We start from the raw sequence: 115,343 nt of genomic DNA on the forward strand, positions 1-115,343 counted from the left end.
TCGGAGTGCTCGGGACGTTGAAAGCAGGCGGGGCCTATGTGCCGCTCGATCCGAACTATCCAGCCGAACGCCTGCGGTACATGATCGAGGACGCCGCGCCAACAGTGATATTGACGCAGGCAGAGCTGCGATCGCGCTTGCCTGTGACATCGGCCGAAGTGATTGCGATGAACGCTCACTGCGATCGGATCGAACAGCAAAGTCAGGGCAATCTGTCGCCCGCCGACCTACAGCTGACGGCCGAGTGCCCTGTGTATGTCATCTACACCTCGGGATCGACAGGCAAGCCCAAGGGCACGGCGATGGCGCATCGCTCGATGGTCAACCTGATTGAATGGCATCGGCTGAGTTTTCCTGAAGGCGAAGGCGCGCGGGTATTGCAGTTCGCGGCGCTGAGCTTCGATGTGGCATTCCAGGACACGTTCTCGACCTTGTGCACCGGGGGCATGCTCGTGCTGCTGGATGAATGGGTTCGTAGAGATGCCAGCGCGCTCTGGGATTTTTTGGGCGAGCAGCATATCGAAAGACTCTTCGTACCGCCGCTGATGTTGCAAAGCCTGGCCGAGCACGGCACCGAATCGAACCGACAGCTGCGACTGCGTGATGTCATAACTGCGGGAGAGCAGCTGCGCATCAGTCCGGAAATCTCGCGGATGTTCGAGCGGCTGCCTGAGTGCCGTCTGCACAACCACTACGGCCCGACAGAAACGCACGTGGTGACTGCACTTACGCTTCCGCAATCTTCTGCAGAATGGCCCACGTTGCCGCCCATAGGCCGGCCGATCGCGAATACACGCATCTACATTCTGGATTCGCGCCGGCAGCCAACGCCAATAGGCGTGACTGGTGAGATCTATATCGGTGGCGCGGGTGTCGCCACCGGGTATCTGAATCGTCCCGAGCTGGTGGCCGAACGATTCGTCGAAGATCCATTCAGCGATGCGCCTCAGGCACGCATGTATAAAACGGGAGACCTCGGTCGCTGGCGCCTGGATGGCACCATCGACTATCTCGGGCGCAACGACGATCAGGTGAAGATCCGCGGTTATCGAATCGAGCTCGGCGAAATCGAGGCTCGGCTCGCGCTTCATGAACGAGTGCGGGAAGCCGCAGTCATTGCCCGCGAAGACGATCCGGGCGAGAAGCGTCTGGTTGCATATATCACTTGTGCCGGCACGGTTCGCCCGAGCCCCGATGAGCTGCGTGCTCATCTGAAAGCGACGTTGCCTGAGCACATGATGCCGGCGGCGTTCGTGATACTGGACAACTTGCCGCTGACGCCTAGCGGCAAGTTGCATCGTCGAGGGCTGCCCACGCCCGACGTGGACGATCAAGTGACTCGTACCTATGAGCCTCCTCAGGGAGAGGTGGAGGAGGCCGTGGCGCAGATATGGCGCGAGCTGCTGCGTCTGGAGCGCATCGGACGGCAGGAAAACTTCTTCGACCTTGGCGGTCACTCGTTACTCGCCACACGCGTCGTGGCGCACATCAACCATGCACTCGATATCGGTCTGTCGGTACGCGTCTTGTTCGAGCGACCTACCATCGAGGCGCTGGCCAATTTCATCTTGCAGGAAATCGCTGCGGAAGTATCCATGGAGGCACTATGACCAAACAACAGGGGGACCGTCAGTCGCACGAGGGGTTGCGAAGCCTGAGTCTCGCGCAGCTCAAGGAGCTGCGTTCGCGCTCTTCGGCGCGAGCGAAGCCCGCGCGTATTCCTCCGCTGGTGGCGCAGCAGCGAGGCAGCACGGTGCCGCCGTCCTATGCGCAGGAGCGCTTGTGGTTTCTCGACCAGGTCGGTCTGGTCAAGGCGGCTTACAACATGCCGATGGCACTGGAACTGCAGGGGCAGCTCGATCTTCCGGCGCTCGAGCGCAGTGTCGCGGAGTTGATTCGCCGGCATGAGTCGCTGCGTACGAGTTTCCGAACGGTCCACGGCAGCCCGGTCGCCGTGATTGCCCCGCCGGAATCGTTTGCTCTGACAGTGATCGACCTGTCGGCAATGCAAGCAGAGCCGAGAGAGAGTCGTGCGCGGCAACTGATCGAGGCGGAGGCGCAGTTTGTATTCGATCTGACCGTCGGCCCATTGCTTCGTGTCTCGTTGATGAAGCTGACCGAGCTACGGCACGTGCTGCTGCTGACTGTGCATCACGTCATTTCGGATGGCTGGTCGCTTGGCATTCTGAATCGGGAGCTCAGCGAGCTCTATGCCGCTTTCTCTAACAAACAACCGTCTCCTCTGCCAGAGCTGCCCGTGCAGTACGCAGACTACGCGATCTGGCAGCGGCAATGGTTGCAGGGTGAGGTCTTGCAGGAACATTTGCAGTACTGGCGAGAACAGCTGCGCGGCGCGCCGCCGCACCTGCAGCTGCCGACCGACCGGCCGAGACCGGCCATCGAAAGCTTCCGGGGCGCGGTACTGAACTTTTCGGTGGACACTGGAACGCACAGCGCGTTGAAAGAGCTCGCTCGAGGCGAGGATGCCACGCTGTTCATGGTGTGTCTCGCGGCGTATCAGATCTTATTGTCCCGCTGGAGCGGCCAGAAGGACGTGGTCGTGGGTTCGCCGGTCGCCGGCCGCACCCAGGCGCAGACGGAAGATTTAATCGGCTTGTTCGTCAACCTGCTGGCATTGCGCACCGAGCTGTCCGGTAACCCGACCTTCCGCGAGCTGCTGGGTCGAGTGCGCGAAGCGACGCTCGGTGCCTATGCGCATCAGGAGCTGCCGTTCGAAAAGCTGGTGGAGGAGTTGCGTCCCGAGCGCAACCTGGCGCAACAGTCCATCATTCAGGTGATGTTGGCGCTGAATAACTTTCCGAAGGAAGCATTGAATCTGTCCGGTCTGAAGTGGACGCGGACCGCCGCGCAATGGACCACGACTCACTTCGAGCTGACGCTATTCTTATCCGAATCCGCGGACGGGCTTGCTGGCACCTTCGAGTATGCGACCGATCTGTTCGATGCCGGAACGATCGAGCGCATGGCGCTGCATTTTCGCACCTTGCTCGGGGCCATCGTGGCGAATCCAGACTGTCGGATCGGGCAACTGGAATTGCTGGGGCAGGCCGAACGCCGTCAGGTGCTGGAGCGGTTCAACGACACGTTGCAGCCATTCCCCCGAGGTCGCCTGTTGCATCAGCTGGTCGAGGCTCAGGCCGAGCGAGCGCCCGAGGCGCTTGCGATCGTGTGTGGGGAGGAGCAGCTGACGTACTCGCAACTGCATCAGCGTGCCAATCAGCTCGCGCGCCTGCTTGCACCCTGCGTAAAGCCGGACGACCGAGTTGGCTTGTATGTGGAACGCGGCGCCGAGATGATCATCGGCATGCTCGGAATATTGAAGGCGGGTGCGGCGTATGTCCCGCTCGATCCGAGCTATCCTGCGGCGCGCCTCGCCTACTTAGTTCGAGACAGTGAGCCTGTCGTGCTGCTCACCCAATCGCGCTTACAGAAGACTTTGCCTGAGAGCACCGCGCGGGTGGTGTTGCTCGATGCGATGGACGGGCCGATTCAATCGGCCTCCGATACGAATGTCGATCCCGCAAGTCCGCAGCTTCGCGAGCATCATCTTGCTTACGTTGTGTACACCTCCGGCTCCACCGGTGCCCCGAAGGGTGTCATGGTCGAGCACCGGAACGTCGTGAATCTGGTGCATTGGCACTGCCAGGTGTTCGAGCTTCGCGCCGGAGAGCGAAGCTCCTGTGTGGCCACGGTGGGATTCGATGCGGCGGTCTGGGAGATCTGGTCGCCGCTGAGCGTGGGCGCGACGCTCGTGATAGCGCCGCCCGAAGTGAGCCGGGCGCCTGAAACATTGTTACCGTGGTGGGAGGCACAACGCCTGGATGTGAGTTTCCTGCCGACTCCGATGGCGGAGTTCGTGCTTAGCCGGAACAGTGCGAACCCGCGGTTGCGGACCTTGCTGGTGGGGGGCGACCGGCTGCGCCATCGACCGGCGTCGGCGACGTTCGCTCTGGTGAATAATTATGGGCCGACTGAATCGACGGTCGTGGCGACATCGGGCCGCATTCGCGACGACGACGCCGTGCTACACATCGGTCGGCCGATCGCCAACACGCAGATCTACATCCTCGATGAGTATCTGCAGCCAGTGCCGATCGGCGTCAGCGGCGAGATTTATATCGGCGGTGCAGGCGTGGCACGTGGCTACCTGAATCGACCCGAGCTGACCCACCGGCAATTCATCGACAATCCCTTCGGCGCAACCGGCACGAGCCGCTTGTATCGAAGTGGCGACCTGGCGCGCTGGCTGCCGGACGGGTCGATCGAGTTCCAAGGTCGCAACGATCGTCAGGTAAAAGTGCGCGGCTTTCGAATCGAGCTCGCGGAGATCGAAGCACAGCTGCTCGAGCACGCTCAGGTCGACCACGCCGTCGTGCTTGCGCGCGAGGATGCGCCGGGAGAGAAGCGCCTCGTGGCCTACATCGTGGGCAACCGCAAGGTTGAAGCCTTGCAATCTTCGGATGAGGCCGACACTACGCCTCGAACGGCGGCGGTCGGTGAGATCGTCGGCGAATGGCAGACTATTTACGAAGAGACCTACGGCACTCAGCTACAAACGGCGCCAAGCTTTGTCGGCTGGAACAGCAGTTACACGGATTTGCCGATTCCCGAAGCGCAGATGCAGGAATGGCTCGACTGCACCGTCGAGAGAATTCGGGCCTTGAAACCGCGGCGGCTGCTGGAGATCGGCTGTGGCGTTGGGCTGCTGGTACAGCAGTTGGCGCCACAGTGCGAGGAGTACATCGGTGCCGACTTCTCGGCTGCGGCGATCGATCGCCTGCAACAGTGGGTCAGCAGTCGCAGCGACTTGCGACACGTTCAGCTGCGCTGTCGTGCGGCGAGTGAGTTGCGCGATTTTCCGTCCGGGCATTTCGATACCGTCGTGTTGAATTCCGTGGTCCAGTACTTCCCCGACATGGAATATCTGGTCAGTGTCCTTCAAGACGCCGTTCGGTTGCTGGCACCGGGAGGCCGGATCTTTGTGGGCGATGTGCGCGATCTGGGTTTGCTTGAAATGTTTCATAGTGCCGTGCAACTGAGCAAGGCCGCCGCGACGATCAGTGCCGGGCAGCTCAAGCGGCGCATTCCCAGGGCGATCGCGCAGGACAAGGAGCTGGTGATCGATGCGCAGTTCTTCCGCGCGCTGCCAGGCCGCTTGCCTGGGATCGCCGGCGCCGAAGTGCAGCTGAAGCGAGGTCGGGCGCTCAATGAGCTGACGCGCTATCGCTACGATGCGATCTTGCGCAAGGGTGAAGAGGCCGATTCCGTCGCGCTCGTGGAGACGCAGCCGTGGCAAGCAGGGCCGGATTTTCTAACCAGCTTCATGGATGGACTGGTCGATCGACACTGGCCGGCGGTGCGTCTCACGTCAGTTCCCAATGCTCGCTTGTCGCGGGACGCAGCGGTGCAAACGCTGCTTGCAACTGGCGAAGATCGGCTCGAGGCAAGCACCTTGCGGCGGCAACTCAACGATACCGAGCCGCACGGGGTCGATCCGGAGCTCTTCTGGAGTTGGGGCGAAACTTACGGGTATGACGTGACAGTCAGTCCGGCCGCGCAAGGCTGCTTTGACGTGCAGTTCGTCGATCGCGGTCGAGTCGAGAGTTCGCGACCGCCGGCAGCGTTGCGTCTGGACTCCGCCACCAATTGGAACGCCTACAGCAACGATCCATTGGCAAGCGGCTTCAGACAACAGCTCATTCCAAAGTTGCGCGAGCATCTGCATGGCCGGCTGCCGGAGCACATGATCCCGACGGCCTGGATGGTGCTGAAACAATTGCCGCTGACCCCCAATGGCAAGGTAGATCACGACGCCTTGCCCAATCCTCAGGGACGGCCGGAAGAGGTGGGCGAATACATCGCGCCTGCAACGCAGGTGGAACGGATCCTCTGCGGTATCTGGGAGCAATTGTTACAGGTCGATCAGGTTGGCGTTCAGGACAATTTCTTCGAGCTCGGCGGCCATTCGCTGCACGGAATGAAATTGATTGCCAAGGTCTCCGAGCAACTGGACGTGCGCCTGTCCGCCATCGCCTTGTTCCAATATCCAACGGTGCGCCTGATGGCCGAAACCATCGAGTCGCACCGAGCGGCAGGCGGGCAGGCCGATCTGGAGTTCGAGGACGGCGTCATTCCCTGCGAGCCTGTCGACATGGAGAGTTAAGTGAAAGCGGCAACCCGACGATCGATTCCGGCCGAGGTCAGCGAAGTGCTGGGCATGGCTCATGGCAAGGGAGTGAGGCTCTGGTCCGACAGTGGCCAGCTGCGTTACCGAGCTCCCAAGGGAGCGCTGAGCCGCGACGACATCATCAAACTCAGCGTGCATAGCAGGGACATCGTCAATCTGCTGGAGGAAAGTGCTGGCGGTGCCGACGTCCTGGAACTGCTTTTGCAGTCCCGGCCCGATGGGGAACGCGCGCCGGTGACCTTGTCGCAACTTGCGCACTGGCGGTTTCATCAGCTTGGCGAGCATCCCTCGATTCGGCAGATCGCCTCCGCGACCCGTCTGCGTGGGTCTCTGTCGCTTGAAGCAATGCAAACGAGCGTGGCCGAGACGATCCGGCGGCACGACGCCCTGCGCACCCGTGTGATGGTCTCGGATGGTGCTCCCGTCCAGGTGATCGAGCGCAACGGCAACTACGATTTGTGCGTGGAAAATATCAGCGGGGTACCGGAGGAATTGCGCGCCAGCGAGATCGGACGGCACATCGAGGAGCTCATTCTCGAGCCGGTGGATGTCGCGAGCGATCCGTTGTTCGGCATCCGCCTGCTTCGTTTGAGCGACGATGAGCACGTGCTGATCACGGTCATGGCGCACATCATCTCGGACGCGTCTTCCGGCGCGATTTTTCTGCGGGATCTATTGATGGGCTACAGACAAGCGGCGAGCGCGCAGTCGTTGCGTTTACCGGTTATAGGAACGCAGTTTTCGCAGTACGCTGCGTGGCAGGCGAAGGCTTATCCATCCTGGCTCGACAAGCAGGGCGCTCAGTGGATTCAGCATGTCAGCAGTGCGATACCGACGCAGTTTCCCGATGACGCGCCGGTTGTGGCGGAAGGCAGGGCCGGCTGGGGGACGGTACCGCTGCGGATCGATGCCGAGCTGAAGCGTGAGCTGCGGGAGTGGTGTCGGCTGCGACGGACCACCGTGCCGATGGCCGTTTTTACGGCTTACGCGATCGTGGTGATGCGATGGTGCAATACCTCGGATTACGTCTTTCCCTATCAATCGGATGGCCGCGTCCGCCCAGAGATCGAGAACACTATTGGCTTGTTCGCGGCGGTCTTGTATCTGCGGATCACCTTGCGGCCCAGCGATCGCCTCATCGAAGTGCTCTCGCAGGTGACGCAGGAGTATTGCCGGGCCTATGAACATTCCGACTTCTCCTACGCGCTGGCGAATCAGGAACCACGACCGAGGTTCACGCTCAACGCAGCCTTCAACTGGGTCCCCGCCAGCGACGCTGGCGACTCGGCGGCGCGTACAGTTCATTCAGGTATCGTGGATTCACCGGTGCCGTTCGTGCATCCCATGTCCAGGAACCGTCATCCCCGGCTCAAAAATCTGCCGGGCAAGCACGATCCGGCCGTGCTGCTGCAGGATTGCGAGGATCGAATCGTCGGCGACATCTATTTTCCATTGAGCCGATTCTCGCTCGATACCATGCGCAGCTTCGGCAGCGACTTCTTAGGGACTCTGCGGGAACTGATCAGCCACCCGGAGGCTCGTGCGAGCGGAATGTCACGGTCGTGAGAGACTTCACCAAGGACTCCATCACGCGGCATCTTCTGGTGACGGCGGCGCCCGTGGCGATCAGCATGCTGGCGCAGATCCTGAATCAGCTCGTCGATTTGTACTTTGTCACCAAGCTAGGCGCTGAGGCTACCGCCGGTGTGAGCGCGGCGGGGAATGTGGTATTCGCTATCGCCGCGCTGACGCAGGTGCTGGCCGCCGGCACGGTGGCTCTCGTGTCGCTAGCTGTCGGTCGACAGGATCGCACCGACGCCAATCAGATTTTCAATCAATCGTTCATGCTGGCCATTGTCTGGAGCGCGATTGCGATCGCGGTTCTATATGCGGTCATGGGCCCATATCTCGGCTCGTTGTCCGCGGACGCCGCAACGTACCAGGCGGGCGTGACTTTCACGAGTTGGGTGCTCCCAGGGTTGGTGCTCTTGATGCCCATGACAGTGCTCAGCTCAGCGCTGCGCGGTACGGGTATCGTGCAGCCAGCCACATTGGTTTACGTGTTGACCGTGGTGGTCAACGCGATACTGGCGCCAGTGCTCATTGCCGGCTGGGGAACAGGGATTGCCTTGGGAGTGCAGGGGGCCGGATTGGCCACGACACTCGCGAGCATCGTCGGCATCGTCGTTCTGATGCTCTGGTTTCCTCGTCTGCAACCGCTGCTGGCGCTCACCCCGAGCTTGATGCGCCCTCGATTCGCGCAATGGCGCCGTCTTCTGGCGATTGGGCTTCCCGCCGGCGGCGAAATGGTACTGATGTTTGTATTCGTGGCAATCATCTACTTCGTGATTCGCGATTTCGGTCCGCAGGCGCAGGCCGGCTTCGGCATCGGCTGGCGAATCATGCATACCATTCTGCTGCCAGGCATCTCGATCGCCTTTGCCGTCGGGCCGATTGCCGGGCAGAACTTCGGCGCCGGCAACAGCGATCGGGTCCGCGAAACATTTCGTAGAGCGAGCGTGCTCGGTACGACGGTGATGATCGTTACGGCCGCGCTCGTGCACGGCTATCCGGATGCGATGCTGCGATTGTTCGCGTCGGATCCGCAGGCAACCGAAGTCGCTGTCGCCTTCCTTCGGTCTATGTCCTGGATGTTCGTGGCCCAGGGACTGGTTTACATCTGCTCCATGATGTTTCAAGGTCTCGGCAATACCAGGCCGTCGCTGCTCAGCTCAGGCATCCGTCTGCTCACATTCGCCGTCCCCGCGATCTGGCTATCTTTCGATCCGCACTTCTATCTCGAACAGGTCTGGTATCTATGCGTCGCCTCGGTCGTGCTGCAAGCCGCGGTCAGTCTGTGGCTGCTCGATAGGCAGCTGAAGCTTCGATTGGTCGTCGCGCCCGAGCCGCTGGCCGCGAGAAACTGCTGATTCAGACCGCGGGCAACTCGACCCGCACCGTCCACCCACCGCTCTCGTTTTGTTTGCTCTCAATTCGCCCCGACATCTCACCCACCAGCCGTTCGAGCGCATCGCTCAGGAATGAAGCAGGGCGAGGCTGAAGGCGATTGTCGATGATCTCCAATTGCACGCGGCCGTCACTGGTCCGTCCGCCGATGCGGATCTCGCCGCCGCCTGAAAGGGCGTCGATGCTGTCGGTCAGCAGGGCGAGGGCGATCAGGCGCAGCCGTGCGACCGTGGTCGTGGTCTTGAGATCGTCGTGGAAGTCCTGGCGGATGCGGACGTTGTTACGGGCCGCGTCGTTGGCGAGGAAGCGTGCGAGTTCGATCAGCAGCTCCCGGCAGGAGACGAGCGCAGGCGCTTGGGGTTCGGGGGCGATGCTGTCCAGAACGCGTTCGAGCCCGCGCTCATGATTGGCGATCGCTTGTTGAACGAAAGTGGTCAGCTGTTCGAGGGGAACATTGAGCGGCTTGCCGCTCAGCGAGGTGCGCGCCGCCCGGGTCAGGGCGTCGACGCCGCCGAACATGCCTTGCAAGCCGTTGCGAAGGTCGTGCGCATAAGCACGACGACAGCGACGGTTGAGGTACGCACGCAGCGCGTCCTCCAGCAAAGAAAGATCGTTCACTGTGTAAGTTCTGTGCCGACAGTAGAAAGGGCGTTAGCTCAGGTGCCGGACTTTACGACGGTTTCGGCGCTCAGTCGCTGCGCTTTTTCCAGAATCCCTTCCAGAATGGGCAGCCCGATGGGCTTTCTGAAGTGCAGGTCGAAGCCGGCGTCCGTGGCGCGCTGGCGATCCTCGCTCTGACCCCAGCCGCTGACCGCCACCAGGAATAGTTGTGCCCCCCACGGTTCGCCGCGGATCCGCCGTGCGACTTCGTAGCCGTCGAGGAGGGGCATGCCGATATCGAGTAGCGCTACGTCCGGACGCCAGGCGGTCACGGCTTGGAGTGTTTCCTGACCGTCGGAGGCTTTGCGCACTTCGTGGCCGCAGACTTCGAGCAGCAGCGCGAGACTTTCCAGCGCATCCGCGTTGTCGTCCGCGACCAGAACGCGCAGTGCCTGGGTTTGAGCCTGAGCAGCCCCGCCATCATCGATGACGGCAACGGGGGCGAGGGTCGCAGACAACGGCAGACGGACCGTGAACTCGCTGCCGCGATTGGGACCGGGGCTCGTGGCGTTGACCGTGCCTCCGTGCAGCTCGACGAGCTGGCGAACGAGCGCAAGGCCGATACCCAAACCGCTGGGCAAGTGACCCTCGTCCTCGTGCACGCGAGAAAACAAATTGAACAATTTCGGCAACGCCTCGGAGGTGAGGCCGATGCCTGAGTCCTTCACCGCGAACACCGCATGCTCGTCATCGACACTGGCTCGAAGCAGGATGGTGCCGCTCGCCTGCATATATTTGGCGGCGTTGTTGAGCAGGTTGCTCAGGATCTGGACCAGACGGGTCGGGTCGCCCTCGACGGTCGCGGTGTCGGCCAGGCATTCGATCTGCAGCTCATGATGATGGGCCGAGATGATGGGCTGCGCCGCTTCGACCGAGCGATCGAGGATGGTGCGTAAGGAGAGCAGCTCCTTGTTGAGTTTGATGGTGCCGCGAGAGATACGCGAGACATCCAACAGATCGTCGACCAGCCGGCTCAAATGGGTCGTTTGCCGATCGATCACTTCGCGCGCCCAGCGCAATTGTGAATGTTCCAACGGCATCAGCGACATCACGTCGACCGCGGCCCGGATCGGGGCGAGGGGATTTCTCAGCTCGTGCGCCAGGATGGCGATGAACTCGTCCTTGTGACGGTCGGCATCGCGCAGGGCGGCGTTGGCTTGTTCCAAGTTCTGATTGGCGCGCTCCAGTTCCCGGGCCTTCTCCGCTTGCAGCGTCGCGTTGGCCTCGGCGAGGCTGAGGTTCAGCCGCTGCAGCTCCCGGCGCTGCATGTACAGCTCGACCAGCACCGAGACCTTACTGCGCAGGATCTCGGGCACGATCGGGATCGACACATAGTCCACCGCGCCGAGCCGATAGCCTTTCAGGGCATCGAACTCGGAGTCGTGAACGCCGGTCACGAAGATGATGGGAATGCTTTCGAAGCGCGGATGATCGTGGATCATGGCCGCGGTCTCGAAGCCGTCCATGCCCGGCATGCTCACGTCCAGCAGGATGACGGCGAAGTCGTCCTCGAGCAGCCGGTGCAGGGCCTCCTCGCCGGAACGGGCGCTGACCAGGTTCTGCCCCAGGTCGGCCAGGACCGACTCGTACGAGAGCAACCGGCTCGGCTGGTCATCGACCAGCAGGATGTTGACTCGCTCGTTGAAGGGCGGGGCGTTCACGGTGCTCAGGGGACTACCGGTTAGGGCTGCAACCACATTCTTACCAGAGACAGCAACTGCGCTGTATCGACGGGTTTCGCAACATAGTCAGATGCACCCGCTTCCAGGCATTTTTCCCGGTCGCCCTTCATGGCCTTGGCGGTCAGGGCAATGATGGGCAGCAGCCGGAATTTGGTGTTTTCGCGGATCCGTCGCATGGTCTCATAGCCGTCCATCTCGGGCATCATGACATCCATCAGGACCAGCGACAGGTCGTCGGTGGATTCCACCAGTTTGATCGCGTCCATGCCATTGCTGGCGTTGATGACCTGCATGCCGCGGCGTTCCAGCACGCTATTCAACGCAAAGATGTTACGGACGTCATCGTCCACCACCAGCACCTTGCGCCCGTGCAGCGGCTCATCGCCCTCGTGCAGGGCTTCGATCATTTTTTGCTTGGCCGGCGGCAGGTTGGTGACCACGCGATGCAGGAACAGGGCGGTCTCATCGAGCAATCGTTCCGGCGAGCGCACGCCCTTCAACACGATGCTCTTGGCCTTGGAGCGCAGCTCCTGCTCCTCGGCCTGCGACAGGTCGCGGCCGGTGAACACGACGATCGGGGTTTCCCGCAATTTCGCGTCGGTTTGGATCTCGGCCAGCAGCTCGAAGCCTGAAACATCGGGCAGACGCAGGTCGAGCACCACACAATCGAACTGCTTGGTGCGCATGGCTTGCAGCGCCTGCTCGCCGCTGCCGACCGCCGTGATAGTCACATCGTCGAAGCCGATCAGCTCGGCGATACTGAGCTGTTCGGCCGGATCGTCTTCCACCACCAGCAGCTCACGAACGTTCGCGGCCGCGAAGTTACGAATGCGAGTGAGCGCCGCCGCGAGCTCATCCGTGGTCGCGGGCTTGTTCATGAACGCATAGGCGCCGCGCTCCAGGCTGTACTGGCGCTCTTCCTCGACGGTGAGGATCTGTACCGGGATGTGGCGGGTGCTCGGGCTTTGTTTCAACTGATTGAGCACCGTCCAGCCGAGCATGTCGGGCAGGAACACATCGAGCGAGATCGCGGTCGGATGATACTTGCGCGCCATCGCGAGGCCGTCGGCACCGGTCTTGGCGACGATGACCTTGAAGCCATTGTCGCGTGCCAGGCTCAGCAGCACTTTTCCATAGTGCGGATCGTCCTCGATGATGAGCAGCACGCGATCGTTCGGCTGCAGATCGTTGCGATCGTCGACCAGTTCCTCGGCACGCAGCGGCAAGGGCAACGGCTGGAACGGGGTGTTTTGCGCCGGGCTGCTGCCGGGTTGCGCCTTCGCCTGACGATAGGCGGAGCCCACGAACGTCAGCGGCAGATACAACGTGAAGGTACTGCCCTGGCCCGGGGCGCTGACCAGACGCAACTCACCACCCAGGAGGTGGGCAAGCTCGCGGCTGATCGCAAGACCCAGACCCGTGCCGCCGTACTTGCGTGAGGTACCGGCGTCGGCCTGTTGGAAGGCTTCGAAAATGATTCTTTGTTTCTCGGGCGCGATACCGATGCCGGTATCGGTGACCGAGAACGCAACGACGGTCTGCACCTGGTTGAGCACGGGATGATCGGAGCTCCAGCCCGATTGCGCCGTTCGCACCCGCAAGGTCACGCTGCCTTGAGCGGTGAACTTGAAGGCGTTCGACAGCAGGTTCTTCAACACCTGCAACAGACGTTTCGGATCGGTGGAGATCTGCCGACCCAGCGCCGGATCGAAATCCGCCGTGAATTGCAGGGCACGAGCTTCGGCTTCGTGACGGAAGTTGCGCTCGACGGTCTCGCGCAGATGCGAGAACAACAGGTCCTCGGAGTCCACCGTCACCGTGCCGGACTCGATCTTCGACAAGTCCAGGATGTCGCTGATCAGGTTCAACAGGTCGGTGCCGGCGCCGTGAATGGTCTTCGCGAACTCGATCTGACGCGGCGATAAGTTCTGATCCGCGTTCTCGGCCAGCTGCTGACCCAGGATCAGAATACTGTTGAGCGGCGTGCGCAGCTCGTGCGACATGTTCGCAAGGAACTCGGACTTGTAACGCGAGGTGAGCGCAAGCTCGGTCGCCTTTTCCTCGAGCGCGCGTCGGGCCAGCTCGATTTCCTCGTTCTTGCGTTCCACCTCGGCGTTCTGCTCGGCGAGCAGCTGCGCCTTGTTGGCAAGTTCCTCGTTGGTCTGTTGCAGCTCCTTCTGTTGAGTCTGCAATTCGCCCGCGAGTTCCTGCGACTGTTTTAGCAGGCCCTCGGTACGCATGGTCGCTTCGATGGTATTGAGCACGACGCCGACGGAGCCCGCGAGCTGTTCGAGGAACGCGAGCTGGGAGGCGGTGTACTCATGCAACGAGGCGAGCTCGATCACGGCCTTCGCCTGGCCTTCGTACAGAATCGGCAGGGCGATGACGTTGCGGGCACGCGCGGTGAGCAGGCCGCTACGCACATGGATGGAATCGATCGGGACATTCTCGAGCAGGATGCGCCGGCCGTCGGCGGCGCACTGGCCGACCAGACCTTCGCGCAAAGCGTACTGACGTCGGTCGCCGCGATTCGCATCGGCGTAGGTTGCGAACTCCTTCAAGACCTTCTGATCGTTGTCGAGCTCGGCGATATACAAAATCGCCTGTTGCGCGCCGACCAGCGGCGCGAGTTCCGCGAGCAGAATTTCGCCCATGGTGACGAGGTCGCGTTGACCTTGCATCATGCGGCTGAACTTCGCGAGGTTGGTCTTCAGCCAGTCCTGCTCGGTGTTGCGCTCGGTGGTCTCGCGCAAGTTGCCGATCATGGCGTTGATGTTGTCCTTGAGCTCGGACACCTCGCCACGCGCGTCGACCTGAATGGAGCGGGTGAGGTCGCCCTTGGTCACGGCGGTCGCGACTTCGGCGATAGCGCGCACCTGGGTGGTGAGATTCGCGGCGAGCAGGTTCACGTTCGCCGTGAGGTCTCGCCAGGTACCGGCGGCGCCCGGCACGTTCGCCTGACCGCCGAGTCGGCCTTCGACGCCCACTTCGCGGGCCACGCTCGTCACCTGGTCGGCGAAGGTCGCAAGCGTGGTCGTCATGCTGTTGATGGTTTCGGCGAGCGCCGCGACTTCGCCCTTGGATTCCACGGTGAGACGCTGACGCAGATCGCCGTTCGCCACGGCCGTCACCACCTTCACGATACCGCGCACCTGGTTCGTGAGGTTGTTCGCCATGGTGTTGACGTTATCGGTGAGGTCTTTCCAGGTACCGGCCACCCCGGGCACGCCGGCCTGACCGCCGAGCTTACCTTCGGTACCCACTTCACGCGCCACACGCGTCACTTCGGCGGAGAAGGAGTTGAGCTGGTCGACCATCGTGTTGATGGTTTCCTTCAGCTGCAGGATTTCGCCTTTCACGTCGACGGTGATCTTGCGGGACAAGTCACCTCGCGCCACGGCCGTGGTCACTTCGGCGATGTTACGAACCTGACCCGTCAAGTTCGAGGCCATGGAGTTCACGTTGTCCGTGAGATCTTTCCACGTACCTGCGACGCCCGGCACGATGGCCTGGCCGCCGAGTTTACCTTCCGTACCCACTTCACGCGCCACGCGCGTCACTTCAGCGGCGAAGCCGTTCAACTGGTCCACCATCGTGTTGATGGTTTCTTTCAGCTGCAGAATTTCGCCACGCACGTCCACCGTGATCTTGCGCGACAAGTCGCCGCGCGCGATGGCGGTGGCCACCTCGGCGATGTTACGCACCTGGCCGGTCAAGTTGGACGCCATCGAGTTCACGTTGTCGGTGAGGTCCTTCCACACGCCCGACACGTCTTTCACTTCGGCCTGACCGCCGAGCTTGCCTTCGGTACCGACTTCGCGCGCCACGCGCGTCACTTCGGCGGCGAAGCCGTTCAACTGGTCCACCATCGTGTTGATGGTTTCTTTCAGCTGCAAGATTTCGCCTTTCACGTCGGCCGTGATCTTGCGCGACAAGTCGCCGTTCGCGATGGCGGTGGCCACTTCGGCGATATTACGCACCTGACCGGTCAAGTTACCGGCCATGGAGTTCACGTTATCGGTGAGGTCCTTCCACACCCCCGAGATGCCTTTCACCTCGGCCTGACCGCCGAGCTTACCTTCGGTGCCCACCTCGCGGGCCACGCGCGTCACTTCGGCGGAGAAGCCGTTCAGCTGGTCGACCATCGTGTTGATGGTTTCTTTCAGCTGCAGGATTTCGCCTTTCACGTCCACGGTGATCTTGCGGGACAAGTCGCCTCGCGCCACCGCGGTCGTCACTTCGGCGATGTTTCTCACCTGGCCGGTGAGATTTTCGGCCATGGAGTTCACCGAGTCGGTGAGATCCTTCCAGGTGCCACCGGCGCCGGTCACGTTCGCTTGACCGCCAAGCTTTCCTTCTGAGCCCACCTCACGCGCCACGCGCGTCACTTCGGAGGCGAAGGAGCGCAGCTGGTCCACCATCGTGTTGATGGTTTCTTTCAGCTGCAGAATTTCACCGCGCACGTCCACCGTGATCTTGCGGGACAAGTCGCCGCTCGCGATGGCGGTGGCCACGTCGGCAATGTTTCGGACCTGGCCGGTGAGGTTCGAGGCCATCGCGTTCACGTTGTCGGTGAGGTCTTTCCACACACCCGACACGTCTTTCACTTCGGCCTGACCGCCGAGCTTGCCTTCGGTACCGACTTCGCGCGCCACGCGCGTCACTTCGGCCGCAAAACCGTTCAGCTGGTCGACCATCGTGTTGATGGTTTCCTTCAGCTGCAGGATTTCGCCTTTCACGTCCACCGTGATCTTGCGAGACAAGTCGCCTCGCGCCACGGCGGTGGTCACCTCGGCGATGTTACGCACCTGACCGGTGAGGTTGGTGGCCATGGCGTTGACCGAGTCGGTCAAGTCTTTCCACGTGCCTGCGACACCTGGTACGAGCGCCTGGCCGCCGAGCTTGCCTTCGGAACCCACCTCTCGAGCCACGCGCGTCACTTCGGAGGCGAAGGAGCGCAACTGATCCACCATCGTGTTGATGGCTTCCTTCAGCTGCAAGATTTCGCCACGCACGTCCACCGTGATCTTGCGTGACAAGTCGCCGTTCGCGACGGCGATGGTCACTTCGGAAATGTTTCGGACCTGACCGGTCAAGTTACCGGCCATGGAGTTCACGTTATCGGTGAGATCCTTCCACACGCCTGAGATGCCGGGCACGATGGCCTGACCGCCGAGCTTGCCTTCGGTACCCACCTCGCGCGCCACGCGCGTCACTTCGGCGGCGAAGCCGTTCAACTGGTCCACCATCGTGTTGATGGTTTCTTTGAGCTCCAGAATTTCGCCTTTCACGTCGACGGTGATCTTGCGGGACAAGTCACCGCGCGCCACGGCCGTGGTCACCTCGGCGATGTTACGAACCTGACCCGTCAGGTTCTTCGCCATGGCGTTGACCGAGTCGGTCAAGTCTTTCCAGGTACCCGCAACGCCCGGCACGATGGCCTGACCGCCCAGCTCACCTTCGGAGCCCACCTCTCGAGCCACGCGCGTCACTTCGGAGGCGAAGGAGCGCAGCTGATCCACCATCGTATTGATGGCTTCCTTCAGCTGCAGAATTTCACCGCGCACGTCCACCGTGATCTTGCGCGACAAGTCGCCGTTGGCCACGGCGATGGTCACTTCGGAAATGTTTCGGACCTGGCCCGTCAAGTTGGAGGCCATCGAGTTCACCGAGTCGGTGAGGTCCTTCCAGGTACCCGCGACGCCCGGCACGGTCGCTTGACCGCCGAGCTTGCCTTCGGTACCCACTTCGCGCGCCACGCGGGTCACTTCGGCCGCGAAGCCGTTCAACTGGTCCACCATCGTATTGATGGTTTCTTTCAGCTGCAGAATTTCGCCTTTCACGTCCACCGTGATCTTGCGAGACAAGTCGCCTCGTGCCACGGCGGTGGTCACCTCGGCGATATTACGAACCTGGCCGGTCAAGTTCGCGGCCATGGAGTTCACCGAGTCGGTGAGATCTTTCCAGGTGCCTGCGACACCGGGCACCACGGCCTGACCGCCGAGCTTGCCTTCGGAGCCCACCTCACGCGCCACGCGTGTCACTTCGGAGGCGAAGGAACGCAGCTGATCCACCATCGTGTTGATGGCTTCCTTCAGCTGTTGAATTTCGCCGCGGACGTTGGCGGTGATCTTGCGGGACAAGTCGCCGCTCGCGATGGCGGTCGCCACCTCGGCGATGTTTCGCACCTGACCGGTGAGATTGCCGGCCATGGAGTTCACATTCTCGGTGAGGTCTTTCCAGGTACCGGCGGCGCCCGGCACCACGGCCTGGCCACCGAGCTTGCCTTCGGTGCCGACCTCGCGGGCCACGCGCGTCACCTCGGACGTGAACAAGCCCATCTGCTCGATCATCGTGTTAACAATAGTGGCCGAGCGTAGGAATTCACCTTTCAACGGCCGGCCATCCGTTTCCAGACGCACGGTCTGCGACAGGTCGCCCTTGGCGACCGCGGTGATGGTGCGTGTCACTTCGGTCGTCGGCCAGAGCAGGTCGTCGATCAGCGTGTTGATCGAGCCTTCCATGTCGCCCCAGGCGCCGGAGCGGCGATCGATGCCCACGCGATGCCGCGTCTTGCCTTCCTTACCGACCAGCTGCCCGGCGCGGGACATTTCTTCGGAGAGCCGCTGGTTCGAGGCGATGATGTCGTTCAGCGTCTCGGCGATCTTGCCTTCGATGCCTTCGTGGTCGCCGGCGATGCGCACCGAGAAGTTGCCGTCCCGAACCGCCTGCAAGGTGAGCAGCAGGTTCTTCAGATCGAACGGCACGGGCGCTTTGGGGCGGCTGATCTTGCCGAGCTTGGCAGCGCTCTTCGCAGCAGGTATTTTTTTCACGGGCGCGGCTTTGGCGATCCGACGACGAACTCTCGCGGGGGTTTGCATTAAAGCTCCGAGTTACTGGCGGGCCTGATCGTCAGGCGAGGGATCGCGAACCTTGCGCACGCTGCCCAAGTATCTGTTGTTGTTGCTACAGGGGTGGGACGGAAGCTATCCATTCGATACAGCACGTGCAACCCTTACACGTCGAATACTCCTACGCCTGAAAGAAAGTTCCTGACAGCCGGAACTTTCTTGCGTAGTAAGTCGTTTGACTCGGTTCAGCGGGACGCAATTATAACGAGCTAGAGCAGCAAAGGTCGAACGGACGGGAGATGACGGCGGGAGCAATTGATCCAGCAGTCGAGAGATTTCTTCTCGACAGCATCGACACGGTGCCTCACCTGGAGGCTCTGCTGTTGCTCTTCCAGTCGCCGTCCATCGCCTGGACCGTCGTCGATCTCGCCGCTCGCATCTATGTCCCCGAGAAACAGGCCAACGGCATTCTCGAAGACCTCACGCGCCGCTCGCTGATCGTGCGCAACGATCAGAGCCCGCCGCAGTACCAATACGTCGAACGCTCGCCGGAGCAGAGCGCGCTGCTCGAGAATGTGGCCCGGAGCTATCGGACGCAGCTGGTGCAACTGACCAGATTCATTCACTCCAATGCCTCGGGCTCGGTGCGCGACTTCGCGCGGGCGTTCCGGCTCAAGGACAAGGACTAGCGACATGCTGCCAAAGCTCGTGTACCTGCTGGGAGCCATCGTGACCGCGATGTGCGCAATGTTGTTGTTGAGGGGTTTCGCGCGCTCGCGCAGCCGGCTGCTGTTGTGGAGCGGTCTGTGTTTCGCGGGGCTCACCCTGTCGAATGTATTGTTGTTCGTGGACCTGGTGCTGCTGCCGTCCGATCACAGTCTATATATGTGGCGGTTGAGCACGGCCGCCGGCGCGATGCTGCTGCTGGTGTACGGACTGGTCTTCGAGAGCGAGTGACCCATGGTCGAGGGCTTTTTACTGGGTGTGATCGTCACGGCGTCGCTGACCGCCGCCGGCTTCTTCTGGCGCTTCTACCGCCAGACGAGCGACAAGTTGTTCCTCGCGTTCGCGGCGGCCTTCGCCATCGAAGGCATCAACCGCACGGCGTTCCTGCTGGTCGACAAGCCGAGCGAGGGCAGCCCCATCATCTATATGGTGCGCCTCGTTGCGTTCCTGCTGATCCTTGGCGCCATCGTGGCGAAGAACCGGGACAGCTCGCCGAAGTAAGCCAGACTCATTCGGCGGAACCGGGCGCCGGGGCGAGGACGTTTGTCTCGCATGACCTGGAGCCGAAGGCAGATCGTTGCCGCGGGCGTGATTGGCGCGCTGCTCGCCATTGCAGTCACCATCATTGCGCTGAACTTCATGCAGCCCGAGCGCCGTATCGAGCGGCAGGTCGAGCATCGCTACACCACCGACGATCCGCGGTTCCGGCATGAGCTGAGCACGCTGCTCGGGCCGCCCATTCTCGAGGGCAATCGGGTCGCGAACTTCGAGAACGGCGATCAAATATTCCCGGCGATGCTCGAAGCCATTCGCGGCGCGCGTCATAGCATCAACTTTGAGACCTACATCTATTGGTCGGGCGATATCGGCCGAGAGTTCGCCGATGCGTTGATCGAGCGGGCCCACGCCAAGGTGCCGGTCCATGTGCTGGTCGATTGGGTGGGCAGCCAGAAGATGGATGAAGTGCTGGTCCACGAGATGGCGGATGCGGGCATTCGTATCGAGCGCTATCACCCGCTGCAGTGGTATCACCTGGTCCGCATGAACAATCGCACCCACCGCAAGCTCCTGGTGGTGGATGGCAAGATCGGCTTCACCGGTGGGGTGGGGATCGCGGATCAATGGTCGGGCAATGCCCAGGACGAGGAGCATTGGCGGGATTCGCACTATCGCATCGAGGGCCCGGCGGTCGCACAGATGCAGGCCGCGTTCATGGACAACTGGATCAAGGCGACCGGTGGCGTTTTACGCGGCGAGGATTACTTTCCACCGCTCGAACCTCTCGGCGATGCGGCCGGGCAGGTGTTCACGAGCTCGCCGACCGGCGGTGCCGATAGCATGCTGCTCATGTACCTGCTCGCGTTCTCATCGGCCGTGAAGACCATCGATATCTCGGCCTCGTACTTCGTGCCGGACGAATTGACGTTGCGGGTGTTGATCGATGCGCTCAAGCGAGGCGTGCGCGTGCGGGTCATCGTGCCGGGCGAGGACATCGATACCGAGATCGTGCGCAAGGCATCGCGTGCCTCCTGGGGCGAGTTGCTGGCGGCCGGCGCGCAGATCCATGAGTACCAGCCGACGATGTTTCATTGTAAGACGGTCATCGTCGACGGGCTGCTGGTCTCGGTCGGCTCGACCAACATCGATACCCGCTCGTTCCGTCTCAATGACGAAGCCAACTTGAACGTCTACGACGCCGCCTTTGCGCGAGCGCTGACCAGAGTCTTCGAGCAGGATTTGAAACACACGCGGCAGATCACCCTGCAAGCCTGGCTGCATCGGCCGTTCACCGAGAAGATCATGGAGAACGCCGCGGCGGCACTATCGTCGCAGCTGTAGCCTCATCACTAACTTAGGTTAATGCTTGCGACGATTTCCCTTGCGTGAGTGCGCGCGTTGTCGCTCGCCGAGTTCCTTACGACGGGTCGCGCCCACCTCGCGCACATCGGTATCGGACTTGCCTTCGTCCAGTTCCTTGCGGGCCTGTTGTGCGAGCTCGCGATAGCCCTTGCTGATGCGCGCCAGATCCTCTTCTTCGAGCTCCTCCAGATCCAGCAAGGCGAGGTGCGCGCCGTCGATGGAGCGGATCAACTCGTCGAGCTTGACCTGGATGGCCTCCGAATCGCGGTTCTGCGTGTTCTGAATCAGGAACACCATCAGAAAGGTGATGATGGTGGTGCCGGTGTTGATGACCAGCTGCCAGGTGTCGCTGAAGCCGAAGACGGGGCCGCTCACGGCCCAGATCACGATGATGGCGAGGGCCGCGCAGAAGGTCGCAGGATGGCCGGCGGCGCGGGCAGTCGATTTGGCGAAGCGGGTAAACCAGGTGCGTTTGCGATCGGTACTTCCAGCCATGCTCAGCTCCAAAACTATTTTTTCAGCGCATCGAGGCGGTCGCGAATCAGCTGACCGATCTCGGCGACGGTATTCGGCTTCATCACAACGTCTCGCACGCCAATTTGCTCCGCGCGTCGGGCGTCCTCGGCGCGCACGTAGCCGGAAGTAATGATGATGGGCAGACCGGGCCGGAGTTGCAGCAGCGCTTCGGCCAGGTCCATGCCGCTCATGCCGGGCATGCCCAGATCGGTCAGGACCAGGTCGAAGCTGTCGGGATTGGCACGCACGGCATCGATCGCATCGGTGGGGCGGGTCATGCCCGTCACGTTGTAGCCCATGCGTTCCATCATGCGCGTGACCAGATGCACCAGCTGCTCTTCGTCATCGACATAGAGCACATGCTCGCCCTTGCCGGTGGGCGCCGTGGTGGCGGAGGACGTCTTCGCGGCGTCCTCCGCCTCGCGCGCGGCCGCGGGAAAATACAGATCGAACACCGTGCCGGTGCCGGGCTGGCTGTGAACCAGAATGGCGCCGTGATGGCCTCGCACGATGCCGTGCACGACCGAGAGGCCGAGCCCCGTGCCTTCGCCGTGTCCTTTGGTGGTGAAGAACGGTTCGAATACTCGCTCGATCAGTTCCGGAGGGATGCCCGTGCCCGTATCTGCCACCGAAATGCGCAGATAGCGGCCGGGATGCAGGTCGGGAGAGGGACTGTCGCGCAAGGAGTCGATGTGATCCTCCGTCAATCGAATGGTGAGTGTGCCGCCATGGCTCAGCATGGCGTCGCAGGCGTTCTTGCCCAGATTCATCAACACTTGATGGACCTGCGTGGCATCGGCCATCACCGGCGGCGGGTGCGTGTCGGCTTCCAGGCGAATGTCGATCATTCGCGGAACGGTCGCGCGTAACAGGCGTAGCGCTTCTTCGACCACCGGGCGCAGATCGATCAGATGTTGAATGTTTTGTTCCGGGCGACTGAACGCCAGGATCCGTCGCACCAGATCCTTCGCGCGGCCCGTGGCACGTTTGATTTCATACAACGAGGTCGTGGCCGGATGATCCGGCGCGAGATCTTCGATGGCGAGTTGCGCATTGCCGGAGATCGCGGTCAGCACATTGTTGAAGTCGTGCGCGATGCCGCCCGCGAGCGTGCCCAACGCTTCCATCTTCTGCGACTGACGCAACTGACCTTCCAGTGCCGCGCGCTCCTCGTTGGCCCGCTTGCGGTCGGTGATGTCGTGAATCGCGACGTTCACGCCGATGATGTTGCCGACCTCATCGCGCAAGGCATGATGATTGCCGACCCAATAGCGGGGCGCTTCAGTCGAGGGCACGACGCTGTTGTATTCGACATTCACGATCGGCTTGCCCGTGGCCAGCACCTGTTGGCAGATCGGCACGAGCACGCCCGCAAGTTCCGGCGTCGCCTCGTCGATCGTGAGGCCGATCAAGGCGTCCCGCGCGTGTCCGCTCATTTCCATCATCTGCTTGTTGATGCGTACGTAGCGCAGCTGTCGATCGATCACGCACAGCCCGACCTGCGCGTTGGCATAGATCGATTCGATCTCGATCAGCTGTCGACGCGCGGTTTCCTCGCTCTGTCTCAAGGCGCGCTCTCGCTCCTCGACAGTTTCGAGCATCGCGTTGAAGTCGCGCGCCAGTTGGCCGACTTCATCGGAGCTGTCGCTTGCGACGCGGCGTCGATAGTCCCGCAAGCGAGTCACGTCACGCGCCGTCGCGGCCAGCGCCTGCACCGGCTCGGAAATGGCACGACGCAGGGTGATGGACAACATCATCGCGAGCGCAAACAACGACAAGGCTACGGCACCCAGCAACGGCGCATATTCCCAGACGCGATCGGCGAAGGGCGTCAACGCCGTGGCAATCCACAGGTCGGCATCGAGCGGGCCGCGGGAATCGATGTGATATTGGGTAAGGATCCGTCCCGTCCCGATCAGCCGTTGTTGGATCTTCGCGTCCGAGAGATCCACTCGCTGTGTGCTCGGACGGTGATATTCGGCGAAGACGGTGCCGTCCTCCAGAACGATCGCCAGTGCCTCGATGTTTGGATCGCGCCCGAGTGCGCTCAAGTATTCGTTCGCGGTTCGTGCATCCTGAAACTCGACCGCCGCGGTCACGATGGCCGCGATGCTCTGCGCCTGGGCATGCGCATCTTCGACCGCTCGCGGGCGATACGTGCTGAAGTCATAAATCGCCGCGGCAGCCACCGCCAGCAGCAACGCGACGACCGCCGCCAAGCCCACCAGCAACAGCAGCCGGCGCTGCAGTGGCAGGTGACTGAAGGCGGGGAGTTTCATCGCGGCTCCTCGACACCCGGCGGCGGATTGCGATGAACCCTGCGAGCCGCGACCAGCATCTGTGAGCTGGCGGTCAAGCCGGCACGGTGCATCGGCTCCAGGCTTGCCTCGAAGCGAATGCGCTCCTGACCGCCGTCGACCTCTCTGACGAAACTCAGCATGGCGCCACGATCCAGCGCGACGAGATGTTCGGTGATCGTGAGTACCGGATGCTGGCCGAGCAGTTGCAGCCACTGAGTCGTTCGTTCGCTCTCCGGCTGGGTGGCGGGCGAGGTGGCAATGAAGGCGACGTGGCAACCCTCGGCGTCCCGGGCATCGGCGACCCGGCGGACGCTCAGCGGGCGTTGCTGGCTTTGTTGCCCGGCCATCGTCTCATCGAGCACCGTGCCGAACGGATCCGCGCCCACCACGCAGATCACGATGGGTGCGGTCGGGGTGGGAAAGGCGCTCGAGGGCCACTCGACATAGCGAGTGAACAACAGGATATAGCCGGCCTTGATGCTGTACTCGGGCTCGGCAAGCGCGGGCACCGCGAGCAGCGCGGCGAATAGAAACATTGGCGACCACAGCCACCGCATCGCTACCTGCGCCAGGTCAAGGCGAGATACACGCTGCGCTCGATGTAAGGATCGATGGGAAAGGACGCGGTCCGAAACTCCGCGTGCCGGTCATCCCACAGATTCTGACCCACGAGTGCCAGCTCCAGCCCTCCGGCCAATGCCTTGGCCACGCGCACCTCCGCACTCACGTAGCTGCTCACGTTCAACGCCGGCAACTCGTCGACATAGCGCAGGCCGACGCCGATCTGCCAGTCCTTGCCCAGATCCAGATAGGAACGCAGCGACGCCTGTAGTTGTGCCGACGATCCTGTGATGTTTTTGGCCAGCAGCACCTCGGAGGGCACCACCTTCAGATCCAGATACGACAGCTCGCCCAACAGGCGCCAGCGCGGCTTCGCCTGCCACACGCCGCTCAACTCAGCGCCATTCGCATGTCCGGCGCCGTTATTGACCGGCAGCAATGCCAGACTCCAGAACTCGGGCGCGAGCGTCACGGTGTCGAGCGGCTGCGGGACATACAGGATCAGGTTGTCGTAATCGTTATAAAACACCGAGGCACTGAGCATCGCGCCATTGCGCCACCGGCCGCGCCAGCCCAGCTGATATGCAATCAACTCCTCCGACCTGAGATCTCGATTGCCCAGGATCGGTGCAATGACCGCCGGCGAGCCTGGCCCGAATGTTCCAGGCGGCGAGACTTGATTGACGTAGTACCGGGACTCGTCAGCAAACGTCGGTGTGCGCACCGCGCGGCCCACCGCGGCCCACAGCAGTTGCGAGTCCGTGAGACTCCAGCCAAGGCGCACGTCGGGTTGCCATTCCGTGCCGGTGAACGGGTTGTCCTCCACGCGCACGCCGAGCGTCAACCCGACTTGTTTTGTGAGTTGAACTTCGTCCTGCAGATACACCGACGCCTGATGCAGCGTCCGATCGGGCGGCGTGAAGGTCAGTTGGAAGGTGGACGTGGTGTCGTGCTGGATATAACGATAGAGCGCGCCCGCCGAAATAGAGTGAATGCGGGCCAGCTGCCTGCTGTAACGAACGCCGATATCGACCGTGTCGCTTCGCTCGTCGGTGGGTTGCAGGCGACGTTCGAGTCGTTCGTACCACGCGCCGAATGCCAGCTCCGAGCCTTCGGCCAGATGTCGCACCCAGCTCGCCTGCACGAAGCCGCCGCGATTGAAGCCTTGCGGCGGCAATGTTTGATAGGGCGGCGTGGGCGAGGGCACGAAGCCGGGCTCGTCGAAATCGCCCGACTGCGCTTCGGCTTTCACAAAGACTCGATTGTCCTTGTCATCGCGGTCGTACCGGAAGCCGATGCGCGCCATGTCCCATGCATCGCCGGTGGGGCTGCCATCGCCCAACTCGGTGTCATCATGCTGGCTGTAATCGAGGTACGCGCGATACCAGGCGTTCTCGCCCGCCGTGCCACCATATCTGAAGCTGCCGAACACCTTCTCTTCTGTGCCGGTGCCCACCAGTAGCGCCGTGCCCTGCGTTTCACGTGCGGAGCGCGACAGAATGTTGACGACGCCGTTCATCGCATTGGCGCCCCACACGGAGCCGGCCGGTCCGTTAATGACTTCGATGCGAGCCAGATCCTGATCGAGCCACGCATGCTGTTCCCAATACACCCCCGACCACAGCGGCGTGTACACCGACCGGCCATCGACCAGCACCAGCAACTTGTCCACCGTGATCGTGTTGAAGCCGCGAGCCGAGATGGACCAGCGGGGCGCATTGAACTGTGACACCTGAACGCCCGGCGCATAGCGCAAGGCGTCCGGAATATTCCTGATTCCGATGTAGTTCAATTCCTCGGCGGTCAACACGGTTGCAGCGGCGGGCGAGGTGAATTGGGGTCGCGCCGTGCCCGTTACCGAAGTGACGGTAAGACTTGCAAGTTGCTCGAAGGTCGGATCGCGAATGATGACGTTGTCCGCAAGCGCGCTGCCGGCTGCCGCCATCGAATGGATCGCGATCGCGACACGTATCGTTGTCGTTCGAGCGTTCACGCGCCGGCCCGTAGTCAATCGGATTCTGCCGCTGAGCTGACGGGGGACCGTACGCCAGCCCTTCCTCCCACGGAATTAGGGACTAACCGGAGTCGATGATTCTGCCAACGGCCGCGAGTGCTATAGCAACGCGCAGGCGGTCTGCTAGTGTTGTCACATGAAATCCAGAGCCCCTCAAGTCTGTGTCCTCGGCAGTGCCGAGCCCGGCTCGCCGGCCTATGAGCTGGCGGGTGCGGCGGGTGAGTTTTTGGCCCGCCGCGGTGTTACCGTCGTCAGCGGTTGCGGCAGCCCGGCGACTCGACACGCCGCTGAACGGGCACTCGCCGCCGGCGGTCTCGTGGTGAGCATCGTGCCCTCGAACGATATCGGCCTGCATGACTGGCCTTGCACCGTACTCATTCCGAGCGGTATGGGCGATGCTCGCAATCTGATGATGGCGCTCGCCGGTGATGCATGTATCGTGATCGGCGGGCGCGCCGGAACGATCTCCGAAGTGTGTCTCGCCTGGTTACATCATCGACCGCTGCTGCCGCTCACGGGCTGCGGCGGCTGGTCGGATCAGCTCGAGCGCAATCCCCCGGATGAGCGGCAGAACTCGAAGATCGTTTCGTGGGGCTCGATTGCGGAGCTGGAACGCGCGCTCGCCGGGCTCGGTTTGGTTCAAGCGCACGGATGATTGCCGCGAATTTCTGCGACGTGCGCGCAGGCAAACCCTGATCGAGGCGCCGACGACTTCAGAAGTGAACCGCGCGGCCGATAGCCCACCGAGTGTTTCTGTCTCGGTACCGGTTCCATGAATCTCAGTGTCAAAGCCCGCCTCATCGCCACCACCGGCGCCCTGGTCGTCGTGCTGGTCGCCATCTCGCTCATGAGCCTGATGGCGTTGAGCAAGATCAACTACAACGTCAACTACATGTTCGAGCGGCGCACGCAGCCGGTGGCCTGGATCGGCGAGATCCACACGCTTCAGCTGCATATCGTGCAGGTGCTGGATCTGGCGTTGGCGCAGCGTACGCCAGCATCGTTGGCCGCGGCTGATCGGCAGATCGATCAGGATATGAATCAGATCGAACGGCGTATCAAGGATCGCGAAGCACTGATCACGACCGAGGGCGCTCGCAAGCTCCACAATGAAACATTGAGCCTACGCGCGCCCGTGCTCACGGCCATCGAAGCCATCCGAGCCGCGGCGCATGCCGGCGATATGGATCGGGCCAACAAGCTTCGCATCGAGCAATTGGAGCCCGCGTTCGCGGCGTTCAGCGAGAACATCGAAAGCTCCATCAAATTTCAGTTCGATAACGCCGCGAAGATGCGCGACGAATCGCAGGCCATGTATGAGAGCAATCGCATTCTCGTGCTCAGCCTCGCGAGCATCGGCATTCTCGCGGCGATCGTGCTCTCGACGCTGTTGGTGCGATCAATCATGCGATCGTTGACCGAAGCGGTGAAGGTGTCGCGCAAGATCGCCGGTGGCGAGCTGGGCGGTGAGGTGCATATCGAGCGTCGGGACGAACTCGGCGTGCTGCTCGAATCGCTCAAGTCGATGGATGGCAAGCTCGGTGAGATCGTCCATGGCGTGCGCAATGCCGCCAACACTGTCGGCGATGCCGCGGATCAGCTGACCCAAGGTAACGACGATTTGTCTCAGCGCACGCAGGAGCAGGCCGCTGCCCTGGAGGAAACGGCATCGAGCATGGAGCAGATGACCGCGACCGTGCGACGTAACGCCGACAGCGCCCGTCAGGCCAATTCGTTGGCCGTGAGTGCGCGTAATCAGGCGGAGTCCGGCGGCTCGGTGGTCACTCGCGCAGTGTCCGCAATGGCCGAGATCAACGAGTCCAGTCGTCGCATCGCCGACATCATCGGCGTCATCGACGAGATCGCGTTCCAGACCAATCTGCTTGCGTTGAACGCCGCCGTCGAAGCAGCACGCGCGGGCGAGCAGGGCCGCGGCTTCGCGGTCGTCGCCTCCGAAGTTCGCTCACTCGCGCAACGAAGCGCGACCGCGGCGAAGGAAATCAAAGATCTCATCAACGACTCGGTGGGCAAGGTCAAGGCCGGCTCGGAGCTGGTCGAGGCCTCCGGCCAGACCCTGAATCAAATCACCACCGCCATCAAACGCGTCAGCGACATCGTCGCGGAAATTTCCGCCGCGAGCGAAGAGCAGTCCTCCGGCATTCAGCAGGTCAATCACGCCGTCACGCAGATGGACACGACCACTCAGCAAAATGCCGCACTGGTGGAGGAGGCCGCCGCAGCCAGCAAGGCGATGCAGATGCAGGCCCGCGAGCTGATCGAGTCGATCGCGTTCTTCCGAATCGCCGGCGCCTCCGTGGCGTCCGTTGGCCACAGCGCGCCGGCGCACGTCATCTCCATGCCATCGCACCCTGTCGCGACAGCTCGGGCCGCATAACAGGAGCGGCAACGTTTAATACGCGCACCCGCGTCGTCGGGAGGCTACACTCCGTTGGTGTGACTGATTCCAACAACGGAGCGAGGCATGGTGGCAAGAGCGTGGCGCGTCGGTGTGGCGTCGTTGGTTTGTGTGTTTGGGACGGCGTTGGCGCAGGGGGCGGATCAGGCTGACCTGACCTCCATCAATCGGATCGTCGATGAGGGCTTCAATCGTAGCGAATTGCCGCTGACGGCGGCCTATCTCACCGATCGCATCGGCGGTCGGCTCACCAACTCCCCGCAGATGCGCGAGGCCGAGCGCTGGACTCAGCAACAGTATCGCGACTGGGGCTTGAAGAACGTGCGCACCGAAGGCTTCGAATTCGGCCGCGGCTGGTCCATCGAGAAATCCAGCGTGCGTCTGTTGAAGCCGCGCGTCGCCACCTACAGCGCGATTCCCGTCGCATGGACGGCGCCTAGCAACGGCGCAATTACTGCGACCATCGTCGTCGCGCCCATGACCAAGGTCGCGGACTTCGAAAAATGGCGGGGCAAGCTGAAAGGGCAGATCGTGCTCGTGACGCAGCCGGACACGGGCGGCGAACCGCTCGTGGCGCCGTTCGTGCGGTTGAGTCGGGAAGACATCACCAAGTACGACACGTACAAGCAGCCCGTCGTTTCCATGGAAGAGGAGTTGGAGAAACGCCTGGAGCGCGGTCGCTTCGAGGCCAAGCGCGATGAATTCCTGGCCGGCGAAGGCGCGCTTGCTTGGGTTCGCAAGTCCTATCGCGAAGGCGGGCTGCTGCACGGTGAGGGCTATCAGCATCGTCGCGGTCAGTCGCCAAAGCTGCCGGGCTTCGAGCTCGCCGCCGAGCACTATCGTCAGCTCGCGCGTCTGGCCAAGACTGGCACCGCGCCGACGCTCGAGTTGATCAGCGACGTGCGCTATCACGATGAAGACTCGAATGCATATAACGTGTTCGCCGATCTGCCGGGCCGCGATGCCAAGGCGGGTTACGTGATGGCAGGTGCGCATCTAGACAGCTGGGTTGCCTCGGACGGTGCACAGGACAACGCCGCCGGTAGCGCGGTCGTGATGGAAGCCGCGCGCATTCTGACCAAGCTCGGGCTCAAGCCGAAGCGGACCATTCGGTTCGCGTTGTGGAATGGCGAAGAGCAGGGCCTGTATGGCTCGTTCAATTACACCGAGCGTCACCTGGTATCGCGTCCGCCGCTACAAGATCCGGCACGCGCCGCGCTGCCTGCGTATGCGACGTGGAATCTGCGCTGGCCCGTGACGCCCGGCCCGGACTACAACGCGCTCGCCGCTTATTTCAATCTCGACAACGGCTCGGGAAAGATTCGTGGCATCTATGCGGAAGGCAATATCGCAGCGACGCCCATTCTGAAGACCTGGCTCGCGCCGTTCGCGAGCATGGGCGCTGACTCGGTAGTTGCGACCACGACGTATGGCACCGATCACGTGCCCATGTCGGCCGTCGGCATCCCGGGCTTCCAATTCGTGCAAGACCCGCTCGATTACGGCAGCCGCATCCATCACACCAGCATCGACAGCTACGATCACTTGCGTATGGAAGATCTGAAGCAGGCAGCGGTGATCATGGCGTCCATGCTGTGGATGTCGGCGGAGCGCGATCAGCCATTGCCGAAGCGCCCGCTGCCGAGCAAGCCGCTGCAGACCGATCCCTTCGAGTACGAGGTCGAAACGCCGTCGCCCTGAGCGTTGGCGGCTACCGAAGAAAAAGCGGCCCCATAAAGTCGAAGCCCCGCAAAAGGCGGGGCTTCGTGCCGTCATCTCTATCGAACTTGGAGGATGACCCCACATTCTTGGGATGACCCTCGAGAGATTGCACGGCGATGGAAGAGAATCGGATTTCGGTTCCTGATGTTAGAGCACCGTTGCTCAAGTTCATTCCACCGATAACTTATCTGCTTCCGATGCGAGTGACGCGCGGCGGCGCGTGAAGGTTCCGGGAAAGATTTGTTTCCAGCGCCGACGGGGTCGTGGCTTATCCCGTCGGCCAGGAACCTACGTCGCATGTGTGCCGTTGTAGGTGCGTGATGTAACTCGGCTTTCCGCCGCACGTGAATATATTGCGCACACATTCCACGGACGAGTTCGTCAATTGGTCGGGCAGTGTGCGCTTCACGCCTCGCTCGCAAGTCTGGCCGGCAACTGCCGACGCAGTGTGCGTCTATGTTCGAGACGCCGCGGCACGCTCCCGAAAAATCAGAGTGGCAGGCTCTGGCCATTCCTCCTCACCATTGGTCGAAACGCCTGACATATTGATGTCGACGCGCGATCACCGTGGGCTAATCGACTACGACCTGACCACGAGTCGCGCGACCGTGGGGGCCGGGACAGTGTTGCAAGACCTCGGTCAGATTCTGCACGGCGTCGGCTTGGGCATGCAGAATCTCGGCGATGTCGATACACAAACCATTGCGGGCGTAATCAGCACCGGCACGCATGGCTCCGGTCGCAAACTCCAGAATATTTCCGCGACGCTGATCGGTGTGCGCATGGTCACGGGCACCGGCGAGATTGTCGACTGGTCGACCGAGAATGAACCCGATCTCATCAATGCCGCGCGTGTGTCGATGGGACTGCTGGGCATCTTTACTGCGGTGACCTTGCAACTGCAGCCCGCCTATCGATTGCGCCGGCGCGAATATTCCGTGCGTACCGATGACTGCCTGGCCCACCTTGACGAACTCGCGGATGCTCATCGTAACTTCGACTTCTACTGGTATCCCCGTCGCGATGAGGTGAAGTTGCGGACGCTGCATCCACCCGAGGACCCGGTGCCAGACTTGCCCTATGCACGCTGCCTGCCGGAACAGGAAGGCTACGGCCACGAGATCATCGCCCGCGAGCGCCAGCTGAAATTCGACGAGCTGGAGTATTTTGTACCGGCCGAAGCGGGGCCGGCCTGTTTTCGCGAGGTGAGACGCCGCATCCTCGAGCACCATCGCAAGCAGGTAGCCTGGCGCGTGTTGTATCGGCTGATCGCAAAGGACGAGGGCTTCTTGAGCCCGGTGCACGGGCGCGACTCGGTCGCGATCTCGCTGCATCAGAATGCAACGTTGCCCTATCAGGAATATTTCGACGACCTCGAGCCCATCCTGCGCGCCCACGATGGCCGGCCGCACTGGGGCAAGAAACATTCGTTGCACGGCACGGCACTTGCGGCCCTGTACCCGCGTTGGAATGACTTCATGACGCTGCGACGACGGCTCGATCCGCAAGGCGTGTTCTTGACCGCGCCCATGGCTCGACTGTTGGGCGAGGAGTGAGGGTGCTGAAGACCATCGGTTCCAAAGTGTGGGCGATTCCGGGCGGGCACATGCCGCTGCTGAGCTCCGGCGCGGAACCTCGCGACACGAGTCGAGACGAATTGTGCGTGCTCAACGCGGGGCACTTCGACGCGCACTTGCAACTGACGATCTATTTCGAGGATCGTGAGCCCGTTGGCCCCTATTCGTTGCAGGTGACCGCACAGCGCGTCCGACACATCCGCTTCAACGATCTCATCGATCCCCAGGCGGTGCCGCTCGACACGCCGTATGCCGCGCTGATCGTCGCCGATCATCCCGTGGTCGTGCAGTTCACCCGACGCGATACCAGCCAGAGCGCCAATGCCATCGCGACCACGCTGGCGTTTCCGGGGTGAGCCGATGATCGAGGATCTCTGGTACAAAAATTCGGTCATCTACAGCCTCGACCTCGACACCTTCATGGACGCGAACGGCGACGGGATTGGCGATCTGCCCGGCTTGATCAACCGGCTGGACTATCTCAACTCGCTCGGCATCGATGTGATCTGGCTGGCGCCGTTTCAGCCCTCGCCGAATCGGGACAACGGCTATGACATTTCCGACTACTACGGCGTCGATCATCGCTACGGATCGAGCGGCGACTTCGTCGAGTTCATGAATCATGCGCGCAAGCGAGGCATGCGGGTGATTCTGGATCTGGTGGTCAATCACACCTCGAACGAACATCCATGGTTCAAGGATGCGCGGCGCAATCCGGATTCGCAGTACCGCGACTGGTATATCTGGTCGAAGACCCGACCCGCCGGTTGGAATAAAGGGATGGTGTTTCCGGGCGTGCAAAAAGCGGTGTGGACGCGCGACCCGGTGGCGAAGATGTATTACTACCATCGCTTTTACGACTTTCAGCCCGATCTCAACATCGACAATCCGCACGTGCGCGCTGAGATTCGGCGGATCATGGGTTACTGGCTGCAGCTGGGTGTCGATGGCTTTCGCATCGATGCCGTGCCTTTCATTCTCGAGTCGCAGAAGAAGGGCGAGAAGTTGCGCTTCGACTATCTCGCCGACATGCGTCAGTTCGTGCAGTGGCGCGCCGGAGATGCGGCGTTGCTGGGCGAGGCCAACGTCACGCCTGAAGAAACGCAGCACTATTTCGGCGACGGTCGCGACGGTTTGAACATGATGTTCAACTTCTGGGTGAACCAGCATTTCTTCTATGCGCTCGCGACCGGCGACACTGCGCCGCTCGAAACGGCGCTGAAAGAGACGAGCAAGATTCCCGAAGCCACGCAGTGGGCGGTGTTCCTGCGCAATCATGACGAGCTGGATATCGAGCGGTTGCCCAAAGCCAAGCGAGACAAAGTATTCGCGCGCTTCGGCCCTGAACGAAACATGCAGCTCTATCATCGCGGCATCCGCCGACGGCTCGCCTCGATGCTGGGCGATCGTCGTCACATCGAACTGGCGAACAGCCTGATGTTCTCGCTGCCGGGCTCGCCGGTCTTGCGCTATGGCGATGAGATTGGCATGGGTGAAGACCTGGCCCTAAAAGAGCGAGCGGCAGTCCGCACGCCGATGCAGTGGTCGAGCGAGCGCAACGGCGGTTTCTCCACCGCGCCCAAGCTGGTCAATCCCGTCATTTCCAAGGGTCCCTACGGCTATCGCAGTGTGAACGTCGATGCGCAACGTCGCGATCCGGGCTCGTTGCTGAACTGGATGATCAAGATGATCCGCGTTCGCAAGGAGTGTCCGGAGATTGGTTGGGGCGAATGGACCTTGCTTCGCACCGGCGCGCACGGCGTGCTGGGACTGTGCTACGCCTGGCGAGGCAATCGCATCGTCGTGCTCCATAACTTCAATCGACAGCCGCAACAGGTGAAGCTGGTGCTGGAGGGCGAGGGCAGCGATCTGCTCGTGAATCTGCTCGAGCTGGATGACAGCCGGGCCGACGAGCATGGCCGCCATGACATTGCACTGGTGGCGTTTGGTTATAAATGGTACCGCGTGGGTGGCTTGAACTACGCGTTACGTCGTCGGCCGCCCGGACCACCGTCGCAGCACTGAGAGAGACCAGGATGCGCATTGGGTTTCACGCGTCACATGAGCAGTTCGCGCCATCGCAGTTGCTCGAATACACGATCGCCGCCGAGCAGGCCGGGTTTGCGTGTGCGATGTCGTCGGATCATTTCAAGCCCTGGAGTCGCTCGCAGGGACACTCCGGATATTCCTGGTCGTGGCTCGGCGCGGCCATGGCACGCACTCGGTTTCCAGTGGGTTTGATTTGCGCGGCCGGCTATCGATATCACCCGGCCGTCGTTGCGCAAGGGGCGGCGACGCTCGCCGAAATGTTTCCTGATCGGTTCTGGCTCGCGTTGGGCAGCGGCGAGCGTGTGAACGAGGACATCACGGGCTTGCCCTGGCCGTCAAAGCACGAGCGCAATGCCACGATGAAAGAATGTGCCGGAATCGTTCGTTCGCTGCTGAAGGGCGAGCGGGTGACGCATCGAGGATCGGTCACGGTCGTCGACGCCGAACTCTATTCGCGGCCCAAGACCGCGCCGCCGCTGCTCGGCGCGGCGGTGAGTGAATCGACAGCTGAGTTTGTGGGCGGCTGGAGCGATGGCTTGCTCACAGTGGCTTCCAAACCGGACAAGCTCAAGAAAGTCATCGAAGCGTTTCGCCGAGGCGGCGGTGAAGGCAAACCCATTCACCTGCAAGTGGCACTGAACTGGGCGGCCACCGAGTCGCAGGCGCTCAAAGGCGCGTTCGACCATTGGCGCTTCGTGACACTCGGCGGCGATGTCGGCTGGGAGTTACGGTCGCCAGAGGACTATGAAACCGCGACTCGCTTCGTCCGGCCGGAGGATATGCATGAGAGCGTGCTGATCTCATCCGATTTATCACAGCACGCAGCCTGGCTGCAGGGGTTCGCGGCGTTGGGGGTCGACCAGGTGTACTTGCATCAGGTCGATTTGAATCAAGATGGATTCATCGAGGCGTTCGCGGCGAAAGTGCTCCCGCAGTTCAAGAAGAGTTAACTACCGAGCTTGGGCCCCATGACACGCTTCACCTCATCGGGCACGGCGTAGTCTTTCGCAATGGTGTCAGAATCGAGCAGACCGAATTGCTCCCGTTGCACCACATAGCCCCAATAGGCCTCGGCGGCGTCCATCACCAGATTGTTTCTAACCACGGGATCCGCTGATCGGGCGCGGGCAGCGACGTCTGCCTCAAATTGGCGTAAGGCGTCCAGGGTCTGTTTGAGCTTACGCCCGGACATGCCCAGCGATGCGGCCGCTTCGCCCGCGAGTAGCTGGTCGATGGGATTATCGAACTTCACGGGGACCGATTATACGAGCGGCGCCTGGCAGCGGCGCATTACCGGCTGTCGGAAGATGTGCTCACCAGCCGTCGGTATTGTCCCAGGTGACGAATGGCGTGTTGTTCCTTGCCTTGCGCTTCATACAAGCGCGCCAGGTTGAAATGCCCATCCGCCATGGTCGGGTCTTCGCTGATCGCGGACTGATACGCCTCGATGGCGTCATCGATTTTGCCCAGGTCTTCGAGCACGACACCGAGATTAAACATCAGCACCGGATTCGCCCCACATTCCTGCACGCCGCGGCGATAAACGATCTCCGCCTTCTTCTCGTCGTGACGCGTATGGAGGAGGCGACCTAAATTGATCCACGCGCCCACGTAATCCGGCTCGAGCTCCACAGCGCGCTCATAGGCAGCCTGCGCGGCCCGGGCATCGGTCTCTTCGAGATGCAGGCCTTTATCGAACCAATCGTCCGCCGTTTCAGCGGGCGGCACTTCCGGCTCTTTGTGCTCGACGACGCGAATGACGCCGTTCTCGACGCTCACGTCGAGCCCCAGCACGTACTGACCGTCATCGACCTGGAAATGATTCTTGCCGTCGCGAACCACGACCCGGTCGCCGACCGCACTGATGCTCAGGCCCGACAGCGGCATTTGTTCCGGCAAGTGACGACGCAGGTCTTCGAGCGAGCGATTGATGCGACGACGGGAGATCTTCGCCTCGAGCAAGGAGCGGGCTGCGCGAAGCACGATGAGGTCTTGAAAGGAAAACTGCAGCTGGCGTTTCGGGCCGCGCGCGGGCTGCACGAAGCCGGTTTTGATCAGGCCACGAATGGTGCTGGGTGACAGGCGCAGCACCCGCTCTACATCTTGGATACTAAACGTCTGCACGGGATCGCAGGCCCAAGGCGATGATACGACGGAGGTCGTCTTCACGGACGACCGGCCGTTCGTGTCATCTGAGCCCTAGCGCTTGCTGGCCTTACGCGCAGGCTTCTCCGCCTGTTCGACTCTCTTCGGGGCCTTCCGTGGGCCGAGCTTGGCGACGTTCGCCTTGGCGGTTTCGGTCTTGGTGAGACTGGCGCGCAGGGCCTCCATGAGATCGATGACCTTGCCGCCGGTCTCGACCGGGCCTTCGGCAATGGAAATTTCCTGGCCTTCGACCTTCTTCTGAATGGCCGCCTCGACGCGGGCGCGCACGTCATCGACGTACGCAGTGGGATCGAACTTCTCGGTGGTCTGCTGCTCGATCAATTGTTTGGCGAGCTTCAGCTCCTGAGCCTTTACGTCGGGTTTGGTCACGTCGACTTCGGTGGCGGCGCGCACTTCGGTCGCGAAGTGCAACTGTTGCATCGTGAGCACATCGCCGACAGGGCGGAGCGCCACGAGATACGACTTGCCGCGGGCAGCCCAACGCGCAACGGCACAACGTTTAGTGTCCTTCAATGCTTCGTTCAACAAGCCGTAGGGTTTCGCCCCGCCTTTGTCGGGCGCGAGATAGTAGGTCTTGTCGAAATACACCGGATCGATGGACTCGATGGGCACGAACTCGGCGATGTCCACGGAGTGGGTGCCGATTTCTTCCATCGCTTTGATTTCTTCGTTGGAGAACTGGACGTACTGGTCCTTGGCGAACTCGTAGCCCTTGACCATGTCGTCGCGCTCGACCGTGGTGCCGTCCTTCAGGCACACATACTGTTGTTTCAGCCGTGAGCCACAACCTTTGTGTAACAGGTTGAAGGAAATGGAATTCGCCGTCTGAGTCGCGGTGTACAGCTTGACCGGAATCGCGACCAGACCGAACGAAATCGTCAATGAACCGATGGAGCGCATGGCCATGAGGGGTACCTTTTCGACCGGCTTTGGCTTCGGTCGATTCTCACTTTCGGGCTTTACTTCTGAAGGCTTTCGCAAGGCTCTGTTTCGCCGAGAGAACATCATGCCACCGGTCCCCGGTTTTTTCCAAGCGCGAGAGCACATTTCGCAAAGTGAAGTGGCCCGGCTCGGCCGCTTCCAGTTCATCCCAGGTGAGCGGCATCGAGACCGGCGCCCCCGGTACCCCCCGGGGCGAATACGCCACGTTGAGTGTCTTACCACGCACGTTCATGTTGTAGTCGATGAAAATTTTGCCGGTGCGCTTTTGCGTGGCCCATTCCATCGTCACATCGCGCGGATGTTCTTTCAGAATGTGACGTCCGACCATCTCACAAATCTCGCGGGCACCGTCGAAGGTCACGGTGCGCTCGATGGGCACGAACACGTGCAGGCCGGTCTTGCCGGAGGTCTTCACAATCGCACGTAACGACATCTCCTTGAGCAGGTCATTGATCCAGAACGCGACCCGCTTGCCCATCGCAAAACCTTTCTTGTTGTATTCGGGCTCCTCGCCCTTGGCTTCCAGCCCCGAATAGATATACGGGTCGATGTCGAACACCAGATAGTCGGGATAGTTGAGCACCGAGGCTTCCATGGATTCGAGGGAGCTCGAGTAGTCATCGCTCTGGCTCAAGCAATCTTTCGCGACTTTGGCGCGCGAGTGCCAGACATGGAATTCCAACGTCCCCAGCTGCCCGAGCCACAGCAGCGTCGCGAGATTGTGCCCGAGGATATAGTCGTGCGCGCCGCCGACATGCTCGGAGAAGGTGGTGACGACTTCGACGAATTCGGGGCGCTCCTGATCCCAATGTTTCTGGAAAAATCGCTCGCCGCCGATGCCTTCGGGCATTCGGATCAACGTGAGCGGGCGATCGCGCAAATGCGGCAACATATAGGGCGAGATGCCGGCGAGATAACGCAGGTACTCACGCTTTGTGACCGCGGGGGATTTGGTCTCCGGGTGCGCGGGCCAGTATTCGCGATCGAGATTCGTGAGACGAATCTTGGTCGTGCCGTTGCCGTGAGCGACAGTGAGATCGAGCCGGTTCGAGGTGCCGTCCAACTGTTCGAGCACCGACTGGATGTCATTCTTCGGCGTCGCCTTGGGTTTCGCCTTTTTCTTCTTCGGCGGACCGTTCGTAATGCTGTCGACCGCGACATCCTCACGCAGGCGATGAAACACCGGCGCGCGTAAGTAACCTTCTTCGGTCCAGGTCTCGAAACTCACTTCGGCCACGAGTTTCGGCTCGATCCAGGTCGCCGGTCCATTCAACGGCGGCTGGGTCGAGAACGGATTGGTCTTGGTGGCCAGCGCCGTGACTTGCTTGTAGACGCTGGCGAGCGACGCATCGTCGAAGCCCGAGCCCACGTGGCCCACGTACTGCAGCTGATCCTTGTTCCAGAAGCCCAGCACCAGAGCGCCGAGCGAGCGGCGCTGACCCTTGCCGGCGGTAAAGCCGCCGATGACGAATTCGTGCGTCGTAAACGACTTGAACTTCAACCAGTGCGGCGAGCGACGACCGGCTTGATAGACGCTGTCCTTGCGCTTGGCGACCGTGCCTTCGAAGCCCGCGGCGAGCGAAGCTTCGTGCAATTCCTCGCCGTTGTCGGAGGCGTGAATGAGTTGCAGATGCGCCCCGGTTAACAAACATTGCGACAGATACCGTCGCCGCTGCTCGTAAGTGGAGCCGCGCAGATTCATGCCCGCGAAATGCAGCAGATCAAAACAAATGAAGATCACTGGGCTCTGGCGCTGCGCCTCGGCGAGCTCCTTCGGGCCTTTGACCTGCGCGCGGTTCTGCATGGCGTTGAAGGAGGGGCGGCCGTCGGCATCGAGCGCAACGATCTCGCCATCCAGAATCATCGACCCGACGTGCTGAGCTTTCAGCTCCGCGACCACCTCAGGAAATAACGCGGTGTAGTCCTGGCCCCGGCGCGACTGCAGGTACACCGACTCGCCATCGATGAACGCGATGATGCGATAGCCATCGAGCTTGGGCTCGAAGCTCCAGCGATCGTCAGAGACCAGGTTGTCGCCGGGCTCCGCGAGCATGGGCTCGATCTCATTCGGCATTTTCTCGACCGGCCCCGAGGGCGCGAGCTCCATGGCGGACAAGCGCTCGCGATTCGTGCTCTGCGCCACCTCATCCAGCGTATCGCCGGTGAGCACGGAGGTGTTGTGGGCGAGCAGGTCGTCGCCGCCGATGAAACGATCCTTGTGCTTGATCAACAGCCATTGCTGGTCGGTGCTGGTGCGGACCAGCGCGAAGGAGCCTTTGAGCTTCATGCCGCGGAGGAAGAAGCTCAGCTTGCCTTGTTTGTATTCACGACGCAGGCGCTCTTCGGCCTTGGCGCGATCGTCGAAGGAATACTCGCTGCCCTCATCGGGGGAGTACACACCGCAGTCCCACACGATCACATTACCGGCGCCGTAATTTTTTTCGGGGATCACACCTTCGAACGAAGCGTAGTCGAACGGGTGATCCTCGACCTCGACCGCGAGGCGGCGCTCGCCGGGCTGCAACGACGGGCCCTTGGGCACCGCCCAGGACTTGAGCACGCCGTCCAGCTCCAGCCGGAAATCGTAGTGCAAGCGACGGGCCGCGTGCTTCTGCACGATGAACAGCAGCGGGCCCTGCCGATGGGTCGGCACGGCGGGGGCGGGCTCGGGCGTCTTGGTAAAAGCGCGCTTCTGCCCGTACTTTTCGAGCGGTTTGTCCGCGGAGCGTTTCATGCTGCACTGATTTTGTACTGTTCGATGAAGACGCGGAAGCGTGCCCGGGGCCGACATCCCGGCGCGTACAAAGTGCAATTCTTTGAACTTCAGGCACGGATCGCGCATTGAACCCGGCGATCAACCGCAACAGGTGCACCCCCGCCCATGGCCGCCGCTCCCAGTCTTGCCCCAGACGCGCCGCTCCACATCGTCAGCAATGCAGGCTCGGGCTCGAAGGATGCGCACGAGGCCCGGGAGCGGATCGAGGCGGTTCTTTCGGCCGCGCATCGGCCTCATGAGTTCATACTGATCGAGAATCCGGGGGAGCTCACGAAGGTTGCCAAGAAGGCGGCGGACGCGGCCGTTCGCAGCGATGGGGCGGTCGTGGTGGCCGGGGGCGATGGCACCATCAATGCCGTCGTGCAGGCGGTGCTGCCCTCGCGGCGGCCGTTGGGCATCATTCCCCAAGGCACGTTCAATTATTCGAGCCGAGCGCACGATATTCCCCTCGATGCCACCGAGGCGACCAGTGCGCTGCTCACCGCAAGACTCAAGCCCGTGCAGGTCGGCCTGGTCAACGATCGGGTCTTTCTCGTGAACGCAAGCCTCGGCTTGTACCCGGAGCTGCTGCAGGATCGAGAAGCATACAAACGTCAGTACGGCCGGTATCGCTCGGTGGCGATGTGGGCCGGCATGAAGACTTTGTTACGCGAGCATCGGCAGCTGCTGGTCGAAGTCGAACATGAGCAGGGCAGCGAGCATCTGCTCACGCCGAGCATTTTCGTCGGCAACAACGCGTTGCAGTTGGAGCAGGTGGGGCTCGATGAAGCGAAGGACATTCAACGTCATCGTCTCGCGGCGGTGATCGTCGAGCCGGTGGGCACGGCGGAGCTGCTGTGGTTGGGCGTGCGAGGCATGTTGGGCCAGCTCGGCGACGATGAGCGCATCCGCAACTTTCCATTTCGTAGCATGACCGTGCGGTTGTTGAATGGCGGGCGGCGGGACATCAAGGTGGCCGTGGATGGCGAGATCTTCCAGTGCAAGCCGCCGTTGACGTTTCGGGTCGCGGATCATCCCTTGATGCTGCTGGCACCCTCGGCTGACGAATGACCCTGCTGCAGATCTCCGATCCGCACTTCGGCACGGAGCAGCCGGCGGTGGTCGAAGCGCTGCTGCGACTTGCCGATGAGATCCGGCCCGCCGTGCTCGTCGTCTCCGGCGACATCACTCAGCGAGCGAGGCGAGCGCAATTCGAGGCGGCGCGCGTGTTTGTGTCTCGTCTTGCACCGCCCGCCGTCGTCGCCATTCCAGGCAATCACGATATTCCGTTGTTCAACGTCATTGCGCGAATGTTTCATCCGTACGCGGGCTTCGAGCGGGCGTTCGGCACGCATCTCGAGCCAGAGTGGCAGAGCGAGGATTTCATGGTGATCGCCGTGAATACGACGCGGCCCTCACGGCACAAGGATGGCGAAGTGTCGTCCGAGCAGATCCTGCGAGTTTCAAAACGGCTCGCGACCGCGACTCCGCGGCAGATTCGAATCGTGGTCACGCATCAACCGGTGCACGTGCTCCGCGGCAGCGAAATTCACAACCGTTTGCATGGGCATGCCGAAGCCATTCCAGCCTGGTCGAACGCCGGTGCGGATGTGATCATGGGCGGGCACATTCATCTGCCTTACATTGCGCCCCTTCATGAGCACTACACCGAGCTGCATCGTCGATGCTGGGTGGTGCAAGCAGGCACGGCGGTGTCGACGCGAGTGCGGGCTCGACATCCCAATTCAGTGAATCTGATCAAGCGCGACGATGCGCACAGCTGTCTCGCGGAACGCTGGGATTACAGCGCCGAGCGCAATAAGTTCCATTGTGTAAAAGTGGAGCGATTAAATTTGGACCGCGGCGCGCACTGAGCGGAACTTCCGCGAATCTGTGGGTCATCGAAGACAGCGCGAGTGGTTATGTCGCCCACAATTCAGCCACTATTCAGCATAAAAACGCCCGCGAACGTCAGCCTCGAGTCAGCTTCCCGCGTTGTACTAGTAGTCAGGTCACCCGTGAGGGTCGCATGATGAAAGTAAGAACGTTGAATATTGTGGGTAGTGTTTTTATCGCCGCCGCGCTGAGCGGTTGCGTGAGTTACGGCAATACCCATGCGTTGATCACACCGGTGGGTGCCGTGGGTTATCACAAGTTCAAGCCCGAGAACACGGCGCCGCAACTCCCGCCCAGTCCTGATCGCGTGGCTGCAATTCAAGAGCAGAACGATCAGCAGCAGCACCGCGAGGGAGAGACTTAGCTGTCCGCAGACAGCTCGATGCGCTCGGCCTGTAATAGCCGAATCATCGAGGCGGTCACTCGCGATTTCAGATCCGCTTCTTGATCGTCCGCCGTGCGGCCCGCCGCCGGCGGACTTTCTTTGGCCAGCGTTTTGGTCGCCGAGAGGACGGTGTGGGCGGTGGCCAGCACCTCGCACACTTCCTCATCGAAAGCATTGAGCGCCACGGCACTCTTGTTGGCGCGTGAGTCTGTCCGAATGTAAGCGGCGTCTGGTCGAAGTTGGGTCATGGCAGCATCCCTCCGCGGCATGCGGTCAGGACGCGACGCCCGCCGCGAGAGTTCCGTCGAACTCAATATCCCCGCGAGCGATCGACGATGCCCGTGATCGGTTGATCGGCCGCATACCGTCGCAGCTTTTCCGCGATTTGCTTCGCGGCGGGCACCATGGGGGTCACGGCGGCGGTGTGCGGCGTCATGTGGACTTTCGGATGGGTCCAGTAGCGGTGCTGCGCCGGTAACGGTTCCTGACGGAACACATCCAGCGCGGCGCCATTGAGATGCCCGTTGTCGAGTAACTCGAGCAGCCCCTCATCCACGATCAATCCGCCGCGCGCCACGTTGATCACATAGGCCCCGCGCGGTAGCAACCGCAGCGTCTTGCGATCGAACTTGTCTTGTGTAGCAGGAGTCAGCGGCGCAAGGATCATCAGCACGCGTGTGGCCTGCATGAACGCCTCGAACTGATCCGCGCCGTTCGCTTCTGAAAACAAGCGCACCTTTGGTTCGCTGGCCGTGTTCGACCGGGAGAACGCGTTCACCGGAAAGCCATCCGCCGCAAAGGCGTTCGCCACCTGCCGCCCGAGAACCCCCAGGCCGAAAATGCCGACCGGCCAGTCCTCGCGATACGACTCATCCAACTGCTTCCAGACGCCAGCGGCCCGTTGAGCGGCGTACTCATCTCGGCGCTGCATCCATCGCAACACCTCGAACCGGCAGTAGTCGACCATCTGCTCGCCCATGCCGGCATCTTCGATGCGAACGATCGGTAGGTCGGCGGGCAGGTTGGGATTGTTCAGCACATGCTCGACACCGGCGCCGGTCGAGAAGAACGCGCGCAGCTTCGGCTGATCGATGAAGAAGCGCGGCGGCGGGGTCCAGCCGACGGCAAAGTCCGCGGGCTCCGTGAACCCGGGCTGCCAGACATCGATCTCAACCTCGCGCAGCTGAGCGGCGAGGGCGTCGCGCCAGGCCTGCGCTTTATGATTGCCGTAAACGACGACGATTCGCATGAGCACCACACTTTCTGCAACACATGGTCCGTAGGATCGCTTGTACTGCAGCGTCGCAGGGATTATTGTCCGATCCGGCGCGAGGGATGCGCGCATTGCTTCCAATTTTAACTAAGTCAGCGAGTTACGGACACTTTAGCCCCGATTCATGACCGCATCCGACGTCGCCGTATTGCCCATCTCCACCGGGTTCGGTCTCGCGACCGAGCCGTTCGTCGATACCACGGACGAAACCTTCTTCTTCCCGAGCGACCAGCACCTGCGAGCGCTGGAGTTCATGGGTCATTCGCTGTGGACCAAATCGCGTCTGGGCGTGGTCACGGCCGATAATGGCTGCGGCAAAAGCCTGCTGATCAAACGCTTGCTGAAGGATCTGGACGAGCGCGTAAACGTCGCCACCGTCCAGCGCGAGCACATCGGCCCGCGCGAATTCCTGCTGGAGATCCTGCGGCAGTTCGGTTTCTCGCTGGGCGATGACGACAAGACCGATCGTCGCCGCCTGCTCGAGCGCTTTCTCGGCCACCAGGCCGGCACCGGCCGTTTGTGCCTGCTGATCGTCGAGAACGCGCAAAGCATGCATCCCTCCGTGCTGGAAGAGCTGCGCTGTCTCGCGGCCATCGAGCATGACGGCGTGCGGGTGCTGAAGATCCTGTTGTTGGGACAACCCGCGCTCAATCTGGTGCTGGAGTCGCCGCGCATGGTGGAGCTGATGACGGGCAACGTCTCCCGGTTTTCGCTCGCCGCGTTCACCGAGGACCAGACGGCGGCCTACGTCGCGCATCGACTGCGCGCGGCCGGTGCGCCGAATCCTGACGGGATCATGCCGTACACGCTGCTGCCCCAGATTCATGCGTGCAGCCTCGGCATTCCCGCCAATATTAATAAGCTGTGTCAGCGGGCCTTCGTGCATGCGCGCGAGGAAGGGGCCGGACTGGTCACGAGTTCCGCGCTGGACAAGGCGATCGAGGACCTGGGGTGGGTCCGTCGCCGGTTGCGCGCGGAGAACGCGGTGCTCGAACAGGTCGCGGCGCTCGATTCGACGCCCAGCACCGGCAAGCTCGTCATCACCATGCAGGGTGAACCCGACCGCGAAGTGCTGCTCAAGTCCGACCGCGTGCTGGTGGGCCGGGGCGAGGAAGCCGACTGTCGCATCGACTCGGTGTTCATCAGCCGCTATCACGCGCTCATCGTGCGCGATGGCAACCGGGACCTGCTGCTCGATCTGGGCAGCACCAACGGCCTGGTGGTGAACTCACGGCGGATCCTGCGCCGAGCGCTGCGGCACCGCGACCTCATTCAGGTCGGCCCGGCGCGCGTCATGTACGTCAATGAACAAGCCAATAATGCGCAGCCCGACCCAGGCGAGACGCTGTGCTTCGCGCGGCCGGGCTTCCCGGCGGCGGCGGGCGAGGACGATGCCAGCACCTTGCTGGCTTTCGGCCGCGCCGACCCGTCTGGCTGATTTAATGGTCGAAAGCGGCCGAGGCCCTTTCGACACGTCCGGCAAAAGGCGCGACTTTTGCCGGACTACGGCGTCACCCGCGTCATGGCATCAGCACTCAGCTGAGCTAAAAAATGCCGGCCAGACGCCAGCTTGCGCCATTCTTCTGCTGTCAGTAGAGTGTCGCCCTCCCAAACGCCATCCCCTTCGAGTCCACTGATCCTGTGCCGGTCAGGCCGACGGGAGGGTGTGCGTGCGTGGGATTGGCATCCTCAAGCTAGAAGAGATCAGACAAGTGGAGCGCTGGCGCGTACATAAATTCGGCGGCTCGAGCGTCGCCGATGCGGTTTGCATGGAGCGCGTGGCTCGGATCCTGGAACAGGATCCGCATCCGCGACTGGGCGTGGTTCTTTCGGCGTGCCGCGGCGTGACAGACGCGCTGCTGAACCTGGTCATTGCCGCCGAGAAACAAGAAACAACACTGGCCGAGCGCATCGAGCAGTTGCGCCATCGGCATCAAGTCATTGCCGACACGTTGCTGCCCGACGGCGCACGCGTCGAATACATGGCCAAGCTCGAGCAGGAGTGCCGCGACATCGCCGGCATTCTGCAAACCGTGCAGCTGATTCGCTCGGCGTCGCAAACCGTTCGCGACCTGATCGCCGGTTACGGCGAGATCTGGTCGACGCGTTTGTTCAGCGCCTACCTGCGCCATCGCGGCCGTCGTCCCGGCTCGGTGCAGTGGGTCGATGCGCGCGATGTTGTCTCGGTCGAGTGGGGCCCGCTGGGTCCCGCGGTGCGCTGGGATGTCTCGCAGGCGAACATGGACCGCATCACGCCGGCCGATCCGGCGACATTGATCATCACCGGCTTCGTGGCCCGCGACCCGAACGGTCTGCAGACCACCCTCGGTCGCAACGGCAGCGACTTCTCAGGCTCGATCTTCGGCGCGCTGTTGAACGCGGAAGAGATTCACATCTGGACTGACGTCGACGGCGTGCTGAGCGCCGATCCGCGCCTGGTGCCCGATGCGAAGGTGATCGACTCGCTCTCTTATAACGAGGCGATGGAGCTGGCGTACTTCGGCGCCAAAGTGATCCACCCGCAGACCATGGCGCCGGCGGTCAGCAAGAACATTCCGATCTGGATTCGTAACACCTTCGCGCCCGAGAAGGCCGGCTCGCTGATTTGCGAGAAGCCGAACTCGCAGATCGCGGTGAAGGGCATCACCTGCATCGACAAGATCGCGCTGATCAACCTGGAAGGCGCCGGCATGATCGGCGTGCCGGGCACCGCGCATCGCCTGTTCGGCGCGCTGCGTGACCATGGCATCTCCGTGATCCTGATCTCCCAGGGCAGCTCGGAACATTCCATCTGCTTCGCGATCCCCGAAGCCGAGGCCGCGCGTGCCGAATCGGTCGTGCGTCAGGCGTTCGATCGGGAATTGCGCGAAGGTCAGATTCAGAGCGTCGAAGTCGACACGGGCTGCAGCATCCTCGCGGTCGTCGGCGATGGCATGGCCGGCTCGCACGGCGTCGCCGCCAAAGTGTTCGGCGCGCTGGGCTCGGCGGGCGTGAGCGTCCGCGCGATCGCGCAGGGCGCCTCCGAAAGAAATATCTCCGCCGTCATCGACGGCAAGCATTCATCGCGCGCGTTGCGCTCGGTGCATTCGAGCTTCTATCTCTCGCCACACACGGTCTCGATCGGCTTGATCGGTCCGGGCACCGTGGGCGGCGTGCTGCTCGATCAGATGGCCTCGCAGGTCGAGCGGTTGTCGCGCGATCTGAAGCTGGATCTGCGCGTGCGCGGCATCATGAGCTCCAAGCAGATGCATCTGTCGGATGCGGAAGTGCCGCTCAATGGCTGGCGCGATGCGTTCAAAGCCAAGAGCGAAGAGGCGGATCTCACGCGCTTCGCCGAGCACGTGCGCGCCCATCACTTGCCGCACGCCATCATCATCGATTGCTCCTCCAGCTCCGAAGTCGCGGCTCGCTATCCGGCGTGGCTTGCGAGCGGCATTCATGTCGTGACGCCAAACAAGAAGGCGAACAGCTCGGAGCTCGAGTTGTACGCGCGGCTGCACGAGGCGCGTCGTCAGGGCAATGCTCACTACTTGTATGAAGCGACCGTCGGCGCCGGCCTGCCGGTGATTCAGACGCTGCGGGATCTGCGCGACACCGGCGATCAGATCTGGCGCATCGAAGGTATTCTCTCCGGCACGCTCGCGTATCTGTTCAACGTGTGGGACGGTTCCGAGCCGTTCTCCTCGGTCGTACGCCAGGCCAAGGCCAAGGGTTACACCGAGCCGGATCCGCGCGACGATCTGTCCGGTCTCGACTTCGCGCGCAAGCTCATCATTCTCGGTCGCGAGATGGGATTGCGTCTGGAGCTGGGCGATGTGCAGCTCGAAGGGCTCGTGCCGCCCGCGCTCACCCAGTGTTCCTCGCAGGAGTTCCTGGATCGTCTGCCGGAGTTCGATGCGCCGATGGCCGAGCGCCTGAAGGCCGCGCGCAGCCGCGACCGCGTGCTGCGTTACGTGGGTTCGTTGGATGCAGCCACCGGCAAGGCGTCGGTGGGCCTGGTCGAGCTGGAACGCTCACACACCTTCGCGAACATCAACCTGACCGACAACGTGGTGCGCTTCCTGACCTCGCGCTACAACCAGAATCCTCTGGTGGTGCAGGGGCCGGGCGCCGGTCCTGAAGTGACCGCGGGCGGTGTGTTCGGCGATCTGTTGCGCGTGTGCGCGTATTTGGGAGCACGGCTTTGAGCAGCCACTTGAGAATGGCGGCAACGGCGTTCGCGCCCGCGAGCATCGGCAATGTCGCGGTCGGCTTCGATGTGCTCGGCCACAGCTTCCAGTCGATCGGCGATAAGGTCACCGCGCGTCGCGTCGCAACGCCCGGCGTGAAGATCACCGCGATCACCGGCACGACGGTGGATTTGCCGCTCGATGCCGAGAAGAACACCGCCGGCATGGCGGTGTTGAGCATGGTGCGCGACCTGCAGCTCGACTTCGGCTTCGAGATCTCGATCGAGAAGGGCATTCCGCTCGGCTCGGGCCTGGGGGGCTCGGCCGCCTCGGCAGTCGCGGGCGTGGTCGCCGCGAATGCCTTGCTGCCGAAATCCCTCACACTGCTCGAACAGCTCAAGTTCGCGCTGAAGGGCGAGCAGGTGGCGAGCGGCTCACGTCACGTCGATAACATCGCGCCGTCGTTGTTTGGCGGACTGGTGCTGACGGTGGGTATCGACAATCCGAACGTCAAACAGATTCCCGTGCCGCCGACGGTGCGCTGCGTACTGGTACATCCGCACATGGTTTTGAATACGCGCGAGGCGCGCTCGATTCTGAGCAAGACCGTGTCGCTGTCGGATGTGATCTGGCAGACCGCCAATATCTCCGGCTTCATCACCGGCTGCTTCACCGGCGATCTGCAATTGATTCGCGAGTCGCTCGAGGACGTGATCATCGAACCGCAGCGACAAGTGTTGATTCCCGGCTTCCAGGCGGTGAAGCAGGGTGCCATGAGCAACGGCGCGCTGGGCTGCTCCATCTCCGGGGCCGGTCCTACGATCTTCGCGTGGTGCGAGCATGAACATGCCGAACGCGTCCGTGACGCGATGGTGGCGGGCTTCCGCAGCGTGCAGATGGAGAGCGATGCGTGGATTTCCACGCTCGACGCCGTGGGTGCGAGAGTAGTGGACTAACGGAACAGAAACAGCGGGCCTCAACGAGTTCTTTTCCGTTCCATGCAGTACATAAGCACCAGAGATTCCTCACTCACCGCTTCGCTGAGCGAAGCGATTGCCCGTGGCATCGCGCCTGACGGCGGCTTGTATGTTCCGGGCGATTTTCCTCACTTCAACACACGCCAGTTCGATGGCGTGACCGGGCTGCCGGACATTGCCGAGCGCTTGCTCGCACCGTTCTTCGAAGGCGATCCCCTCGCCGGCGAGCTCGGCGCGATCTGCCGCGAAGCATTCAACTTCCCGGCGCCGCTGGTGACCCTCGAGCAAGCGCCGCAGCCGGCCTCCGTGCTCGAGCTGTTTCACGGCCCGACCTGCGCGTTCAAGGATTTCGGTGCGCGCTTCCTCGCCGCGACCATGGAGCGCATTCGTCGCAACGAGCCGAAGAAGCTGACCATTCTGGTCGCAACCTCGGGCGACACGGGCGGTGCGGTCGCCGCGGCGTTCCACAACAAGCCGTGGGTCGATGTCGTCGTGCTGTATCCGAAGGGGCTGGTCTCCGAGCGCCAGGCGCAGCAGCTGTCCTGCTGGGGCGGCAACGTGCGCACCTTCGCGGTGAACGGCACGTTCGATGAATGCCAGCGCATGGTGAAGGAGGCGTTCCTCGATCCTTCCCTCAAGGAATCGCATCAGCTGTCTTCGGCGAACAGCATCAACATCGGCCGCCTGCTGCCGCAGATGGTGTACTACGCCGCCTCGAGCCTCGAGCTGTGGCGTCAGCTCGGCCGGCGTCCGAACTACATCATTCCGACCGGCAACCTCGGCAATGCCATGGCTTGCGTCTGGGCGCGCCATGTCGGGATGCCGATCGGAGAGATCGTGCTCGCGACCAACGCCAATCAGACGGTCACGGACTTCCTGCGCTCGGGCGAATGGCAGCCCCGCGCGAGTGTCGCGACCCTCGCCTCGGCGATGGACGTGGGCAATCCGAGCAATATGGAGCGGCTGCGCTCGCTGCATCCGGAGTTCGAGGAGCTGCAAGGCCAGATTGGCGCCTCCAGCGTCGATGACATCGAGATCCGTGGCACCCTCCGGCGCGACGCGCACGAGTTGAGCCGCGTGTGGTGCCCGCATACCGCCACGGCCGCCAAGGTCTATCGGCGCATGCTGTCGCGAGGCGCGAGGGGCCACTGGGTGATCGTGTCGACCGCGCACCCGGCCAAGTTCAATGACATCGTCGAGCCCCAGACCGGGCAAGAAGTGCCTGTGCCGCCGGCACTGGCGAAGCTGCTGTCGTTGCCGCGACAGGAACAGGAACTTCAGCCCACGCTGCAAGCTTTACGGACGCAATTGCAACAACACTAAAGACCGCATGCAGCAGCTTCCCGAACAGATTCCGTTCTGGGCGATTCCCGCGGCTATTGCCGCGGCGGTGGTCGCGCTCATCGTCTGGATTTACGTGCTGATCCGCGCCTATCGGTATCGCAAGGCCCTGGACGCGGCCATCGCCAACGTCGCCTACGAGATGCTGAAGAACGTGCTGATCCCAAACGGCAACGGCGGGCAGATCCACGTCCACTACCTGCTGCTGACCCAGCGCGGCCTGCTCGTGGCGGACCTGCTGGACCGTCCCGGCGCGATCTTCGGCGGCGATCAGATGCTGGAGTGGACGGCGATCGGCAAGAAACAGCGCTACACCTTCGCCAATCCCCAGCACGCGCTGTATGACCGGATGGCGGCGGTTCGGTTGCTGACCGGTGAAGTACCGGTGGAAGGGCGCCTGCTGTTCACGCTGAAGAGCGAGTTCCCCAAGGGCAAGCCGCGCAATGTGTTACGGATCGATGACCTGACGGATGATTTTCCGCCGGTCGATAAGGCGCGAGGGAATATTACGGCGGCGTTCGGTGACGTTTGGGCGAATGTGAAACGTCACGCTGAAGCGAACCCCATTTCTTAAGAGCCCTCACCCCAACCCCTCTCCCCTTGGGAGAGGGGCTTAAGGATTTTTCTTTGTGGCGCGCTTCGCGCGCCACGGCTCCCAAAGATGCAGGCACTCACAGCTTGGATTTTTCCGGGCCGGCGCAGCGCGCCCGGAAAAAAAACGGTGGCTGCGTTATGAGCGGCGGTAATGTTCCGCCACGACCTGCGCCACGCAGGCCGTCACTTTCTTACCGGTCTCGATATCCAAAAACTCATTCGGGCCGTGAGCGTTCGACTGCGGGCCGAGGACGCCGGTGACCAGGAACTGGGTCTTCGGGAACTTCACGTTCAGCATCCCCATGAATGGGATCGTGCCGCCGACGCCCATGTACATTGCGTCCTTACCGAAGAAAGTTTTCGATGCCGATGACATCGCGGCGGCAAGCCATGGGGCGGTGGAGGGCGCATTCCAACCATCGGCGCCCGGATCGGCGTCGTAGCGAACCTTCGCGCCGTAGGGCGGATCTTTCTCCAATGTTTCTTTGATCGCGGCACCCGCGCGCTCCGGATCCACGCCTGGCGGAATACGGAACGACAGCTTGAACGCCGTATAGGGCCGCAACACATTGCCAGCATTCGGCAGGCTCGGAATGCCATCGACACCGGTGGTGGACAGCGTCGGTCGCCAGGTGCTGTTCAACAGCAGTTCGGCCGGATCTTTGTCCATGGGCTGCATGCCTTCGACCATCGGCAACTTGCGATACACCTCGGCGCCGAGCGCTTTCGCGGCGGCCTGGGCCTGTTGCACGCGGTCTTCGGGAATCTTTGCGAACAGCGCATCGAGCTTGATGCGACCTGTCACTGAATCCTCGACGCGCTCGAGCACTTGCCGCGCGATGCGCATGCTGGAGGCGGCGATGCCGCTCGCCATGCCCGAGTGCACGCCTTCACGAAGCACATCGACACGCAAGGTGCCAGTGAGATTGCCGCGCAGGGAGGTCGTACACCAGAACTGATCGTAGTTGCCGCACTCGGCATCCAAACAAACGACGAGCGACGGCTCACCGATCCGATCCGCCAGTGCATCGATGTACGCCGGCAAGTCCGGGCTGCCGCTTTCTTCGCTGCCCTCGATGATGATCACGCAGCGTGCGTGTGGAATCTTCTGTTCGGCGAGCGCCTTCAACGCGAGCAACGAACCGAACACCGCGTACCCATCGTCAGCACCGCCACGACCATACAAACGGCCGTTACGAATTACCGGCGTCCAGGGCGACAGGCCTTCGGCCCAGCCGGTGAACTCCGGCTGCTTGTCCATGTGACCGTACATGAGCACGCAGTCCGTGCTGTTCTTATCGCCGGTGGCCGGCACGTCGATGAACAGCAGCGGCGTGCGACCGGGCAGACGCACGATCTCGGTTTTCATGCCGGGCAGGGCATTGGCCTCGCACCACTGGCGCATCAGCTCCGCCGCCGCGTCCATGTGACCGTGTTTTTCCCAGTTCTTGTCGAAATGCGCCGACTTGTTGGGAATGCGGATGTACTCGCACAGCGCCGGCACGATGGATTTGTCCCAGACCTCGCCGACGAAGCGCATCAATTGCTCGGTATTCATTCCAACTTCTCCAATCCAGTTCAGGCCGCAGGCCAATGGAACAAGCGTAACGCATTGGCGGTCGTGATCTCCGCCAGCGCCTCGACCGCTTCGCCGCGTGCCGCCGCGATCGCCGCCAACACGTGCGGAAGATACATGGGCTCGTTGCGACGGCTTTGCGGTTTGGGCTGCAAATCGCGCGGTAACAGATACGGGGCGTCGGTTTCGATGAGCAGGCGATCGGCGGGAATGTGACGGACCACCTCACGCAGATGATGACCGCGTCGCTCGTCGCAGATCCAGCCGGTGATGCCGATGTACAGGTCGAGATCGAGATAGGCGCGAGCCTCTTCGAGACCCGCCGTAAAACAATGCGCGACGCCGCCCGTCAGTTGCGCGCGATGCTTGCCCATGACCCTCATGAAATCGGCGTGCGCATCGCGTTGATGCAGAAAGACCGGCTTGCGAACCTGCCCGGCGAGTTCCAGCTGCGCTTCGAATGCTTGAATCTGCGCCTCGTGGGGCGAGAAGTTGCGGAAGTAGTCGAGGCCGCATTCCCCAACCGCGACGACTTCGTCGCGACGGGCGAGCTCACCGAAGGCCTGCAATTGAGCGGCATCGAGCTCAACGGCGTGATGGGGATGAACGCCGGCGGTACAGCGCATCTGTTTCGGATGCTTTTGTACCAGGGCGATCGCAGTCTGGGTGCTCGCAAGCGAGCTGCCCGTGATCAGCATGCGAGTCACGCCCACATCCGCCGCACGCTGAATGACCGCGTCGCGATCCTGATCGAAGCTGTCGTGAGCCAGATTGATGCCGATGTCCAGTAGGGCTGGCAGCGGCCGTGACGTGGTCGAAAGTCGAGCCGGATCAACCGTCATTTTCAATGTCTTGTGCTATCTTTCAGAGTCATGAATTGTAGTGCATGGGCACGTCGACTGGGCCGGTTACTGCTGCCGTTGTTGCTGGCGGTCTCGGCGTCGGCGAGTGCCGGCTCGACCGCCGAGTTCGACGATCTGGTGGCTCGGCTGCAATTCGCGTTCTTCACCGGCGACAGTCGCGCCCTGGAAGAAACGCTCACCGAGCTCGGCAACTTCGATGTCGAGCCGAGCCTCGCGGCGATCAAGTCATATCAGCTCGCCTATGGCGACTGGAAGCTCGCGCAACTGCTGGGCGAGCGCGCCCAAGCCAAATCGAGCGCGAGCAAAGCCGCCAAGCTGTGCGTTCAGCATGCGCGCGATGCCATCACGAAGGATCCGCGCATGGCCGAGATCTATGCCATCGAAGCCGCGTGTGACACCTACCAGCCCGGCTCGCCGAAGCAGGGCTCGACGGCATGTACGCGTAGCAAATCCATGCGCACTGCATTGACACTGGGCGCGGAGAATCCCCGCGTGCTGTTCATCAATGCGTTGTGCTCCCCGGACGCTGAAGGCGATCCGGCCGCGATCGAGCGCTGGCGCGCGGTGGTCGCCAAGTTCGAAGCGGCGCCGCCCTCGCAGCCTGGCAAGCCCGATTGGGGCCATGCCGAGGCGCTGACGTTGCTGGGCGAAAGTTACCTGAAGCGCGGCGAGATGGTCGCGGCGCGCGATGTGCTGGAAAGAGCGCTGGTGCTTGCGCCAGACTACCGGCAGGCGCAAAAGCTGTTGCAGACTGCGGCCAATCGCCCTCGCTGAGCTGGTTACTGTCGTCCCCCGATTCATGTCCGCTCAATTGCAGCTGTTCGAGGCACGGGACTCTACTTCCGAGCGTTGGACCGTGCGCGTCAGTCGGCGTGCGCGCCGCATGTCGGTGCGTGTGTATCCGGGCGGTCGTGTCGAAGTCGTGGTCCCGCCCGGCGTGCCACCCATTACGGTGCAGCGATTCGTCGGCACCCACAGCCAATGGATCTCTCGCCGCGTCGAGGATCTGAGCGCCGTCGGTTCGCCCATCGCCGCGGGTCCGCCGACCGACATTCATGTGCCGGCCATCGGGCGCAGTTACAAAGTCGAATACGAGCACACGCGCTCGACCTCGATCCGGCCGCAACTGTTCGACGACGGCGTGCTCCGGATTTTCGGCCCGGTCCACGACGAAGCGGCGGTTGCCTCGGCCTTGCGACAGTGGCTGTCCGATCTGGCCTACGACGAGTTCGGCGGGCAGTTGAAGCTGGTCGCTCGCGAGCTGGGGCTGAGTTTCAGCCGTATACAAATCCGCCGGCAGCGCACGCGCTGGGGCAGTTGTTCAGCAACCGGCACCATCAGCCTCAACGTCTGTCTGATGTTCCTGGAGCCGGCGGTGGTGCGTTACCTGTTCGTGCACGAGCTCTGTCACACGCGCCACATGAATCATTCGTCCCGCTTCTGGGCCCTGGTGGAGCACCACGAGCCGGACTACCGCAGGCTCGATCGCGAGCTGCTGAAGGGCTGGCAATCGGTGCCGGGCTGGATGTTCGAGTAGCCGGCGAAAGCTTTGTAGGTATACCGAGACTGTCCGGGGTTGACAGCGCCGCGCCCCGCGCGGACCCTGCCGTTCATCTACCACGTTTCCTCCGCATCATGTCCAGTTCCGACACTCCTACGCGCCGTCCGGTCGATTTGTCCGATGAGCAGGTTCACTGGGACCTCGGCGAATCCCAGAGCTATGGCGAATACCTGGGCCTGAATCAGATCCTGAGCGCCCAGCGCCCGGTCTCGTTCGAGCACGACGAGATGCTGTTCATCATCATCCACCAGGCCTCCGAGCTGTGGATGAAACTCTGCCTGCACGAGCTCACCGCGGCTCGCGAGCACATTCGTCGCGACGATCTCGGCCCGTCGTTCAAGATGCTGGCGCGCGTGTCGCGAATTCAGCAGCAGCTGGTGCAGTCGTGGGATGTGCTTGCGACCATGACGCCGGCGGAATACTCGCTGTTTCGCAATCAGCTCGGTCGGGCGTCGGGATTCCAGTCGGTGCAGTACCGGATGCTGGAGTTCATCATCGGCAACAAGAACGCCGATACCATCGAGGTGCATCGTCGCGATCCGAAGGCTTACGAAGATCTGCAGCGGGCATTGCAGAGCCCGAGCATTTACGATGAAACGTTGCGCTTGCTGAGCCGGCGCGGCTTCGAGATTCCAGAGGAGTATCTGGATCGCGACTGGTCGCAGCCGTATCAGCCGAGCAAACAAGTCGCCGCGGCGTGGCTCGCCGTTTATCACAGCGTCGAGGACAACTGGGATCTCTATGACCTCGCCGAGAAGCTGGTCGACCTGGATCACAAATTCCAGCTGTGGCGGTTTAGTCACATGAAGACGGTCGAGCGGATCATCGGCTACAAGCGCGGCACCGGCGGCACGGGCGGCGTGTCGTATTTGAACAAGGCGCTCGAGCTGCGGTTCTTCCCGGAGTTGTGGACGATTCGGACGTCGATGTAAGGGCCGGGCGTCGCTGCCCTTAATGATTTCCTTAATAACCCGGCGCTCGGGCTCCGATACCATCGGACTTTCGCCCGAGTGACCCATGGGATTGCCGAGCATTCTCCTCGTTGAAGACGATCGCATGCTGTGCGACGCCATTGCGGCCGCCCTTCAACAGGATGCGTGGCATGTCGATGTCGCTCACGATGGGCGAGCCGCGCAGACGGCGCTGATCGATCATGGGTACGCGGCGGTGCTGCTCGACCTGGGGCTTCCTGGCAATTCCGGGCTGGACGTATTGAGTGGCATGCGTGCGCGGTACGACGCGACGCCCGCATTGATCATCACCGCACGCGACCAACTCGGTGACCGCATTCGTGGTCTGGACGCGGGTGCCGATGACTATCTCGTCAAACCCTTTCAAGTTGAAGAGTTACTGGCGCGGCTGCGAGCCGTGCTGCGTCGGGCGAACGGGCAGGTCGCGCCAGTGCTTCATTATCAGAACATTTCGGTGGATCCGGTACGGCGCATCGTCATGCGCGGCGATCAGCATGTTCGCTTGAGCATGCATGAGTTCCGTACGCTATTGGCATTGATGGAGCGGCAGGGGCGCGTCGTGCCGCGCAGTCATTTGGAAGATCTGATCTACGGCGGCTCGACCACCATCGAGAGCAATACAATCGCGGTCTATATCCACCAGCTGCGCCGCAAGCTCGGCGACAGCCTCATCGAGACGGTGCATGGCTACGGCTATCGGCTCGGTTCGGAACGTTGATATGCATTCTCTGCGCGGCCGTCTGTTCAGTGCGTTACTCGGCATCTTCATCGGTGCATGGGTGGCAGCAGGCGTCTATCTGTATCTCGAGTTCGCACAGGCCAGCAGCGGCTCGATGGATCGCCGTCTGGAGGAGCTGGCCAATACCGCGCTCCTGTCGATGCCGAGCGACATCAGCGATGTGTCGAGCCGCTCGACGTTGAGTTTGAGAAGCGGCGCGCCGGGGCGATTGGAAAAAACCGAGAGGTGGCTTCAGGTGTGGAGCAAGGACCGTCGGGCGCTGGTCTTGTGGCGCAGGGGCGCTCCTCGCACACCGCTCAAGCCCGATTTCACCGATGGTTTCGCGACCCTGCAGATCGGAGGCGAGGAGTGGCGCGTTTACGCGGTCTCGGATGCGAGCAATCAGGTACAGATTCAGGCCGGTCAGCCCATGAGCGCGCTGACCGAAGAGCTCAGGACCGGACTGTATTACGCGCTCGGGATCTCTTCACTGGCACTGCTTGCGGTAGGCCTTGCGGTGAAGTTGGTCGTTCGCTGGTCATTCCAGCCGGTGATGACGGTGCAAGCCGCCATGACTTCGCGCGAAGCGCTCGACTTGACGCCGCTGCCTGCCGCCGGTTTGCCGAGCGAAGTGCGTCCGCTGGTCGATTCGTTCAATCGGTTGCTGGCGCGGCTCGAAGAGGCCATGCACGCCGAGCGTCGATTCATCGTCGAGGCGGCACACGAGCTGCGCACGCCATTGGCGGTGCTGCTCGGACAAGCGCAAGTGGCACGACGTGCGCGGACACTCGAGGAAACGCGGCCGGTGCTCGATCAATTGGTGCGTGGGGCGGAGCGAAGTGCGCGATTGTCACAACAGCTGTTGCATTCGGCCCGGGTCGAACGACCGGCCGACCCGCCAATGCCCATCGAGCTTGCGGACATCGTCACGGTCCTGATCCAGGATTTCGAGATGACGGCCGCGCAGAAAGATCAAAACATCTCGGTGCATGTCGAGCCCGGCGTGGTCCGTGGCAACCTGGATGAACTCGGCATCCTCCTCAGCAATCTGCTCGACAACGCGTTGCGCTACGCCGGCCGCGGCGGTCACGTCGCCGTGAGATGTGTGCGCGAAGAGCACACGATGCGACTGGAGATTCTGGACGACGGCCCGGGCGTTCCGGAGGCCGACCGAGAGCGAATATTCGATCGTTTCTATCGAGTCGCCGGGAGTGCCGAAAGCGGCAGCGGCATCGGCTTGTCATTGGTAGCACGCATTGCGCGCTCGCACGCCGCAAGTATTGCCACCGGCCCGGGGCTCGACGGGCGTGGCTTCGGGATCGCCGTTCGATTCCCCGTGATCGAAGAGCAGTCCTCTTAACGCATTATTAAAGCCCATTCCTCGATCATCTCCGGCATGCAAACCGTCGGAGAGGATCGAATGAGACTTGCAAACAAACGTTGTCCCTGGCTCGTGCCCACCAGTGCGGCGCTGGCCCTGGCAAGCTCGACCAACGTCATCGCAGCGGAGGAGGAGCCGAAGAAAGGGCCGTGGGAAATCACATTGGGCGCGGGCGCGGTGAACCTGCCGGAGTACATCGGTAGCGACGAATATGAAACCCGCGGGATGCCCGTGGTGAGTGTGCGCTACAAACGTTTCTTCCTCGGCGGCGCCCCAGGCTCCGGTTCACCCGCGGGCATCGGCGCGCATCTCTACGAGGGCGAATCATTTCGACTCGGCGCCGTCGTTTCCGTGGATGCCACCAAACCCCGCGAAGAGTCGGATGACGAAAGCCTTCGTGGGCTGGGCGACATCGACGCCGCGGTTCGAGCGGGATTGTTCTCGAGCTACCGGGTCGCAAGCTGGCTCACGTTGCGAGCCAGCGCCATGACGGATGTTTCGGATAAGCAGCAAGGCACCACTGCAAATTTCGATGCCGAGTTCACCTATCGCCCCACGGCACGACTCACACTCTCGGGCGGGCCCGGGCTCACGTGGGCGGACGAGGAGTACATGCAAACGTTCTTCGGCATCACCGATGAGCAGGCCGCACGCTCGGGCCTCGCCGCGTACACGCCCGAAGCCGGCGTGAGCGTCGTGCGTCTATCGGTCGGCGCGCAATATCAGTTTTCCCGTACCTGGTTCGCCGGCGCTCGCTTCACCGCCGCCCAACTGCAGGACGATGCGACCGCCGGCCCCATCGTCAAGGACAAGAATCAGAATCTGTACGCGCTGTATTTCGGCTATCGATTCTGAGCACCGCCGCCGGTGGATCTTGCAACCCAATCCTCCGGCGGCGTTTTGCATACTCCGTTTAGCAAGAGGGCAGCGTGAACTGACCCTCATACGTGTAAGTGTCGAATGCCGTGAACACCCACACGTGACCCGTCGAGCCGCAGGCAAAGCCGGACTGATTGAAAGTGGCTTCAATTTTCGTGTCCGACCAGGAGATCGGAATCTGGATCGCGAAGTTACTCGAGTTCGGCGCACGCGGACCGACTGAGCTGTTGGTCACGATGACTTTCTTCGGGGAAGTGTCAACGTAGAACTCGTCCTGGAAGACCTCATAGGCGTCGTCGGTGTTGCTGTCCATGCCGTCGAACAAGGTCATGGTGTAATCGATCAGCGCCGATGAGCCGGCATCCCGAGTCGTATTGGCGGTGAAGTCGGCGTTCTTGGTGCCGTTGATGGTGGATTGGAACGCGCCGTTGGCCGATCCGGCCGGATTGCTGAGGCGGTAGTAATACTCGAAGAAATGCCAGCCGCCGGCATCGAACCCTTGCGGTGGCGGGTCGCCCAGATAGGGCACATACGTCGTTCCAGCGAGCGGAGTATTGAAGCCGGTGTCGTTGGCTGTCGTGACGCCTGAACTGTCGTGGCCGCCGTGCGACTCGTAGAAGGCAGGCGAACTGTGGTACCAGGGAAACGAGCCGGCGCGTACCAACTTAAAGATGCCGCCGTAGTCGCCCGAGCCGGAGGTGCGCTCCCAATATCCCCAGAAGGAGACGTAGAGTTCCAACGAGTTCAGCTCAGAGATGCCTACCTTCGGAAAGGTGCCCTGGTCTGGTAGGACGACGGGATAAATCTGCTTCACCGCCTTGGTGCCGTTGTGTGCTCTGTCCGTCGAGATCCGGGGCAATATCGACGCGCTTGGCGCGGGATCAGGTGCTTCGTAGGGCGCGATCGCATCGATGCGAGTGTTGTCGACTTCCGAATCGTAGTCTTGGTAGTGGAACGGCGCGGCCATGCTCTTGGTGCCGAAGCCGCCCGCCGTCTTGGTGATCGTCAGTACGCCGCCGCTCAACACCACGCCATCGACGCTGCCACTCGAACCGTCCTGACCTTGCCAATCATCGAGTCGGGTGACGTTGAGATTGTCGAGTTGGTAGACCAGCCCGGGCTGACCACTCGCGTGAGTGGAGTCGGTGGTGCTGCCGATGCTCACGCCGTTGCGAAACACTTCCAGCATCGTGCCGGTGACCGTCAGCTTGAGCACATCTCCCGAGGTCCACGAGACCACCGGCGCGATCAACGTCGTCAACGCTCCTGCCGTCAGGCGGCTCACGTAAACGCGGCCGTCCCCCGCCCGGTACTGCGCAACGTAACCTTGCCCACCGCCTGTGGATGACAACCGTACGCCGATGCCTGCATCGTCGTAATCGCCAGGAACCAGAACCTTGACCTCCGAAGATTGATCGGCCGCGAAAGCGAACGACGCCGCCTTCCAGCCCGACACTGCCAATCCGGTCGAGCCTGTGACTTGATTCGACGCGAGGTTCAGACCGTTGGCGGTGATGGTTTCCCAGTTGCCCCCGAGTGGTGTTGCGTTTGCGCGATTGAAGTTATCTACTTGGACTGCCGCGTGCGCTGTCGCGCTGGCAAGTGTAAGCGCGATGAAAGCAGCCGTGCCGTTCTTCCGTAAGACATGAGCCATGATCCAAGCCTCTGCTGTGAGCGTCGAGTGACGGGTGAAACACTGCGAACTGAGGCTCAGCAGGGCAGTGGAATGCGCGGCAGGCTGGGTGAGGTCGTCTTCCCTGACGCGTACGATCCCTGTACTGACTGTGGCCGCGGTCCAACTGTGGCGCTGGGTTTGGATTGTATGTGGGCACCGCGGATGCCGCAACGTCGTTGCGTAATCAAACGAGTGCGCGCGTCCTATCTTAGGACGGCTCGCGAGCCGTCGCAGCCGGGGCACGCCAAGAGCGCGTCTTCCAGACTCTCCATCCGAGCAACACCAGCACGATGGCGAGATAAATCAGCGGCTCGGTCGTATCCGCCTTCACCTGCCAGTAGTAGTGCCACACGCCGAGCAGACCGATTGCATAGACCAGCCGATGCAGGGATTTCCAGCGTTTGCCGAGCCGACGCATCATCTTGTTTGTCGAGGTCACGGCGAGCGGCACGAGTAACAACAAAGCGGTGAAGCCGATGGTGATGTAGGGGCGCTCGCCGATGTCTTTCAAGATGCCTGACCAATACAGGCCCTGATCGAGAATCAGCCAAGTGAGAAAGTGCATCAGCACGTAGAAGAACGCATACAAACCGAGCATGCGTCGCAGCTGCACGAGCCACGGCATGCCGAACCAATCTCGAATCGGCGTCACGGCCAACGTGATGACCAGAAACCGCAAGCCCCACTGACCGAACGTATCCTGGATCTTTTCAACAGGGTTCGCGCCCAGCGACGCGCCGCCGATCCCGAAGGCCGCGAGCACCAGCGAGAGCAGGGGCAGCGCGCACACTACGAAGAGGGCGGGCTTGATGAAGCGGCGAATGACGACCGTGGAGGGCGACACGGTTAGTAATACTTCTTCAGGTCCATGCCCTGATACAACGATGCGACTTCCTGCTCATAGCCGTTGAACATCAATGTCGGCACGCGTGAGCCGAAGACGCCAGCACCGATCTTGCGCTCGCGGGCCTGGCTCCAGCGGGGATGGTCGACCTTGGGATTCACGTTCGCATAGAAGCCGTACTCGTGAGGCGCCGAGATATTCCACGTGGTCGGCGGCTGCTTCTCGGTGAAGCGGATCTCGACGATGGACTTGATGCCCTTGAACCCATACTTCCACGGTGTGACCAACCGTAGCGGCGCGCCGTTTTGATTCGGCAAGGTCTTGCCGTACAGACCAACAGCGAGCAATGCCAGGGGATGCATCGCCTCATCGATGCGCAGACCTTCCACGTACGGCCAGTCGAGTGAGCCCATGCGTTGGCCCGGCATTTCCTCGGGTCGAAGTACTGTCTTGAAGGCCACGTATTTCGCCTTCGACGTGGGCTTGAACTGCTTCAGCACATCGGCGAGCGGCACGCCCGCCCACGGAATCACCATCGACCACGCTTCCACACAGCGCAATCGATAGACGCGCTCCTCGATCGTGTGCGGCTTGAGAATGTCCTCGAGGGCAAAGGTGCCAGTCTTCTCCGCTTCGCCTTTCACCGCCACGGTCCACGGGGTGGGCTTGAAGCGGCTCGAGTTCTCGGACGGATCGCTCTTGTCGAGGCCGAACTCGTAGAAGTTGTTGTAGGTGGTGATGTCCTGGTAGCTGTTGGGCGGATCGCTCAGGCTGTACTTGGCATTGCGCTGAACTTTCAGATCCGCGACCGCGCCGGCCTCGCTCACCCACCCGGCGCCGATGCCGGCCACGCCCGCCATCAAGGCGGCCTGCAGCAGCTGGCGGCGATTCAAATACACCGACTCCGAGGTGATCTCGGAGGGGCGGATATCGGCGCTGTCGCCGGGACGGAAACGTCGGATCAGCATGGGCTTCCTCGTGGCCGGCGTTACCGGCCCTGAATCGTAAGACTCTCAACACCAGACCGGAGTTTCGCGCTGGCCATTACATTGGAGCCGACCCGGCTTCCACAATTCGCCCGAATTGCGTCGGCGATTTGCCCGCCGGCCCGGTCAGGCTGCCCGCAGTGTAAGCACTGAAGCAACCTTAAGGGAGAGCGTACGTCATGAGAATCCTGGAGTCGGCCACGTTCAAGGCGGTGTTGATCGGGGTGATCGTTCTGTTACTGCTGATACCGCTCGAGATGCTCCGAAGCGTGGTCACCGAGCGCTTGGGGCTGCGGGAGCAGGCCTATCAAAAGGTCGCCGAAGGGTGGGGCGGCGACCTCACCGTCGGCGGTCCCATGCTGGTCGTGCCAATGGAGCGCAAGGTCGTCGTCGATAACAAGGAGCGCCTGCTACGCAGCGACGTCTACCTGTTGCCGTCAAAGCTCAATGCCGACGTGGATGTGAAGCTCGACCCACAGCCGCGCTATGTTGGGATATACGCGGTACCGGTGTACCTGTCGACACTGCGCCTGCAGGGCGAGTTCGACTTCACGACCTTGCAGCCGCTGCTCGAGCAAACCGAGGTGACCTATCTGTGGTCACAAAGCCGCCTGCGTCTGCCTATCTCATCGGTACGCAGCCTGCGTGAGATCCAGCACGCCACGTTCGCCGGTCAGCAGGTGAAGCTCGGTCCGGCCGGTCCTGGCGTCTACGTGGGCGTCGAGGCGCGAGTGGATTTGAGTCAGCTGCGTCAGTCGCCGACCGCCGCGTTCGACTTTGGTACCGTGGTCGCAGGCAGTCGCTCGGTGTCCTTGCTGCCGCTCGGTAGCACGACCACAGTGAGCATGAGTGCCGATTGGCCGCATCCCTCGTTTCAGGGCGCGTTCCTGCCCTCCGAGCGAACCATCACCGAACAAGGCTTCAAGGCACGCTGGCAAGTGCTGGAGCTGAATCGTTCCTACGGCCAGGTGTGGCACGAAGGCGAGGTGAGTGACGATGCGCTCCGGCAATCAACGTTCGGCGTCAGCTTGTTTCAACCGGTGGACATCTATCAACGCGGCGAGCGGGCAGTGAAGTATGCCGTGCTGTTCATCGCGCTCACGTTTCTAACGTTCTTCGCCTGGGAGCAGGTCACCCGCAATCGACTGCATCCGTTGCAGTACCTGCTCGTCGGTCTCGCGCTCAGCATGTTTTATCTGCTGCTGATCGCACTCTCCGAGCACATTGCCTTCGCGCTCGCGTATGTCACCGCAGCTGCCGCGCTGGTGCTATTGATCGGCTTGTATCTGGCTGGCGCGCTTCGTAGCAGCGGGCGAGGTGTGATCGCTGGCGGTGTGATGAGCTTGGTGTACGGACTGCTGTATATGCTCGTGCTGTCCGAGGATTACAGTCTCTTGCTCGGCTCAATCATTCTGTTCGCGGCGCTGGCCGCGGTGATGCTGGCCACGCGCCGCGTCGATTGGTATCGCCTCAGACCGGAGGAGCCGTCTCAAACTGAGGAATCGTATCGGTGATCTCGAACCAGCACGCTTTGTTACCGACGTGAATATGCATGGCCGGCTGGAGACCTGGATCGGTGTCCAGCGCTCCAGCCGGCACGACCACCGCGTTACGTTCCTTGGAAACACGCGGCACGGCGGCTCCGCACTTCGTGCACCAGGAGACCCCGAAGTATTTCGCCCCAGGCACGCGGTAATCGCCAATGGCCGCGTCCTGACGAGTGAAACGAAAGTCCTCGAGCTTGTAGAACAGATTCGAGGCGTGCGCGGCGCTTCGTGCTCGCCGGCAACGAGAGCAATGGCAGTTCGCGCTTCGTAGCGGTTTGCCAGTGATCTCATAGGTGATGCTGTTGCAAAGACAGCTGCCGAGCACCACACCTTCGCGAGGTTCGACCACGGGCCGCTCGACGCCGCCCACGCCGAACTCCGGCGGAAACTCCTCATGCTGGGGCAGGTCGTCGGTGATGGCGTACCACGACGCCTTGGAGCCGACGAACACGTGACCCTGCGGCCGAATGCCGGGATCGCCCTCGAGGTTGCCGGCGGGCACCAGCGCCAGATCCATTTCTTTGAGCAAAGTCGGCGTGACCGAGCCGCAGTGCCTGCAGTGATCGCGTCGGCCTTTTTCCGAGGACACGTAACTGACGATTTGGTCCTCGCCGCTCAACCACTTGAAGCCCATCAGCGGCGCCCCGACAAAGGTGGCGAAGGCGGCGCCATGGTGTTTGCGGCACATGGAGCAATGACAATGCACCATCATGTTGAAGGGGCCGGCGACTTGATAAGTGACCGCCCCGCATAGACAACTGCCGTGCAGCTGAGGCGCAGACAGACTCGGTGACATGCTCATCGCTCCCTAGGACTCATGCCGATCATCATGCCGGTCGGCGACGATAGCAAATGGACGATGACTTGCTCCAGCGCGTCTCGGCCGTCATCAGGGATTCACACCAATTGAGACCGAGCCTTCTTGATAAAAGAGGGGTCTTTGGAAAAACCTTTGTGGTAAAAGGGCCGCTGTGACCGACACCGTAACCGCAACTGCTTCAGACCGCCGCAGCCTGCGAGAGCAGGTGGAGGACCTGCTGCCCACGTGGCGCAGCTGGTATCCGAGCCTGTTCGATGCGGCCGCCGACCTGGGATTGATCCGGGCACGCGTCTGTCCACCGTCAGCTCTAATGCTCGCGAACCGTCACGCGGCCGTGCAGAGCGAAGCGATTCAGATGTTCAAGGAGAAATGGTCGGTCGAAGACGAGCCGGACGAGCCGACGCTGCCGATTCGTTTGCAGCGGCATCCGACGCCGCGCAAGCCGTTCAAGAAAAAGCCGAAGCCGAGTTATTGAATATTGATGGCGGGGCTCAACCCGCAAACTTGCTGAAGTCCGGCGGACGCCGTTCAGCAAACGCACGCAACGCTTCCGCCGTTTCCGGCGATGACAGTCGCGCACCGAAGATCTCACTTTCCTTCGCCATGACCGCGGCAATCGCCGCGCCATCTCGCATCAACTGTTTGGTCGCCTGCAACGCCCCCATCGGTTTGCTCGCAAGTTTCTTCGCAGCCGCAAATGCCGCCGCTCGCACTTCACTTGCGGGCAACGCTGCGTTGGCAAGCCCAATCGACGCCGCCGTCCGACCATCGACTGGCTCACCCAAAGCAAACATCGCGTAGGCACGCGCATAGCCGATGCGTGCCGGTAACAACACACTCGAGGCCGCTTCGGGCACGAGCGCGAGATTGACGAACGGCGTCGACAACTTGGCATCGTCGGCGACGTACACCAAATCACAATGCAACAGCATCGTCACACCGATGCCTACCGCCAAACCCGTCACCGCGGCGACGAGCGGCTTGCGCGCATGAGCGAGCGCATCCAGAAACTGAACCGTCGTCATCGCTTTTCGATCGAGCGTACCGGCCGCAACCGCCGCGAAGTCGGCGAGGTCGTTGCCTGCAGTGAACGAATCGCCTTCGGCCTCGAGCAGCACGACCCGAACCGAGGCATCGGTCTCGGCTCGGGTCAGTGCTTGAGCGAGCGACGTGTACATCGCCTGCGTCAACGCGTTCTTCTTGTCCGCTCGGGCGAGCGTGATTCGAAGGACGCCATCGTCGAGGGCAATGCGCACGTGCTCGGTCATGATCGTTCCTCGATCCTTTAAGCAGCCTTGCTCGAAGACGCCAGCTGACGCAGCACGTAGTGCAGGATGCCGCCGTGCTGGAAGTACTCGCGCTCCTTCGGCGTGTCGATACGCACACGCACTTCGAACTTGATCGGCGCGCCCGAGGCCGGGGTGGCGACCACGGTCACCATCTTCGCAGCACCGCCGTTCAGGCCGATGATCTCGAAGCTTTCCTTACCGGTGAGGCCCAGCGACTGTGCGTTCTGACCGTCCTTGAACATCAGCGGCAGCACGCCCATGCCGATCAGGTTGGAGCGGTGAATACGCTCGAAGCTCTCGGCGATGACGGCCTTGACCCCGAGGAGCATGGTGCCCTTGGCGGCCCAGTCACGCGAGGAGCCCGTGCCGTATTCCTTGCCCGCCAGAATGACCAGCGGCGTGCCTTCCTGCTTGTAGCGCATGGCGGCGTCGTAAATGCTCATCTGCTCGCCGCTCGGCACGTGCACGGTCACACCGCCTTCGGTGCCCGGCGCCAGCAGGTTACGCAGACGAATGTTTGCAAACGTACCGCGCATCATCACTTCATGGTTACCACGACGCGCGCCGTAGGAGTTGAAGTCCTTCGGCTGCACGCCCTGCGCGACGAGATATTTCGCCGCCGGGCTCGTCTTGGAAATATCGCCCGCGGGGGAGATGTGGTCGGTGGTCACGGAGTCGCCGAGGATCGCGAGCGCACGAGCCGCACGCACATCGGCCACCGCGCCCGGCTTCATCGTCATGCCGACGAAGTACGGCGGATTCTTCACGTAGGTCGACTTCTCGTCCCACGCGTAGATCTTGCCGCTCGGCAGACGAATCGCATTCCAGTTCTCATCGCCCGCGAACACGCTCGAGTAACCCTTCTTGAACATCGCCGCGTCCACCGACTTCGCGATGAATTCCTGGATCTCGGCCGGCGTCGGCCAGATGTCCTTGAGGAACACCGGCTTGCCATCGCTACCGGTCGCGAGCGGCTCGGTGGTCAGATCGATGGTCATGGAACCGGCGAGCGCATACGCGACCACCAGCGGCGGCGAGGCGAGGAAGTTCATCTTCACTTCCGGATGCACGCGGCCTTCGAAGTTACGGTTACCGGACAACACGGAGGCGGCGATCACATCGCCAGCCTTCACCGCATCGCTGATCTCCTGGCGCAGCGGGCCGGAGTTACCGATACAGGTCGTGCAGCCGTAGCCGACGGTGTAGAAGCCCAGCGCGTCGAGATCGGCGCTCAGGCCAGCCTTGTTGAGGTAGTCGGTGACCACGCGCGAGCCGGGAGCGAGCGACGTCTTCACCCAGGGCTTCGAGGTGAGGCCACGCTTGCGAGCATTGCGAGCGAGCAGACCCGCGGCGATCAGCACGGCCGGGTTCGACGTGTTCGTGCAGCTCGTGATCGCGGCGATCAGCACCGCGCCATCGGCCACTTCGAACGACTTGCCATCCATCGAGGCAGGCGCGACGCCCTTGGCGCCCGGGTTCTTCGCCGTGCGCTCTTCGGCCATCTTCTTGTGAGTCGACTGATAGGTCTGCTTCGCGGTACGCAGCGGCACGCGATCCTGCGGACGCTTCGGACCGGCGAGCGAGGGCTCGACCGAGCCGAGATCCAGTTCGAGGATGTCGGTGTAATCGGCTTGCGGATCGCCGTTGTTACGCCACATGCCCTGGTGCTGGGCATACGCCTTCACCATCGCGATGTGCTCAGGCGAACGGCCCGTGAGCTCGAGATACTTCAATGTTTCTTCATCGACCGGGAAGATGCCGCAGGTGCTGCCGAATTCCGGCGCCATGTTGGCGATGGTGGAACGATCGGCGAGCGGCAGGTTGGCGAGACCGTCGCCGAAGAACTCGACGAACTTATCGACCACGCCCTTCTTACGCAGCATCTCGGTGATGGTGAGCACGAGGTCGGTCGCGGTGGTGCCGGCCGGCAGCGTGCCAGTGAGCTTGAAGCCGATGACGTGCGGAATCAGCATGGTGACCGGCTGACCGAGCATCGCAGCTTCCGCTTCGATACCGCCGACGCCCCAGCCCAGCACGCCCAGGCCGTTGACCATCGTAGTGTGCGAGTCGGTGCCGACCAGCGTGTCCGGGTAGGCCCAGCGCACGCCGTCCTTCTCGTTGTCGAAAATCACGCGAGCGAGGTGCTCGACGTTCACCTGGTGCACGATGCCGGTGTTCGGCGGCACCACTTTGAAATTCTGGAACGCGGTCTGGCCCCAGCGCAGGAACGCATAGCGCTCGGTGTTGCGGCTGAAGTCGATGCGATTGTTCTCGGCCATGGCCTGTGCCGAGCCGTAGGCGTCGACCTGCACGGAGTGGTCGATGACCAGCTCGGCGGGCGAGAGCGGATTGATCTCATCGGGATTGCCGCCGAGCTTGATCATGGCTTCGCGCATGGCGGCCAGATCGACGATCGCGGGCACGCCGGTGAAGTCCTGCATGATCACGCGGCTCGGCGTGAAAGAAATCTCGTAAGAAGGCGCAGCCTTCGGATCCCATTTGATCAGTGCTTCGACGTCCTCGCGCGTCACGTTGACGCCGTCTTCGAATCGCAGCAGATTCTCCAACAGGATTTTGAGCGAGTAGGGCAGGCGGGCGACGTTGCGGTCTTTCAGGGCTGCGAGGCTGGCGATTTCAAAATTCTGATTGCCGCAAGCGAGCGTGGTGCGCGCCTTAAACGAGTCTTTCATGCGTCCTCCGCGAGGATAGGGAGTGGCGCGGCTGGCTCGACGCTGGCAGCGCCAGGAGCGCCACCTCGGACAGGCGCCCCATATGCTTCATTGCCCCGTGGCTTCTGAAGGAAAGGATCCCTAACCCCGGGGACAAATCGGCGGGATTATAGCGGTCGCCGCGTAACTATGGGGACGATCGCACCGATTCCCATGAATAAATTCCGCGCGATTTGTCCGAGTTGGCGCAATCTTTTCACGCAGTCCGGTCGACCACGCCGCCACCGAGGCAGACGTCGCCGGCGTAAAACACCACGTATTGACCGGGAGTGACCGCACGTTGCGGCTGGTGGAATCGGACGTGAACGCCGCCGTCCGCGAGCACTTCGACGCTGCACGCCTGATCCGCCTGGCGATAGCGCACTTTAGCGGTGCAATCGAAGCGTTGAGCAGGCGGTTCGCCTGCAACCCAGGCGAGCTGTGAGCCCCAGGCCTCGCCCCGCTGCATGGCTGGATGATCATGACCTTGCACGACAATGAGCACATTGCGAGCGAGGTCCTTGTCGGCCACGTACCAGGGGGCTTCGCCGGCGTCGTTGCGTCCGCCGATCCCCAAGCCCTGGCGCTGACCGAGCGTGTAGTACATGAGTCCGCGATGCTGACCGACACGACGTCCCTCGAGCGTTTCGATGTGACCGGGCTGCGCGGGCAGATACGTTTCCAGAAATTGCGCGAACGGCCTTTCACCAATGAAACAAATCCCGGTGCTGTCTTTCTTGTCGAACACCGGCAAGGTTTGTTCGCGAGCGAGCCGTCGCACTTCGCTCTTCTGCAGATCGCCGATGGGGAAGAGGGTATGCGCCAATGCTTCGCCCGGCATGGCATGCAGGAAATAACTTTGATCCTTGTTGGGATCGAGTCCGCGTAACAGCTTGGCGTGCGACTGCGATGGATCGTGCTCGACGCGTGCGTAGTGACCGGTCGCGACCCACTCGGCGCCGAGCCGGCGCGCGTAGTCGTAACAAACGCCGAACTTGATCTCACGATTGCACAGCACGTCGGGATTGGGCGTGCGGCCGTGACGATACTCTTCGAGGAAATAACTGAAGACGCGCTCGCGATACTCGCCGGCGAAGCTCACCTTGTGCAGCGGGATCTTCAGTTGCTCGCAGACCTGGCGCGCGTCCTGATAATCCTCGGCAGCGGTGCAGTAGCCGTCTTCGTCCTCGTCCCAGTTGCTCATGAACAAGCCCTGGACCTCGTAACCTTGTTGCAACAGCAGCCACGCGGCGACGGACGAGTCCACGCCGCCGGACATGCCGACGATGACTAAGGAAGACATTCGAAGTGACTACTGACTGGTGACTAATGACTGGCCGGAGCGGCACGCGGCCCTTCCGACGGTCAGCGCTTAGATCAGGCGATTGATCGCTGGATGTTCCAGGGTGCGCGCCCGGACTTCGGGCGACAGGACGCCATCTTTGACGACGTTTTTCGCGACATCAAGGGGATGCCGGGTGCCTTCGAGGTAATCGTCGATGCAACGGAGCACCAGCGGGCTGCGCAGGCGGGATGAGCGGGCGACGATCTGCTCACGGTCCAGCCACAGGGCGCGTTCGATGCCCCGATCCAACGGGCGATCGGCATGGTGATGGGTCACTTCGCCGGAATAGACCACCCGCAGGAAGCTCTTTTGCTTCTCGGCCTGTTCCCACAGATAAACACCGATCAACGCCTCGGGCCGAAAGGTCCAGGCGGTTTCTTCCAGGGTTTCGCGGATCACGGCTTCGATGAACTGCTCGCCGCGTTCCACGTGGCCGGCCGGCTGGTTGAACACCATGCGATTGCCGACCCGCTCCTCCACGAGCAGGAATTGGCCGTCGCGTTCGACGACGGCGGCTACAGTGAGATCGGGGCGCACGGTCATGCCGGGAGTATAGCTACCCTGTAAGAACTATTTGTGATGCTTATCAAGCTATTGGACGGCAAAGGTCATGTATTCGCATTAGACCTTTTTGGCCAATTGCTCTGCATAGCCAACGTAGCGGGCCGGCGATAGTTCCAGCAGCGCCTGCTTGGCAGACTCCGGCAGGGCGAGGCCGGACACAAACTGTCGCAACGAGGCAGCATCGACCCGCTGGCCGCGCGTCAGCGACTTCAATTGCTCATAGGCGTTCTCGACGCCATAGCGTCGCATCACGGTCTGGATGGGCTCGGCAAGCAGCTCCCAATTCGCATCCAGATCTTCGGCGAGCCGATTGGCATCCACATCGACTCGTTCCAGGCCGCGCTCGATGGAGCGCCAGGCAATCAACGCATGGCTGACCGCGACGCCGACATTCCGCAGCACCGTCGAATCGGTGAGATCGCGCTGCCACCGCGACACCGGCAGCTTGTCCGAGAGATAACGAAGCATCGAGATCGACAACGTGAGATTGCCTTCGCCGTTCTCGAAGTCGATTGGATTCACCTTGTGCGGCATGGTCGAGGAGCCGGTTTCGCCCGCCACCACGCGCTGACGGAAATAGCCGAGAGAGATGTAACCCCACATGTCACGGCACAGCGAGACCAGCACCGTGTTCAAGCGCGCCAGCGCATCGAAATATTCCGCCATCCAGTCGTGCGGCTCGATCTGGGTCGTGTACGGATTCCAGGTGAGGCCGAGCGATTCGACGAAGCGCTGACCGAGCCGCGGCCAATCGACGTTCGGATACGCGACGATATGCGCATTGAAGTTGCCGACCGCACCGTTGATCTTGCCGCTGATGGTGACGGCCGCGAAACGCGTGCGAGCCTCGCGCAAGCGGTAAGTGAAGTTCGCCACTTCCTTGCCGAGCGTCGTCGGGGTCGCGGGCTGGCCATGGGTCCGCGACATCATCGGTGTGGCCGCATGTAAATGCGCCAGGGAGCGCAGCCGGGTAATGAGCGTGTCGAGCCTCGGCAGCAGCACCAGATCGCGCGCTTCCCGCAGCATCAACGCGTAGCTGAGATTGTTGATATCTTCGGAGGTACAGGCGAAGTGGACGAACTCCCGACGGGTGCGCCACGCCGGCACGTCATCGAGACGACTCTTGACGAAGTACTCGACCGCCTTCACGTCATGGTTGGTCTCGCGCTCGAGCTTCTTGACCTCGGACGCCTCGGCATCGGTCAGCTCGGCGGCCAGCGCATCGAGCACGGTGAGCGCCGCGGCCGGCAGACCGCGCAGCTCGTCGATGCCCGGCTCAGCGGCCAGGGCTTTGAGCCAGAGCGCCTCGACGCGGACCCGCTGACGGATCAGCCCGCGCTCGCTGAAAATCGGCCGCAGCTCGGCGGCCTTGTCAGCATAGCGGCCGTCGATGGGTGAAATCGCATTCAAGGGACTGTTGTTCATCGTAGAATCATACCGCAGATCGGCTCGCTACCTTCAGGCGAGCTCGAGCGCGGTGAGAGGGAATGAGTGTGGCGAATGACGACTTTCGCATCGAGCGGGACAGCCTGGGCGAGTTGAAAGTCCCCAGCGATGCGTTGTGGGGCGCGCAGACGCAGCGTGCCGTGGATAACTTCCCGATCAGTAATCTGCGCATGCCGCGCGACTTCATTCGCGCGCTCGGCTTGATCAAGTGGGCCGCGGCCACCGCCAATCTGGAGCTGGGCGGTCTCGAGGCCAAGCACGCCGCGGCGATTCAGAAGGCCTCGATCGAGGTGGTCGACGGCAAGCACGACCGGCAATTCCCGGTGGACGTGTTCCAGACCGGCTCGGGCACCAGCAGCAACATGAATGCCAACGAGGTCATCGCCCACCTGGCCTCGAAGTTCGCCGGCATCGCCGTGCATCCGAACGATCACGTCAACATGAGCCAGAGCTCGAACGATGTGATTCCCACCGCCATTCACGTCAGTGCGTTGCTCGCGGTCGAGCAGCACTTGTTGCCGGCGCTCGCGTATCTGAGTGCAGTCATCAGTCGACGCATCGGTGAGATCGGCGAGATCGTGAAGACCGGCCGCACGCATTTGATGGATGCGATGCCGGTGACGTTCGGTCAGGAGCTGAGTGGCTGGCGCACGCAGATCGAACATGGCAGCGCCCGAGTGATGGAATCTCGTGCACGACTGCAGATGATCGCACTCGGCGGCACGGCCGTTGGCACCGGCGTCAACGCGCATCCTCGCTTCGCGCTGCGAGCCTCACGTTATCTCTCGGTGAAGAGCGGGCTCGAGCTCAAGCCCGCCACGAATTACTTCGAGGCGATGTCATCGCAGGACGCGGCGGTTGAACTCTCGGGACAGCTGCGCACGCTCGCGGTGTCGATGATGAAGATCGCGAACGACTTGCGTTGGATGAACAGCGGTCCGCTCGCAGGCTTGGGTGAGATCTCGTTGCCGACGCTCCAGCCCGGCAGCAGCATCATGCCGGGGAAAGTGAATCCAGTGATTCCCGAAGCCGTGACGATGGTGGCCGCCCAAGTAATGGGCAACGATGCGACCATCGCCATCGCCGGGCAGTCCGGCAATTTCCAGCTCAATGTGATGTTGCCGGTGATCGCCTATAACCTGTTACAGAGTATCGATCTGCTCGCGAACGCCGCGCGCTCGCTGGCCGATTCGGCGGTGGCGGGCTTCACCGTCAACGAACAACGCATCGGCGAAGCATTGAATCGCAACCCGATCCTGGTGACCGCGCTCAATCCGGTGATCGGTTACGAAGCGGGCGCGAAGATTGCGAAGGAAGCCTATGCCACCGGTCGCCCCATCAAGGACGTCGCCGCCGAACATACGCAGCTCTCCGATGAAGAGCTCTCGAAATATCTGGATCCGCGCGAGCTGACCAAGGCCGGCGGCAAAGCCCAAGGCGGCGGGGGCTAAATTGAACGATCGAATTGCCCTGCGGCGGCTCATTGAAGAGCGGCTGAAGGACTCCCGTGCGGTGCCCGACCCGACCACCGCCGTGCCCGCGGGATTTTCCGCCAAAGATATCGAAGCGATTCGAGCGTATTTTCCAGCCTCGCCGATGCCGGCGGCTGTGCTCGTGCCCATCGTCGATCATGAAACCGGGCTCACCGTGCTGCTCACCCAGCGCGCCTCCACGTTGAAGAATCACGCCGGGCAGATCAGCTTTCCCGGCGGTCGCATCGAGCCGACCGATCTGAATCCGTTGGAGGCGGCCTTGCGTGAGACCGAAGAGGAGATCGGGGTCGGCCGCGAATACATCACGTTCGCGGGCTATCTCGAGCCGCAGCTGGTGCTCTCGGGCTATTGGGTGACGCCGGTCGTCGCGTTCGTGCGGCCGGGCTTCGAGCTGCGCCTGGATCGTCGCGAAGTGGAGTTCGCCCTCGAAGTGCCGCTGCGTCACATTCTGGATCCGATGAATCATCGCTCACGCATCCGCGAGCTGGGGGCGGTGACCGTGCAGGTGTTCGATATTCCCTATCAGGAACACAATATCTGGGGCGCCACGGCCGGCATGTTGATGTCGCTGTATCGACTGCTACAACCTGAGTAATCCAACATGTCCGGCATTCAACGCCTGCTCGATATCATGAGTCGGTTGCGCGATCCGAGCGGCGGCTGTCCGTGGGATTTGCAACAGAACTTCAAGACCATCGCGCCATACACGGTCGAGGAAGCCTACGAAGTCGCCGATGCCATCGAGCGCGACGATCTGCCGTCGTTGCGCGATGAGCTGGGCGATCTGTTGTTTCAAGTCGTGTTTCATTCGCAGATGGCGAAGGAGCAGGGCGCGTTCGACTTCGACGCGGTGGCCAACGCCATTTGCGACAAGATGGAACGTCGTCATCCGCATGTGTTTGGCGATGCCTCCATCGCCGATGCCGAGGCGCAGACCGTTGCCTGGGAAGAGCAGAAGCGTCGCGAGCGGGCACAGAAACGCAGCGGTGAGGAACCGACAAGTGTGCTCGATGACGTGCCGGTCGCGTTGCCCGCGCTGACGCGTGCGAACAAGCTCGGCAAGCGCGCCGCCCAGGTGGGATTTGAATGGTCCGACGTGCACGGCGCCATCGAGAAGCTCGATGAGGAGATCGCCGAGTTCAAAGCGGAGGTGCGCTCGCATGCGTGCCTGCAGGCCGATACGGCGGCCGAAGGCCACGAGCGTCAGCACGAACGGCTCGCGGCCGAGATCGGCGACGTGCTCTTCTGCGTGGTGAACGTGTGCCGGTATCTGAAGATCGACCCGGAGCAGGCGCTCAAGCGCACCAACGCCAGCTTCGAGCGGCGTTTCCGTTATGTCGAACGCGGTCTCGCCAGGCAGGGCAAGACACCCCAGCAGGCCACCCTGGCCGAGATGGACAAGCTGTGGGATGAAGGCAAGGCCCACGAACGACGCCGCTCCTGAGCACTGTTGCACACTTGATACAGTCGGTAACAAGTTGTCTGACGAGGTTCAGGGTTCATTCATGGCTTCAGTCCTAATTTGACTCCCACGCTCGGTGCTTTCCACATACCGGGTTCCTGGAGAGATCAAGATGACTGTCGGTCGCGTTTCGATGGCTGTTGCGGGTGTCCTGGTGGCTGGTATGGCCCTGGCCGGACCGCCGCGCTACGAGCGCAGCTACTCCAACGAGTACGACTACGCCCCGGTCACCCACGTCGAGCCCATCGTACGGCAGGTCCGCGTCGAGACCCCGAATCGTGAGTGCTACGACGAAGTCCAGCAGGTCGAGTCCCGCCCGCACATCTCCGACCCGGAGGTCGGCGTCCGGACCCTGGTCGGCGGTCTGATTGGCGGTGTCATCGGTCACCAGTTCGGCAGCGGCCGGGGCCGGGATGCGGCCACCGTCGCCGGTGCCACGGTCGGTGCCGCGGTCGGCTACGACGCCGCCGCCCGCCGTTCAGCTTCAGTGCGTGAAGAAATAGTTCAGCGTTGCGAAGTCCGATATGAGAAACGATACGAAGAGCGTATTGACGGGTACCGGGTGACCTACGAGTACAACGGTCGTGAATACACGACCCGACTGCCGTACGACCCCGGTGAGCGCATTCGCGTCAGGGTGGCTGTCGCCGTGGCGGAATGAGGTGGAAGCCGGTCAAACGATTTCCATCTTCAACGGGAGTTTTCTCAAAGGTTGTGCGGCGGGGCGTGAACATACGTCCCGCCGTGCGTACACTTAGCCCCCATGCGCACTTTCTGGCACCTGTTGTTGGTTACGCTATCGCTGGTGGCAGCGGTACCGAGCGCCAATGCCCAGGAGCTGATCGATCGCCGCCAGCGTCGCGACTTTCGCACCGAGCCTTCGGGCATCTCGCTCGATCAAGCGGTGGAGATGGCGCAACGGCGGTTTCGAGCCAAGGCGGTCCGAGCCGAGACCGTTCGCAATGGCGACAAGGTGGAGCATCGCATCCGCCTGCTCAGCGCCGATGGCAAGGTACGGAACGTGAGCGTGGACGCAGACTCGGGAGCAATGAACTGATCCATGCGCGTCCTAATTGTTGAAGACGAACAGACCCTGCGTGAATCCATCGTCGAACAACTGCAGCAGCACGGCTTCACGGTCGATGCGGCTGCCGATGGCGAAGAAGGACTCTACTGCGGGCGGGAATATGCCCTGGACCTGGCGGTGGTCGACCTCGGTCTGCCGAAGCTGCCGGGCCTCGAGCTGATCAAGACGCTGCGCGGCGAAGGCAAGAGCTTTCCCATCCTGATCCTGACGGCGCGCGATCGCTGGCAGGACAAGGTGGAAGGGCTGCAGGCCGGCGCCGACGACTACGTCGCCAAGCCGTTCCATTTCGAGGAGCTGCTGGCGCGCGTGCAGGCGCTACTGCGTCGCTCGGGCGGCTGGGCTCAGCCGGTGCTGCGTTGTGGTCCGGTGTCGCTGGATCCGCGGACTCAGGAAGTCACGGTCAACGGCCGCAAGGTCGATCTGACCAGCTTCGAGTACCGCATCCTCGATCACCTGATCCACCGGGCGGGCGAGGTGATCTCCAAGAGCGAGCTGACCGAACGGTTGTATGCTCAGGACTTCGACCGGGACAGCAACACCATCGAGGTGTTCATCGGTCGGCTGCGCCGCAAGCTCGATCCGGACGAGACCATCAAGCCGATCGAGACGCTGCGCGGCCGGGGTTACCGCTTCGCCCTTCAGCGTGACACAGCCGCCGCCTGAGAACTGACCACCGGGGACGATGCAGCCGCGTTCGTTAAGCACACGACTGCTCGTCTCGGTCAGCATCCTGCTGATCCTGTTCTTTGGCGTCACCATTCTGGCCCTGGACTTCGTGTTCCAGGACCTGAGCCGTCGCGCCATCGAGGATCGGCTGGAGGTTCAAGTCGTGGCGTTGCTGTCGGCGTCCGAGGAGGACTCGAGCGGCGGCCTGCGTCCCGATCAGCTCGCCGAGCCCCGGTTCGACAACCCGGGCTCGGGGCTGTACGGCGAGATCCTGCGCAGCGACGGCCGGCCCAGCTGGCGCTCCAAATCGCTCACCGGCACTGGCATCGAATTTCCTCACGTCCAGGTCGGCGAGCGTCGTTTCGGCGAGCTGCAGCGGGCCGATGGCACCACCGTGCTGTCTTTCAGCATGGGCATCGAGTGGCAGTTTCGGAATCGGGTCACGCGCTCGTTCGTTTACAGCGTCGCGGAAAGTCTCGAGCCTTATTACGCGAATTTGAGCCGACTGCGCGGCCGAATGTTCGGTTGGTTCGGTGCGTTGATGGTCCTGCTGCTCGGTGCCTTGGCGCTGCTGTTACGACGCTTGCTGTCGCCGCTGCGACGAGTCGAACGTGAGATCGAATCGATCGAGGCCGGCGTGCTCACCGAGCTCGGCAGTGGTTATCCCCGCGAGCTGCTCGGTATCACGACGAATTTGAATGCGCTCCTTCGCAGCGAGCGTGAGCGTCTGGCGCGTTATCGAAATACGCTCGGCAATCTCGCGCACAGTTTCAAGACGCCGCTCGCGGTCATGCGCAATCTGCTCAGCACCCAAAGCGGTCGTGAGCTCACGGTCGTTCGGCAGCTCGACGATCAGGTCGGGCGCATGGATGACATCGTCAAATATCAGCTGCGTCGCGCGGCCGCCGCGGGTGGCAGCGGCCTGGGTTCTGCGCCGGTCGACGTTCGTGATGCGCTGGAAGCCCTGCGAGGCGCACTGCTGAAGGTTTACGCGGATCGCGGTATCACTTGTGAGCTGAGCGTCGCCGAAGGCGCGACCTTCACTGGCGACCGCGAAGACCTGACAGAGATCGCGGGCAATCTGCTCGATAACGCCTTCAAGTGGACCCGGACCACCGTGCGTATCACCGCCGATCGAGTCGTGAGTCCCGCGGCCCGGCGCGATGGCTTGCGCATCGTGATCGAGGACGACGGCCCGGGCATTCCCGTCGACTCTCGCGCCCGGGTTCTGGAGCGGGGCGCTCGATTGGACGAGCGCGTGGCCGGGCAGGGCATTGGCTTGTCGGTGGTTCGAGAGCTGGTCAATCTCAACGGCGGCATCATCGATATCGACCAGTCCGCCCTGGGCGGCGCTCGGATCGAGGTGAAAATAGCCCCCGTTTAGTAGTCATCTGTCTCGCTCCCGGCAAAGCCGGGAGCATTTCGTGAACGCTGGCTCTTGAAACCTCCTGGCGCAATCGCATACAAGTCGGCTGCGCGATGAGTACCCCGAATTCCTCTTACACCGCGGCGCTGCTGGCGCTGCGCGACCAGCTCCCCAATACGCGATTCGCCGACCGGCCGCGTCTGTCGCGGGAGCTGGATCGCCTGTTCGCGCGCCGTCATCCGCCTGCGGAGCCCGACGGCGCCATCGATCGGCTGCGCCAGTCGATCGAGGCTTCCGTTGCTACCGTCGAGCGTGTCAAAGCACTGCCCTTGCGCCTCGAATACGACGCGGGGCTGCCGATCACCGCGCATCGCGAAGAGATTGCAAAAGCATTACAAACAAGCCAGCTCGTCGTGGTCTGTGGCGCGACCGGCTCCGGTAAAACGACTCAGCTGCCGAAGATCTGTATGGAAGCCGGGCGCGGCACGTTCGGTCTGATCGGTCACACGCAGCCTCGGCGTATCGCGGCCCGCGCCATCGCGAGCCGACTCGCCGAAGAACTGCAGACCACCGTCGGCGGCGCGGTGGGTTATCAGGTGCGATTCAACGATCGCACCGGCCCGGACTGCCGGATCAAGCTCATGACCGACGGTATTCTCCTGCGTGAGCTCGAGAACGACCGGCTGCTCCGTCGCTATGACACATTGATCATCGACGAAGCGCACGAGCGCAGCCTCAACATCGATTTCCTGCTCGGTGTGTTGAAGCGGCTGCTGCCGCAGCGGCCCGACCTGCGCGTCGTGATCACCTCGGCCACCATCGACCCGCAACGCTTCGCCGAGTTCTTCGGTGGCGCGCCGATCATCGAAGTCTCAGGACGCAGCTATCCAGTGGAAGTGCGCTATCGGCCGCTGACCGGCACCGATGAGGACGACTACGAGTTGTCGCTCGATGAAGGCATCGTTGCCGCGGTCCAAGAATTGGATCGCGTAGATCGCGGCGATGTGCTCGTGTTCTTACCAGGCGAGAAACAAATCCGCGACGCCGCCGATGCGCTGTCGAAAGCCCGTCTACACGGCACCGAAGTGCTGCCGCTGTTCGCGCGGTTGTCGACACGCGATCAGGAAAAGATCTTCGAGAAGCATGGCCAGCGTCGCGTCGTGCTCGCGACCAACGTGGCCGAAACCTCACTCACCGTGCCAGGCATTCGGCACGTCATCGACTCGGGTCTCGCTCGTATCAGTCGTTACAGCGTGCGCGGCAAAGTCCAGCGACTGCCGATCGAGCCGATCTCACAAGCCAGCGCCGATCAACGCAAAGGTCGGTCGGGTCGTGAAGCGCCCGGCATTTGTATTCGGTTGTACGCGGAAGATGATTTCAATCTGCGTGCGCCATTCACGCCGCCCGAAGTTCTGCGCACGAACCTCGCGAGCGTCATTCTGCAGATGGCCGCGCTGGAACTGGGCGAGCCGGAGGCCTTCCCGTTCGTCGATCCGCCCGATACGCGGCTGATCAACGATGGGTATCGACTGCTGCAAGAGTTGAAGGCGGTCGATGACGATCGGCGGGTCACGAGCTTGGGTCGTCAGCTATCGTCGTTGCCGGTCGATCCGAGGCTCGGTCGCATGCTGCTTGCGGCGAGTCATCACAGTTGTTTGTCTGAAATGCTCGTGATCGCATCGTTCCTGTCCGCGCAGGATCCGCGCGAACGACCGTCCGATGCGCAGGCACAGGCCGATCAGAAGCACGCCACGTTCGCGGATTCCCGATCGGATTTCGTGGGCGTGCTGAACTTGTGGAACACCTATCAGACCCAGGTCGCCGAGTTGTCTGGCAGCCAGCTGCGCAAATGGTGTCGCGAGAACTTCATCGCGTTCATGCGTGCGCGTGAGTGGGCCGAACTTCATCGACAGCTCAGCGAGACGGTGAAGGAGCTGGAGCTCAAACCGAACAGCGCGCCGGCCGACTACGCGAATCTGCATCAGGCCATCCTCACGGGATTCCTGGGCAACATCGGCGCGCTCGATGAGAAGCGAGAATACGACGGTGCACGTGGCACGCGCTTCGTGATCGCACCAGGTACGCCGCTTGCGGGCAAGCCGCCGAAGTGGGTGGTCGCTGCGAACTTGATGGAAACAACGCGGCTCTATGCACGCACCGTCGCTGCGATCGAGCCGCAATGGATCGAATCCGCCGGCGCGCATCTGATCAAGCGCAGTTATAGCGAGCCGCACTGGGTGGAAGATCGCGGCTTCGTCGCGGCGTTCGAGTCGGTCGCGTTGTATGGACTGACGCTCTCATCCCGTCGACGGATCAATCTCGGCAATGTCTCTCCACGCGAGGCACAAGAGATTTTCGTGCGCGAGGCGTTGGTCGAAGGTCATTCGCGCGTCAAGGCCGACTTCCTGAAACACAATCGTCGCTTGCGTCAGCAGGTCGAGGTGATGGAGGCGAAGGTCCGCCGTCGCGACATTCTGGCCGATGAGCAGGCGATCTGTGACTTTTATCTGGCTCGACTGCCGGAGACGGTGAATTCGGTCTCGGCGCTCGAGAAGTGGCTGCGAACGCCCGGTCATGCCCAGCAGTTGCACATGACGCTCGCGGATATCGCGCGTCGTGATGCGTCTGAAATTACACCGCAGGAGTTTCCGCCGGTCATGGCGGTCACGGGCAACGAGCTGCCCCTCGAATATCGTTTTGAGCCCGGCTCGGTCAGCGATGGCGTGACGGTGGTGTTGCCGAAGCCGCTGTTGAGCTCCGCGGTCATCGGTGACTTCTCGCGTCCCATTCCGGGCTGGCGTGTCGAGACCCTCACTCAGCTGTTACGCAGTCTGCCGAAGCAGATTCGAAAGTCGTTCGTTCCCGTGCCCGAACACGCGGCGCGGGCGGCGGCGGAAATCGATGAGTCGAAGGAATTCAACACCGCGGTGGCCGAGTGGATCACTCGCGTCGGCGGCACGAATGTCACGGCGGAGGAGGTGGCGGCACTTCCCTTGCCTGACCATTTGCGCGTGAACTTCCGCGTCGCCGATCTCGATGGCAAGACACTCGCCGAAGGTCGCGATCTCGCGGCGTTGAAACGCGCCGTCCGAGAAACCGAAGCGAAGTCGGGCGATTACAAGCCCGCCACGACCGGCGGCGTGCATCGCCGCTGGGACTTCGGCGATCTGGCGATTGAGGAGTCGGTGCAACGGCGCGGGCTGCGCTTCTCCGTGTACCCCACGCTGCGCGATCGCGGTGACGTGGTCGAAGTAGCCGAGGCTGCCACGTTGGTCGATGCCGAAGGGATGCTTCGCTTGGGCGTCCTGCGGCTCGCCATCTTGTCGCTGGCCGAACAGTTTAAATATGCCCGCAAGCGCTGCTCGGAGCGCACCGAGCTCATGCTGCTCGCGCAAGGGTTGAACAACTCGCGCCCCATCGCCGAGGCGCTGGCGGAAAAATGTTTCGTCGAATGTTTCCTGAGCGAGGAGGGCGCATTGCCACGCTCGGCGGCGCAGTTCGATGCGCTTTTAGACAAGCACCGCGCCCGCTTCGGCGAAGTGACTGATCGCGTGATCGAGCACACGGCCTCGGCCCTGCGCGAGCTGCGAAACGCACGCATGAAGCTGGCATCGATTGAAGGCGTGACATTCCAAGCGCTGCGGACCGACGTTCAAGCGCAGCTGCAAATGCTCGTCCCGGGCGACTTCCCCGCGAGCGTGCCAAGCGCGCTGTGGCCGCATCTGCCACGTTACTTCAAGGCGCTGACGCGCCGGCTCGACAAGGCGCCCGGCAATCAGAAGCGCGACGTCGAGCTGATGAAGCAGATCTCTCCTGCGACCCAGGCCTACCAGCGGCTCCGCTCACAAGCGCCCAAGGGCGAAACGCATCCGGAGCTCGATCGTTTGCAATGGATGATCGAAGAGTTTCGCGTGTCGCTGTTCGCCCAGGATCTCAAGGCCGCCTTGCCCGTATCGGACAAGCGCATCGCAGACCAGATCGAACGCGCCCGCGTCGAAGTTCAGCGCGCCGCGTAGTCAGCCATTCGAAACCACTCGCCACTAGTGGATGTGGTTCTGGGGCTATGCGACCCATGGATTGATGGTGGAGACGCCAGCAGCCGCGAACGGAGCCGTATCGCGAGTGGCGACGGCAAAGCCATTGGTTGCGGCAATGGCGGCAATATAGCCATCTGCTGCGGCCACGGTGACGCCCGCAGCGCGGGCTTTCGCCATCAGTCCTGCGTAAGCTGGCGTGCACGCCAAGTCGAAGGGCAACACGCGCCCCGCGAAAAGAGAGAGCACACGCTTTTCGAGGTTTTCCTGAAGGCCGGCGCGACGCTTCCCGGCAGGTAGTTGCGCCACCCCGGCGCGCAGTTCCGCCACCGTGACCGCGGAAAGAAACAATGTTTCGAGTGGTTGTGAGTCGATCCACTCGATAACCCGGGCTTCGGGCGTAGGTCGTAGGGGCTCTGAGACGACGTTTGTATCGAGTAGGATCATTCGAAGCGGACCGGCCGGGCCGGAGTTTTGTCCCGCACCTGTTCGAAGACCGCAAACTCTTCATCGGTCAGTCGAGCCTTGCGGCCCACCTCAGCAAGCAAGGAACCGAGCTTCACGCGTCCTTCAGGCTTCACCGCGGCGCTGAGAATCTCACGGATCTCGGCTTCTGTGCTGCGGCCATGTTGGGCAGCCCGCACGCGAAGCGCGCGATGCACCTCCTCGGGTACATTGCGTACTGTAATGGACGACATGCACAGTCTCCTTTTGATAGGAATGATTGCACTTTATCAGAATGCAATCATTCCTGCAAAGTGCCGCTTGTAGCAGTCAGCGTGGCGCGGGTTACAGTAAGGCCTGGGCTTGCATGGAGGGTTTATGAAGTCCCATCTCTGGACCGCATTGCTGATCCTCGCCTCGGTGGGCAGCGGCCTCAATGCGGGCCTGTTCTTCATCTTCTCCAACACCATCATGCGCGCCTTCGACCGACTGCCCGCAGCGGGCGCCGTCGCGGCGATGAACAGCATCAATCGAATCATCCAGAATCCGCTGTTCTTCCTGGTGTTCTTCGGCACAGCGCTGCTGTGCCTGGTGCTGCTCATCGGCCGTCTCAATTCGCCGCTGGTCGTGGCCGGAGCGTTGTTTTATCTGGCAGGCTCGATGGGCGTCACGATGGTATGCAACGTGCCGCTCAACGATAAGTTGGAGAAAGTCTCACCGTCGGCCACTGACCTGGAAACGCAGTGGCACGCCTATCGCAGGCCTTGGACGAGATGGAATCATGTGAGAGTCCTCGCGTGCCTGCTCGCGGCGGCGGCGTTCGTGATCGAGATTTCTCGCTGATCGGCAAGCGCGAAAGCCGGCACCGCGTTCACATTGGGTTATCTCCGAGTCGCCGGGAGATTTCAAACAGCCATGCCTTGGACCGCAGCAGCGAGCGGTTCCAACTCGGCGAGCACATCATCATCGAGCCGGAGGGAGGCGGCGGCGACATTCTCTTCCAAGCGACTCCGCCGTCGAGTGCCGGGAATCGGCACGATCCTGACGCCGAGCTGCCGCGAGCGCGCATAAAGCCATGCCAGAGCGAGCTGTGCCGCAGTCACGCCAAGTCCGGTCGCGAGATCCTCTATCTTCGCGACGAGCCGTAGGTTCGCGTCTCGGTTTTCAGCGGAGAAGCGAGGAAAGTGCCGACGGTAGTCTGCACTGGCCAAGCTCTCGGCCAATGCCTTGCCAGTGAGCATTCCTCGGCCGAGCGGCGCATAGGGCACGAGCGTGACGCCGAGCTTCGAGGCCACGGGCACCACGGCACTTTCGATCTGCCGGGTGAAGAGCGACCACTCCGACTGCAAAGCCGTGATCGGATGAATCGCATGGGCAGCGGTCAATTCTTCGGCACTGACTTCCGACAGACCGAGCCAGCGAACTTTGCCCGCGGTCACCAGCTCAGCCATCGCGCCGATGGATTCGGCCAACGGAACCTCCTGGGTTCGTCGATGCATGTAGTACAGGTCGATGCAATCGATCCCGAGCCGCGTCAGCGAGCGGTCGACAGCGGCTCTGATGAATTCCGGCCGGTTATCGACGCTCCAATCATTCGGATTGTCGACGGTGCGCGCGTAGCCGAACTTGGTTGCAATCACCACACGATCCCTGTGGGCCCGAATAAAGGGCCGCAGGAACGTCTCATTCGCGCCTACTCCGTACATGTCCGCCGTATCGAACATTCTCACGCCCAGTTCGAGGGCTCGCTCCAACGTCGCGCGGGCCTCGGTCTCATCCGTGGGGCCGTAAAATTCGCTCATGCCCATGCAGCCCAGGCCCTGCGTGCCCAAGTCCCTCGAATCGCTCGTCATCGTGCGGCTCCAGATTTTTGACAAGCGCTTCTATAAGTGTGGACCATAGTCCATGGTCAAGCCGCAAAGCATGCTGATATCGGAGTTCGCCAAGGCCACGGGCCTGCCGGTGGACACCATCCGCTTCTATGTGAGGAAGGGGCTGTTGAATCCAGAGCGAAGCGCGAAGGGCGGATCGAGTCCCTATCAGCTCTTCTCGGCGGACGATGTAACGACCGCCCGCATGATTCGACTACAACAATCGCTGGGATATACGTTGGGCGAGATCGCAGCGCTCAACGAGGAATATCGCGCTGGTGAAGGCTCCGCTGCGCGCACCGCAGAGGTCTTGCGTTTGCAAATCGGCAAGCTCGAGGAGAAGCAGGGGCAGCTCGAGGCGGCGCTGCAGTTCTTGCGCGCCAAACTCGAGTGGGTGAATGCAGGAAAGCCGGACGGCGAGGCGCGTCCGGAGTTTCGTTGTTAGCGGAGGGCGGGTGAACGATGTCCAGTGCTAATCGGCGAACTCAGCGCTCTCGCGTCCGATCGATCGCGCTGACCAACGAATAGACACTCGCGAGCAGCGGCAACGACAAGCCCAGCTCCTGTGACTTCCGCAGCGCATAGCCCAATGTTTCATGAATCTCGAGCGGGCGGCCGCTGAGCAGATCCTGTAGAGACGACATGCGATGTTCCGGCGCCTTCGCGTGATAGTCCGCGCCTGCCTTCTGCACGGCCGCGACCGCTTGCGCGTCGGTCCCATTCAAAACAATCTCGAGTTCAAGCAACGCGCGGTCGTCCGTCAGTGCGATCCCGAGGGCTTTCGCAAGCGAGGCGAGCTCGCGGGTCAGGCGCACGATGAGCAATGCCGCGTCCGGATCGGATAAGAAACGCCAGGTGATGGCGCGAGTCGTGAGCGACAGACTGACGAAGCCCACCCAACAGACAAACTTGCTCCACTCCCGCGAGACGATGTCAGGCACCAGCATCGAGCGTACCCCGGCGTCGTCGATGGCTTGCACGATGCCACGGGCCGTCTCGCTCATCGAGCCGTCCAGCTCGCCGACGAACAAATTCACATTGCGGGTAAAGAGCACCTCGCCCGAGGCAAGCAGCTCACCGCTCGTATTCGCGAGTGCGCCCAACGTGCGTTCGCGTCCGTAAGTATCCGAGAGCAGCTCATCTTTCATCACGCCGTTCTGAATCGACAACGCCCGCTCGACGCGCACGTGACGCAATGACGCCATCGTCTGCTCGGACCCGGGCGTTTTCGTGGCGATGATGAGCGTGCCGGCCTCGCGCAGTTGCGAAGGATCGGTGAGCAGGTCGACGGGCGTTGCAATCTCGCTCAGCCCCTTGATACGCAACCCTTGCTCGCGGACCTGCTGGGCACGTTGACCGCGGGCGAGCAGGGCGACCGAGCGCCCGCTACGAACCAGATGGGCCGCCAGGATGGAACCGAGCGCACCGGCGCCGACGATCGCGAACTCAGGACGTGACACGAACCTCTCCCATCGACATGGATCAAAGGCGCGAGGCTATCAAGCCTGCAGGCCGACTGCAGATGAGTTTAGGGTATCTCGGGCGTCGCAGATGGAATCAGCCCATCACCTTGAAATCGATGCCCTGAGCGAGCGGCAATTCGCGACTCCAGTTGATCGTGTTGGTCTGACGTCGCATATACGCCTTCCAGCTGTCGGAGCCGGACTCACGACCGCCGCCGGTATCCTTCTCACCGCCAAACGCGCCACCGATCTCGGCCCCCGAGGTGCCGATGTTCACATTGGCGATACCGCAGTCGCTGCCGAGCGCCGACAAGAATTTCTCAGCATGACGCAGGTTGTCGGTGAAAATCGCCGATGACAGGCCGTGATGTGAGGCGTTATGCATGGCGATGGCGTCGTCGAGCGATTGATACTCGATGAGATACAGGATCGGCGCGAACGTTTCGGTCTGCACGATTTCCCATTCAGCACGCGCGCGAATGATCGTAGGCTCGACGAAGTTGCCGGGCGGCTTGGTCTTGCCACCACACAGCACCGTGCCACCCGCATGCTTCGCCTTCTCGACCGCTTGCAGATAACGCTGCACGGAGGCGTCGTCGATGAGCGGGCCCATCAACGTTTCGGGCTTCAACGGATCGCCGATGCGCACCTGAGAGTAGGCGCGTAGCAGACGCTGCTCCAATTCCTTCGAGCGCGACTCGTGTACGAAGACACGACGCGTGCTCGTGCATCGTTGGCCCGCCGTACCAACGGCACCAAACACAATCGAAGGCACCGCCAGGTCCAGATTGGCGAACTCATCGACGATGATGCCGTTGTTGCCACCCAGCTCGAGCAGGCTCTTGCCGAGACGAGCCGCGACGCGTTCACCGACCTTGCGACCGACGGCGGTCGAGCCCGTGAACGACACCAGATCCACGCGACGATCCTCGACCAGCTTCTCGGCCAGCTCATTGCCGGCGATCAACAGCTGAAAGATCCCCGGAAAGCCGTTGCGCTCGAGCACCCGATTCACGAGCTTCTGCACGGCGACGCCACACAGGGGCGCCTTCGGCGAGGGCTTCCAAATACTCACATCGCCGCAGATCGCCGCGAGGAACGCATTCCACGACCACACCGCGACCGGAAAATTGAAGGCGCTGATGATCCCGACGATGCCGAGCGGATGCCACTGCTCGTACATGCGATGAAGCAGCCGCTCCGAGTGCATGGTCTGGCCGTACAACATGCGCGACTGGCCCACCGCGAAGTCGCCGATGTCGATCATCTCCTGCACTTCGCCATCGCCCTCGGCTTTGATCTTGCCGACTTCGAGCGTGACGAGGCTGCCGAGCGCGCTCTTGTGCTTACGCAGCTCCTCTGAGACCAGACGAATGGCTTCGCCGCGCTTGGGCGCCGGCGTGATCTTCCATTGATCGAACACGCGACGCGATGAAACGAGGATGCGCTCGTAGTCGGCCACGGTCGCGCTACGCACGCGACCGAGCACTTCGCCGGTGGTGGGGTTCACCGAATCGATCACCGGCCCGGTGGTGTCGTTCGACCAGCCGCCATCGCCCGACCAGGCGCCGGCGTTGGTTTCATTCAAGTCGAGGGCTGCAAAGATGTCGCGCATGTCAGTGCCTGCGTTGATGTCCTGTTTGTCCGCTCACGACGATGTGACCGGACACTTCCTTGCCGCCGATGGCGGCGTAGTGTTTGCCAAACCGATTCGTCAGCACGTCCTGCAGACGAAAATCTTCCTGGCGCACGAAGCCGTGATGCTTGCCGCCACCGTTGACCACCAGATCGACGACCGCACAGATGCCCGAGGCGGTGGTCACTTGAATCGCCGACCACAGCCGGCCTGCGATCACCTGCGGATACACCTTGTTGACGTAGTTTTCCTCGCGCAGTTCCCCGTCCTGTTTGCCGGTGACCGCGACGTAAATGACGACCACGTCCTGCAACGTCTGTGGCACGGCATTTTCGAGAATGCGCTTCAATGTGCCGCGATCGTGATTGAGCTTCAGATCGTTCATCAGCAGTCGCATCTGATCGCAGTGCCCCGGATAACGCATGGTCTTGTAGTCCATGCTTTGCACGCGGGTGCCGTACGTCTCAGCGAGCGAGCCCAGGCCGCCCGAGGTGTTGAATGCTTCGTACAGGGTGCCGTCGATTTCGATCTCTTCGAGACCTTCGAGTGGCGCGGCCTCGATGCGACGGCCATCCACGATGGCTTCGCAAGGATTGCCGTACTCGTTGATCAAGCCTTCGGTCGACCAGGTCAAGGAGTACTTCAACACGTTGTTCGGATGCTGGGGCAGGGCGCCGACACGAAGCTTCACGGCGCGCAGCTCATCGAAGTGCCCGATCAATTCATTCGCCGCGATGGAGATGAACCCTGGCGCAAGACCGCACTGAGGCACGAAGGCTTGGGACGCGCCGTCGGCGATCTTGCGAACCGCGCGAGTGACTTCGACGTCTTCGGTGAGATCGAAATAATGCGTGCCTGAGTGTCGAGCGGCTTCGGCGACACCGACGTTGCAGTAGTAGGGCAGACTCGAAATGACCGCGTCGACGGGATGGTTTTTCAGTTGCGCCCGAAGCGCGTCGGCGTTGGACGCATCGACATGGTGTGCGTGCAGATTCTTGAACCGGTGCGCACTCACGACCGCATTGGCGGCCTCGGCACTCACGTCGCCGAGATGCACCTCGTACGACCCGGACTCCGCCAGCAGCCCGGAAATCAACGCGCCGATCTTGCCGGCACCGAGAATCAGAACCTTGGCCATGGACGCTCCTTTGCCTGCTTGGCCGGGCCACCGCGCAGGACCGGCCAAAGGGGGGCATTAAAGGCCTTCCGGCCTGGAGCTGTAAACTTTTGGCGCGTGACGGCCCGAAACCCTGAATTTTCTGCCCTGACTGTATGCAATTTTCGCAGTCTGTCCGTTTGCTTCGCCCCGGGCGGGTGCTAGTCTGCCGCCCGCTATGACGCGTACCCCCGACCTGATTCATTGGCATCCCTCCAGCTGGCAGTCCCGACAGGCTCAGCAACAAGCGACGTACCCCGACCAGGCGGCGCTCGACAGCGTGGTCGCCGAGCTCTCGCGGCTGCCGCCGCTGGTGGTTTCCTGGGAAATTGAAGCGCTGAAAGAGCAGATTGCCTCCGCCCAGCGCGGTGAGCGCTTCCTGCTCCAGGGCGGCGATTGCGCCGAGACCTTCGAGGACTGCGAGTCCGACAAGATCGCCAAGAAGCTGAAGATCCTGCTGCAGATGAGCCTGGTGCTGGTCTATGGCTTGAAGAAGCCGGTGATCCGCGTCGGCCGCATGGCCGGGCAGTATGCAAAGCCCCGCTCGGCGGACACCGAGACCCGCGATGGCGTGACCTTGCCGAGCTACCGGGGTGCGAACGTCAATCGGCCCGGCTTCACGGCCGAGGAGCGCACGCCCGATCCGTCGTTACTGCTGCGTGGCTATGAGCGCTCGGCGCTGACGCTGAACTTCGTCCGCTCGCTGATCGATGGCGGCTTCGCCGACCTGCATCACCCCGAATACTGGGATCTGGATTTCGTGCGCCATTCGCCTTCCAAGGATGCGTATGAAAAGGTCGTGCAATCGATTTCCGAATCGCTCGACTTCTTCGAAGCGGCCTCGGGCCAGCCGATTCACGAAAGCACCACCACGCGTTTCTATACGAGTCACGAAGCGCTGCATCTGCTGCTCGAGCAGTCGCAGACGCGTTTCATCCCGCGCTCGCAGCGCTGGTACAACCTGTCCACGCACATGCCCTGGATCGGTATGCGTACCGCCGCGCTCGATGGCGCGCACGTCGAATTCTTCCGCGGTATCTCCAATCCGTTGGGCATCAAAGTCGGCCCATCGATGAGCGCGGAGTGGGTGCAGGGGCTGCTCGGCACCTTGAACCCGAACAACGAGCCCGGCCGGATCGTGCTGATCCATCGCATGGGCGCGAAGGACATCGACAAGCGTCTGCCGCCGTTGATTCAGGCGGTGCGTGCCACCGGCAGCCCGGTGCTGTGGATCTGCGATCCCATGCACGGCAACACCGAGACGGCCACTTCCGGCCTGAAGACACGGCGCTTCGAAAACATTTTGAGCGAGCTGGAGTCGGCCTTCCGAATCCACCGCGAACTGGGTTCTTGGCTCGGGGGTGTGCATTTTGAGCTCACAGGTGAAGATGTCACCGAATGCACGGGTGGCGCGCGAGGTCTGACCGATGCGGACCTGGCGCGTGCCTATAAATCGCAGGTCGATCCACGGCTGAATCATGAACAGGCGCTGGAGCTGGCCATGCGAATCGCTGGTTTGCACTCGAAAAAAGGCGCGCAGAAGAGCGCCGTGATTAATATCTAATAACTTTCTCGCAGTCGGCGACGGCCACTACAATAGCGGCCGTCGCCCGATCTTTCTTTATTCGCGTCGTTTGTCATGGCCACGAAAAAGCAAGCTCCCAAGCCCGCCGTCAATTTCCGCCGCTATTCCAGTGAGGTCGTCGATGGCCTGAAGCAGGCGCCCAGTCGCGCCATGCTGCGCGCTGTCGGTTACAAGGATGCGGACTTCAAGAAGCCGGCGATCGGCATTGCCTCCACCTGGAGCAATCTCACGCCGTGCAATATGCACATCGACAAGCTGGCCAAGGCCGCCGCGGCCGCGGTCGACTCCTCCGGCGGCAAGAGCACGACGTTTGGCACGATTACCGTGTCGGACGGCATTTCCAACGGCGCGCCCGGCATGCGCTATTCGCTCGTGTCCCGCGAAGTGATCGCGGACTCGATCGAGACGGTCTCCGGTGCGCAAGGCTTCGATGGCGTGGTCGCGATCGGCGGGTGCGATAAGAACATGCCTGGTTGCATGATGGCGCTAGCGCGCCTGGATCGCCCCGCGGTGTTCGTTTACGGCGGCACCATTCGTCCGGGCCCGGGCCATCTCGACATCATCTCCGTGTTCGAAGCGCGCGGTGCCTTCACCAGCGGCAAGATCACCCAGAAGCAGATGGATGAGATCGAGCGCAAGGCCATCCCGGGGCCGGGCAGCTGCGCCGGCATGTACACCGCGAACACGATGGCCTCCGCGATCGAAGCCATGGGCATGAGCTTGCCCGGCAGCTCCGCGCAGGATGCGGTGTCGAAACAAAAGATCGAGGACTGCAAGAACGCCGGCAAGGCGGTCGTGAAGCTGGCGAAGCAGGGCATCGTGCCGTCGATGATCATGACGCGTGAAGCGTTCGAGAACGCGATCACCACCGTCATCGCGCTCGGTGGCTCGACCAACGCCGTGCTCCATTTGCTCGCCATCGCGCACGCCGCGAACGTGAAGCTCGAGCTCGATGACTTCACGCGCATCGGCAAAAAGGTGCCAGTGCTCGCCGATCTGCGCCCGAGCGGCAAATACATGATGTCGGAGCTGGTGCGCATCGGCGGCATTCAGCCGCTGATGAAGATCCTGCTGAAGGAAGGGCTGCTGCACGGGGACTGCTTGACCGTCACCGGCAAGACACTCGCGCAGAATTTGAAGAGCGTGAAGCCGTATCCGAAGAATCAGGACATCGTTTCTGCCTTCAACGATCCGATCAAGCCCGACAGTCATCTCGTCGTGTTGTATGGCAACCTCGCCCCGGAAGGCTCGGTCGCGAAAATCACCGGCAAGGAAGGATTGTCGTTCACGGGCCGTGCGCGCGTGTTCGATGGCGAAGAGGCGTCGGTGCAGGCCATTCTCGATGGCAAGGTCGAGGCGGGCGATGTGGTCGTCATTCGTTACGAAGGCCCGAAGGGTGGCCCGGGCATGCGTGAGATGCTGAGCCCCACCAGCGCCATCGCCGGCGCCGGCCTTGCTGATAAGGTCGCTTTGATCACTGACGGTCGCTTCTCTGGTGGCAGCCGAGGTTTCGTCGTCGGTCACATCGCGCCAGAGGCTGCGGTCGGCGGACCGATTGGCCTGATTCGCGATGGCGATCAAATCACGATCGATGCGGTCGCGCGTGAGATTCAGGTTGCCGTGAGCGATCAGGAAATGTCGAAGCGTCGTGCCTCGTGGAAAGCTCCTGAGCCGTACGCACGTCGCGGCGTCCTCGCAAAGTATGCTCGCGAAGTCAGCAGCGCGTCGTTAGGCGCGATCACTGACGGCGACGCGTGCGAGAGCCACTGATATGTGATGTGCCCCGCCGCGCCAGGCGGCGGGCATAGCAATCGAGCATAGTATTGGATGTGCCTCGCCGCGCCAGGCGGCGGGCATAGCAAGCGAGGATAGTTTTTGATGTGCCTCCGTCGCCGAAGGCGGCGGGCGTAGCAATCGAGAATAGTATTTGGATGTGTCTCCACCGTCCCATGCGGCGGGCATAGCAATCGAGATTAGTTTTGACGTGCCTCCGCCGCCGAAGGCGGCGAGAGGAGTTCGAGCAAGTGGGCGCAATGCCGCCGCAGGCGGCGATATATATATTCAATTGGGCCCAGCCGCCGAAGGCGGCGAGGGCAGATCAGACTACGTTGAGATTGAGCGATGGCGCGAAAGATTGAAATTGTTGACGTGGGCCCGCGCGATGGATTGCAGAGCGAGCCTGAGATTCTGTCGACGGCGACCAAGCTGGAATTGATCGGACGCCTCGTAGCCTCCGGTCTGAAGCGCATCGAAGTCGCGAGCTTCGTCAATCCCAAGCGCGTGCCGCAGATGGCAGACGCCGAAGCCGTGCTCGCAGGATTGCCGAAAGTGCCGGGCGTGCAATACGTCGGTCTGGTGCTCAATCGCAAAGGCTTCGACCGCGCGATCGCCGCAGGTTGTACCGAAATGGGCCTAGTCATGGCCGCGACCAACAGCTTTGCCGAACGCAACCAAGGCGCCACCACCGAAGAACTCATTGGCACAATCGAGGAGATCGCGCCGCTCGCGCGTGAAGCCGGCGTGCGCATGCAGGTGACATTGTCGACAGCGTTCGGCTGTCCCTTCGAAGGTGAAGTCCCTGCAGCTCGCGTCGTCGAAATTTGCGAACGTCTCGCGAAGTCCAATCCACTCGAGATCGCACTCGCCGACACCATCGGTGTTGCGGTTCCGAGTCAAGTTTCTGCGCTCGTGGAACAAGTAAAAACAGTGGTCGGCGATGTCGCCATTCGCTGTCACTTTCACAACACACGGAATACAGCAGTCGCGAATGCATACGCCGCTGTGCTCGCCGGTGTGAACACGCTCGATGCGAGTGTGGGCGGCGTCGGCGGTTGTCCGTTCGCGCCGAACGCGACGGGCAACGTCGGCACAGAAGATTTGGTGTACATGTTGAACCGCTCGGGATACGACACCGGCATCGATCTCACCAAACTGATCGAGACCGCGAAGTGGCTCGGCGAACAGCGTGGCAAACCGGTGCCGAGCATGGTCTCCAAGGCCGGCGGTTTCCCGTCTGGAACCGTAAGAGCATCAGCCTGATACGAGGCTTTCCTGCCTCCCCCACAAACCTGCCGTAGCAAGCTCACTTCGGCAGGGTTCGCGCCCCTAACTTAAGTTAGTGAATTGGGGGCGTATATTGCTGTTTGGCATTTCGGGGCGCGTATACACTCGCGTCATACGAGGCCCGTTCGTATCCAATCAATATGCACTGGCAATTGCGGGCCTCCATCACCGAATGTCTGAAGGAGCACCATGGCCAAGGCAGTGGACAAGGCGTATCACACTGTACGTGAACGCATCGTGCGCGGCGTGTATCCAGCATCCTCCCGAATCACCGAACAGGAAGTGGCGGCAGTTGCCGGCGTGAGCCGCACGCCCGTGCGCGAGGCGTTGCGAAAACTCCACGCCGAAGGGCTGTTGGAATTCGTCCCGCATCAAGGCGCGATCGTGACGGAATGGACCCACGAAGATCGCGACGACGTGTATGAATTGCGTGCCATGCTCGAAGCGTATGGTGCCGCCCGCGCGGCCCGTCGCATCACGGCGGAAGGGATCGCCGAACTGCGTCAGCTCGCCGAAGATCAATATCACGAGACACTGGCGAAGCCCGAGGGTTATCTCGAGCGCGTCGGTCATCTCAACAGCCATTTCCATCGTCGCATTCACGAGTTCGCGGGCAGTCCGCGACTGGTGTCGGCGCTGCACTCGTTGATCGAAGCGCCGCTGATGCTGAAAACATTCACGACCTATCAGGACGAAGACCTGATCCGCAGTGCCTCGCATCATCTGGAAATCGTCCGCGCGCTGGAGGCCCGCGACGGTGACTGGAGCTCGGCGCTGATGCGCTCACACATTCTCGGGGCGCGTGGAACTCTAGTTGTCTGACTCGGGTTCGGCACTACAATGCCGGATTCCAGTTCACGTCAGCAACGAAGGGGATGGTCATGATCAAAGTCGGCGACAAAATGCCCGCGGGCACATTCACGCAGATCACCAAGGACGGACCGCAGAAGATCAGCGCTGAAGACTTCTTCAAGGGCCGCAAGGTCGTACTGTTCTCGGTACCGGGTGCGTTCACGCCTACCTGTGACGCCAAGCATCTGCCGGGCTTCGTCGAGAAGGCCGGCGACATCAAGGCCAAGGGCGTCGACGTCATCGCGTGCATCGCGGTGAACGATGCGTTCGTGATGAAAGCCTGGGGGAAGGCCCAGAACACCGACGGCAAGGTCGAGATGCTGGCCGACGGCAACGCCGACTACACCAAGGCGTTGGGCCTCGATATGGACGCGACCGGCTTCGGCATGGGCGTTCGCGGTCAGCGTTTCTCGCTGGTCGTGGATAACGGCGTGGTGAAGCAGGTGAACGTCGAGCAGAAGGGCGAGTTCAAGGTGTCGAGCGCGGATCACGTGCTCACGCAGCTTTGACAGGATGGCCCTCGCCCTGCCGGGCGCGGGCCAAAGAGATTTATCTTATTTTGGCCGCGCTACGCGCGGCCATTTTCTTTTCCAGACGCGCGCGTGGCTCACAAAAGACAAGGCCGCCGCGTTATGAGAAAACGCGACGGCCTCGTCTTGCAAGGAAGGCGAAAGGCGCTTAGCCCAGCGCTTTTTCCAATTCCGGCACGACAGTGAACAAATCGCCCACCAGGCCGATGTCCGCCACTTCGAAAATCGGCGCTTCGGAATCCTTGTTGATCGCGACGATGGTGCGCGCGTCCTTGATACCGGTCAGGTGCTGAATTGCGCCGGAGATACCGATCGCGACATACAGCTCCGGCGCGATGATCTTGCCGGTCTGGCCGACCTGCAGTTCATTGGCCGCGTAGCCCGCGTCCACCGCCGCACGAGAGGCACCGACGCCCGCGTTGAGCTTGTCGGCGAGGCCGAAGATGATCTTGAAGTTATCCGCGCTGCCGAGCGCCCGACCGCCCGACACGACGCGCGGCGCCGTCTGCAGATCCGGACGACCGGTCGCAGCCGCCGAGCGAGACACGAAGCGGGTGTGAGAGGGCAGTGATGCAGAAACATTCGCCGCTTCGACAGCCGCGCTGCCGCCTTGCGGGGCTGCCTGGAACGACGCGGTACGCACAGTGGCGACGAGCTTCTTATCCTGCGGCGCTTCGACGCTGATGATCGCGTTGCCGGCGTACACCGGACGACGGAACTTGTAGGCGCCTTCAACCGCAGCGATGTCGCTCAACTGACCGACGCCGAGCAGCGCAGCCACTCGCGGCATCAAGTCCTTGCCGAACGTGGTCGAGGGACCGAACACGTGCGTGTAGTTGGCAGCGACAGCGGCGACCTGCGGGGCGAGCACGGCAGCGAGCGGCTCGGCGTTCGCAGCATTGTTGACCGTCAACACGGTCTTCACGCCCTGGATTTTCGCAGCTTCGGCGGCAACGGCAGCGCCATCGGCAGCAAACACCGCGATGTCGATCTGCGCGCCATCGATCTTGCTGGCGCAGGCCACGCACTTGGCGGTGGAGGGATTGAGCTTGCCGCCGGCATGTTCGGCGACGATGAGAATCTTGGCCATTAGACGAGCCCTTTCTGCTTCAGGGCCGCGACGAGCTCGGCCACATCTTTCACCATGACGCCCTTGGAACGGGCCGCAGGCGGCTCGTACTTGGTGGTCTTGAACTGCGGTGCCGTGTCGACGCCGAGCGAGGCGATCGCCACCGTGTCGAGCGGCTTCTTCTTCGCTTTCATGATGTCCGGCAGCTTCACGTAGCGCGGCTCATTCAAGCGCAGGTCGGTGGTCAACACCGCCGGCAGATCGACTTCGATGGTCTCGAGGCCGGCGTCCACTTCGCGGGTGACCTTGGCCTTGGCGCCTTCCAGCTCGACCTTCGAGGCGAAGGTGGCCTGCGGACGATCCCACAGCGCGGCCAGCATCTGGCCGGTCTGGTTGTTGTCGTCGTCGATGCCCTGCTTACCGAGCAACACGATCTGCGGGCTTTCTTTCTCGATGAGCTTCAGGAACACCTTGGCGGCGGCGAGGGGTTCGATGGCCGTATCGGTCTGCACGAGAATGGCGCGATCGGCACCCATGGCAAGCCCGGTGCGCAGCTGCTGCTGAGTATCGGCGGGACCGATGCTGACGACGACCACTTCGGTCGCGCCACCTTTCTCTTTGATTCGAAGCGCTTCTTCCAGCGCGATCTCATCGAAAGGATTGATGCTCATTTTGACGCCGTCGGTCACGACACCCGTGCCGTCGGGTTTGACGCGGACGCGGACGTTGTAGTCCACCACGCGCTTCAGGCCCACCAGAATCTTGCTCAACTTCGGCTCCGATAAATACAGCAAAAAGTAAGGGCTGCAGGCCGCCGCAGCGGCCGGGCACGCTACTGTAACGTAGCGTCTGAGTCAATCGACAACGTGTCGCGTACTGCCATGTTCCGCAGGGGAAAAGCGCCCAAATTGTCCGCGCATTTCGAGAAGTGGAATGCGGTGACCGGTGGCAGCAGTCGCCAACCGGCTAAACTCACGGCCTTCAACGAGAACGACAGCCGCCTGCCATGCCAGATGCCCTTGCTCCCCGTCTGAAATACGGTGTGATCGCGCCCGCCACGAACACCATCGTACAACCGGAGTTCGACGCCATGCGACCGCGCGGCGTGACCAACCAGATGGCCCGCGTTGTCATTCCCGACTCGCCGGTCGGGACCGAAAGCGAGTTCGCGGCCATGATGGGGCAGGTCCGCGCCAACATCGAAGGCGCCCTGGACGCAGTCATGGCTTGTTCGCCCTCGGCCGTGATCTGCGGCCTGAACGCCGAGACCTTCTGGGAAGGCGTGATGGACGCCAACGCCGTCCAGGCCCATCTCGAAGCGCGGGCCGGGGTGAAGGTGATCCTGGGGGTGCAGGCCTGTCAGGCCGCGATTCAACGGTACGGCGGCATTCGACGAATCAGCGTGATCACGCCGTACATGCCTTCGGGCGACGCCCAGGTGCGCCGTTCATTCACCGACAGCGGCTTCGAGGTCGTGAACCTGCTCGGCCTGAAGAGCAACAGCCCGCTGCTGATGGCCCACGAGTCGCCCGAGCGCCTGCGCCGGGCCGTTCGCGAGGTCGATGACAGCAGCGTCGAGCTGATTCTGCAGGTGGGCACGAACCTCGCGTTCGCGGCCATCGCCGCCGAGGCCGAGCGCTGGCTCGGCAAGCCCGTGCTGGCGGTGAACACGTGCACCTACTGGCATGCGCTCAGAAGCACGGGGATCGAGGACAAGATTGAGGGGTTCGGGTCGCTGCTGACCGAGCACTGACCGAGTAAGAGGCCCTCAATCGCCGTACGGCTCGGAACGGAGCTGTTTGAGCCGTACGGCGATTGAGGGCCTCCGGATCGGGGCTGCTGTCCTGCTCCGGCTGTAATCCTCGTTTCGCATGACTCTGTGCGCACTTTGGGCGTATGGATTCTGCTATCTTCACAAGCCTGTTCATCCAGTCAGTGTCGACTCAACGCCATGCGTACCATTCGCCCCAGTGCCGGCCTCGCCAACGTGAAATACGAAATTCGCGGCGACCTGGCACGGCGCGCCCATGAAATGGAGCGGCGGGGCTACGACATCATCCCGCTGAACATCGGCAATCCCGGCGTGTTCGGGTTCCGCACGCCCGAGACCATGCGGCTGGCGATGATCGAGAACCTGAAGGCGAGCGAAGCCTACAGCCACCAGAAGGGCATCTTCCCGGCCCGCGAAGCGGTGGTCATGCAGCAGCAGAGCCGCGGCGTGCGGGGCGTGAGCGCCGATGAAGTGTTCATGGGCAACGGCGTCAGCGAGCTGATCGATCTGGTGCTGCGCGCCTTGTTGTCGACCGACGACGAAGTGCTCGTGCCGATGCCGAACTATCCCTTGTGGACGGCGGCGGTGAATTTGAATCGCGGCCGCGCCGTGCACTATCCGTGTCACGCCGCGAACGGCTTCGAGCCCGATCCGAAAGAGATCGAGGCGCTGATCACCAGTCGCACACGGGCGATTGTCGTGATCAATCCAAACAATCCGACCGGCGCCGTGTACTCACGCGAAACGCTGGAAGCGATCGCGCGCATCGCCGAGCGTCATCATCTGGTCGTGTTCTCCGATGAGATCTATGACCAGATCGTTTATGACGACGCCAAGTTCGTGCCGATGGCGACGCTCGTGCAGAACACGCTGTGCGCCACCATGTCGGGTCTGTCCAAGGTGTATCGTGCGTGCGGCTATCGTGTCGGCTGGGTGTCGTTCTCCGGCGATGTCGAATCGGCCCGCGAATACATGAGCGCGCTCGACAAGCTGTCGTCGCTGCGTTTGTGCAGCAACGTGCCCGGCCAGTGGGCCGTGCAGACGGCGCTCGGCGGCTATCAGAGCATTCAAGAGCTGACGCGCCCGGGCGGTCGGTTGTATGAATCGCGCCAGGCCATTCTCGACGGCGTCGCGAAAAGCAGATATCTGCAGGTGCACGCGCCACGCGGCGCCATCTACGCGTTCATCGGCATCAAGGACGGCGTGCTGCCGGCCTTCGACGATCAGCGCTTTGCCATGGACCTGCTCGAGCACAAACATGTGTTGCTCGCGCCGGGCACCAGCTTCAACACGCCTTACAAGACGCACTTCCGAATCACCAATCTGCCGCGGCCCGAAGTGCTGGCCGACGTGTTCCGCCGCATGGAGGAACTGTTGGACAGCTACGCCGATGGGGCCGAGCCTGTGTCACGCGCGGCGCCGGATCTGAAGGTCGTCCGCACGTCTTCATGAGTTAAGGGGCATTGCGGCTCCATTCTCTTCTCGACCAGAACGTCACGGTCCTCACCGCGAGCCGTAGGCTCGCGCACGCCTTGCGTCTGGGGTACGCCCAGCACGCCCAGAGCCTGGGACAGTCCGTCTGGCGCACGCCACGTATCCTGCCGTGGTCGACGTGGCTTGCTCAGCAATGGCTCGAAGCGCGAGCCAGCGGTACGCATGCCCATCACGCTCGTTTGTTAACCAACGCCCAGGCGCGAATCCTGTGGGACACGTTGGTCAATGACAGTGAGTGGGGCGAGGGTCTGCTCAATCCCTCCAACGCCGCCCGACTCGCCGCACGCAGCTGGCGACGCATGCAGGAATATCTGATTCCGCTCGCAGCGCTGAACAACAGCGACAGTACCGAAGGTCGCGCCTTGCACGCCTGGTGCACTGAGTTCCTGCGCCGTTGCGAGAAGCTGCAAGCCATCGATGAAACCCGTCTGGCGCATTGGGCCCATGACGCGAACTTCGTGCCCGAGGAAACATTGGCGCTTGCAGGCTTCGATAGTCTGCCGCCGTCGATCGGACGTCTCATCGAACGTTGGCGCGGGCTGGGCAAGATCGCCGAGGTCGAAGTAGAGGAGCAACCCTCGCGCTCCGTTGTCGTCGTCACCGCACGCGATGCCGATGATGAATTGGAGCTGGCCGCGCGATGGGCTCGCGCGCAGATCGCCACTGGCAAGAGCACGGTGGGTATCGTCGTTCCTGATTTGCAGTCGCGTCGGGCGGAAGTGCAGCGGGTCTTCGAAGATGCGTTCGCGCCGGGTCAGCGAAACATACAAACCGAGTCGGCGAAGATTCCGGTCGTGATCGCGGCGCCGGCACCGCTCGCGTCGTATCCGATCGTCGATGCGGCGCTGCTGGTCCTTCAGTTCGCCTTGCACGATCGAGCCGCCACACACGCGGGACGTTTATTACGTTCGCCGTTTTTGGCCGGCAGCGAAGCCGAGAAAGATCGTCGCGCGATGGCGGACTTTCGATTACGTGAGGACCAGCGCGATCGGTGGGATTGGTTCGAGCTGGAACGGTGGGCCGCCGCCACCAAGTGCGATCAATTGGCTCAGGCCGCCCGCGCGATCGGCGAGCTGATTCGCGGCAATACGTCATCGACCGGTGCCAGCGCATGGGCCGAACGGTTCCATGCCTGGTTGCGGGCGGTGAACTGGCCTGGCGAGCGCTCCCTCAGCAGCGTCGAACATCAAACCGTTCTAAAGTTTCACGCGGCACTTGCAGAGTTCGGCACGCTGGATGCTGTGACACCACCGCTGTCGGCGTCGGCGGCGTTGTCTCGATTGCAGGAGCTGTTGCGAGATACGCCGTTCGAGCCCGAGACCCAGGCCACGTCGATCACCGTCATCGATCCTGCGACGGTCGCGGGCATGACCTTCGATGCGACGTGGGTGATGGGCCTGGATGCGGCGCGCTTGCCTGAGCCGGTCAATCCCGATCCTTTGTTGCCGGTCGCCTTACAGCGCGCGGCGAAGGTTCCCGAAGCGACGGCGGAAGGCGTCATGCAACTGTCGCGAGCGAGGCTGGCGCGGTGGACCAGCAGCGCATCGCACGTGGTCTTGAGCTGGCCGCGACAGGAAGGGGAGGCTGAGCTGCAGCCGAGCCCGATGTTGTCGGCGTGGCCCACCGTCAAAGGCAGCGATATCGCCATCGCCTCCGTGCGTCCGCTGCGACGAACGTTGTTCGATCAGCGCCCGCTCCTCGAACAGATGCGCGATGAAGTCGCCCCGCGACTCACCGTGAAAACGGCGCGAGGCGGCGCGATGACGCTCGAGCTTCAATCGCGCTGTCCGTTCCGGGCGCAGGCACAGATTCGCTTGGGCGCCGAGGAGCTGCCGACCGTGAGCATCGGTGTCGAACCCATCGATCGCGGCATCATTCTGCATCGAGTGCTCGAAGAAATCTGGGGCTCGCTACGAACGCATGCCGGCCTCATGGCGATCGATGAAGACACATTGGCGCAGCGGGTGCGGGCGAGCGCCGAGCGTCACACGATGCAGGCCTTGCAGCCGACGATTCGATATCGCCAGCGCCTGGCCGCTCTGGAAGCGAGCAACGTCGCGAAGCAGGTCCTGCAGTTGCTCGAGGTGGAGAAGCAGCGCCCGTCGTTCGCGCTGCAATTGACCGAGAAGTCCGAGCCTTATGCGATCGGCGGCTTGTCCATCACGCTGCAGCCGGATCGAATCGACGAGCTCGGCAACGGCGGCTATTTGTTGATCGACTACAAGCTCGGCGATTCACATTCGCCGCGACAGTGGTTGGACACGAAGCCGGGACGTCCGCTGCGGCCGCAGCTGCCGTTGTATGGATTGGCGCACGCGGAGTCGCTGCGAGGTCTCGCGTACGTCGTGTTGGCGGCAGGCGCGGTGGAATATCGCGGCTGGAGTGACGGGGCGTTCATCGGCGAGGGTGTCGCGGCTTATCCGGGGCACGTCCGCCTGCGGCCCGATCATCCGCCCGATTGGCCGTCGCTGGTCGATCACTGGCGCAAGACACTCACGCACCTCGCGGAGAGCTTTGTCGAGGGTCAGGCGGTGGTGGATCCGTTGACGGCACAGGAGTGCACCTACTGCCATTTGAGCGCGTTCTGCCGCGTCAGCGAACAGACGCAGGAAGACGAGACGGAGCTGCACGATGAGTAGCGACGCAGCCGCCCGCAAGCGTGCGCTCGATCCGACACGCTCGTTCATCGTCCAGGCGCCGGCGGGTTCGGGCAAGACCGAGCTGCTCACGCAGCGCTATCTGCGATTGCTCGCGACGGTGGAGCATCCGGAACAGATCCTTGCGATCACATTCACGCGCAAAGCCGCAGCGGAAATGCGCAATCGTATTTTGCTGTCCATCGAGGCTGCGGGCGCGCCGGCCCCGGAGTCGCCGCACAAGCTGACGACGTGGGAGCTGGCACGGGCAGTGCGCGCCGCCGACATCGAACGCAATTGGAAACTCGCCGAGCATCCCTCGCGGCTGCGTATTCAAACGATCGATGCGCTCAATTCGACGCTTGCGCGTCGCTTGCCGATTCTTGCTGGCACGGGGTCCGCGCTGGAGCCGGCCAGCGATCCATGGCCGTTGTATGAAACTGCCGCACGACGCTTGATTGAACGTCTGGGCGAAGGCTCGGCGGTTGCGGAGCATTTGGAATCGCTGATCGTGCATCTGGGCAATCGCACCGATCTGCTTGCGGATCTGCTGTGTGAGCTGCTGGCCAAGCGCGATCAATGGTTGCATCAGATCGTGAGCGCCGGCGCGCACGACAATCTCCGAGCGGTTCTCGAACAAACGTTGCAGAACGTGATCAAGCGTCATCTCACGACGCTCTGTGGACTGCTCAATGATGTTCGCCGTCGTGAGTACTGGGACCTGGCGGTGTTCGCCGCGTCCAATCTGCGCGATGCCGCCGGCGTCAACGAAGAGAAACGGCTGCTGCTCAATGCGTGCTCGAATGCCCAAGCGTGCCCGAGTGCCCAGAGCGACACCATCGATGCGTGGCTCGCGCTCGCGAGTGTGTTCCTGAAGCGCGACGGCTCGCCGTATCAGACCGTCACCAAGAAGAGCGGCTTCCCGACGACGCATCCGCGAGAGAAAGAACAGATGCTCTCGCTGCTGGCGGAGCTGGCCGAGGACGAAATGCTGATTGCGCAGCTCGACGCGCTTCGCAGTCTGCCGCGGCCGACGTATTCAAAAGATCAGTGGGCAATTCTCGAAGCGTTGCTTGCGGTGCTGCCCGTCGCCGTCGCTGAATTACAGATCGTGTTTCAGTCGCAAGGGCAGGCGGACTACATCGAAGCTGCCCTGCGAGCGCTGCAGGCATTGGGGTCGAGCGAGGAGCCCACCGACCTTGCGCTCGCATTCGACTATCGCTTGCAACATCTGCTGGTCGATGAGTTTCAGGACACCTCGTTCGGCCAGCTCGATCTGCTCGAGCGCTTGACCGCGGGCTGGACCGAAGGCGACGGCCGCTCGCTGTTTTGTGTCGGTGACCCGATGCAATCGATCTATCGCTTTCGTCAGGCCGAGGTCGGTTTGTTCCTGCAGCTGCAGCGACACGGACTGCGCAACGTGCCGCTCGAGCCGTTACAACTCACCTCCAACTTCCGCTCGACGCGTCCCATCATCGAATGGGTGAACCGCGTGTTCCCGGGCGTGCTGTCGCCGACTGACAATGCGGAGCAGGGCGCCGTTCGCTACAGCCCCAGTGTCGCAGCGCTGTCGAGCACGCGAGGCGGCGTGAAGGTTCATCCGTCGTTTGAGAAAGATGAGTTGGCCGAGGCGCGCCAGGTTGTGAAGCTGGTACGCAAGAGTCTCGCTGAAGATCCCGAGACGACGGTCGCTGTGCTCGTCACGGCGCGTACTCACGTCGGCATGATCGCAAGCCAGCTGCATGCGGCGTCGATCGATTTTCAGGCCATCGAAATCGAGGCGCTGCTGGATCGACCCGTCGTGCAGGACCTGACCGCGCTCACGCGTGCGTTGTTGCATCTGGCCGATCGCACGTCCTGGCTCGCGGTGCTTCGGGCGCCGTGGTCGGGCCTCACGTTGAATGATCTGCACGCGATTGTTGGAAACAATCGCAGCTCAACCATTAACGAGCTGCTGGCGCAGGCGTTGGAGTCGAGCGATGCGCTCAGCGCCGACGGCCGGGCTCGCGTGACTCGCGTTCATTCGATCCTGCAAGCGGCCGAGGCCCAGCGTGGTCGCTTGTCACTGCGCGACTGGGTCGAGCGCACGTGGAACGCGCTGGGCGGTCCTGCGACGCTGCATCGGCCGCAAGACCTCGACGATGCCGACGCGTATCTGTCGCGACTCGATCAAATCGAAGTCGCCGGCGATCTCGATGACGTCGCGCGACTGGAAGAACAGTTGGATCGTTTGTTCGCCCGCCCGCGACCGGAGAACCGGGCCCGCGTGGAAGTGATGACCATTCACAAGTCGAAGGGCTTGGAATACGACGTGGTCATCCTGCCCGCACTGGATCGATTGTTGCGTGGTGAGAGTCGGGAGCTGATGCGCTGGACTCGAATTCCAGGAAACGATGGCGGCATCGTCTTCGCTCCGATCAAGGCCGCCGGCACCGACTCCGATCCGATGTACCGCTGGATCGAGATGCTCGAACGTGAGCGCAGCGCGCGTGAGCGCGGCCGCTTGTTGTATGTGGCGGCGACTCGCGCCAAACGCGTTTTGCATTTGCTCGGCCGCGTCCGAGTGAAGGAAACAGAGGAGGGCGCGTCCATCCGCGAGCCGTTGAACGGCTCGATGCTTCGTCTGTTGTGGCCCGAGGTGAAATCTCACTTCGAGTCTTCTGTGCAGACCAAGCCTCAACAGGACTTGTTCGCTTCTTCTTCCGGCCCTTCTCTGCGCGTTCGCCGCCTGCCGGTGCAATGGCAACCGCCGGCCGCTGATGCGCCAGTGACCGCGAAGGCCGTGAACGTCAGCGATCTCGAAGCGCGACTCGAATTCGACTGGGCCTCGCAAACCGCCCGTCACATCGGTACGCTCGTCCATCGTGAACTCGACCGTCTGGTCCGCGCCGGCGCCGATCGCGCCACGCCTTCTCCGAATCGCGCCCGTCTCTGCGCCGAGCTTGCCGAACTCGGCGTGCCCCCCGATCGCTGCGAAGCCGCCGCCGAGCGTGTCCTCGCCGCTATGGCCCAGACCCTCGCCGACGAACGCGGTCGCTGGCTGCTGGGCTTGTCCTCCGAGTTGAGTGACGCGGAATCTGAGCTCGCGCTGACAGGTGTATTTCACGGCGAGCTCGTTTCCGGTGTGATCGACCGTACGTTCGTCGATGAGCACGGCGTTCGATGGATCGTTGACTTCAAGACCGGCACGCACGAGGGCGGTGGCCTGGAGCAATTCCTCAACGCGGAGGTGCTTCGCTATCGCGATCAGTTACAACGCTATGCGCGGCTGATGAAGCTGTTTCGACCGGATCAGCCGGTGCGGGCGGCGTTGTATTTTCCGTTGATGAAGCAGTGGCGGGAAGTGCCGGTGAGCTGATGACCCCTCTAAGATCCTCTCGATAATCAGGGAGTGCCGGCATTGACTTGTATCCACGAGATTCGTGGATATGTTCCTTGGCACCCTGAGAATTGAATTGTGACTGTCCTGCCTTTTGAGTGTGCAAGCATCAGCGCCGGCCAGACGTAAACCATAAACTTTTCGTCCTCCAGATCCCCTTGGGCCCACTGGTTGGAGCATGAGCCCTCAGCGATGGAGGGATAGCTGGTTAATTTCACATACGCGCTATTGGCAGTAGGCACGACCTGCAGCGCTTCCACTGTCGACGTCAAGGTTACCGCAGCCGAACTTGCGCCCGTCCACATGACGGAGAACAGCCACATTCCGATGATTGATTTTCGCACTCTTGTAACCCTCTTCAATTCGCCCTAAGCGCCAAGACAAGTTCCGAACCAGAGCCCGCGGCAGGCTGCTGATTGAGTTCCAGGATCTGCCGAGACTGTGACCACCCCGCCGAATGCGCCTGTGAAAGTAGCATCGCGCACGCCAGAATAATCGACGTGACTGCAAAGATACGCATCGTTCCTCCTCAATCTCGAGTTGCGCCTAACAAAGTCCGTTTCAACAGTGCGTGTCTTGTAGCGCCGCAGGGTGATCCTCGCTTATTGCTCAACGCATGTCGAGCGGGAAGATCAGTCGCTCACGATGTCACCGGCCAGATGACGACGCTTCCGCTGGAGTATCCCAAATGCGTTCATCAAAACCCTGATTCGCGTGCAGTCGGGCATGCATCCCGTTGACAGCACCTGCTTTGCGAATGCAACTTATGCTCAACAAACAAATAACAAACGTCTCGTTTTCGGGAGCAAGTTCGCGTGTGGCTCTGAACTTCCTGCTGATGAAGCGGTGGAGGGAAGTACTGCCGTGCTGATGGCGCCGCTCGACGTCTTCTATTCGCTCTAAGAGCAACACCCCTAAGTTCCTCGACGGTCTCGTCGTCGAGGAGCAGTAGCAGGTGCCAGATCGAGCGGGATCCGAGCGCAGCCGCCACGGTCAATGGAGAGTGGCAAGCCGGATGAACACCATGTTTCCTAGATTCTTTTTATCTGCATGCGTTGAATGATCGCAAGCTCGCACGCAATCCGACGAAACTGCCATTTTGTCGTTTCATCGAATCCCTGATTTTTCACACGCCCAACGTGATCGCCGTTGACAAACACTCTTTGGCGCTGCGATTGTATATTCAACAACAACGACGAACGCAGGCGCCCCGCCTTGCGATCGGGAAGATCAGCGATGAAGACATGGAAGGTTGCTCACAGGCGCGGTATCGGTCGAACAGATCGCCGCTCGAGTGCCCTGCCGTCCGTGGGCCGTTGGTGGCCTGCTTCTCCAAGTGAAACCTGAATATGAAGCTCCATCGCAAGACTGCCGCGCGAATGGATGCGCCGATGCGTTTTATATCAGCGTCGAATCATGACGATAGCGTCAGGAGCAAGTCCTTTGAGAGGCACTCTGGCTATATACATCGCTCTCGCGAGCACAGTCGCTCTTGAATGCAAGCGCCCCCCGTGGCACGGCTAGGAGGAGACGATGAAATCAACGAAAGCTATTTGGATACTGGGGGCGGGTGTTTGTGCGCTGAGTAGCGCGCACTCGGCCCAGACCGTCAGCTACGTCTACGACGCGCTTGGCCGCTTGACCGACGTACAGATTCTTGGTGGGCCGGGGAGTGGCGTAACGCAATCGTACACGTACGACGCTGCGGGCAACCGCTTGCAACACAACGTCACCGCCCCCGGACAGAGCGCGGTCACGCTCATGGTGGCCACCCCTCGCGTAAACATCACGTCCGCTGGAGGCACCTTGACCGTGAGCGTGGCCGGATCGTCGCCTGGCGGTACCGTCACGTTCACTGAGAATGGCGTATTTCTCGGAATCGCGAACGTGGTGAATGGACAAGCCAGCATCACGGTCGAAGGATTGCCGACCGGCATGCACTCCATCCGGGCGACCTATTCTGGGGACGGCACGCATGCCCCCCAAATAACCACATTCAACATCAAGGTCCAGGATCTTCGCTGGTTGCCGGCGGTACTGGATTTGTTGGTGAACTAAGGAAGGCTAGAAGCTCGCATGAGTTTGATTTATTCGCCATCTAACCTAGGCGCACGAAATAGGTTCAGAGCCCTCAAAGCTCTCCGGTTGTTTGGCGGGCTACTCCTCTGCGCTCTCTTGCCAAGTGCTCCTGTTCACTCGCAGAGCATGATTCCTCAACCGCCCGAGAGAGTCGTCGTCGACGAAAACAATGTCGATGTAAGTTCGGGTGATTATTCTTTGACGAGGCAGGATCTTTCGATCGGTTCAGCCGAATACGGCTTAACGCTGGCAACCTCCTGGTCGATGACCGGAGCCAGCGACAGCTTTTCTGGAATGTTGGAGGTCAATACTTACGGTCAATGGAACACGAGCAAAACAATCAAGGCGTCCTGGGGAAACAATACGTGGGTCTTTGAGAACTACTCGGTTAGCTCCCGCGCCGGCGATGGCGCAACGCTCGCCACGATTTTGCCATCCGGATCCGGCTATACGTTGACGATGAGCAACGGAACGATTGTGACGTATTCTCTCTTGACGCCGGGGTATTTTCATTGTCCAAATGACGGCATCCCTTGTTACTGGTGGTACTTCCCGACTAACGTCGTGTACCCAAACGGGCTGGTGGTTGTGCCGCACTATCGAGTGTTCTTGGGGTCGATACTGTTCCAACTTAGAATTCAGTCAGTCACCAACAGCGCCGGTTATCAGATCAAGTTCACATATGCGTCTGACACCATTTCGGACACCCCCTCGACTCATTCAGCATGGACCAGGAGAACGAGCGCAACGGCCATAAACAACGCGTTCGAGTACTGCGATCCTGAGGCAGATTCATGCAACTTGAGTGGCGACTGGCCATCGGTTTCGTATGCATCCAGCGCTGGCGTTCACACTGTCACGGATGCGCTCGGTCGAACAACCCAATATACCTGGGGACCTACATACTATCGCGTGAAAACCCCTGCCAGTCCCACGGACAACATTCAGTATACGATTGCATTTTTCACGGTGAACAACGAACCGGTACGGCGAGTGACGGCAGCGACGCGGGGGCCGAATACGTGGACATATAGCTACGCACTGCTGGGGACCTATCATCCAGGTCAAATTACCACTACGTCACTGAGTCCGCTGGGCAAGCAAAAGGTGTACGTGGCTGGTTACGGTGATTATGCCGGCGAACTCTACTCGGTGAAGGATCCGATCAATAGGACGACATCGTTTTCCGCGTGTCGGGGCACTAGCGGGGGCATCTCGTATCGGAGCATTGACGTGTACTCCGTTACTGCGCCGGAAGGAAATTCGATTGTTCGCACATGCGACCCGCGCGGCAACGTGACTTCCGTGACACGCAAAGCCAAAGCGGGAGCAAACCTACAGGACTTGGTTACGACCGCTACGTTTGCTGACATATGTACAAACGCGAACGAAAAGACTTGCAATCAACCAACTGCAACGGTCGACGCAAGGGGCGCCCAAACCGACTACGAATACGATCCGGCTCATGGTGGAGTACTGAAGGAAAGGTTGCCGGCGGTTAACGGAGTGCGGCCGGAGAGACGCTATGACTACGAACAAAAATATGCGTACGTAAAAAACTCTGCCGGAGTACTGGCGCCGGCAGCAACGGCTGTTTGGGTTCCCACGAGGATCTCCGAATGTAGAACGACCAACAGCTGCTCCGGTGGAGCCGACGAAACGGTGACGACTTACGAGTACGGTGCTGAGGGTACGGTCAATCGGTTACTGGTCCGAGGGAAAGTGGTAACGGCAGGCGGTGTGTCGCTGCGCACCTGCTATTCCTATGATCGGCTTGGCAACCGCATCTCAGAGACGACACCGCGCGCCGGGTCGGCGACGTGCCCGTGATTAAGAGAACAGGGGAGTTCACCATTCGTACGCTCTCTTCGAGCGCAGCCGTGCTCACCTTGCTGTTTACAACGGCAGGTTGGGCGCAATCTTCACCCTCGCCCTTTACGACCGGCTTCCGCTACGACGACGCTCGACAGCTGGTCGGAACCATTAGTCCGGCGGCCGGCAGCGGGTATGAAGCCACCCGAAATACCTACGATGACGATGGTCGGCTCTACAAGATCGAGCGAGGCATTCTCGCTCAGTGGCAATCCGACGCGGTGCTTCCGGCTGACTGGCCGAGTTTCACTGTTTTGCACGTCACAGAGAGGACGTATGACACAGTAGGGCGGTTGCTATCCGAGACGATGTCCGGTCCTTTGCTGACTCAATATAGCTACGATAGCGTCGGGCGCCTGGAGTGCACGGCGGTTCGCATGAACCCTGCTGTGTATAGCTCCATTTCGACGTTGTCTGCTTGTCAACTGAGCACTCAGGGAGCACAAGGTCCAGATCGAATCACGCGACTGGTCTATGACGATGCAGGGCAAGTCACGAGCGAGCAGCGGGCGTACGCTACGAGCATCCAACAGAGCTACGCCACGTACGCCTACACGCTCAACGGCCGACAGGATTGGGTCGAAGACGCAAACGGGAATCGCACCAACTACACCTACGATGGATTCGACCGGCTCGATCGGATGGAGCTTCCGCAAACCAGTGTTGGAACACATGCGGCGAACGCAGGCGACTACGAACAGTACGGCTACGACGCAAACAGTAACCGAACGAGCAAGCGCCTGCGCAGCGGCGAGACGGTCTACTACCAATACGATGCTCTCAATCGGCTGAGCTTCAAAGATTTCCCGGGCAGCAACGACGTTACTTACACATACGACAATTTCGGACTCAATATCACAGCCCAGGCCGCTAGCGGGCCCGGCATCAGCAACACCTTCAATGGATTCGGTCGTCTGATCGACACCACGTCGACGCTATCGGGAAGTTCTCTTCAGCTTTCCTATCTGTATGACGCTGACGGCAATCGCACCCGAGTGACCTGGCCCGACGGCACGTACACGCAGTACACGTATGACGGGCTGAATCGTATGGATGAGGTTCGGGAAAACGGTGCGGCTTCAGGGCTGGGCTTGCTCGCGGACTATTCCTATGATTCTCTCGATCGTCGCACCAATGTCAGTCGCGGCAATGGAACGACAACCGCTCTTTATTACGATGGTGCTTCCCGCTTGTCGACTCTGACCCAGGATCTGGCATCTACCAGTCGCGATTTGACCTTCGGCTTTGGGTACAACAGTGCCAGTCAACTCACTGAGCGCACCTTATCCAACGATGCGTATTCGTATTTCTCGCTAACGCAATCGAAGACCTATACGCGCGATGGTCACAACCGCTATGCAACTGTGAGCGGCATGACCTTTGGCTACGACGATCGCGGCAATCTCACCTCGGACGGTACGCGCACCTTCACCTACGACTTAGAGAACCACTTGCTGAGCGTCTCAGGTGGCGCAGCTCCGGTAGGCCTGACCTACGACCCCAATGGACGCTTGTTGACCATTACTAGCATGGGCGTCATCACGCGCTTTCTATACGACGGCGACAAGATGGTGGCAGAGTACAACGGCTCGACTCTCGTGCGTCGCTACGTGCACGGTGCGGGCATAGACGAACCGGTGGTTTGGTACGATGGCGCCGGATTGAACGATCGGCGCTGGCTGCACACAGACCATCAAGGCAGCGTGGTCGCAAGCAGCGACAATTCTGGCGTCGGAACCGTCTATGCATACGGGCCTTATGGCGAGCCGGCGTACGATAATTGGGGTGGCAGCCGCTTTCGCTACACGGGGCAGATGATCTTGCCGGACGCAAGACTCTACCACTACAAAGCCCGTGCCTATGACCCGGTTTTGGGGAGATTTTTGCAAACAGACCCCGTGGGGTATGCCGATGACTTCAATTTGTATGCGTATGTTGGAAACGATCCACTAAACAAAAAAGATCCCACCGGCATGATCGCCGGTCTCGATGACATAGTGCTCATCGGTGGTGCGATGATCATTGCCAGTGTGGCTACGGTTTCGTGCCAGCCCGGCAGCGCTTGTAACGAAGGGGTATCGGACGCTCTGACCAAGACGAGCGATGCGATTGCGGATGTTCACCAGTCGATTGTCACTTCCGTCGTTGATCAGATTGAGCGGGTCGAGAATGTAATGGCGGCCAAAGAGCACACGAAAGGTGCTCGACCTTCTACGCAAGAAAAGCACGAGAAAGGCCAGGCCCGAAAGAGTCAAGATCGAGGCGGTGAGAAAGGTGATAGCCGGCGCGATCCGCCGCGTAAGCGCCCTCCTGATCACAAAGGCCCGTGGCCACCTCCTAAACAGGCAGCGAGTGGTAGTGGTAGAGACGAGAATAGGTCGAATGAAGTAACTAGAACGCCAGATCTACCTACATCGTGCGTTGCGACTCGCGGAGACAAGTGCTGATGCTGGGCGTTGCGCTCACATTGCATGGGAGTTCAGATGAAGTCATCAAGGTACTATGATGAAGCTTTGGCAGAGGCTGAGCGACCCGGAGCCGATCTGCACAAGGCCCTGCGGCTGTTGAACCGGGCGTATATGCACGGAGACCACCGGGCTGGATATGCTCTTGCTACGTGGCATTTGCACGGAAAAGGTGACGTTGTCCCACGGAACTTGGCAAAGGCCGTGCCGCTGCTTCGAGAGGCTGCGAACGCCGATCATGCGGAAGCTGCATACGACTTGGCTGTTTGCTATGAGAAGGGCGTTGGAGTCAAGAAAAGTGAGAGGAAGGCGGCGCGGTTCTACCTGAAGGCAGCTCTGCTCGGCGACAAGCAATCGCTCTACGAAGTCGGCCGGTGCTACTGGCACGGACTAGGGGTCAAGCGCGACCGCTCGATTGCTGGAGCCTGGCTCGACCAAGCTGCGAAGTTCAAGATCAGCGAGTAAGTATGCCGCTTCCAAACGAGGAAGGCCCCGAGGGCGGCGCGTTACTCATATGTCGCAACTCTGCGCATCGCCCCTGCGGCAGTGATAATCGGGAATGTCATGATAGGCGCGAGGGCAAGCAAATCGATCCGCCAATGCTCTGCTGAGTGCTCGTTTAGGTAGAATTACATTGACGGCGCGTGAAAATCGATTTGACGTGAATCATGAGCTCGCTTTCTGAATCAGAGGTTCGAGACTGCATCCGGGACCAAATGGCCCGGCGAGCGCAAGTCTAGGAGGACATTCAGCGGAATTCCGCCTGCGGAGAACCCGTTTCTACGTTAGTGTGGGTAACGAGCGCCGCCCGGATCGAGGCAGAACTTTACAGTTGGCGTTCTGCGGAAACGTCCCTAGCGGATTCCGGACCTCGCGGCGGTCGAGACTAGACCCACCTCACACTCAGCCCTCACAAACATCGCCTCCGTAACACACCTCTAGCTAAACTACCGGCCACAACCAACTCAAACTCTGCACCCCGGCAGGAGCTCTCGTGCACGTCATCATCGCTGCAATCACCGCGCTGGCCGGCTTGCTTTGGGCGATCAATTCGCTGCAGCGGTCCGGATTCAGTCTGAGCTCGATCAATCCGTTCCTGGCCTACCGGCGCTGGAAATGGAGTCGGACCTACGGCGCCAAGCCCATCTATCGGTTGGAACGGCCGATGGATGTGGCGGCGGTGCTGCTCCTCGGTATCGCGAAAGCCGACGGCGAGATCACGTCGGATCAGAAGCGTGAGCTCCAAAACTTATTTCAAAGCGAGTTCGAGATCTCGCGCGATGAGGCGGCCGACCTCTTGCTCGCCAGCTCCCATCTGATCCGAGACGAGATTTATATCGTCGATCATCTGGACAAGATTCTGGAGCCGAGCGCCGCGAAGTTCGAACCGGCGGCGGTGAACTCATTGCTCGGCATGATGCGAAGGATCGCGGCGTTGGATGGCTCGATCAACGCCGAGCAGCAGAAGCTGATCGATGCGACCGAGCGCTATTTTGCGACCAAGCAGAAGGTCGCGGCCGGCAAGTGGAGCTAGCCGCGCGAAGCGAGATTACAGCGTGCCTTCGGTGTTGAACTCACGACGGCCCTGAGCGTCGGGCGGGCCCAAGAACTCCAACGCCTGCACCAAATTGCGAGGCGCATCGGGACGAGCGGCGATTAGCGCTGAGACGGCGTAACTGCGATCTGGCTTCAGTTGAATCGTGCCGTTAACTTGCAGCGGGCCGTCGCCCGCATCTGAAATCGCGCCCTTCAACGCTTCGGCCGTGGACGCGGCAGGATCGAACAGGACTCGATAGCTGCCTGCCTTCGCGGGCTTCCGAGCCGGGCCATTCAGATCGAGCACTTCCAGGTTGCCATCGACCTTCGTCGGCCAGCCTTTCTCCAACGTGAGCTGTGAGAAGCGGGCATTGAGCGTGCCGGCCCAGCCGCCGGGGATCGCGCTCGGGGGCAAGGCGCTCAAAGGCAGCGAGGCTGCGAGCGACTTCAAGCTGATCGTGCCGGTCGGTCCCACGCTGAGCTGGGTCTGAGCGAAGCCATCGATGCGCGTCACCTTCACGTCCGCATTCGCATGCAGCGTGAACAAGGGCAGGGCATGCAGCTTCCATTCGACGCTGCCGATGTTGGCGCCCTGAACTTGCAGCACCTGGGCGCGACCGTTCCAGATCGTGCCCGACACCCCGCCGGCCTGAACGCCGGAGGAGCCCAGCCAGCCCATTACAACGCTGGCAGGAAACGTAACCACGGCGAAGAGGATGAATGCGCCCACGCCGAGCGCAACCAACGGCCAGAGTCGCTTCATAGAGTTGTTATGCGCCGACGCGAGTCAGGACCAAGTTGGCATTCACGAGACCGGGCTTGGCGGTGCGATCGATGGTGGCGGACTCCACGTCCACGGAATGCACCTGCTGAAGCGTGCCCAGGCACACCATCAGCTTGTCGAACTCGGCCGCTTCCAGGCGCACGCGAATGCCGCGCTCGCCATTCGGCGTCTGGCCGGTGAGGGAGGACCCCAGGCCGCATTCGCGAGCGGCACGATCGATCAGCACGACCATGGATTCGTTGCTCGGGCCCGGATGGCTCGGCGCGTTCGCACTCAGCACGGCCACTTCGCCGGACACACTGCGCATCCAGGCGAGATCGCCTTCCTTCTGCGCGACGCGCTTGGCCTGCTTGTCCACCGCGCTGTACAGCGGCGAGAGCACGAGCACGTACACCGCGACGACGAGCACCAGGATGGCGCCGCCGATGACGATGATGCGCTCACGAGGCTGCAGCGCATTGAATTTATCTTTGAGCTGTTGCATCACGCGCCTGCCTTTTTGAACTGCAGCCGACCTTCGACTTTCTGGTCGCGCGGATTGGTGGATTGAATCTCAGCGGTCACGCCGCGCTCGCCAGCGATTTGCCGAATCTTGTCGAGCGAGTCGACCGACGGCGTGAGCACGCGCAGATCCGTGACATTGTTGCGATAGGAGAGCGCTTCGATATTGGTGTTGGGCGCCTGCGCCATGGCCTCGCTCAACATCGCAAGCGTCGTGAGCATGCCGCTGGTCGGGCCGGTGCCTCGCAATTGACCGAGGATCTGCTCGACCTGACGACGCGCTTCCAACGGATCGGGCACCGGTGCGCCCGGCAGCGCTTGCTGGAAGGTCTCGGCGATCTGCGCATCGAGCACGCTTTCGACCTTCTTGTAATGGAAGTACTGCCAGCTCTTCACGCCCACATGCGCGGCCACGAACACGGCAGCAAGAATGGCCGCATAGCGCCACGGCGCAAAAGAAACATTCAGCTTGGTCTTGGCGGCGTACGGTCCCTGCAGCAGGTTCACCGCACCGCTATGGAGAATGTTGGTTGCAAGCAGCGGCAGCGGACCATCGGGCAGCAACTTCAATTGCAAGCTCGCGGTAAATTCACGCAGACCTTCGAGCAGTTCGCGCTCGCGTTCGTAATCTTCTTCGGAGACAAAGATGGTCACGTGCTCGCGGGATTCCTCGCCGCTTGCGAGTGCCATCTGCAATGCCTCGATCAGCGGCTCGACTTCGATGACCGTGCCGGGCTGATTCTCACGACGCACATACAAACGCTTGCCGTCGATGAGCACGGCAACCGCGCCGGTCACGGTCGGCAGCACGGCGGTCTCGGCGTAGATCGTGTCAGTGGACAAGCCCACCGCCTTCAGCAGATCGACCCACTCATCCATGCGAGCCCGGGCGACCGCGGCGACCGGCGTACCGGCCGCCGAACCGCGCTTCCCGACCGCGAAGTGCATGTCTTCGACGTCGACGGCCAGGTGTTCTTCGAGGGCGAACGGCACGACTTGTGCGAGCTTGGCGCCGCTGCTTTTCACCGGCAGGACCGGCTCGGCCAACAACACATCGGTGCCTGGGACGAGCACGATGGTCTTGTGGGTGCGCGATTGCTCGGCGGCATCGTTGAGCGAGCCCCACGAGACATTGCCGCGGCGGGCGCCGCTGCTATCCACGAGCAACCATTCGGCTTGTGGGGGCGCCGTCTGCGACTCGCCAGGGGAGGCGGCCGCGACGGGATGCAAGCGGACAACTAGGAGTTCCGGCATCAGAGCGTTCCGTAG

At 61.8% G+C, this 115,343-nt stretch carries 91 protein-coding genes (1 of these 91 running past the window's edge); 55 read left to right on the top strand and 36 right to left on the bottom strand.

The window, feature by feature from the left end:
- From ACFPN2_RS00005 to ACFPN2_RS00020, 4 genes are all read left to right on the top strand, one after another.
- A partial coding sequence (locus ACFPN2_RS00005) for an amino acid adenylation domain-containing protein (RefSeq protein ID WP_380593724.1) occupies positions 1 to 1,610 on the top strand: 1,610 nt, incomplete at its 5' end.
- Positions 1,607 to 6,184, top strand: coding sequence for a non-ribosomal peptide synthetase (locus ACFPN2_RS00010; RefSeq protein WP_380593726.1), 4,578 nt, complete (start codon positions 1,607 to 1,609; stop codon positions 6,182 to 6,184). The genes ACFPN2_RS00005 and ACFPN2_RS00010, both read left to right, overlap by 4 nt.
- On the top strand, positions 6,185 to 7,774 hold the full coding sequence (locus ACFPN2_RS00015) for a condensation domain-containing protein (RefSeq protein ID WP_380593728.1): 1,590 nt from the start codon (positions 6,185 to 6,187) through the stop codon (positions 7,772 to 7,774).
- Positions 7,771 to 9,138, top strand: a complete 1,368-nt coding sequence (locus ACFPN2_RS00020) for an MATE family efflux transporter (protein WP_380593730.1) — start codon at positions 7,771 to 7,773, stop codon at positions 9,136 to 9,138. The genes ACFPN2_RS00015 and ACFPN2_RS00020 overlap by 4 nt, the downstream gene beginning before the upstream one ends.
- A gap of 1 nt (position 9,139) precedes the next feature.
- Here the strand turns inward: ACFPN2_RS00020 and ACFPN2_RS00025 are convergent, their stop codons facing one another.
- From ACFPN2_RS00025 to ACFPN2_RS00035, 3 genes are read right to left on the bottom strand one after another with little or no spacing between them, the layout of a single operon-like run.
- Positions 9,140 to 9,778: a hypothetical protein gene (locus ACFPN2_RS00025; RefSeq protein WP_380593732.1), complete on the bottom strand. Its 639-nt coding sequence runs from the start codon at positions 9,776 to 9,778 to the stop codon at positions 9,140 to 9,142.
- Positions 9,779 to 9,831: 53 nt separating this feature from the next.
- The gene (locus ACFPN2_RS00030; protein WP_380593734.1) at positions 9,832 to 11,496 is read right to left on the bottom strand and encodes an ATP-binding response regulator; all 1,665 of its coding nucleotides are present in this window, start codon (positions 11,494 to 11,496) and stop codon (positions 9,832 to 9,834) included.
- Between the two features lie 20 nt (positions 11,497 to 11,516).
- Complete coding sequence (locus tag ACFPN2_RS00035; RefSeq protein WP_417774529.1) at positions 11,517 to 18,398, bottom strand: HAMP domain-containing protein; 6,882 nt, start codon at positions 18,396 to 18,398, stop codon at positions 11,517 to 11,519.
- A 269-nt stretch (positions 18,399 to 18,667) separates the two neighbouring features.
- On the opposite strand from ACFPN2_RS00035, the gene ACFPN2_RS00040 reads away from it, so the two are divergent.
- Genes ACFPN2_RS00040 through ACFPN2_RS00055 form a run of 4 tightly spaced genes read left to right on the top strand, consistent with a single transcriptional unit; the run spans position 18,668 to position 20,933 of the window.
- On the top strand, positions 18,668 to 19,057 hold the full coding sequence (locus ACFPN2_RS00040; protein ID WP_380593736.1) for a hypothetical protein: 390 nt from the start codon (positions 18,668 to 18,670) through the stop codon (positions 19,055 to 19,057).
- Positions 19,058 to 19,061: 4 nt separating this feature from the next.
- A complete protein-coding gene (locus tag ACFPN2_RS00045; protein ID WP_380593738.1) occupies positions 19,062 to 19,325 on the top strand; it encodes a DUF5985 family protein in 264 nt (87 codons plus the stop codon).
- 3 nt (positions 19,326 to 19,328) lie between these two features.
- A complete protein-coding gene (locus tag ACFPN2_RS00050) occupies positions 19,329 to 19,595 on the top strand; it encodes a DUF5985 family protein (protein ID WP_380593740.1) in 267 nt (88 codons plus the stop codon).
- Between the two features lie 51 nt (positions 19,596 to 19,646).
- Positions 19,647 to 20,933, top strand: a complete 1,287-nt coding sequence (locus tag ACFPN2_RS00055; RefSeq protein ID WP_380593742.1) for a phospholipase D-like domain-containing protein — start codon at positions 19,647 to 19,649, stop codon at positions 20,931 to 20,933.
- Positions 20,934 to 20,951: 18 nt separating this feature from the next.
- Here ACFPN2_RS00055 and ACFPN2_RS00060 read toward each other — a convergent pair whose 3' ends face one another.
- Genes ACFPN2_RS00060 through ACFPN2_RS00075 form a run of 4 tightly spaced genes read right to left on the bottom strand, consistent with a single transcriptional unit; the run spans position 20,952 to position 26,276 of the window.
- Positions 20,952 to 21,449: a low affinity iron permease family protein gene (locus tag ACFPN2_RS00060; RefSeq protein ID WP_380593744.1), complete on the bottom strand. Its 498-nt coding sequence runs from the start codon at positions 21,447 to 21,449 to the stop codon at positions 20,952 to 20,954.
- Between the two features lie 14 nt (positions 21,450 to 21,463).
- Positions 21,464 to 23,749: an ATP-binding protein gene (locus ACFPN2_RS00065; RefSeq protein ID WP_380593746.1), complete on the bottom strand. Its 2,286-nt coding sequence runs from the start codon at positions 23,747 to 23,749 to the stop codon at positions 21,464 to 21,466.
- The gene (locus ACFPN2_RS00070) at positions 23,746 to 24,327 is read right to left on the bottom strand and encodes a TOL_0243 family YfiR-like periplasmic protein (protein WP_380593748.1); all 582 of its coding nucleotides are present in this window, start codon (positions 24,325 to 24,327) and stop codon (positions 23,746 to 23,748) included. Before ACFPN2_RS00070 ends, ACFPN2_RS00065 begins: the two co-directional genes overlap by 4 nt.
- 2 nt (positions 24,328 to 24,329) lie before the next feature.
- Positions 24,330 to 26,276, bottom strand: coding sequence for a TonB-dependent receptor plug domain-containing protein (locus tag ACFPN2_RS00075; RefSeq protein WP_380593750.1), 1,947 nt, complete (start codon positions 26,274 to 26,276; stop codon positions 24,330 to 24,332).
- A 205-nt stretch (positions 26,277 to 26,481) separates the two neighbouring features.
- Between ACFPN2_RS00075 and ACFPN2_RS00080 the strand changes: the two genes are divergently transcribed.
- From ACFPN2_RS00080 to ACFPN2_RS00110, 7 genes are all read left to right on the top strand, one after another.
- On the top strand, positions 26,482 to 27,000 hold the full coding sequence (locus tag ACFPN2_RS00080) for an SLOG cluster 4 domain-containing protein (RefSeq protein ID WP_380593752.1): 519 nt from the start codon (positions 26,482 to 26,484) through the stop codon (positions 26,998 to 27,000).
- Positions 27,001 to 27,117: 117 nt separating this feature from the next.
- Positions 27,118 to 28,740: a methyl-accepting chemotaxis protein gene (locus ACFPN2_RS00085; protein WP_380593754.1), complete on the top strand. Its 1,623-nt coding sequence runs from the start codon at positions 27,118 to 27,120 to the stop codon at positions 28,738 to 28,740.
- 87 nt (positions 28,741 to 28,827) lie between these two features.
- Positions 28,828 to 30,462, top strand: coding sequence for a M28 family peptidase (locus ACFPN2_RS00090; protein ID WP_380593756.1), 1,635 nt, complete (start codon positions 28,828 to 28,830; stop codon positions 30,460 to 30,462).
- Positions 30,463 to 30,881: 419 nt separating this feature from the next.
- The gene (locus tag ACFPN2_RS00095; RefSeq protein ID WP_380595251.1) at positions 30,882 to 32,039 is read left to right on the top strand and encodes a D-arabinono-1,4-lactone oxidase; all 1,158 of its coding nucleotides are present in this window, start codon (positions 30,882 to 30,884) and stop codon (positions 32,037 to 32,039) included.
- Between the two features lie 2 nt (positions 32,040 to 32,041).
- Positions 32,042 to 32,416: a sensory rhodopsin transducer gene (locus ACFPN2_RS00100; RefSeq protein WP_380593758.1), complete on the top strand. Its 375-nt coding sequence runs from the start codon at positions 32,042 to 32,044 to the stop codon at positions 32,414 to 32,416.
- Positions 32,417 to 32,420: 4 nt separating this feature from the next.
- On the top strand, positions 32,421 to 34,085 hold the full coding sequence (locus ACFPN2_RS00105) for an alpha-amylase family protein (RefSeq protein WP_380593760.1): 1,665 nt from the start codon (positions 32,421 to 32,423) through the stop codon (positions 34,083 to 34,085).
- An 11-nt stretch (positions 34,086 to 34,096) separates the two neighbouring features.
- A complete protein-coding gene (locus ACFPN2_RS00110; protein WP_380593762.1) occupies positions 34,097 to 35,059 on the top strand; it encodes a TIGR03885 family FMN-dependent LLM class oxidoreductase in 963 nt (320 codons plus the stop codon).
- Here the strand turns inward: ACFPN2_RS00110 and ACFPN2_RS00115 are convergent.
- Genes ACFPN2_RS00115 through ligD form a run of 4 tightly spaced genes read right to left on the bottom strand, consistent with a single transcriptional unit; the run spans position 35,056 to position 39,951 of the window.
- On the bottom strand, positions 35,056 to 35,361 hold the full coding sequence (locus ACFPN2_RS00115; RefSeq protein ID WP_380593764.1) for a hypothetical protein: 306 nt from the start codon (positions 35,359 to 35,361) through the stop codon (positions 35,056 to 35,058). The genes ACFPN2_RS00110 and ACFPN2_RS00115 overlap by 4 nt on opposite strands.
- 38 nt (positions 35,362 to 35,399) lie before the next feature.
- Entirely contained in the window at positions 35,400 to 36,278 is an 879-nt protein-coding gene (locus tag ACFPN2_RS00120; RefSeq protein WP_380593766.1) for a tetratricopeptide repeat protein, read from the bottom strand.
- 30 nt (positions 36,279 to 36,308) lie between these two features.
- Positions 36,309 to 37,181 (bottom strand): non-homologous end joining protein Ku, encoded by an 873-nt coding sequence (gene ku, locus ACFPN2_RS00125; RefSeq protein ID WP_380593767.1) that lies wholly within the window; start codon positions 37,179 to 37,181, stop codon positions 36,309 to 36,311.
- A gap of 40 nt (positions 37,182 to 37,221) precedes the next feature.
- A complete protein-coding gene (ligD, locus tag ACFPN2_RS00130; RefSeq protein ID WP_380593769.1) occupies positions 37,222 to 39,951 on the bottom strand; it encodes a DNA ligase D in 2,730 nt (909 codons plus the stop codon).
- 147 nt (positions 39,952 to 40,098) lie between these two features.
- On the opposite strand from ligD, the gene ACFPN2_RS00135 reads away from it, so the two are divergent.
- The 3 genes from ACFPN2_RS00135 to ACFPN2_RS00145 all read left to right on the top strand — a co-directional run bounded on the left by ACFPN2_RS00135 (position 40,099) and on the right by ACFPN2_RS00145 (position 42,232).
- Positions 40,099 to 41,043: a diacylglycerol/lipid kinase family protein gene (locus ACFPN2_RS00135; protein WP_380593771.1), complete on the top strand. Its 945-nt coding sequence runs from the start codon at positions 40,099 to 40,101 to the stop codon at positions 41,041 to 41,043.
- Complete coding sequence (locus tag ACFPN2_RS00140) at positions 41,040 to 41,846, top strand: metallophosphoesterase family protein (protein WP_380593773.1); 807 nt, start codon at positions 41,040 to 41,042, stop codon at positions 41,844 to 41,846. Before ACFPN2_RS00135 ends, ACFPN2_RS00140 begins: the two co-directional genes overlap by 4 nt.
- 155 nt (positions 41,847 to 42,001) lie before the next feature.
- Positions 42,002 to 42,232: a hypothetical protein gene (locus ACFPN2_RS00145; protein ID WP_380593775.1), complete on the top strand. Its 231-nt coding sequence runs from the start codon at positions 42,002 to 42,004 to the stop codon at positions 42,230 to 42,232.
- On the opposite strand, the gene ACFPN2_RS00150 is transcribed toward ACFPN2_RS00145, so the two are convergent.
- Together ACFPN2_RS00150 and ACFPN2_RS00155 are read right to left on the bottom strand one after the other, a co-directional pair.
- Positions 42,229 to 42,501 carry a hypothetical protein gene (locus ACFPN2_RS00150; RefSeq protein WP_380593777.1) on the bottom strand — a complete coding sequence of 91 codons (273 nt, stop codon included), beginning with the start codon at positions 42,499 to 42,501 and terminating at the stop codon, positions 42,229 to 42,231. The two genes, ACFPN2_RS00145 and ACFPN2_RS00150, sit on opposite strands and share 4 nt — an antisense overlap.
- Before the next feature lie 62 nt (positions 42,502 to 42,563).
- The gene (locus ACFPN2_RS00155; RefSeq protein ID WP_380593779.1) at positions 42,564 to 43,502 is read right to left on the bottom strand and encodes a 2-hydroxyacid dehydrogenase; all 939 of its coding nucleotides are present in this window, start codon (positions 43,500 to 43,502) and stop codon (positions 42,564 to 42,566) included.
- A gap of 148 nt (positions 43,503 to 43,650) precedes the next feature.
- Between ACFPN2_RS00155 and ACFPN2_RS00160 the strand changes: the two genes are divergently transcribed.
- The 5 genes from ACFPN2_RS00160 to ACFPN2_RS00180 all read left to right on the top strand — a co-directional run bounded on the left by ACFPN2_RS00160 (position 43,651) and on the right by ACFPN2_RS00180 (position 50,587).
- A complete protein-coding gene (locus ACFPN2_RS00160) occupies positions 43,651 to 44,964 on the top strand; it encodes an AAA family ATPase (protein WP_380593781.1) in 1,314 nt (437 codons plus the stop codon).
- A 232-nt stretch (positions 44,965 to 45,196) separates the two neighbouring features.
- Positions 45,197 to 47,713: a bifunctional aspartate kinase/homoserine dehydrogenase I gene (gene thrA / locus ACFPN2_RS00165; protein ID WP_380593783.1), complete on the top strand. Its 2,517-nt coding sequence runs from the start codon at positions 45,197 to 45,199 to the stop codon at positions 47,711 to 47,713.
- 14 nt (positions 47,714 to 47,727) lie between these two features.
- A complete protein-coding gene (locus ACFPN2_RS00170) occupies positions 47,728 to 48,651 on the top strand; it encodes a homoserine kinase (protein ID WP_380595253.1) in 924 nt (307 codons plus the stop codon).
- 42 nt (positions 48,652 to 48,693) lie between these two features.
- Positions 48,694 to 49,995, top strand: a complete 1,302-nt coding sequence (thrC, locus tag ACFPN2_RS00175) for a threonine synthase (protein WP_380593785.1) — start codon at positions 48,694 to 48,696, stop codon at positions 49,993 to 49,995.
- A 7-nt stretch (positions 49,996 to 50,002) separates the two neighbouring features.
- Positions 50,003 to 50,587 carry an NERD domain-containing protein gene (locus ACFPN2_RS00180; RefSeq protein WP_380593787.1) on the top strand — a complete coding sequence of 195 codons (585 nt, stop codon included), beginning with the start codon at positions 50,003 to 50,005 and terminating at the stop codon, positions 50,585 to 50,587.
- A gap of 156 nt (positions 50,588 to 50,743) precedes the next feature.
- Here the strand turns inward: ACFPN2_RS00180 and ACFPN2_RS00185 are convergent, their stop codons facing one another.
- Both ACFPN2_RS00185 and ACFPN2_RS00190 read right to left on the bottom strand, forming a co-directional pair.
- The gene (locus ACFPN2_RS00185; protein WP_380593789.1) at positions 50,744 to 52,165 is read right to left on the bottom strand and encodes a M20 family metallopeptidase; all 1,422 of its coding nucleotides are present in this window, start codon (positions 52,163 to 52,165) and stop codon (positions 50,744 to 50,746) included.
- A 20-nt stretch (positions 52,166 to 52,185) separates the two neighbouring features.
- Positions 52,186 to 53,025: a TatD family hydrolase gene (locus tag ACFPN2_RS00190; RefSeq protein ID WP_380593791.1), complete on the bottom strand. Its 840-nt coding sequence runs from the start codon at positions 53,023 to 53,025 to the stop codon at positions 52,186 to 52,188.
- 30 nt (positions 53,026 to 53,055) lie between these two features.
- Between ACFPN2_RS00190 and ACFPN2_RS00195 the strand changes: the two genes are divergently transcribed.
- The 6 genes from ACFPN2_RS00195 (at position 53,056) to ACFPN2_RS00220 (ending at position 58,532) form a co-directional block, all read left to right on the top strand.
- Positions 53,056 to 53,820, top strand: coding sequence for a hypothetical protein (locus tag ACFPN2_RS00195; RefSeq protein WP_380593793.1), 765 nt, complete (start codon positions 53,056 to 53,058; stop codon positions 53,818 to 53,820).
- Between the two features lie 25 nt (positions 53,821 to 53,845).
- The gene (locus tag ACFPN2_RS00200; RefSeq protein WP_380593795.1) at positions 53,846 to 54,583 is read left to right on the top strand and encodes a M48 family metallopeptidase; all 738 of its coding nucleotides are present in this window, start codon (positions 53,846 to 53,848) and stop codon (positions 54,581 to 54,583) included.
- A gap of 98 nt (positions 54,584 to 54,681) precedes the next feature.
- Positions 54,682 to 55,539, top strand: coding sequence for a tryptophan 2,3-dioxygenase (gene kynA, locus ACFPN2_RS00205; protein ID WP_380593797.1), 858 nt, complete (start codon positions 54,682 to 54,684; stop codon positions 55,537 to 55,539).
- Positions 55,540 to 55,624: 85 nt separating this feature from the next.
- Positions 55,625 to 56,296 (top strand): response regulator transcription factor, encoded by a 672-nt coding sequence (locus ACFPN2_RS00210; RefSeq protein WP_380593799.1) that lies wholly within the window; start codon positions 55,625 to 55,627, stop codon positions 56,294 to 56,296.
- Position 56,297: 1 nt separating this feature from the next.
- A complete protein-coding gene (locus ACFPN2_RS00215) occupies positions 56,298 to 57,656 on the top strand; it encodes an ATP-binding protein (RefSeq protein WP_380593801.1) in 1,359 nt (452 codons plus the stop codon).
- Positions 57,657 to 57,716: 60 nt separating this feature from the next.
- The gene (locus ACFPN2_RS00220; RefSeq protein WP_380593803.1) at positions 57,717 to 58,532 is read left to right on the top strand and encodes a MipA/OmpV family protein; all 816 of its coding nucleotides are present in this window, start codon (positions 57,717 to 57,719) and stop codon (positions 58,530 to 58,532) included.
- 58 nt (positions 58,533 to 58,590) lie between these two features.
- Here the strand turns inward: ACFPN2_RS00220 and ACFPN2_RS00225 are convergent, their stop codons facing one another.
- The 3 genes from ACFPN2_RS00225 to msrP all read right to left on the bottom strand — a co-directional run bounded on the left by ACFPN2_RS00225 (position 58,591) and on the right by msrP (position 62,043).
- Entirely contained in the window at positions 58,591 to 60,210 is a 1,620-nt protein-coding gene (locus ACFPN2_RS00225) for a hypothetical protein (RefSeq protein WP_380593805.1), read from the bottom strand.
- A 229-nt stretch (positions 60,211 to 60,439) separates the two neighbouring features.
- A complete protein-coding gene (locus ACFPN2_RS00230) occupies positions 60,440 to 61,075 on the bottom strand; it encodes a protein-methionine-sulfoxide reductase heme-binding subunit MsrQ (RefSeq protein ID WP_380593807.1) in 636 nt (211 codons plus the stop codon).
- A gap of 2 nt (positions 61,076 to 61,077) precedes the next feature.
- Complete coding sequence (gene msrP, locus ACFPN2_RS00235; RefSeq protein ID WP_380593809.1) at positions 61,078 to 62,043, bottom strand: protein-methionine-sulfoxide reductase catalytic subunit MsrP; 966 nt, start codon at positions 62,041 to 62,043, stop codon at positions 61,078 to 61,080.
- Between the two features lie 197 nt (positions 62,044 to 62,240).
- Between msrP and creD the strand changes: the two genes are divergently transcribed.
- Positions 62,241 to 63,575 carry a cell envelope integrity protein CreD gene (gene creD / locus ACFPN2_RS00240; RefSeq protein WP_380593811.1) on the top strand — a complete coding sequence of 445 codons (1,335 nt, stop codon included), beginning with the start codon at positions 62,241 to 62,243 and terminating at the stop codon, positions 63,573 to 63,575.
- Here creD and ACFPN2_RS00245 read toward each other — a convergent pair.
- On the bottom strand, positions 63,532 to 64,404 hold the full coding sequence (locus ACFPN2_RS00245; RefSeq protein ID WP_380593813.1) for a GFA family protein: 873 nt from the start codon (positions 64,402 to 64,404) through the stop codon (positions 63,532 to 63,534). The two genes, creD and ACFPN2_RS00245, sit on opposite strands and share 44 nt — an antisense overlap.
- A gap of 175 nt (positions 64,405 to 64,579) precedes the next feature.
- Here ACFPN2_RS00245 and ACFPN2_RS00250 point away from each other — a divergent pair, with 175 nt between their 5' ends.
- Entirely contained in the window at positions 64,580 to 64,903 is a 324-nt protein-coding gene (locus ACFPN2_RS00250) for a hypothetical protein (RefSeq protein WP_380593815.1), read from the top strand.
- 16 nt (positions 64,904 to 64,919) lie between these two features.
- Here ACFPN2_RS00250 and ACFPN2_RS00255 read toward each other — a convergent pair whose 3' ends face one another.
- From ACFPN2_RS00255 to purB, 5 genes are all read right to left on the bottom strand, one after another.
- Complete coding sequence (locus ACFPN2_RS00255; RefSeq protein WP_380593817.1) at positions 64,920 to 65,696, bottom strand: enoyl-CoA hydratase-related protein; 777 nt, start codon at positions 65,694 to 65,696, stop codon at positions 64,920 to 64,922.
- Positions 65,697 to 65,713: 17 nt separating this feature from the next.
- Entirely contained in the window at positions 65,714 to 68,407 is a 2,694-nt protein-coding gene (acnA, locus tag ACFPN2_RS00260; RefSeq protein ID WP_380593818.1) for an aconitate hydratase AcnA, read from the bottom strand.
- Between the two features lie 235 nt (positions 68,408 to 68,642).
- The gene (mnmA, locus tag ACFPN2_RS00265) at positions 68,643 to 69,728 is read right to left on the bottom strand and encodes a tRNA 2-thiouridine(34) synthase MnmA (protein ID WP_380593820.1); all 1,086 of its coding nucleotides are present in this window, start codon (positions 69,726 to 69,728) and stop codon (positions 68,643 to 68,645) included.
- Positions 69,729 to 69,797: 69 nt separating this feature from the next.
- Positions 69,798 to 70,313, bottom strand: a complete 516-nt coding sequence (locus ACFPN2_RS00270) for an NUDIX hydrolase (protein WP_380593822.1) — start codon at positions 70,311 to 70,313, stop codon at positions 69,798 to 69,800.
- A 78-nt stretch (positions 70,314 to 70,391) separates the two neighbouring features.
- Positions 70,392 to 71,759 (bottom strand): adenylosuccinate lyase, encoded by a 1,368-nt coding sequence (gene purB / locus ACFPN2_RS00275; RefSeq protein WP_380593824.1) that lies wholly within the window; start codon positions 71,757 to 71,759, stop codon positions 70,392 to 70,394.
- Positions 71,760 to 71,821: 62 nt separating this feature from the next.
- On the opposite strand from purB, the gene ACFPN2_RS00280 reads away from it, so the two are divergent.
- From ACFPN2_RS00280 to hrpA, 8 genes are all read left to right on the top strand, one after another.
- Positions 71,822 to 73,231: a class II fumarate hydratase gene (locus ACFPN2_RS00280; protein WP_380593826.1), complete on the top strand. Its 1,410-nt coding sequence runs from the start codon at positions 71,822 to 71,824 to the stop codon at positions 73,229 to 73,231.
- Between the two features lies 1 nt (position 73,232).
- A complete protein-coding gene (locus ACFPN2_RS00285; RefSeq protein ID WP_380593828.1) occupies positions 73,233 to 73,868 on the top strand; it encodes an NUDIX hydrolase in 636 nt (211 codons plus the stop codon).
- Between the two features lie 6 nt (positions 73,869 to 73,874).
- Complete coding sequence (gene mazG, locus ACFPN2_RS00290) at positions 73,875 to 74,717, top strand: nucleoside triphosphate pyrophosphohydrolase (protein ID WP_380593830.1); 843 nt, start codon at positions 73,875 to 73,877, stop codon at positions 74,715 to 74,717.
- 130 nt (positions 74,718 to 74,847) lie between these two features.
- On the top strand, positions 74,848 to 75,396 hold the full coding sequence (locus tag ACFPN2_RS00295; RefSeq protein ID WP_380593832.1) for a glycine zipper 2TM domain-containing protein: 549 nt from the start codon (positions 74,848 to 74,850) through the stop codon (positions 75,394 to 75,396).
- Positions 75,397 to 75,498: 102 nt separating this feature from the next.
- A complete protein-coding gene (locus ACFPN2_RS00300; protein ID WP_380593834.1) occupies positions 75,499 to 75,792 on the top strand; it encodes a PepSY domain-containing protein in 294 nt (97 codons plus the stop codon).
- Positions 75,793 to 75,795: 3 nt separating this feature from the next.
- Positions 75,796 to 76,485 (top strand): response regulator transcription factor, encoded by a 690-nt coding sequence (locus ACFPN2_RS00305; protein WP_380593836.1) that lies wholly within the window; start codon positions 75,796 to 75,798, stop codon positions 76,483 to 76,485.
- A gap of 19 nt (positions 76,486 to 76,504) precedes the next feature.
- Positions 76,505 to 77,872, top strand: coding sequence for an ATP-binding protein (locus ACFPN2_RS00310; RefSeq protein ID WP_380593838.1), 1,368 nt, complete (start codon positions 76,505 to 76,507; stop codon positions 77,870 to 77,872).
- A gap of 95 nt (positions 77,873 to 77,967) precedes the next feature.
- A complete protein-coding gene (gene hrpA, locus ACFPN2_RS00315; RefSeq protein WP_380593840.1) occupies positions 77,968 to 81,870 on the top strand; it encodes an ATP-dependent RNA helicase HrpA in 3,903 nt (1,300 codons plus the stop codon).
- Between the two features lie 45 nt (positions 81,871 to 81,915).
- Here hrpA and ACFPN2_RS00320 read toward each other — a convergent pair whose 3' ends face one another.
- Both ACFPN2_RS00320 and ACFPN2_RS00325 read right to left on the bottom strand, forming a co-directional pair.
- Positions 81,916 to 82,335: a type II toxin-antitoxin system VapC family toxin gene (locus ACFPN2_RS00320; RefSeq protein ID WP_380593842.1), complete on the bottom strand. Its 420-nt coding sequence runs from the start codon at positions 82,333 to 82,335 to the stop codon at positions 81,916 to 81,918.
- Positions 82,332 to 82,586 (bottom strand): FitA-like ribbon-helix-helix domain-containing protein, encoded by a 255-nt coding sequence (locus tag ACFPN2_RS00325; RefSeq protein WP_380593844.1) that lies wholly within the window; start codon positions 82,584 to 82,586, stop codon positions 82,332 to 82,334. Before ACFPN2_RS00325 ends, ACFPN2_RS00320 begins: the two co-directional genes overlap by 4 nt.
- Before the next feature lie 124 nt (positions 82,587 to 82,710).
- Between ACFPN2_RS00325 and ACFPN2_RS00330 the strand changes: the two genes are divergently transcribed.
- On the top strand, positions 82,711 to 83,175 hold the full coding sequence (locus tag ACFPN2_RS00330; RefSeq protein ID WP_380593846.1) for an anthrone oxygenase family protein: 465 nt from the start codon (positions 82,711 to 82,713) through the stop codon (positions 83,173 to 83,175).
- Positions 83,176 to 83,237: 62 nt separating this feature from the next.
- Here ACFPN2_RS00330 and ACFPN2_RS00335 read toward each other — a convergent pair whose 3' ends face one another.
- Positions 83,238 to 84,185 (bottom strand): aldo/keto reductase, encoded by a 948-nt coding sequence (locus ACFPN2_RS00335; protein ID WP_380593848.1) that lies wholly within the window; start codon positions 84,183 to 84,185, stop codon positions 83,238 to 83,240.
- A 70-nt stretch (positions 84,186 to 84,255) separates the two neighbouring features.
- Here ACFPN2_RS00335 and ACFPN2_RS00340 point away from each other — a divergent pair, with 70 nt between their 5' ends.
- Positions 84,256 to 84,648: a MerR family transcriptional regulator gene (locus ACFPN2_RS00340; RefSeq protein WP_380595255.1), complete on the top strand. Its 393-nt coding sequence runs from the start codon at positions 84,256 to 84,258 to the stop codon at positions 84,646 to 84,648.
- A 40-nt stretch (positions 84,649 to 84,688) separates the two neighbouring features.
- Here the strand turns inward: ACFPN2_RS00340 and ACFPN2_RS00345 are convergent, their stop codons facing one another.
- The 3 genes from ACFPN2_RS00345 to ACFPN2_RS00355 all read right to left on the bottom strand — a co-directional run bounded on the left by ACFPN2_RS00345 (position 84,689) and on the right by ACFPN2_RS00355 (position 88,440).
- Positions 84,689 to 85,663 (bottom strand): ketopantoate reductase family protein, encoded by a 975-nt coding sequence (locus ACFPN2_RS00345; protein ID WP_380593849.1) that lies wholly within the window; start codon positions 85,661 to 85,663, stop codon positions 84,689 to 84,691.
- 97 nt (positions 85,664 to 85,760) lie between these two features.
- Positions 85,761 to 87,281, bottom strand: coding sequence for an L-piperidine-6-carboxylate dehydrogenase (gene amaB / locus ACFPN2_RS00350; RefSeq protein WP_380593851.1), 1,521 nt, complete (start codon positions 87,279 to 87,281; stop codon positions 85,761 to 85,763).
- A 1-nt stretch (position 87,282) separates the two neighbouring features.
- Entirely contained in the window at positions 87,283 to 88,440 is a 1,158-nt protein-coding gene (locus ACFPN2_RS00355; RefSeq protein WP_380593853.1) for a saccharopine dehydrogenase family protein, read from the bottom strand.
- Between the two features lie 196 nt (positions 88,441 to 88,636).
- Between ACFPN2_RS00355 and ACFPN2_RS00360 the strand changes: the two genes are divergently transcribed.
- The 5 genes from ACFPN2_RS00360 to ACFPN2_RS00380 all read left to right on the top strand — a co-directional run bounded on the left by ACFPN2_RS00360 (position 88,637) and on the right by ACFPN2_RS00380 (position 94,467).
- The gene (locus tag ACFPN2_RS00360; RefSeq protein WP_380593855.1) at positions 88,637 to 90,022 is read left to right on the top strand and encodes a class II 3-deoxy-7-phosphoheptulonate synthase; all 1,386 of its coding nucleotides are present in this window, start codon (positions 88,637 to 88,639) and stop codon (positions 90,020 to 90,022) included.
- A gap of 75 nt (positions 90,023 to 90,097) precedes the next feature.
- Complete coding sequence (gene ilvD, locus ACFPN2_RS00365) at positions 90,098 to 91,813, top strand: dihydroxy-acid dehydratase (RefSeq protein WP_380593857.1); 1,716 nt, start codon at positions 90,098 to 90,100, stop codon at positions 91,811 to 91,813.
- A gap of 351 nt (positions 91,814 to 92,164) precedes the next feature.
- The gene (locus ACFPN2_RS00370) at positions 92,165 to 93,082 is read left to right on the top strand and encodes a hydroxymethylglutaryl-CoA lyase (RefSeq protein ID WP_380593859.1); all 918 of its coding nucleotides are present in this window, start codon (positions 92,165 to 92,167) and stop codon (positions 93,080 to 93,082) included.
- Between the two features lie 213 nt (positions 93,083 to 93,295).
- The gene (locus ACFPN2_RS00375; RefSeq protein ID WP_380593861.1) at positions 93,296 to 93,928 is read left to right on the top strand and encodes a GntR family transcriptional regulator; all 633 of its coding nucleotides are present in this window, start codon (positions 93,296 to 93,298) and stop codon (positions 93,926 to 93,928) included.
- A 59-nt stretch (positions 93,929 to 93,987) separates the two neighbouring features.
- The gene (locus ACFPN2_RS00380; protein ID WP_380593863.1) at positions 93,988 to 94,467 is read left to right on the top strand and encodes a peroxiredoxin; all 480 of its coding nucleotides are present in this window, start codon (positions 93,988 to 93,990) and stop codon (positions 94,465 to 94,467) included.
- 169 nt (positions 94,468 to 94,636) lie between these two features.
- Here ACFPN2_RS00380 and ACFPN2_RS00385 read toward each other — a convergent pair whose 3' ends face one another.
- Together ACFPN2_RS00385 and ACFPN2_RS00390 are read right to left on the bottom strand one after the other, a co-directional pair.
- A complete protein-coding gene (locus ACFPN2_RS00385; RefSeq protein WP_380593865.1) occupies positions 94,637 to 95,578 on the bottom strand; it encodes an electron transfer flavoprotein subunit alpha/FixB family protein in 942 nt (313 codons plus the stop codon).
- Positions 95,578 to 96,327, bottom strand: a complete 750-nt coding sequence (locus ACFPN2_RS00390) for an electron transfer flavoprotein subunit beta/FixA family protein (RefSeq protein WP_380593867.1) — start codon at positions 96,325 to 96,327, stop codon at positions 95,578 to 95,580. The genes ACFPN2_RS00385 and ACFPN2_RS00390 overlap by 1 nt, the downstream gene beginning before the upstream one ends.
- A gap of 272 nt (positions 96,328 to 96,599) precedes the next feature.
- On the opposite strand from ACFPN2_RS00390, the gene ACFPN2_RS00395 reads away from it, so the two are divergent.
- The 9 genes from ACFPN2_RS00395 (at position 96,600) to ACFPN2_RS00435 (ending at position 112,787) form a co-directional block, all read left to right on the top strand.
- A complete protein-coding gene (locus ACFPN2_RS00395; protein ID WP_380593869.1) occupies positions 96,600 to 97,310 on the top strand; it encodes a maleate cis-trans isomerase family protein in 711 nt (236 codons plus the stop codon).
- 198 nt (positions 97,311 to 97,508) lie between these two features.
- The gene (locus tag ACFPN2_RS00400) at positions 97,509 to 98,780 is read left to right on the top strand and encodes an aminotransferase class I/II-fold pyridoxal phosphate-dependent enzyme (RefSeq protein ID WP_380593871.1); all 1,272 of its coding nucleotides are present in this window, start codon (positions 97,509 to 97,511) and stop codon (positions 98,778 to 98,780) included.
- 11 nt (positions 98,781 to 98,791) lie between these two features.
- The gene (locus ACFPN2_RS00405; protein WP_380593873.1) at positions 98,792 to 101,461 is read left to right on the top strand and encodes a PD-(D/E)XK nuclease family protein; all 2,670 of its coding nucleotides are present in this window, start codon (positions 98,792 to 98,794) and stop codon (positions 101,459 to 101,461) included.
- The gene (locus ACFPN2_RS00410; RefSeq protein ID WP_380593875.1) at positions 101,454 to 104,816 is read left to right on the top strand and encodes a UvrD-helicase domain-containing protein; all 3,363 of its coding nucleotides are present in this window, start codon (positions 101,454 to 101,456) and stop codon (positions 104,814 to 104,816) included. The genes ACFPN2_RS00405 and ACFPN2_RS00410 overlap by 8 nt, the downstream gene beginning before the upstream one ends.
- Before the next feature lie 1,554 nt (positions 104,817 to 106,370).
- Positions 106,371 to 106,895, top strand: a complete 525-nt coding sequence (locus ACFPN2_RS00415; protein ID WP_380593877.1) for an Ig-like domain repeat protein — start codon at positions 106,371 to 106,373, stop codon at positions 106,893 to 106,895.
- 147 nt (positions 106,896 to 107,042) lie between these two features.
- Complete coding sequence (locus ACFPN2_RS00420) at positions 107,043 to 108,746, top strand: hypothetical protein (protein WP_380593878.1); 1,704 nt, start codon at positions 107,043 to 107,045, stop codon at positions 108,744 to 108,746.
- Between the two features lie 50 nt (positions 108,747 to 108,796).
- Positions 108,797 to 111,235 carry an RHS repeat domain-containing protein gene (locus ACFPN2_RS00425; RefSeq protein ID WP_380593880.1) on the top strand — a complete coding sequence of 813 codons (2,439 nt, stop codon included), beginning with the start codon at positions 108,797 to 108,799 and terminating at the stop codon, positions 111,233 to 111,235.
- Between the two features lie 36 nt (positions 111,236 to 111,271).
- Positions 111,272 to 111,718, top strand: a complete 447-nt coding sequence (locus tag ACFPN2_RS00430) for a tetratricopeptide repeat protein (protein ID WP_380593882.1) — start codon at positions 111,272 to 111,274, stop codon at positions 111,716 to 111,718.
- A gap of 529 nt (positions 111,719 to 112,247) precedes the next feature.
- Positions 112,248 to 112,787: a TerB family tellurite resistance protein gene (locus tag ACFPN2_RS00435; RefSeq protein WP_380593884.1), complete on the top strand. Its 540-nt coding sequence runs from the start codon at positions 112,248 to 112,250 to the stop codon at positions 112,785 to 112,787.
- Positions 112,788 to 112,802: 15 nt separating this feature from the next.
- Here the strand turns inward: ACFPN2_RS00435 and ACFPN2_RS00440 are convergent, their stop codons facing one another.
- The 4 genes in view from ACFPN2_RS00440 to gspK are tightly spaced (at most 7 nt apart) and all read right to left on the bottom strand, a layout consistent with a single transcriptional unit that may run on beyond the window.
- Positions 112,803 to 113,552 (bottom strand): type II secretion system protein N, encoded by a 750-nt coding sequence (locus ACFPN2_RS00440; protein WP_380593886.1) that lies wholly within the window; start codon positions 113,550 to 113,552, stop codon positions 112,803 to 112,805.
- Positions 113,553 to 113,559: 7 nt separating this feature from the next.
- Positions 113,560 to 114,057 (bottom strand): type II secretion system protein GspM, encoded by a 498-nt coding sequence (gspM, locus tag ACFPN2_RS00445; RefSeq protein ID WP_380593888.1) that lies wholly within the window; start codon positions 114,055 to 114,057, stop codon positions 113,560 to 113,562.
- Complete coding sequence (gene gspL, locus ACFPN2_RS00450) at positions 114,057 to 115,328, bottom strand: type II secretion system protein GspL (RefSeq protein ID WP_380593890.1); 1,272 nt, start codon at positions 115,326 to 115,328, stop codon at positions 114,057 to 114,059. The genes gspM and gspL overlap by 1 nt, the downstream gene beginning before the upstream one ends.
- Positions 115,328 to 115,343, bottom strand: partial view of a type II secretion system minor pseudopilin GspK gene (gspK, locus tag ACFPN2_RS00455; protein WP_380593892.1) — the end only. It continues 941 nt past the right edge of the window; 16 of the gene's 957 nt are visible here — the last part of the coding sequence; its start codon lies off the right edge, out of view; it ends in the stop codon at positions 115,328 to 115,330. The genes gspL and gspK overlap by 1 nt, the downstream gene beginning before the upstream one ends.

The sequence above is a fragment of the Steroidobacter flavus genome, assembly GCF_042651805.1.
Classification (GTDB): Bacteria; Pseudomonadota; Gammaproteobacteria; order Steroidobacterales; family Steroidobacteraceae; genus Steroidobacter; species Steroidobacter flavus.

Excerpts from the sequence above, each read along its gene's own strand:
- ACFPN2_RS00010 (WP_380593726.1), top strand. The coding sequence starts at position 1,607 with ATGACCAAACAACAGGGGGACCGTCAGTCGCACGAGGGGTTGCGAAGC.
- ACFPN2_RS00035 (WP_417774529.1), bottom strand. The coding sequence starts at position 18,398 with ATGCAAACCCCCGCGAGAGTTCGTCGTCGGATCGCCAAAGCCGCGCCC.
- ACFPN2_RS00040 (WP_380593736.1), top strand. The coding sequence starts at position 18,668 with ATGACGGCGGGAGCAATTGATCCAGCAGTCGAGAGATTTCTTCTCGAC.
- ACFPN2_RS00045 (WP_380593738.1), top strand. The coding sequence starts at position 19,062 with ATGCTGCCAAAGCTCGTGTACCTGCTGGGAGCCATCGTGACCGCGATG.
- ACFPN2_RS00050 (WP_380593740.1), top strand. The coding sequence starts at position 19,329 with ATGGTCGAGGGCTTTTTACTGGGTGTGATCGTCACGGCGTCGCTGACC.
- ACFPN2_RS00055 (WP_380593742.1), top strand. The coding sequence starts at position 19,647 with ATGACCTGGAGCCGAAGGCAGATCGTTGCCGCGGGCGTGATTGGCGCG.
- ACFPN2_RS00060 (WP_380593744.1), bottom strand. The coding sequence starts at position 21,449 with ATGGCTGGAAGTACCGATCGCAAACGCACCTGGTTTACCCGCTTCGCC.
- ACFPN2_RS00065 (WP_380593746.1), bottom strand. The coding sequence starts at position 23,749 with ATGAAACTCCCCGCCTTCAGTCACCTGCCACTGCAGCGCCGGCTGCTG.
- ACFPN2_RS00070 (WP_380593748.1), bottom strand. The coding sequence starts at position 24,327 with ATGCGGTGGCTGTGGTCGCCAATGTTTCTATTCGCCGCGCTGCTCGCG.
- ACFPN2_RS00075 (WP_380593750.1), bottom strand. The coding sequence starts at position 26,276 with ATGGCGGCAGCCGGCAGCGCGCTTGCGGACAACGTCATCATTCGCGAT.
- ACFPN2_RS00080 (WP_380593752.1), top strand. The coding sequence starts at position 26,482 with ATGAAATCCAGAGCCCCTCAAGTCTGTGTCCTCGGCAGTGCCGAGCCC.
- ACFPN2_RS00085 (WP_380593754.1), top strand. The coding sequence starts at position 27,118 with ATGAATCTCAGTGTCAAAGCCCGCCTCATCGCCACCACCGGCGCCCTG.
- ACFPN2_RS00090 (WP_380593756.1), top strand. The coding sequence starts at position 28,828 with ATGGTGGCAAGAGCGTGGCGCGTCGGTGTGGCGTCGTTGGTTTGTGTG.
- ACFPN2_RS00105 (WP_380593760.1), top strand. The coding sequence starts at position 32,421 with ATGATCGAGGATCTCTGGTACAAAAATTCGGTCATCTACAGCCTCGAC.
- ACFPN2_RS00110 (WP_380593762.1), top strand. The coding sequence starts at position 34,097 with ATGCGCATTGGGTTTCACGCGTCACATGAGCAGTTCGCGCCATCGCAG.
- ku (WP_380593767.1), bottom strand. The coding sequence starts at position 37,181 with ATGGCCATGCGCTCCATCGGTTCATTGACGATTTCGTTCGGTCTGGTC.
- ligD (WP_380593769.1), bottom strand. The coding sequence starts at position 39,951 with ATGAAACGCTCCGCGGACAAACCGCTCGAAAAGTACGGGCAGAAGCGC.
- ACFPN2_RS00135 (WP_380593771.1), top strand. The coding sequence starts at position 40,099 with ATGGCCGCCGCTCCCAGTCTTGCCCCAGACGCGCCGCTCCACATCGTC.
- ACFPN2_RS00140 (WP_380593773.1), top strand. The coding sequence starts at position 41,040 with ATGACCCTGCTGCAGATCTCCGATCCGCACTTCGGCACGGAGCAGCCG.
- ACFPN2_RS00145 (WP_380593775.1), top strand. The coding sequence starts at position 42,002 with ATGATGAAAGTAAGAACGTTGAATATTGTGGGTAGTGTTTTTATCGCC.
- ACFPN2_RS00150 (WP_380593777.1), bottom strand. The coding sequence starts at position 42,501 with ATGACCCAACTTCGACCAGACGCCGCTTACATTCGGACAGACTCACGC.
- ACFPN2_RS00155 (WP_380593779.1), bottom strand. The coding sequence starts at position 43,502 with ATGCGAATCGTCGTCGTTTACGGCAATCATAAAGCGCAGGCCTGGCGC.
- ACFPN2_RS00160 (WP_380593781.1), top strand. The coding sequence starts at position 43,651 with ATGACCGCATCCGACGTCGCCGTATTGCCCATCTCCACCGGGTTCGGT.
- ACFPN2_RS00170 (WP_380595253.1), top strand. The coding sequence starts at position 47,728 with ATGGCGGCAACGGCGTTCGCGCCCGCGAGCATCGGCAATGTCGCGGTC.
- thrC (WP_380593785.1), top strand. The coding sequence starts at position 48,694 with ATGCAGTACATAAGCACCAGAGATTCCTCACTCACCGCTTCGCTGAGC.
- ACFPN2_RS00180 (WP_380593787.1), top strand. The coding sequence starts at position 50,003 with ATGCAGCAGCTTCCCGAACAGATTCCGTTCTGGGCGATTCCCGCGGCT.
- ACFPN2_RS00185 (WP_380593789.1), bottom strand. The coding sequence starts at position 52,165 with ATGAATACCGAGCAATTGATGCGCTTCGTCGGCGAGGTCTGGGACAAA.
- ACFPN2_RS00190 (WP_380593791.1), bottom strand. The coding sequence starts at position 53,025 with ATGACGGTTGATCCGGCTCGACTTTCGACCACGTCACGGCCGCTGCCA.
- ACFPN2_RS00195 (WP_380593793.1), top strand. The coding sequence starts at position 53,056 with ATGAATTGTAGTGCATGGGCACGTCGACTGGGCCGGTTACTGCTGCCG.
- ACFPN2_RS00200 (WP_380593795.1), top strand. The coding sequence starts at position 53,846 with ATGTCCGCTCAATTGCAGCTGTTCGAGGCACGGGACTCTACTTCCGAG.
- kynA (WP_380593797.1), top strand. The coding sequence starts at position 54,682 with ATGTCCAGTTCCGACACTCCTACGCGCCGTCCGGTCGATTTGTCCGAT.
- ACFPN2_RS00210 (WP_380593799.1), top strand. The coding sequence starts at position 55,625 with ATGGGATTGCCGAGCATTCTCCTCGTTGAAGACGATCGCATGCTGTGC.
- ACFPN2_RS00215 (WP_380593801.1), top strand. The coding sequence starts at position 56,298 with ATGCATTCTCTGCGCGGCCGTCTGTTCAGTGCGTTACTCGGCATCTTC.
- ACFPN2_RS00220 (WP_380593803.1), top strand. The coding sequence starts at position 57,717 with ATGAGACTTGCAAACAAACGTTGTCCCTGGCTCGTGCCCACCAGTGCG.
- ACFPN2_RS00225 (WP_380593805.1), bottom strand. The coding sequence starts at position 60,210 with ATGGCTCATGTCTTACGGAAGAACGGCACGGCTGCTTTCATCGCGCTT.
- msrP (WP_380593809.1), bottom strand. The coding sequence starts at position 62,043 with ATGCTGATCCGACGTTTCCGTCCCGGCGACAGCGCCGATATCCGCCCC.
- creD (WP_380593811.1), top strand. The coding sequence starts at position 62,241 with ATGAGAATCCTGGAGTCGGCCACGTTCAAGGCGGTGTTGATCGGGGTG.
- ACFPN2_RS00245 (WP_380593813.1), bottom strand. The coding sequence starts at position 64,404 with ATGTCACCGAGTCTGTCTGCGCCTCAGCTGCACGGCAGTTGTCTATGC.
- ACFPN2_RS00255 (WP_380593817.1), bottom strand. The coding sequence starts at position 65,696 with ATGACCGAGCACGTGCGCATTGCCCTCGACGATGGCGTCCTTCGAATC.
- acnA (WP_380593818.1), bottom strand. The coding sequence starts at position 68,407 with ATGAAAGACTCGTTTAAGGCGCGCACCACGCTCGCTTGCGGCAATCAG.
- mnmA (WP_380593820.1), bottom strand. The coding sequence starts at position 69,728 with ATGTCTTCCTTAGTCATCGTCGGCATGTCCGGCGGCGTGGACTCGTCC.
- ACFPN2_RS00270 (WP_380593822.1), bottom strand. The coding sequence starts at position 70,313 with ATGACCGTGCGCCCCGATCTCACTGTAGCCGCCGTCGTCGAACGCGAC.
- purB (WP_380593824.1), bottom strand. The coding sequence starts at position 71,759 with ATGAACAACAGTCCCTTGAATGCGATTTCACCCATCGACGGCCGCTAT.
- ACFPN2_RS00280 (WP_380593826.1), top strand. The coding sequence starts at position 71,822 with ATGAGTGTGGCGAATGACGACTTTCGCATCGAGCGGGACAGCCTGGGC.
- mazG (WP_380593830.1), top strand. The coding sequence starts at position 73,875 with ATGTCCGGCATTCAACGCCTGCTCGATATCATGAGTCGGTTGCGCGAT.
- ACFPN2_RS00295 (WP_380593832.1), top strand. The coding sequence starts at position 74,848 with ATGACTGTCGGTCGCGTTTCGATGGCTGTTGCGGGTGTCCTGGTGGCT.
- ACFPN2_RS00300 (WP_380593834.1), top strand. The coding sequence starts at position 75,499 with ATGCGCACTTTCTGGCACCTGTTGTTGGTTACGCTATCGCTGGTGGCA.
- ACFPN2_RS00305 (WP_380593836.1), top strand. The coding sequence starts at position 75,796 with ATGCGCGTCCTAATTGTTGAAGACGAACAGACCCTGCGTGAATCCATC.
- ACFPN2_RS00310 (WP_380593838.1), top strand. The coding sequence starts at position 76,505 with ATGCAGCCGCGTTCGTTAAGCACACGACTGCTCGTCTCGGTCAGCATC.
- hrpA (WP_380593840.1), top strand. The coding sequence starts at position 77,968 with ATGAGTACCCCGAATTCCTCTTACACCGCGGCGCTGCTGGCGCTGCGC.
- ACFPN2_RS00320 (WP_380593842.1), bottom strand. The coding sequence starts at position 82,335 with ATGATCCTACTCGATACAAACGTCGTCTCAGAGCCCCTACGACCTACG.
- ACFPN2_RS00325 (WP_380593844.1), bottom strand. The coding sequence starts at position 82,586 with ATGTCGTCCATTACAGTACGCAATGTACCCGAGGAGGTGCATCGCGCG.
- ACFPN2_RS00330 (WP_380593846.1), top strand. The coding sequence starts at position 82,711 with ATGAAGTCCCATCTCTGGACCGCATTGCTGATCCTCGCCTCGGTGGGC.
- ACFPN2_RS00335 (WP_380593848.1), bottom strand. The coding sequence starts at position 84,185 with ATGACGAGCGATTCGAGGGACTTGGGCACGCAGGGCCTGGGCTGCATG.
- ACFPN2_RS00340 (WP_380595255.1), top strand. The coding sequence starts at position 84,256 with ATGCTGATATCGGAGTTCGCCAAGGCCACGGGCCTGCCGGTGGACACC.
- amaB (WP_380593851.1), bottom strand. The coding sequence starts at position 87,281 with ATGCGCGACATCTTTGCAGCCCTCGACTTGAATGAAACCAACGCCGGC.
- ACFPN2_RS00355 (WP_380593853.1), bottom strand. The coding sequence starts at position 88,440 with ATGGCCAAGGTTCTGATTCTCGGTGCCGGCAAGATCGGCGCGTTGATT.
- ACFPN2_RS00360 (WP_380593855.1), top strand. The coding sequence starts at position 88,637 with ATGACGCGTACCCCCGACCTGATTCATTGGCATCCCTCCAGCTGGCAG.
- ilvD (WP_380593857.1), top strand. The coding sequence starts at position 90,098 with ATGGCCACGAAAAAGCAAGCTCCCAAGCCCGCCGTCAATTTCCGCCGC.
- ACFPN2_RS00370 (WP_380593859.1), top strand. The coding sequence starts at position 92,165 with ATGGCGCGAAAGATTGAAATTGTTGACGTGGGCCCGCGCGATGGATTG.
- ACFPN2_RS00375 (WP_380593861.1), top strand. The coding sequence starts at position 93,296 with ATGGCCAAGGCAGTGGACAAGGCGTATCACACTGTACGTGAACGCATC.
- ACFPN2_RS00380 (WP_380593863.1), top strand. The coding sequence starts at position 93,988 with ATGATCAAAGTCGGCGACAAAATGCCCGCGGGCACATTCACGCAGATC.
- ACFPN2_RS00385 (WP_380593865.1), bottom strand. The coding sequence starts at position 95,578 with ATGGCCAAGATTCTCATCGTCGCCGAACATGCCGGCGGCAAGCTCAAT.
- ACFPN2_RS00400 (WP_380593871.1), top strand. The coding sequence starts at position 97,509 with ATGCGTACCATTCGCCCCAGTGCCGGCCTCGCCAACGTGAAATACGAA.
- ACFPN2_RS00410 (WP_380593875.1), top strand. The coding sequence starts at position 101,454 with ATGAGTAGCGACGCAGCCGCCCGCAAGCGTGCGCTCGATCCGACACGC.
- ACFPN2_RS00415 (WP_380593877.1), top strand. The coding sequence starts at position 106,371 with ATGAAATCAACGAAAGCTATTTGGATACTGGGGGCGGGTGTTTGTGCG.
- ACFPN2_RS00420 (WP_380593878.1), top strand. The coding sequence starts at position 107,043 with ATGATTCCTCAACCGCCCGAGAGAGTCGTCGTCGACGAAAACAATGTC.
- ACFPN2_RS00430 (WP_380593882.1), top strand. The coding sequence starts at position 111,272 with ATGAAGTCATCAAGGTACTATGATGAAGCTTTGGCAGAGGCTGAGCGA.
- ACFPN2_RS00440 (WP_380593886.1), bottom strand. The coding sequence starts at position 113,552 with ATGAAGCGACTCTGGCCGTTGGTTGCGCTCGGCGTGGGCGCATTCATC.
- gspM (WP_380593888.1), bottom strand. The coding sequence starts at position 114,057 with ATGCAACAGCTCAAAGATAAATTCAATGCGCTGCAGCCTCGTGAGCGC.
- gspL (WP_380593890.1), bottom strand. The coding sequence starts at position 115,328 with ATGCCGGAACTCCTAGTTGTCCGCTTGCATCCCGTCGCGGCCGCCTCC.